The following is a 115343-nucleotide window of genomic DNA, read 5'->3' as shown; positions in this document are numbered from 1 at the left end:
CCCTTTATATACTTTACTAATATTTTTCGCATGTAAAATTTCCATTTCTATTCTCCCTTCATTTGCACTTCTCACAATAGAGTGTAAATGAATTGTCTTAATGCTCATATTGATTCATCTTTCATTTATCTTACACGCTTGTAAGATTTCTAAAAAAACTGACAATAAAACTGTTTTCAAACTAAAATTAACGCATAACTATCTTATAATAATTGTATAGTGGTAGAAAATACAATTGTATATCAAATCTTTATTATATAAATGCAAAAAAGCTTAGAGTTTTAGTTCTAAGCTTTTTTGCATTGCATAATCGCTCCCTTTAAAGAGCACTATTTTTTATCCATCCGGATTTACTCAATACATAATGATTATAAATTTGATTTTCTATCACCTGTTGACCCAAATAAGTAAACCCGCATTTTTCAATAACTTTATTTGATGGCACATTTTTAATTAAAGCAATTGCGTTAAGGACATCCACATTTGTATTTTCAAACAAATAACCGATCAAGCCTTTTGTCGCTTTCGTTGCATAACCATTATTATGATATTCACTTGAAACAGCATACATAATTTCTCTGTTCGGTGAAGGAAGCTCATCTTTCATACCTGTGCAGCAACATCCAACAAATTCATTTGTGGTTTTCTTAAATATTCCTAGTCTTAATATGTGATCATCTATGTTAGTCCTAGTTCTAACAGCATGAAGAAACGCTTTGTTTTCTGGTATATCATCATTTGTAACCCAATTAACTCTTTGTTCTATCGTTGATTTCCAGTCTGGTAAAAACTTTTCTATTTCTGGTTCATTTGATATTTTATAAATACTCTCTGCATCTTTGACCGCAAACTCTTGTAGGTATATATCACCACAATCTATTTTAAATAACTTAGTCAAGCTCTCTTCTCCCATTTTAATCCCCCTTCCTTACGTTAAAGCGCCTTAATCTGCTTCGTAAGGTCCATAAACCGTTCATCTAGTTCTTTATATTCTTTGTCTTTAGAAGTTAAAAAGCTTAATTTCCCTAATACTTCTTGTCTTTCTGTTTCTAACGTTAAACGTAACTCTTCAATTTCATCTCTTGTTTTCGTAGGTTCATCGAGCTGCTTTTGTATCGTATTGTTTAAAAACACGAGTTTTGTATTAGTTATTTTCTCCAGAAAATATCGATCGTGAGAAACGATAACAAGTGTTCCGTTATACTCAGCTAATGTATTTTCAAGCTGTTCACGTGAAGGAAGATCAAGGTGATTCGTCGGTTCATCTAAAATAAGTACATCTTTTTCATCTAAAATATAAGCCATTAGCTTACACTTTACTCGTTCACCCATACTCATATGTCGAATCGGCTCTTTCCATTGGGAAGATTCAAATCCTAAATGTTTCATTAAATTTTGGACTTTTCCTCTTTCTTCAAATGTCTCTTTATAAAATAAATCTTCTGGTGTTTTATCAAGTGGTAAATCAAATACTTCTTGTGTTAAATAGCCGATATTTGCTGAAGGTGAAATCCATACTTCTCCTTCAACAGTTTCTGTTCCCATAATCATCTTCAGTAAAGTTGTTTTCCCGCTACCATTTGGTCCAATAATCGCAACCTTCTCACCGTGCTGAATTGTAAAATTAACGTTTTCAAATAATGTTCGTCTGTTAAATTCTTTCCGCAATTGTTTTACTTCTAAGAAACGTTTTCCTACTTTTTTACTCGCTTGAATAGAAAATTCAACTGAATACTCCTCTTTCACACGTTCTACTTTCGTTTTCTCCAACTCTTTTTCAAGACGTTTTCGTTTCGATTTAACTTGCGCGTCCATTCGCTTCGCCTTTACACGATAAAATTCCTTCACTCCTTCTTGTTTTGTAGACTGCGCATGTGCCTTTTGTGACCATGAACTTAATTCTTTTATATGCGTTTCTACTTGTTCTATCTTTTTTTGTTGTTTTTCATATTCACGCTGCTGCGTCATTCTTTTCTGCTCACGTGCTTTCATATAACTCGTATAATTCCCGCTATGGTCAATTAATTTCTTATCCTCAATTGACCATATTCTAGTTGCGACAACATCTAAAAAGTATCGGTCATGCGATACGACGATAACTGTACCTTTCATATTTTTTATTTGTTTAATGAGAAATTCCGTACTCATCTCATCTAAATGATTTGTCGGTTCGTCTAATATTAATACATTAGGATTTTCAGCAAATCCTTTTGCTAATCGAACTTTTAGCTTTTCACCACCACTTAAAGTTAGAAAATCGTTCGTTGGCACGCCCCACCTTGCAAGAAGTTCCGCTTCTTTTGCAATCATATCCTTACTAACGAAAAATTCTTTTTCTTGTTCAACATATGCTGTTGTCATATTCATTTGCATCCATTCAACAGTACCTTTTGATGGTTCAATCTTCTCATTTATTAATTGAAGTAACGTTGATTTACCAGCCCCGTTTTTACCAATTAATCCGATAACATCCCCTTGTTTTACTGTCACATTCATTTTCTCTAACAAAATGTTTTCCTTTATTTCAACATAAACATCATTTAATTTTAATAGTTCTTTCATAATACCGATCCCTTTCATTAAGGGAGAATAAAAAAATCCTCCCAAATAAATTTGGCAGGATTAGTCGTTAAAATATTCATACCCAAATAAGCTATTGCACAACATAAATAGCAATACCGTTGTATGGAAATTGGGCAGACTAATCCTATTTTTTAGAAATTGAAATTTATTGAATTTCAACATTTAAAAATAAGATTAGTTAATCATCGTCCACCCATCATTCCTTTCCGTCGTTAGTAACCATATTGTACCATGATAGTACTTTATGAGTAAATGCAATTATATGTGCTATTATAAAATTTACTTTCTTCAAGGGCTATTTATCATTTCTTAACTTCAAATTGAACAAGCACAAATTACATTTGTTGTACTACTTGCTTTAGATTTCCCTAGCAAGAAACTTCTAAGCACCCCCTCTTATATAATTTTTATATAAATTTAAGATTAATTATATATTATACAGACTACATTTCAGTTCTTATAATAAAGTTATCATTTTTAAGGAGGGATTCTACAATGGAATTTAGCAAACTAGGAAACAGTGGATTAACAGTAAGCAAGATTGCATACGGGAACTGGATAAACCATGGCGGAAAAGTAAATGAAGATACTGCAAATGAATGTGTGAAAGCCGCATTAGATGTTGGAATTACAACGTTCGATACTGCAGATGTTTATTCGGACACTATTGCCGAGGAAGTACTTGGTCGCTCTTTGAAAGGAATACGCAGAGAAAGTATAGAACTTTGTACAAAAGTATGCCATCCGACCGGACCTGGAAAAAATGATCGTGGATTATCACGAAAACATATTATAGAAAATTGTAATGCATCGTTACAACGGCTACATACAGACTACATTGATGTCTATTATGCACATCGATTCGATACAACAACTCCTCTGGAAGAAACGATGTTAGCTTTTTCAGATCTTGTAAGACAAGGTAAAGTCCTTTATTTAGGTGTAAGTGAATGGACATCGGAGCAAATCACACGCGGTGCAGCACTTGCCCGAGAATTGAACATTCCTCTTATCGCTAGCCAGCCTCAATATTCGATGTTATGGCGAGTGATCGAAACAGATATAATACCTACATGTCAACGTGAAGGACTTGGTCAAGTTGTTTGGTCTCCCCTCGCACAAGGTATTCTCACTGGAAAATACCAACCAGGTAAACCAATTCCTTCCCAATCACGTGCTAATTCAGATGCGGGAAAACCGTTTTTTAACAAACTCGTACAACGTTGGATGAGTGATAATGTACTTACTACTATACAAAAACTTAATCCTATTGCACAAGAAAATCATCTCACCCTACCTCAACTTGCAGTTGCTTGGGTACTACAAAATCCAGCTGTTTCCTCTGCTATTATTGGCGCTTCCAATCCGGAGCAAATAAGAGAAAATGTAATTGCTTCTAGTATTACATTTTCACCTGAAATTATGGGTCAAATTGATAGTGTGCTACAAGGTTTCATTGAGTATGACCCAAGTAAAACAGGTTAAATCGTCAGTGACTTAACAATAAATATAGTACCTTTCCCAAATCACTACTGCCCATCCAATCAAGATGGGCCTTTACTTTTCAAATTCAAATTGTGAAGTCGTATAAATCTCTCTAACAACTGATAAGAAGTTCTCGAGCACGACAGACTTTTCATCCTGCCTCCATCCAGCGTATAAGTTTATTTCCGGTGTATGTTCCTGAATGTCTTTATATATGACTCCCGATTTTTTATAACTCTCCACCGATGATGGAACGACAGAAATCCCCATTCCTGCTGCAACTAAATTAACAATCGTCTGCATTTGAATTGCTTCTTGAACAATATTTAAACTTACTCCATGTTCCCAAAAGTAACTAATAATTAAATCATAAAAGTTAGTACCGAAATGACGAGGAAATAAAACAAATGGTTCATCTACTAGTTCTTTAATAGAAATATTAGGTAACGAAACTAATGCGTGATTTTCATATAAAACCAATTTTAAACGTTCTTTAGAACAAACTTCGGAAGACAATATTTCATTATTCTGCTTAGAACGAATAAATCCAATATGAATTTGTTTTTCATAGAGTGCTTTTATTTGCTGGTCTGTTGTCATCTCGCGTAATATAAGCTGAATTTTTGGAAACCGTTCTCGAAATGTTTTTAATATGTCTATAACAGTTTCTGTAGAATCGACAAAACCGATGATTAAATGTCCTACCTTTCCTTCATCCGCAAGCTGTGTTTCCTTAATAGTTCTATCTACTTGAAGCAGTGTTTGTCGCGCGCCTTCTAAAAATATTTTGCCAGCATCGGTAAGCTCAACTATTCTTTTTGTTCGATGAAAAAGTTGGACCCCTAATTCATCTTCTAATTTACGAATTTCTTGGCTTAAAGGAGGTTGTGCCATCATAAGACGTTCTGCTGCACGACTAAAATTTAATTCTTCTGCCACCGTTATGAAATATTTCATTTTTCGAATATCCATTACAATCCCCCTATCATTCACAACTAGTAAAAAATATCTCCTTCTAATAAATTGTAAATAAAAACAGGAAGAAACTATATCAGTCCCTTTTCGTTTCTTTTTTATCATAAATCATTTCATCAAAATACGAGAGATTTATACTAAGTTGAATTACATGTTTTGGGCAATTTCATTACTTGCATATATTATTTGATTTACCATTTGGTTGAGTAACGAGTTCTTGATATTTTATTCACCTAATTATAAAAACAAAATGTTATTCGTTACCCAACAATCTCTTATTGTTTTTCGATAAATTTTTATTGATTACCCCCCTACAATAAGCTATTATATGTTTACAGAAAATACTAATGTAAGGATTGAATTTATGGACAGGACATTAAAAATCACAAAGTTAACTATGTTTTTAAAGATTTTTCTCATCCCAATTATAGTAGGGATTATTGTTGGTATACTAACTAAATTGGGGCAAAGTATACTTCCAGGACATTGGAATTCATTAGCTAATCTAGGAAGCGTTTGGTTAGTTCCATCCTTTTTTGTGGCTAGCTTTAGTTATTCTAAGCGTACAGCTATACTTTCAGGCACCCTTGCACTACTCGGTATGATATTAGGCTACTATGGTTATGCAATAGCTATTAAAAATGTAGCTCACTCTATTTATTTTATATCTGTATGGATTGTATGTGCATTTATAGGAGGAACTATCTTTGGAATCGCAGGTTTTCTATGGAAAGATACTACAAATCCACTTCATAAATTCGGAAGCGCGCTTATTAGTGGAGTTTTTGTAACGGATGGACTTCACATTCTTTTAAATTTTGAAGACTATAGTCACATGTTACCTGTTGGATATACCGAAGTGATAGTGGGGATTATCTTGATTCTTGTGTTAGAACGCTCTAATGCTAATCGAATTTCTTCTTTCTTAATGATGGTTCCTATCACTATTTTAGGATTAATTGGATATACATTATTAAGTTTGTTTACTTAATTACAATACTGTATCATGAAAAAACAAAAGACTAATTCTATTATAATCCACAAAACATATCACGAATTCGAACATTATACTTATTAAGGTTGATACACTTATTCATAGGATGTATTCATGAAGCTATCTCTTTCAAAGGGGTGGCTTTTTTCTTACAAAAACTATTTATCAGCTTTTTATTAAATACTTCTAATTTAACAATCGTATTTATTAGCGTGTCATTATACATACTAAGATTACCTTTTACCATTTCATATAATCGCTATAAAGTGAAACTTTAATCAATGGGGTTTTTCTCCATCCCCTACTGATTATTAGTTGAACCAATTGGACTTTAATGGGCAGTTGATCCCTAACTTCTTTGCTTTTGCTGAATTTTGAGGTGTGGGTCTTACTGCCCATTAAAGCGGGATAAAATAAGTCTATAAAACTTATCTCCAAAGTTCTTTAGCCTAGATCACTTATTTACACATTAAAAAATATAATTCGTACAACGGTACCTTTACCAACTTCTGAATGGATTTCTACACTATGCCCTAATTGTTTCGTAATTTCATATACAAGATATAGCCCCATTCCAGTTGATTCTTTAAAATCTCTGCCATTTTCCCCTGTAAAGAAAGGTTTAAATACTCTAGGTAAATCTTGCTTCGGTATCCCTACGCCATAATCGATGATTTCAAGTATAACGTTGTTATCTTCCTTACAAGCTTTTACTTTAATCTTCTCTCGACTACCAGATGAATATTTAATCGCGTTCGATAGTATTTGTCCAATTAAAAATTGTAACCATTTCGCATCACTTTCTACACTAATGTCCTTATCAATTTTAAGCTCTGGATATACAAAATTTCGGATAAAGAAGCGTTTATGTTCATGTACAGAATCATTTACTATTTTATGTAGCTGTACTTTTTCCACATAAAAATCTTGTGTAAATGCCTCTAAACGTGCGACATACAGAGCCATCTCTAATCCCTTTTTCAGTCTATCTGATTCCTCATTTATACTTTCAAAACGCTGATCGACTTCATCTTGTGTAATTAATTCTATTACAGATAAAGGTGTTTTCATTTGATGTATCCATTGATTCATAAAAGTTAAATGATCATTATTTTTTCTCTCTTGTATCTGGAGCTGATTTTGATAATGGCGATATTGTACCTCAAGTAGTTCTTGAAGCGCAGTAGATAAAACTGCAAAATCTGATTTTTGAACAGATTCATCCAAAGAGTACAACGGATTTGCTAATCTTTCATAGAACGTACGATGAGTAAAGTAACGAAATACTAAATAGCCTACCATAAAAAAGACACCTAAAAACATTGCATATAATGCCGTTGCAATATGGTTATGCCCATCAAACCAATATACAAGAAATATGGCTAGTAATTGGATTGCTGTAAAACAAATAAGTGGTATATGATCACGAATAAATAATCTTATCATTTCTCCATACCAGTATCCCAAGTAATATGTAATCTATAACCGACACTACGAATTGTTTCAATCGCATCTTCAATCTGTAAAGTTTTTAACTTTTTTCGCACACGTGTTGTATTTACACTTAATGTATTATCATCAACATAGGATTCGCTATCCCACAATTTATTCAACAACACTTCTCTACCCACAACACGCGGATAATTTTTCATTAACATTTCTAATAAAATGGCTTCATTTCTCGTTATATCAATCTCTTGATTACGCAATTTCAATACAAGCCTTTCAGGATATAAACAAAGACCTTGTTGCTCAACCATCCGTTCTTCTATTTTCGGTGCATAATCTCCATAAGCACGTCTTAAATGACTACGAACTTTAGCCATTACCACTTCGTAATGGAAGGGCTTTGAAATAAAATCATCGCCACCGTTTTCAAGCGCCATAACTTGATCCATCGTGCCTTCACGAGCCGAAATAAATAATATCGGACATGTAGAAACTCCGCGAATTTGACGACACCAATAGTACCCATCAAAACTTGGTAAATTAATATCTAATAAAACTAACTCTGGTTGTTCTTCTAAAAAAATGTTTAATACATTTTGAAAATCCGATACAATAATTCCTTCATACCCGTATTTCGCGACATGTGTTGATAATAGTTCTGCAATTTTCATATCGTCTTCTACAATCATAATTTTAACCATCATTTTACTCCTTTTTTAATCCACAATCTTATATTCAATGATATAAAATAAATACTACCTGTTTTTATATCATCCGTAAATCAAAAAAGGATACTTTTATACAACAGCATCCTTCTTCTATCATTCTTATTTAAGATGAAATTTACTCAAACTAAAACCTAGCTTCTCCACATAATTCATACTTAGTTCCATTCGTGCTGTTTTCAGTGGATCTACAACTTGGCAAACTCTTAAATCGCCTGCAGCTGATAATAAAAGTGTTGCATCAGCTTTAGACATTTCTAATTCCTTATGTAAAAATGTCACCATATTACGTACAGCGCGATTCGCTGCATCATCTAACAATTTCTCTGAAGCAATCGTCATTATTTTTTCTTTTTGGATCGCCATTGGTAGTGGCCATTTCTTTCCTTTTATAATTTGAACTGTAACAGTTACCTCACCAGCAACCTCTACTCCACTAACACCAATTTCACCATCACCCATCGCCGCGTGTAAATCACCTAATGCTAATAGGGCACCAGGAACATTTACAGGTAATAATAATGTTGTCCCTTCTTTTATTTCTTTACAGTCCATATTCCCGCCGTGATCATGCGGTGTGCCACATGAAATACTCTCTTCTTTCGGCGCAGTACCAATAACACCGATCATTGGATTAATCGGGATTTGTAGTTCATTTGAAAACAAAACATGTTCATTATGTATTGGGACGATTTTCACTGTATTTTCGTTTAGATCTTCACCCATTACGCCAAGATTCGCTCCTGTAGTTAAAACACCTTGCTCTGCAATTTTAATCTTTTCAATCATTACAACTAATATATCACCAGGTTCTGCACCATTAATATATACAGGCCCAGTCGCCGGATTAATTCGGTTCCAATCTAATTCTTGAAACGCAACATCTTCAGATTCAATTTGATTTTCAAAGCAATCATATGTTTCAAATACAAGACGACTCCCAATTTCTACTTCCATACACGGCTTATTTTCTGGTGACATTGCGTAAATAATATGGTCTTTATGAATTCGATACACGTTATCTCTCCCCTTTTACATTAGTCTACAATTACTAATTAGCTTTTTTCATAAAAGCTAATTGTGAAAATTAATGAATTTACATATAGAAAAGCACTTAGCTTATTTTCATACATACACTCTTTACTATAACAGATAAAGAAAGGTGGTAGCACTATGCCCCTTATTCCATATAACGAAAGTGATGTTGATTTACTAGCTCGTTTAATTCGTGCAGAAGCTGAAGGAGAAGGTCGACAAGGTGAACAACTTGTTGGCTGCGTAGTAGTAAATCGTGTATTTTGTGATTGCTTAGATTTTAAACAGCTTCGTTCTGTACGTGACGCAGTATATCAAAGTCCCGGTGGATTTGAAGCAGTGCAATACGGATATTTTTATCAGCGTGCTCGTGATTCTGAAAAAGAAATTGCAAGAAAAGTTTTACAAGGTGAATGGCGCTGGCCAGCACGATGGGCTCTTTGGTATTTCCGTCCAGTTGGATCTTGTCCGCCTGAATGGTATAACCAGCCATTTGCGGGACAATTTAAAAGTCATTGCTTTTATGAACCACGTGGTGATGAATGTCCGAAAATGTATTCACGGTAGCAAAATTTGAAACGCAAGTACTTAGATTTCTGAGTACTTGCGTTTCTTTTAGCATTTTTAGAAATCTAATAATGCGATGAACTTTTCAATGCCTACTACATGTATTAATAACGGTATACGTGGGCCGCTAGACTGATTTATAATGAGCCTATATATAATAAGAAATAATTGTTTTTGATTTTCTTTCATTATTTTTTTATTTTCATGATGACAAATCGAATACAATTGTTCCATTAAGTTAGAGTAATCTTTGTTAGAACGAAGTATGTTGCAAACTTCTACTAGCCATTCTTTCTGTCTTTCATCTAATGTGTTATAAAACTCTGTATTTCTTTCTTGATTTACCGAAATTAGTTTTTCAGATTGAAAGCTTCTTATCCAATACTCTGCACGGTTACATATCGCTATCATATCATCTAATACATAACTCCTATCTGTTTTTTCTAATATACCTTGTAAAATAGATGAATCAAAATTTAATAATGGTAACGTTCCTGCTACTTGATTAAATTTTGGATATTCTTTAAACCTGCCATCAACTTTAGAGAGTTTAATTGCATCAAATAAATCTTCATTTTTGAGCGTTTTATTCTCATAATCATCTTTCAATCGTTCATATTCTGTATAATTGCGAATCACATCTTCATCAAGACCGATATGAAAAGCTGCGTTTGGTCTGTATTTAGCAAACATAAATAGAATCACTTCTGGTAAATACACTTTTAACAACTCGCTAGGTGTAATACTATTCCCTGATGAACTAGACATTTTTTCATGATTCCCTTTAATTCCAATGAAATCATAAGCAACGTAATGAGGAGCTTCACGATTGAATATTTCCCTCACAATTTCCTTTGATACATTATAACTACCCGTTTCTGATGAATGATCTCTTCCGCCCGGTTCAAAAATAACATCCTCTATCATCCACCTCATCGGCCAATCGATTTTCCAATTCAGTTTCATTTTATTTGTATTTAATACTGATAATTCATTTTGATTTCCACATACACATTCATACTGAACTGTTTTTAATACTTCATCAAAATGTGTAATCGTTGTTGCATCTTTCCCACATTTCTCACAATATAATGTAACTGGATAAAAGCTCTCTCGCTCTTCTTCACTACACTCTCCAGTTTTAAATCCCATTAAAATATCATATATTTCTTTTCTTTTATATAAAGCCTCTAATATATTTTTGTTATACCTTCTACTTCTATATTCAGCATGTTGATATATGAATTCCACTTCAACCCCAAATGCTTGAAGAGATTTCTCAAACTCTTTTTCAAAATGCTCTGCATACGAATTATGACAGCCATATGGATCTGGAATATCACAGTATGGCATACCAATATATTTTGCAAAAGATGGATCAATATTTTTAGGAACTTTTCTAAATCTATCATAATCATCCCATGAGAATATAAAACGAGTCTTTTTCCCTAAATCTTGTAGTGCTTTTACCACGAAATATGTCGTTATTATTTCGCGGAAGTTCCCGATATGAACAGAACCAGATGGACTTATTCCAGATGCGCAAACAAACGTTTCTTTGTTTGGGTGTTTTCTAATTAATTCATGTGCTACTTCATACGCCCAATGCATATATTACTCACCTCAATTGATTTTTTGTTTTCACATTTTCAGTTTTATGCAATAAAAAAACTCCCACCCCCAAGATTATTCATCTTGAGGACGAGAGTTGTTAGCTTCGCGGTACCACCTCAGTTTGTTAATACGTCGCCATATTAACCTCTTCAGGTACGGCAAAATATGCTTATACCCTATCTCTATAACGAGAGAACCCGTCGCACCATCCCTAAACAAATTAGTTCCTTGCGCAGCTCCAAGTCTTTTTTCATTAAGATGTATACTGCTCTTTCTCAGCTACCAGAGCTCTCTGTACGTATTCTTTCTTAACTACTCTTCTCTTCCATGCCATTTTAAATATTAGTTTTTTCATATGATAATTTATAATACTTTTATTGTCAAACTTTTCCGGACAAAAAAGTTATCTAAATAAATGCTTTATTGCTTCTAATTGAATTTTATGACTACATTCATCACAACAATATGTCCCTTTCGGTTTCTCTTTAAATCGCTTATATTTTTCGCTTCCTTCGTATACACGGAATATATTTTTACAAGAAAAGCAAACAATTTCATAAAACATCATATGCAGTTTCCTCTCCATGTTTATACATTTTTTTAATCGCTTAAGATAGTCAGTTTTCTACAGTAAAACCTTAATATCCTCTTACTAAAAGGTTTACCTTCATTCTTATCGAATTATATAAATATCTTATAAGTTGAGGTGAACATCTTGATCAGTAATATAGAATTGGTTTTAGAAGCTAAAGCTAGTTTAGCTGAAGGAACATGTTGGAATAAAACTATTAGAGTTGAAACTATATGAACCGTATCGATCACATAAGAAACGAAGAAAAGAAATATCATGACCTTTGCTATGAACAATACAAACTATTTGAAACTGGCTCTTGGCTTTACAAACCGGTTAAAACAGTTATGGACTTGATGAATTACTTTGAAGGACAAAATAACTTGCAAGTACTTGATCTCGGCTCTGGCGTTGGAAGAAATAGTATTCCAATTGCACAAAAAATAAAAAATGCTAATGGTACTGTTACATGTGTGGACTTACTGGATTCTGCGTTAACAAAATTACAAACTTATAGTAAAGAACATGATGTATTTGAAGTTATAAAAACAGAACAAGCGGCAATTGAAAATTACTACATCCAACCTGATACCTATGATTATATCGTTGCAGTATCAAGTTTAGAGCATGTTCAATCAGAAGAAGATTTAACAAACATGCTCCATTCTATGAAAAAAGGTACAAAGACTGGTGGTATCAATTGTTTAATTATTAGCTCGAACATACAAGAAATTGACTTACATACGAAAGAAGAATTAGATGCTTTAATTGAAATTAACCTTCCTACTGAAGATATGATATATCTATTAAAAAGCATTTATAAGGAATGGCAAGAAATAAAAGTTGAAATAAAAGAATTAGCTTATAATATAGTCCGAAATGACAGACACATTCAATTAAAAACAAATGCCATTACTTTTGTCGTTCAAAAATAATCGTATAATAAAGATGTGACTCTTGCCCTTAGAATCATTTTTTGTACTAGATTTGTATCATTAAATATTCATTAAACCGAAATACAAAAACCATGCTTCAATATCAATTAGAAGCATGGTTTTTAATAGAAATTACACAAAACTACTTAACTATTTAATGAATTCATTAACTGGAAGAAATATTCAGGTTCATGTGTCTTATTTAATTCATACCATGAATGTAGTATATCTGGCGCAAATACATCTAATTTTTTCAGTACCTCCACTGCAAATTCCAAAGGAGCTACTCCAGATGCAGTAATAAGATTTTCACCAGACGCTACAGGTCCCATTACATATAAATTTTCCCCTTTATATGTAGGACAAACCATTTTCATATAATCTAAACTATTACTTGTATGCTTTCTAGAATTTAAGTATCCGTAATTTGCAAGGCCTATTGTTGCACCACAAATTGCAGCCACAATAGTACCAATCTTTAAAACTTCTTCAACTTTTTGCAATATGGGTTTATGTATGTTTTCAGTCCAAGTATTTCCTCCAGGTAAAATCAATAAATCATTACTCTCAAGTACACATTCATCTAGGGAAATATCTGGCTTTACGTTCAAGCCTCCCATTGAAATAACCATTTCTTTATTTATTCCAACTGTAACTACTTTAAAAGGTGCTAAACCCTTTCTAAAATATCTACCTGTATTAAGTTCAGCAATTAAATGTCCGTATTCCCAATCGGACATCGTATGAAATACATATAAATAAGCTTTTCTAGTTTGCATTCAATAACACTCCATTCACAACTTAATCTAATCTAGTCTTTTCTAAAAGATAATCTATTTATTATTTATAATTGCTTGTCGAGCTTTTTCTTTATCATCAAAATGAATAGTCAAATCCTTTAAAATTTGATATGTTTCATGCCCTTTCCCTGCAATCAAAACAATATCATTAGAAGATGCCATGTTTATTGCATGTTTTATGGCAAGTTCACGATCTACTTCTACTTTATAATTCAAATTATTATTCTGTGAAAATCCTTTTTCAATATCTTTCATTATTGACTGCGGGTCTTCCGAACGTGGATTATCAGAAGTAATATAAACAAAATCGCTATAACTTCCAGCAATTTCACCCATTATAGGTCGTTTTTTTTCATCTCTATCCCCACCGCAGCCGAAAACAGTAATGATTTTACCTTTTGAAAACTCGCTAATTGTAGTAAGGACATTTTCTAACGCATCGGGCGTATGAGCATAGTCCACTATTACAAGGAAATCTTGGTTTTCGTCTATAATTTCCATTCTACCTTCAATGCTCTTTAAATCAGATAAGCTGTCACTAATATTTGTAAGCGGAATACCTTCAACCAATGCAGCTGTTATTGCTGCTAATGCATTATAAACATTAAAGCGGCCTACGAGATTTAGATTAACTTTTATTTCTCCATTAAAGGCAGAAACTAAAAACTGTATTCCTTTTGAACTTAAAGTAATATCCTTCGCTTGAACATCTGCTTCATTATGTATTCCATATGTGATACCTTCAGCTGAAGTAATTTTTTTAAAGTATTCTACCGATGGATCGTCTGCATTCAAAATAGCAATTTTTTTATCTGTAGTAGAAAAATCATTTCCCAATCTTGAAAAAAGAAGACCTTTTACATGTTTATATTCCTCAAATGTACCATGATAATCCAAATGATCTTGCGTTAAATTTGTGAAAACCGCAGTTTTAAAGTTACATCCTTTAACTCTTTCCATATGTAAACCTTGTGACGTAACTTCCATAACGCAATAATCTGTATTATGATTTTTCATCGTTTGCAAATTCCGCTGAAGTATCGGTGGTTCTTGCGTATTAATATCAGTAGATACCATTTCGAACCAATTTTGACTCCGTTATTCCCCATAAGCCCTGTTTGAAATCCATAATCAGTTAAAATTTTTTCAAGTAAATAGGAAGTAGTTGTTTTACCATTTGTTCCTGTAATTCCAATTAGCTTCATTTTATTAGATGGGTAACCATAGAAATGTGACGCAATAACTGCCATAGCATACCTAGCATCTTTAACAATTATTTTAGGTATTTCAATAGTTATATCTCTTTCTACAATTAACGCCACAGCGCCATTTTTCACTGCATTTTCAACAAATTGATGTCGATCTTCAAGAAAACCATCGATACCTGATACACATATAAATAAATTTCCACTAGTTATTTTTCTAGAATCCATTTCTAATCCCGTAATTTCTACATTCATATCTCCAATGGTTTCTTTAATCAAAAACAAATCCGCCAGCTCTTTTAGTTTCAAATCCCTCGCCCCCTTTATACATCCTCCTATTAATTTTACCATTTTATTAAAAGTTTATGGTTTTAAATTCCATATTAGTTGAACGAAATATAATCTTCTTTAATAAACAAAAAATAAAAGAGCACTTGTTTCCGCAAGTGCTCTTTTTGGGGATTTTGAGATGCCCTATTAACGAAAGTTAAGGTTACTTAAAGTTAATAGGTATTTATATTATATGCTTGTCCTTTTTAATTGTGCATAATCAATATATAAACATCTTTAATAATATTTAATAACTTTTATTTATAGTTCTTTCTTACATTGGAGCATTAAAAAATTGATTGAAGGTTTATTTTCCATGATCTTATTTGGCTCATCAATTTCTGAAACTTGTACTAGTCCATATTTATTAAAATCTTGTTTTATAGATTCAGAATCATAGAAGAACATTTTTACGCCTTCCATTACTTCATAATAGTCTTTATCCAACTGTTTTCCTTTTCCGTACATTGGAGCTTTTTTAGAAACAGTTGTGAAAACCATATATCCACCTGGTTTTAATTGATTATAACAATCTTTAATAAATTTCTCTCTTTCCTGCTCATTTAACAAATGAAGAAGTGCATGACTAAATATCCCATCATAAAGTTTATTATCAAAAGGCATTTCGTTTACCGAATCGTGATACATACGAACATCTTCTAGTCCGTTTTGTTTTGCTAAATCGATGGCTGTTTTTGAAATTTCAATACCTGTTACATTTATACCATTTTCGATAAACACCTTTGCGTTTCTACCGTATCCAATACCTGGAACTAATATATCTTTAACGCTCTTTTCCAGAAAAAAATCTTTTGTCAAAATTGCAGATTCTGTAGGTTCAAATCCCCACATCGTTTGTTTCTCAATAAAACTTGATTCCCAAAATTCCATTATGTTTCTATCTCCTTATTTTCATCTCATTTTTAGTATCACATAAAAGGCCTATATAATACGGCTCCCTGTGCCAATTTAATTTTTACGATTCTAATACAAGATAGTATGTGTATTGTTAATATACAGTTGTTCTTTCTTCTATTCAAAACATTTACCATAGTCACTATAGCTCCATTGAATATAGCATAATAATAGGCCTATATCTATTTTAAAGATTGGTGTAAAACCCACTCTTTTTTATTAACCCTTATGTTTTTGTAGAAAAACAAAAAAGCCAATACTTCCGTTGTAGTATTAGCTTTTCTCAAGAGAAATTATCTTTTTATATTGTATTGATCTAATATTTTTTCTAACATTTCTAAAGTTATCGGTTGAGCTTTCTCTATTAATTGATAACCAATACGCCCATTCGGTTCAGCTGTAACTTGCTGCAAACTCTTTAAATCATGAATTCCTTTTTCTCTTAATTGCATATACAGTTGTTGTTCCGACATTTTTGCTTTCATCAAATTCTCTTTTACAATTTCTCCGTTTTCAACAATTACAATGCTACTGCCATTTAGGAATTGCTCCACCTTCTTTGATTTCAATTCAAAAAAATGAATGATAAGAAGTATGCTTGCAAATATTACAGCTGCAAATATAGATGGGACTACTTTCCTACTTAATACAGGCTCTACAATAATACGTCCAATGGAAACTACTATAATTATTTCAGCTCTCGTCATTTGGCTAACAGAATTACTACCTGTCATTTTTAATGCAATCATTCCAGTAAGAATTAAAATAATACTTTCCCAAATTATATTCATAATTGCCCAATCCTTTAATGGTGAATGTTACTAGCATTCCCATTTCATATAGCATTCTAAATGCATTTTAATTAAACTTTTTTGTAAAAATCAAACTTACATATACTGAAAAACAATCTATTTTGATCAATCTTTTTTCAATAAGGGTTTGATGATCCATCTTCCATTGTCAAAAAAATAAAAAGCACCCACATGGATGCATAGATTAAACTTATTCATTATTACTCTCTCCACTTTTATCATCAACTGATTTGGAGTCTAACATGCTGCCTATATCAGGCGGTAATGCTAACTCTATACCAGCTACTGGTTGATTATCTTCATTAAACCATTGTTTCTTAAATTTACTCAATTCTTCATTTTTCTTATTTTCATCCATATTACCCCGCCTTTTATGTACATGATATTAAACACTTTACTTAATATGTACATTGAGAAAGATAATATACTATTTGTACATAATGAAAGAGCAAGAATCCTTCTCTGTTTACGCAACCCGTTGTACCCAATAAAAATCCCCGTACATGCTACTCCTCGTTTTGTTATCATATTAGTGACGAAATATATGTGAGCTACGTGACTAGTACGTGGTCATTTTATTCATATGAGACAAATACTTTTAAAGGAGTAATTATCCGCTCACTTAATTCCTCAAAACATTTTTCAAGAGCAGTATAATGAATTTCATGTTGAAAAATCTCTTCTATCCATGGCGTCTGTTCTATTTGATTAAAAAACCAATCTGCATGTTTTTGATAATCATATCCGTCACTTGAACCAATGATTTGCAATTCTTTTCGATAAAAGTCGGCGATTAATGTTAAGTTTTCTATATTACCATCAGAAAGAATACATATAGCCCCATTACTTTTAATAACCTTTTGCAATGTGTGAAACCCTCTATTTGTAGCAGAACATTCCAAACCGTAATTATACGTATCTATAAGTTTCTCTTCCGAATCAAAGAGGTTTTTCGCACCAAACTTCTTTGCAAATTCTCTTCTATTTTTATTAGGCTCAACAACATCCACATGCTCAACACCTACATAGTATTTTAAAAAATAACAAGCGAGTAAACCGATAACTCCCATTCCAGTAATGAGTACTTTTTCATCCCGTCGCGGGTCTAGCTTCAATACCCCTTTAGCAACATCACACGAAAGAATAGATAATAAAGCAACTTTAGATTTTATATAACTAGGCACTCGAATTACTTTATCCCCTTTAACTATTCCTACCGTTTCATGCCCATAAAAAGAAACTACTTTATCACCTACGTTTAAATTTGTTACTTTATTACCAACTTGAATAACTTCACCATAACTTTCATATCCAGTTTTTCTTGGATACATAGGATTTGTATCTGTAACATCAGATTCTTTATACTGCGGTAACTCTGCTCCAATACTTATTGCACCTGCAATTGTTTTAATAATAATTTCCTCATCCTGTATAGACTTAATTTTACATGTTTCCCACTTAAGACGTTTTGATCCTACTAAAACTAATTTATTTTGTTCCATTTATAACCCTCACATTATATAAAAATATATTCTCACTAAATTTCAAACAATGTATAATAGATTCATCTAAAATTCAAGCTATAATGTTGGCTAGCAACCAACAGTGATAATATGATAATTGAATTTGATGGATATAGAATAAATGAGTATGTTATTGGCCGTAACTGTTCTCTAAACGAATTAAGAAGAATGTATTTACATGTAAAAAATGAAGAGATATCTAATGAAGATCTTCTAAGCTTATTTTGTGTACAGTACCATTATGAAAAACCCCCAAAATTACTACAAGAAGACGTCATGAGCGATGTTGTCATTGATTTAGATACGGACTATATTTATATCCCTAATAGATAACAGGAAACTAGATTGAATGAATAGAAATTACGATTCACCTAAGTGTTTAATAAAATAAGTAATTGTCCAAATTACTGTCGCAAATTGAGTGACAAAATACATTGTCCATTCAAAACCAGTCAAATTTCTCTCTCGTCTTACTTTTTTAAAATATCTGTAAAATATAAATGTACTTAAAAACATTAGTAACAACGATAGTTGCTGTAAATCATCGACTAAACGTACTGCCATAGACTCGATCACCCTCCTATTCAAAATAAATGCTACACTTTAAAGTTATCATTTATTGGTAATTTATTTCCATTTAAATTACTTATGTCCTAAATAAAAAGAGCACTCAGCTATTGAGTGCTCTAAAAAATATTAATTCTACACATTTTCCTTGTAATGATTTCATATAATTTCTATTACTTTTTATTACTCAGTTCTATCACTTCCGGTATATGATTACTATCATATTTCCTCGTATAGGTTTCACCATCTGGAGTAACTAATTGTAATACAATCTCACCACAAACTCCATTTAGTATTTCAAATTCGCCTTGTGTATTTGAAATACTGCGTTCCTTACTTTCGATTGAATCTTCATAAATTTTCACATTAGATATAGGTTCGTTATTTTGATTTACGATAATACCTCTTGAATACTTACCAACCGCAATGCATTGGTCATCTTTTTTATAATATTTAGTCACAACTATAGCTCCAATTATTATAGCGATACACACAAACAAGAGAATTATTTTGCGTCTCACAACAAACCCCCTTATTCATTTTTTTCTTTTTTAAATTGAAAGGTTATACGTTCCACTTGTTTGATTTCCTCAATTACTTTACGAATTCCTTCTTCAATCCTATCTTCCTTCACATTCGATACGTTTAACTTTAATAGTCTATCTTTCGGAAAACCTCTCAAATAATTTTTATCAATCGCATCAATACTTATTTGCATTTCATTTAATCTATGGAAAAACATTTCGGAAATACTCGTTTTGTATAATTTTAAACAAGTGTGGATTCCAATTGTATTTTGCTTTTTATATGTGAATAAAAGCGGGTTTTCACTATGAGTTATTTCTAATGTTTCTGCTAGTTTTTTAGATCTATCGTGATAGGAAGATTTAATTTTATTTTTATGACGTTCAAACATGCCACTCTTTATATAAATTTCTAAAGCAGCTTGGGATATCATCGGGCTATCGATATCTAAAATCTTTTTATATGTATGGAAAGCATTCGCTATTACCGGTGGGATTACTGCTATGCCCACTCGTAAACCTGGAAAAATAATCTTTGAATAACTTTTCAAATATATGACATGATTCCCATTATCCAAGCTATATAACGGATCTGCTTTTGAATCCATTTCTAAATCTGCTAAATAATCATCTTCAACTATATATACATTATATTTCTTAGCCAATAACACAATTTTTTCTTTCTCATCTTTAGAATAAGAAGTTCCGAGCGGATGATGATATCTTGGTATTGTATAAAAGAATTTTATTTTACCTGTTCGAAAAATGCGTTCCAATTCATTTAAGTCAATACCTTCATTCGTACGTTTAATACCAATTACAGGAATTTTGTTTATTTCTAGATATTCAATATATAGATGATATGTTGGTTGTTCAATTAATATCGTTTCATTTTCATTTGGAAATGGTATAGAAGTTAATATTGCTAGCGCCTGCTGTACACCTGACGTTATAAAAATATTTTCTTCTTTAGTGAAGACTTGATAGTTTACCAGTTGTTGTTGAATAACCGGAATTAAAGACGGTAAACCTTTTGGCGTACCATATACGAACAAGTCATTTTTATATGTATCAATGGCTTTATTTATACAATGTTGAAAATCTACATATGGAAAAACATCTGGATCTGGTGCTGAGGAAGCAAAATCAATTATCTCTTCATTTTCTACAACCTCCCCTGATTTTCGAACAACGTAGTATCCACTTTGAGGGACGGAATAAATAATATGACGCTTTTCTAATTCATGTAGCGCTCGTATTACTGTCGCCTTATTGCATTCATATTTCGTAACGAGTGTCCGAATAGACGGTAGTTTCTTTCCTTCTTTTATCTCCCCATTTTGAATCATACTTTCTAAGTCGTTAAAAACATGTAAATACTTATACATCATTACCACCTCAACATTTAATTTGTACCGGTACAGTTTGTGATTATTCACATTGTAGCACTAGATCATAAAGATTACTATGTACGTATACTGGCCAGTAAGAAATCAATTACTATGAGGTGAAATTATGAAACTTACAACAAAGGCATATTTATCAGCTTTACTCTATTCATTTATTATTGGATTCTCCTTTATGTTTGTGAAATTAGCATTAACTGTTACAAGCCCACTTGATACCCTTGCTCATCGTTTTACAATTGCTTTCATAGCAGCAAGCATTCCCATTGTTTTCGGTTTCGTAAAGTTAAATATGTCATTCAAAAATATACTTCCCCTTTTACCACTTGCAATATTTTATCCAGCACTATTTTTTGCTTTCCAAGCATTTGGCTTAGTGTATACAAGTTCATCCGAAGCTGGAATTATACAAGCGGCTATTCCTATATTTACGATGATGTTAGCTTCCTATTTTTTAAAAGAGTATACAAATACATGGCAAAAAATATCTGTACTCATTTCTGTTATCGGTGTCATTTATATATTTATCATGAATGGTATAAGGACTCATGAAACTAGTTTCATAGGTGTTATTCTTATTTTGCTATCGGCATTATCATCTGCTTTCTATAATGTGTTAGCTCGAAAAATGACGAAGAAATTCAAACTAATGGATTTAACTTACACAATGACAGTAATCGGCTTTATTAGCTTTAATTTAATCGCAATCGCCAGCCATATAAGCAAAGGTACTATAACGGCATACTTTAAACCGTTTACGAATGGAACATTTCTTATCTCCATCTTATATTTAGGGTTACTATCTTCCTTGCTGACGGCATTGCTATTAAATTATTCCTTATCATACATTGAAGCCGCTAAAATAAGTGTTTTTAGTAACTTATCTACACTTATTACAATTATCGCAGGCGTTATTTTTTTACACGAGCAAATTTCTTATTTTCATATCATTGGTACAATAATGATTATTTTTGGTGTAATAGGCACAAATTTTTTGGGTAAAAAAGGAATTACAGTGAAAAAGAAGAATATCTCCATGAATAAATAAAAAGTGAGGGATATGTCATGCAGCGCTTAAATACGATTGATATTAGTAACGTTCTAGAATTAGAAAACACTCTTTCTACTTTAGAAAATGAAGTGATTTCTTCAAAACTAGAACTTGAAAATTGGTTAAAAAAACAATCTACATTCATTTGGGAAATTGAAGAACAATTAACATCTCACTATATCGCCTTTCAATGTAGTACAGATAATAAAAAAATAAAAGATACTTTTGAATATGACCAACAATTTGTCAGGCCTCTTTTGAAACGTTATCAAAATTCATTTGATAATAAATATTTAGAGTCCCCTTTTCGAATGGAACTTGATCCAAAAACGTATAGCTTACTAGATAAAAAAATAAAGAATGCGCAGACTTTATTTTGTGAAAAGAACATTGATTTAGAAGTAGACGAAGACAAACTAGTAACCGAGTACTTCGAAATTACAGGTGGTTTAACTGCACTATGGGACGGTGAAGAAAAAACAATTACTGAACTACAGTCTTACTTACAAGATCCGGATCGTAATATACGAAAAAAAGCGAAAACACTCATTTCTGAAACATTCTTATCTGTTGAAGATACATTACAACAGATATTAAATGAATTAATCGTAATACGTCACCAAAAAGCGAAAAACATTCAATTAGATAATTATCGTGATTATATGTTTAAAAAACATGAACGTTTTGATTATACACCTGAGGATTGCTATGAACTTGCTGAATCTATTCGTAAATACGTAGTACCACTTATCAATAAAATATTTAATGAGAAAACATCTGAACTTCAAGTAGATAGTCTTCGTCCATGGGATCTAAAAGCAACCGCACCAAATCAAAAAGCATTAAAACCTATCGAAGACGCCAGTGAATTAATCGAAAAAAGTTCTCATATTTTACACAAACTAGATCCCGAATTTTCTAGGTTACTGGACCGTATGTGTAAAAATAATTGCTTAGATTTAGAAAGTCGTAAAGGAAAAGGACCAGGAGGATTTTGCGAATATTTACCTGCTTCTCGATTATCTTTCGTTTTTATGAATCTCAATCATACACATTATGATGTTACTACTTTCCTCCATGAAATGGGTCATAGTATTCATAATGAATGTATGAAGCAGTTAGAACTTCAAAAATATTTGGAAATCCCTTCTGAATCAGCAGAACTCGCTAGCATGACAATGGAATTATTTTCGATGGAGTATTGGGATACATTTTATGAGAATACTGAAGAATTTATAAAAGCAAAATTAGATTTCTTTATAGATATTGTTAAGTACTTACCACAAATGCTTATCGTTGATCAATTCCAACATTGGATGTATGAGAATCCTAATCATACTGCTAAAGAAAGAAATGCAAAGTATTTAGAATTACATAACACTTACCAATCGAACGTCGTAAATATTGAAGGGTATGAAAATTGGATTGCAACTGGTTGGTTACCTGTACTACACATATTCGAAATACCATTCTATTACATCGAATATGCTATCGCACAACTTGGTGCACTACAAATGTATAAACAATATAAAGAAAATCCTAAACAAGCAATAGAAAATTATAAAAAGGCTTTATCATTAGGTAGCTCTAGATCTTTAACGGAAGTATATGAAGCAGCTGGAATTCATTTTGATTTTTCTGGTGAAACAATTAAAGAACTAATGTTATTTGTAGAGAGCGAATTAGAGTCATTTGAACAATTGTAAGAAAGAAGCTGTTCCTATATTTTAGGTTCAGCTTTCTTCTTTATTTTATTTATTAGTTCTATGTACTGAGAATCACCATATCCGATTGTCGAAAAGAGTTTAAACAACTTTGTTAATAATTCTCGAGTTGATAAATCTTTATTTTTAGAGATGAATTTTACTACGATATTATCTTCTTTTAACATATTTAAATATAAGTCTATAGCTTGATAGATTACAGGTGGTACTTTATAGGATGTTTTTTTATGATTCACTACTACTTCATCGTATATAGAAGAATAATTTCCTAATTCCAGTTCAAGTTGACTTACTTTAAATTCATCTTCTCTGAAGCTATTTAAGTATACCTTCCCTTCATAACAAGATTGTTCTAAGTATGAAAGTATGGTAAGTAAGTTCATTTGGCAGAACATATCTTCACCAAACCATAAAACAATGCATTTATACTTTTTCGTAAAAAGATTTTCTAACGGATCTATAACTTTTTTTGTATAACTTTCTACTGAACTATTATGTCCTTCTGCTCTTGTTTTAATAAATTCTTCATTAAAAACTTGTGTAGTAGCCGTGTTTACACACATCGCTTCGTTAAATGGGGCATAATCAGACTCACCCATTAGCTTCTCCGTTTTAAATTCTTCATACATCATTTGACCATTCAATATGTTTAATACATCTTTATCAAACAACTCATTATTATTGCTACGTAACTGCTCAACCTCTAATTTTCTAGAAATATTCATTTTTAACTCCTCTTCTATTTTTAGTTTAATAAATGATTGAATAGGCATTTTGTTAAGTTGGAATTCTCTTGGATTCATTCCAAAAACATTTTTGAAAGCTCTACTATAAGCCTCTTGCGAAGAATAATTGTAATCCAATGCAATATCTATTATCTTTCTATCATTCTTCAAATCCCCCGTAGATAAATACAGCCTTCTTAAAAGAATATAACGCCTAATACTCATGCCTGTTACTTGGTGAAATCTAAAAGAACAGTAATACGGAGAATAACCCATATAACGCGATAATTCATTTAATGAAAATTCTTCTTTTAAATTGCTCTCAATCCAATCAATCATTTGCTGTATATGTTCATACATTTACTTCACTCCTTATTTATAAGTATAAAAGAGAGTCATTTCTTTCTTTTGATATTTCTTGTGTTTTATAACATGAGCCATTCATTACTTCATGCTTCATTTTAAAGGATATCAAAAATAAAACACGAATGTTGTATATTAAGAATCTTTTAGTTCTCAAATAAATAATTAAAGTTTGGAAAGGAAGTTACAATGAACGAGCTAGAAAAAGAAATACTCCAATTAATAAATGAACGATATCCATTAAATTTTATTAACATTAAACCCATAACGAATGAAATGTATCAATGTAACGCACAACAAGGTACTTATTTCATTAGAATTACAAACTACAAAACATATGCAGAACAATTAGAAGAAGTTACATATACGAATTTTTTATATCAAAATGGCTTAGGTGTTCCACCAATAATCCCTTCTTTACAAGGAAATTTTGTAGAAAAGTTTCCATTAGACAAGGAGATTTTTGCTGTATTATATAAAGCTGCTCCTGGTATACATTTACCGAGGTGTGATTGGAATTCAAATATATTTAAAAAGCTTGGTAAACAAATTGGAAAATTACATCGCATTTCTAGAAGCTTTGAACAGACTAATCCGGTTAAACATATAAACGATTGGTATGAAAATGAAGAATATAATTTTCTTAAGTATATCTCTAAAGAAGAAACTACTATAAGAGAAATTGCATCTGACGTTTTAACTTCTATAAAAGAGCTACAAAAATCCACTTCCAATTACGGCTTAATTCACGGAGATTTATGGCTGGAAAATATATTAGTTGAAAACAATTCAAACATAACAATGATTGATTTTCAAGACTGCGAAAAACATTTTTACATATTTGATTTAGCCGTTCCTATTTATAGTGCGATAGAATATTCATTTGCTGGAAATGGGAATATCGTTAACTATGAGCATTCTATTACAAAAGCACTATTTGAAGGATATAAAGAAGAAAATGAACTCCCTAAAGAGATGATAGACAAGTTTCCATTGTTTATAAAATTAAAGGAGATTTTTGAATATAGCTTAATGCATATGTATTGGGGTAAAGAAGAATTAACTGAGGAACAAATACGGATAATAAATCTTTATAGGATGAAGATCGAAACTAAATATACCTATATCAATGTTTAAAAATGCTATTGTTTAACTACAAGGAAACTTAGTTTAACAACAGCATTTATTAATTGGCTACTAGACAACCTTTGTTTTATTACTTATAAATACTGATTCAATAATTTGTTTAAATCCACTTCATTTTGCGGAGATACTTTCTCTGAAAATCTAGCTCCAATCATAATAGGAGCCCATTGAAAGATCTCATCTCTTGTTAGATCGGTATTACTGCAATATATTCGCAAATACATTTCCGCTAATTCTATATAAGACTGCGCATACAATAAATATGTACGAAACACATCTGCACGAATATCACCTGAACAAGCATCTACCCAGTCTATAATATTTACATTCTTTTCACTCAAAATTAGATTAGATGGATGGAAATCACCATGGCATAATCTAGGTTCAAATTTGATTGAATATAACTTATTCAATATACTTTCCTTTTGTTTTTCATCCAATTTATGTACATATTTAATTTGAAGCTCTAACCTTTCCCCCATCGCTTCCATTTCATCCGTATTCACACGTATGGCATGAATCTTTTTTTGTTCATTAACACAAATATTTATGTAATGCTCTGCCTCATTTAGATTATTAAGCAGGAGATCCCCCATACTGTCACCTTTTACGTATTCCATAATAATTGCCTGTCTATTTTTTATCTTTGTCACTTCAAATACGTTCGGAACTGATAGTCCACATGAATAAGCATATTTTTGTTTTTTTGCTTCATTCATAGACTCTGTATCAGGCAGATATTCATTAAATAATTTTACAACCTTAGTATTATAGAGATAGATTTCTGCTGTATTCCCTTTAGCTATCGGATTTCCTAAATTCAATTCATTTCTCTCCTTACTGTAAATTAAGCTGACACATTATACTCCCCTATAAATTCAGTGTAATTATGCTGAAACCCTTCTCCACGAAAATATAAAAAACTTACCACTTTCTATCCTTAAATAGAAAGTGGTAAGTTTAATTTACTAGGAATATCGGAAGGGAAATTTGGTGTATGCACAATTGAAAATGCATATCCCTGCTCAATAAATGATACTTCATTATGTTTACATTGAAATGGGACACTATTTTTCTTAAAGTTAATTTGGATTTGCTGTAAAAATGCTTGATCTGTTGTTCCGAAAGATACGTGTACTTTTGGTGGTAAAGCTTTCATCGCAATCGGGATCCAAGGTCGCTGCCACCAAGTTGCAACGATGTATGCAGTGCCACCTATAACAAAGTTGAAAATATCCCCATCTTTCATCGTTTTCATATTTAGATTGGATTTTAACCATTCTGTAAATACAGGTACACTTTTAACAGGAAGTCCGATTTCCCTTACATATAAAATATTTAAAGGGGACTGCGGTACTAATACATCTTCTTTAACATAACTATGTGCGATAATTTCGAGTAGATTTCCATCCCCGTCTTTAAAGTATACATTGTATAAACCATTCTCTTCACCAATTACATTTCCATTTTGCCATTTCACAATGAGTAATCCAGAATCCTTTAGCCATCTTACTGTTTCAAGAAATTTTGAATATGGAATCTCAAAAGCAAAGTGAGCAGGTGCAATTGGTTCATATACTTCTTGAAAACTAATTGTTGTATAAGGTGTTACTTCAAATTGAATAAATGATGCTGTTTCTTTTTTTATTGGAAAAGATAATATGTCCTTATAAACTTGTTTTACCCCTTCTATGGAAACCGTTTGTAGTTTTATATCTGATATATGTGTAATCATTGTAATAAACCTCCAAATTCATAATATCTATTAGTATTGTATTTCAAAAACTAACAGGAAGAATCCATCTGGAGATTGAAACTTTAATTAACAAAATAATACTTTTGTATTAGAGCAGTTACGCTAACATTTCCGGCTAATGCAATAAAATTTTAACTTCAAGCGTTTTGCGCTATAGTTCAAATAATTGGTATAAACGACCATATCAAGATATAATGAACAATATCTTAAGCTAAAGGAGTGATGTTTTGTGAACCAAAGAATTTCTTACTATGATGCTGCACCTAATGCTATGAAAATTATGATGGACATGGAAAAGTACACAAAGCAATCAACGATTAATCGAATGACTAGAGAGCTTATTAAAATTAGAGTTTCTCAGATCAATGGTTGTGCTTACTGCTTAGATTTACATACATCTGATGCGCGAAAAATGGGAGAAACTGAACAAAGGATTTATTGCTTAAGTACTTGGGATGAATGTACTTTTTATACAGAAGAAGAAAAGGTCGCTATTGAACTAGCTGAACATATTACACTAATTCCTACTAAAAGAGTTCCTAATTCCCTATACAAACGAGTATGTGAACATTATGATGAAAAACAATATATTGACCTTGTCTTGATTATTAATCAAATTAATAGTTGGAATAGAATTTCTATCGCGATGGGAAATACACCTGCTAAAAAATAAAACTGTAAGTAAAAATCTTACTTACTCTATACGTTATTTCTATATTACATACGCTCCAAAAGGTTGATTTTTATATATTACAAAAATCAACCTTTTGGATTTAACTTTACCGATGTTTTCTTATTTCTTCTACTATAACTTTCGGATAATCCCAATGTTTCGTCCTTATGCATACCTCTTACAATATTAACCGTTGTTGTACCTCTCGCATGCCAGCAGACTTTATAATTTATTTCTATACCCAGGTCCTTAACTCCAATCTCTAGTAATGAAGACCATCTTGTATAACCTTCTTTTCCACACAAAAAGCTGCTTTTTTTAAAGAAAAGCAGCTTTTAATCTATAACACATTATAATTTAACAGCAATAATCATAAACCTTTTTGAATTCGTACGAATCCCTTTTTCAGAACTATTTGCATCAATGAACTTTTGTAAAATAGTAAAATCCTCTTCCTCTTCTCCAAATCTAGGAATAATAGGCGTATGTTTTAACAAGAAAATAAGATCTTCAGGCGTACTGTAATAATCAGTAATATTATATTCACGTACTTGCACGAATTCAAATCCTGCATGAATAAGTTCCCTCATATACTTTTCTTTTAAAATTCCATCTTTTTCGCCTAAGCATTGCCCTCTTCCAAATGCTTCTTTCAAGTTCAATTTATCATGTTCGCTAACTTGTTGTGTTAAGAAAATAGCACCTTTTTTCATTACTTTTGCTAATTCAGATGCTATAAACGGTGCATGACAACTTGAAGCTATATCAAAATGCGCATGCGGAAACACTAAAGCTTCAGAATCCATTTGAAGAAACTCAACATTTTGTACACCTGATTTTTTCAAGTTAGAATGTGCTGTTTCTATCATTCCGTTAGAATTATCTATTCCAATTAACAATTTAGCCGAAGATGCTATGTTAAGTACATTCTCTCCTCCACCTGTACCAACATCAAGTAATATATGTGATTGCTTGCATCTTTCTTTTACCTCTCCATAAAAGTCCCATGTATCTCCTACAGTTTCACATTTTATTTTACTAAAATCCCATCCATTTAATCTTCCTACTTTATCATAAAAGTTTTTGTACTCTAATTCGTTCATTTCATTATTTCCCCTTTGTTAATGTGCATGAAATGTTTAATCCGGATCATCATCGAAATAGACTCATAGTTTATATTCTTATTAATCTCCTTTTATATCTGGTACGCATCTTTCAATCCCAAACGACTACTTACTTCGAGTAATACATAAATTCATCCCACTACAATTAAAAGAAAATATGTACGATAACATCATTTAATTCAGTATATTATAAAATACAAATTATCGAAATAGCAGCTTTATACATTTCAGTTTACATAATATATTTACAGTTCATCTTCATTAATATATTCTAAATGTCTTCTTCCCCAACCACACATGCTATCTAACACAGTACTTACTGTTTTTCCATGTTTAGATAAACTATATTCCACTTTAGGTGGTATTTCTTGATAAATTTCTCGTTTTATTAGTTGATCTTGCTCTAATTCACGCAATTGCTTCGCTAACGTCCCTTGAGATATATCTGGTATTAATCGCTTTAATTCACCAAACCGTTTTGTTCCGTCTGTTAATAATATAAACAAAATAAGTGGTTTCCATTTCCCACCAATTATTTGTAATGTCGCTATTACTCCTTTTAACTTCGGTTCTTGTAAATCCATTTTTCACACCTCTCCTCTGACATCACAAATCTTTTTTCACATTGCATATCCGCATGAATAGTGATTAGTACGAAATATGCGACTATGTACATAAAAAGTGCGTACTTTTCACTTGCTATCTTTTAGCGAATAATAAAGAAATAATAGTTTTATTTTAACGTTTTTATTAAAGGAGTGGCTTAAATATGTCTATTACTACATTAAAAGGTAGCCGTATCGTTATCATTGGTGGGAGTTCTGGTATTGGGTTTGCAACAGCAAAACAAGCAATTGAACAAGGAGCACATGTTATTATTGCAGGGCGTTCGACTGAAAAATTAATGATTGCTCAAGAAGTAATAAATAACCTTCATCTTCAAACTTATGTATTGGATAACCAAAATAAAAACCAATTACAAGATTTTTTCAAGAAAGTTGGGAATTTTGATCACTTGTTCACACCAGGAGCCTCTTACACACTTGGACCTATAACCGCTACTGATGATATTGCTGAAAGCAGCTTTATCGGCAAGTTTTGGCCACAATATTATGCCGTAAAATATGCAATTCCTTTTCTTTCAGACTCCGGATCTATCGTATTAATGTCCGGTGCATTTAGTCAAAAACCGCTTAAAGGGGCACCTGCTTATGGAGCTTGTAATGGTGCTATTGAGAGTTTAGGGAAAGCTTTAGCTGTTGAAATAGCTCCTATAAGAGTTAATGTTGTTTCCCCTGGAACGATACGGAGGGAAAATGAACAAAACGAAAATAGACTAGCTGCTTATGAAGCTTATAAATCTCTTTCTCTTCTAAAGAGGCCTGGGCATAATGATGAAATTGCACATACTGTTCTATATTTAATGCAAAATAGTTTTACTACAGGCAATGTATTGTTTCCTGATGGAGGATACACATACCATTAAATTATTTAAAACAAAAGCCCCTTATTAAGGTGGCTTTTGTTGCTAATTTAGAAACTGCTGCAGTAATAAAGGATCCTCTTTTAAAATTCCTGCTAAAAACATAAGTTGTGGAAAAGGTTGTAAGATTAACTCTTTATTCATTTTTTCTTTCAATACAGCTATTCCATCTTGCTTAATATAATCGTTTAGTGTTATTTTTTTACTACAAATTAGCCTAATATCACTTACTGAAAGTAATAAGAGCCCGTTCGTTTCAGAGGATGGAGTTGGTTCATTTTCTGCATGTGCCATATACATAATAGATAAAGTTTCAGCTGGACTATCAATAATTAAAATTGGATTGACTTCATTTTCTACTTTTACTTTCTTTGATTTTGCATTCCAATTCTCTTTATAATATGTAATTGGTGAACTCAATATAGCAATATCGATAGTAGCTTCTTCTTTCACTTCTCTTTTAGCTGTTTCTACTGCTGTTTCATCCCCTTCTTTATGTCCTCCGAGCCTTACTACACCTAATGTATCACCTTTATTCGTTGGACCAACTTGAAAAACAAATAAATTCTTATATATTACATACGCACCAGCTGTTCGCACATTCTTATCTATATGTATCAATATTTTCCCTCCTAACGACCTTTGAATAAAATAGTTTACTATAATTTTATTATGTATTTAAATTATCTTCAATCCAACACACAGCATCAAGTAGGTTTTGCGCTATATACTCAGGTACTGTTTCTTTCCACGAATGTCTATACTTTGTTAATGAATTTTCTCCCCATCCTGTTCGCAATTAAATCTTTTTCATAATACTGCCCTCATTTTTATTTCCTCCTTTAGATTTTAAAAATACCTATAAAAAGTAGGATTCATCTAAAAATTACAGAATTCTATATATAACAAGTATTGGACGGATGATTTTCAAATTCCTCTATAAAAAAGGTGGTTCAAACAGTTGTGAAATTTATACTAGAACGCAGGCTTACCATTAAGACAACTTTCTCAAAAGAATACAAGATTTTCATTTTTGGTTTACTCATTTCACGAATTGGAGATTCACTATATACTTTTGCATTGCCTTGGATTGCCTATCAATTAACCGGTTCAGCTGTAATTATGAGTTCTTTATTTACTATTAATTTGCCAATTGTTTTATTCGGCCCTTTAGTTGGTGTAATGATTGATCAATACGATCGAAAAAAGTTACTATGGATGGAAAGATAATTATGTATGATTGGTTAATTGAAATTGAAGAACGAAAATATCCATTACACTCCGCTCATTTTGTACATTTTTAAATAAAATTTTGACAGTAGTTGACGAATCGAATCAAGAAGTAATTTCTCTTGATATTTACGGATAAGTTGATAAAAGGGTAGCGTCAGGAAAATACGAATTTACAACGATAAGAAAATTCCAAATTAAAAAGCCCAACTTCTCTACAAATCAAAATAGAGAAATTGAGCTTTTCAGTTACTTCATTTATTTATTGAATTCATTAACTTGAAGAAGTATTCAGGTTTATGAGTCTTATTTAGGTTATACCATGAATGTAATGCATCTGGTGTAAATACATCTATTTTTTTCAGTACCTCCATTGCAAATTCCAGAGGAGCTATTCCTGATGCAGTAACTAAATTCGTATCAGATACCGCAGATTCCGACTCATAGAACTTTTCTCCTTTATAGTTAGGACATACCATTTTAGTATATTCTAAGTTATTACTTGTATGCTTTCTAGTATCTAAGTATCCCATATTCGCGAGGCCCTCAGTTGCACCACAAATTGCAGCAACAATAGTACCAAGCTTTAAAGCTTGGCCAATTGTTTCCAAGATCGGTTGATGAATTTCTTCACTCCAAGTAGTCCCTCCTGGTAAAATTAAAAGATCTTTACTCTCAAGAGTACATTCATCAAGGGAAATATCTGGTTTTATACTCAGTCCTCCCATAGTAGTAATCATTTCTTTATTAGCTCCTACTGTAATTACTTTTAAAGGTGCTAAATCTTTTTTAAAATATCTTCCTGAGTTTAATTCTGCAATTAAATATCCATATTCCCAGTCCGACATTGTGTTAAATACATATAGAAATACTTTTTTTGTTTGCATCCAATAACACTCCAATCACAATTTATATAGCTATTATAATATAACTTCCCTGACAGTTAACGTCAGGGAAGTTATATTACTTGATGAAATTTTATTAATTCTGAAAGAACTTCAATAAGTCTTTTCTTAAGACTTATTGGCTCAATAACTTTAATAGATTTATTGTACGGCAAAAGTAAATAAGGTACATATGTATGTATTATATCTTTTTCAAGAAGAAAAACTGCTTGATTTGAAGTCCGTTCTTGTAAATAATGTCCTAAAAACCAATGTTGGCAAATATCAGCCAATACACTTTTATCCCCATTAATAACCAAAGAAATAGTCCCTTCCTTATCTTCTATAGTTGGAAGAAGACCTTTTATAAAAAAGTCACGTGCTGAAAAATTTTCTGGTCGGTTAAACTTATTTTCTGTTAGCATTAGACTTTCAATTCGATCTACTCTGAAACTACGGATATCATTCCTAAGATGACAAAATCCAATCACATACCACTTATTATTCCAATAGATAATTTTGTACGGATCGACCAATCTATAATTTAATTGCTTTTCACCACTTTTATGGTAAATAATTTTTACTGAGTACCCGTCAGCTACCGCCTGCTCCAACTCCTTCAAAAAAGGTTCCATAGAGAGCGAACTTAATCGACTTATTACTTCAAGACTAGCTAAATGTTGGTTTATCTTTGTTTCCTGCTCTTGATTTGAGTATTTACTTAGTTTTGAAATGGCCCTATTTAGTGCTTCACCTCCATAATATCCCGCTTCTTCTGCAAAAACAGCAGCGTGAAATAGTGCAGTTTGCTCCTCAAAATCAAAAAAAAGAGGAGCCTCAATAAAATTTTTCAATAAAGTGTATCCACCGTTATGTCCTGGTTCTGAAATGATAGGTACGCCACTTGTTGAAATTGTATCAATATAACGATACACAGTCCTTATATTCATCTCTAACTTTTCTGAAATTTGTTTTGCAGTAATTTTTTCACCTGAACGAAGCATCCATAGAATTGCTAACATATTGTCAATTTTAGGCATATAATTCCACCTCTATATGAAATTTATTTTCTATTGTAATATTTCCTATTTTTAGTATAACTCATCAACTGTTCCTTTCCGATAGCTTTCTATATAATGAGAACCTAGACACATTTGTAATTTCACAAATTTGATTTACAGTCATATCTCCCTCTTTATTAAGCTTTACTGCATGATGTTTATGGTACTTCTTTAACCGACCTTTAAACTTTCCTTCTTTCTTAGCCAGTTCAATTCCTTCACGCTACCGCATACGGATAAGATCACGTTCTGGTTGGTTTACACCCGCCATAACCGTAATCTTGCACCATATGTCACCTTTTTGCTGGGAACATATTAATTTGCTAGGAGAATACCATTTTAATTCAGAGAAAGTGATCTCATTAGATTCTTTAAGGCCACTGAAACTTTCTTAACATTATTAAAAACGGGAGAATCGTCAGAAAAAAAGGTTTAGCATTGTAACATTTCCCTGACGGTACCCATAAAGAAAAAAGGCATTAATTATATGCCTTTTTTCTTTATCATCATTTAACTGGATAACAAACTTCTGTAACCCACTTATTAGGATCCGATTCCATCGCTGGGCTCACATGATAAATATTATACATTGGACCTGCTAATTCGTAACCTTCTGTCTCAATCCATTTTGCTGCAGCCTCATTTACAGCTGTCATTTGTTCATAACTTCCATTAACCGTTATGGAAGCTACATTAGTTGATTCAATATTTTTAAATGTAACGTCTTTTGTCTTTTCGTGCTTCCCTAAAATACTTAGCTGTATTTCTACATCTACATCATTTTCTTTGTATTCACGATCATGGAAAACTGCAATACTATAACTCGGATGGGCAATGCTAATATTTTTCATTTGTATTTCTTGCATTAATATACCCCATAAATCCCCTTCGCGATTATAAGATGGAATAACCTTTCTAACACTAGCTACATTTCTTTCTGGAATTTCTTTTATTGAAACATGATAGTTCATCTCAACAACATCCTCTCTCATCGTTTTCATTGAGGCTTCGAGAAGACGTAATTGTTTTTGGAGGTCATCCATTTCATCCTTTATTTGAGCACTACGATTTTCAAATTGTAATTTTATTACTTCCATATTATCGCTCTCTACTATTTCTTTAATAGTAGCAATATTAAACCCCATATCTTTTAATGTTTGAATTTGATTTACTTTCTTTAATTGGGCTGCTGAATAATATCGATATCCACTTTGTTCATCGACTTTTACTGGCTGTAATAATTCCACTTTATCGTAGTGTCTCAACATACGTATACTAATGGAAGATAGTTTTGAAAAATCCCCTATTTTAAACATGTTTTCCTCCTATGAATTACATCTACTTCGAAGCTCAACTTCATCTTAAACAATGACATTGTGTGAGAGTCAACTACTTTTAATGATTTAAATAATAATTAAATGCGTTATATTTATATAATTAAAATTGCATATTTTCATTTTTATAATCAATTATGCTAATCAACATATTAGTTGTTTCGCTTAATTATTTATCTCCAGACATTCATAAACCGCCATCATATCTTGTTTATCCAATTCACGAATGCGATTAAAAATTGGTATTTGCGAAACATCTTCTGTTAATAAGCTTTCATCCACAACATCACAAACTTTTCCAGTTAACCATGTTTGTACATCCACGCTCTCAACAACTTCTTTTAGTCCTTCGTCATTAATACCAGTTGCAGTACAAGTTACACATGGAATTGTTAGTTTAAATACACCATCATGTAGATTATCTTCCGTTATAACTTTCTTTCCTTTACAGAATGGACATGGATTACTTTTTTTAATTTTATTAATTTGGGTAACTAACTTTTTGTATCCAAACGCTTCGTATACATACGTAAGTTTTTTATATTTACCATTTGTGAAATACTTATCTATAATGTTTTCTCTCGTTTCATAAACATTAGGGAAATCACAAACAGTTACTTGATTATTAACACTAATGGATTCGATATTTCCTTTTATTTCGTCCCAGAATGGTAAGACATTTTGTAACACCATTTCGTAGTTTGAAAAGCTTGCCTGTTCTAATTCAAACATTTTCAGTGCAACTTGTGCTTTTCTTGGCAATAAAGAAACATCTTCTGTCAATCTCATATCGCCACCAACAATAGATTTCAATTTTTGAAGTGCAGGTAAATCACCGACTATCTTCAACACTTCATCAATAGGTTGATTGATAATTTCACGAATATCGAAGTTAGCAAATTTAAGCGGTTTTTGATGATTTAATACCGTTCCCTCACAAATTGGACATGTTATCAATTCTTTAGAAGTCTTAATTTCCTCTTTAATAGCTGCTTTTGAAATAACAATATATCCACCAATAATCGTATTAAATCCTACCCATGTTCTGCGTGTCTTTCCTTTTTTATCATAAAATGATTTTTCAAAATATCCGTACCAAAACGTATGCTTTTCTTCTTCTGACATATCATTATAGCTCTTTGATAAATCGTGACCAAGCTCATTTTTAATTTCTTCAAATAAAAATTCTATTTTTTCATATTGATAAAATTTTAATACTTTCATGATTTCCGGATCAAATAAACCATCCCAAAATGGAACGTTTTTATCTTGAATTGCAATATCTTTATCAAAAACTTCAATTTGAAGGCGTCCAGAACAAGATGGACAATGATTGTCCTGTGAATAGAAATCAAAACTTCTCGTATCTTTATTAGTTGGATGAGCAGCTACAATATGATTAATTAGTCCACCAATTTCATATAAGAAACTATATTGACTATATAAATGTCTTTCAAGATCAATAGCAACAACAGGTGCAATTGTATCAGATTCATATTCACTATAAATTAAACGGGCCATTGATGATAAACTTTTTAAAATACCACCCTTATAAATATTTTCGGCATTTTTAAAATAGTGAATATGATTTTCTTCTAAATAGTGAACGCCTTCTTTATGCTTAAGTGCTGAAGAAATATGTATTTGCTCTGCATTATTCACACTGCTTTTTTGACGATAATAATCTTCATGACTTACTACATCAAGATGCTTTATAGATTCAAGCTGTCTTTTCCCGAAATCTACAATATAATCAGAGCTTTCTAACATATAACTATTATGTTCAATCATGATGATAGAGACTGATTCATCTTGTAATATCCCTCTAACACTATCTATAAATTGGTTTAAAATATTTTGTGATAAACCTTTTGAAGGCTCATCAAAAATAAATAATGTATGTGGATTTCTTGTGTTTGCAAATAACTCCGAAACTAAATGAACACATTGGAACTCACCTGTTGATAATGTTTGTGTTTTTCGTTCTAACGTTAAATAACCTAGTCCTAATTTAATTAATAGACTCAAGCGTTTATACGCAATATCTTCATTTGGGAGTTCATCTATAATATCCTCAATCGAACGCTCAAAAATATCATCAATTTCTTCGCTATACTTTGTGAGTTTCTTTTTAATATCTAGGAAAGTGGCTACAGTTGATCGACTTGTAATGGATTGATTTCGATCTTGTCCTACCATAACTAATTTATCTTTTGGATATCGTTTCAAGAAATCTGTAGCTAAACATTCATTGACAAGTGTAGATTTCCCGCATCCAGATTCTCCAGTAACCGTCACAAGCCTATTTTTAGGGATTTGAAACTCCGCCATTTGGATATTACGGCAATTTAATTCATGGAATGTATAATATTCTGTTGGTACTTCTTTATTTAGATCCGACAGTATTGGTTTTGGTCTTGGCGATTCTTTCACAATTTGTCCACCATATTTTCCGCTACCAGGTCCAAAGAACAATTGCTCATCTGTTGTATCCAGTACAGTATCTGAATGATCAATGAGCCAAATTTGATTTTTACACCCTAACTGCTTAATCTCTTCTAATATTTGTAATAATGTTTCATGATCAAGTCCAACTGAAATCTCATCAATAATAATTACAGCATTTTCGCTTACTGCCATAAATTCAGCCAAATATAGTCTTGTTAACTCTCCACCTGACAACGTACCCATAATTCGATTTAATGTTAAATAACCAATGTTCATATTAATTATATTTTTCAGTATATGTTGCTTTGCTTCACTAATATTTAACTCTTCCGCTAACGAAAGAATAGACTCAACACTTAAATCATTAATATTTGAAATTGTATGTGGTTTAGCAAATAAATCTATCGTATGTTGTTCGATTTCTTCGCTATAACGTTTTCCCATACATTTTTTACACTCAATATTTTTAGTAGTACCTCGGCCTTTACAGCCAGTACACCAGCCTAACTGGTTATTGAATGAAAAAACCTCAGGTGAAAGATGAAATACATCAGCAAGTTTTTCACGTACCTCTGTGAAAACACCAGTATGTGTACCGATTGTTGAACGTGGATTGGAAGAAATCGATGATTTTCCTAGAAAAAGAACTAAAGGCATATCTTCTATCTTAATAGCACTAAAATTCGTTTCCATAATGTTAGGAAATAAATATTGATATTCAGCCTTTGGCAATAAAGAAACTAATCGTTTTTTTGATTCTTCACCAATCGTTTGACAAAAGGTTGTTTTACCTGATCCTGATAAACCAGCAATTCCAAACGACTTATTAAATGGAATAGCTGTATCTAATTTATTTATGTTATTAGCAATTAATTGATTTACTTTCATATTAACCTCTATTCTTATTTTTCATGAAAACCATTTTTACAATATAATAATTACATAATAAATATATTATCTTACGTAATTATCCTCTCACTTCAAGAACCTTATCCTTATATATTTCAAACCATTGTTGCCATTCATCTTTAGAAAATTCTTTTTCTTTCCCTTCTAGTACGGAAGAAAAAAGATCTAAGCAAATATGCCAACCAGCTATATCTTTCGGTGTATGATCAGTTAATACATGAATGTACTCTTTAAGAAGTAAAAGAGTCCCACTTTCTTCTTTATGTATTTCAAATCGGACACGATCTTTATCCCAAGTAAATTCAAGTACTGAATTTACTTGACACTCTAAAATATCAATATTTATAAATGAACCGTCCATCATGTCGAACTTTATTATTCCACCCGTTTTAAGACTTTCAATTTGTAAATTAGACATCCATTTTTTAAGCTTACTGTTTTCTGTTAAAACAGACCAAACTTCCTCTATCGAATATGAAAAATAACGCTCAAATTGTACTACATATTCATTACCTTGTTTATCTATTACAGCTAACATTATAAATTAACCTCCTTTTCGCCTAAACGAATGTACGTTCTATTTTTATTTTACATGATTTCAATAAAAAAGGAAATCACTATTACATCCCATTAATTTAAGAGGTTTTTGTTAACTCCAAAATTGATCGACTTATTATATATGAGAGCTCTAATCTAATTGACCATGCTTTTATCGGGTCAATAATATTATCTTGGTTAAGGTTGTTCACGTATTTTAAACCTTCTACCGCAATGTAACCAATATTAAAATCTGTAAAAGTATTTATAATCATTGGCCATTCTCCATCAGTCATTCTGCATTTAGAATATTTTATTATGTAATCAATTGCTTGTTTTGATAACGCACATGAACCAGCTGTAATATCTACTTGTTTCCCTAATTGTAATGACATAATTTTATTCGATACTGTTTCTGTAATTTTCCATTCTTTAGGATGTGTCTGAAAAGCTTTCTCCGTTCTGCCAATGATTAAGTAATCTACATCAACTATATTCTGAATGAACGAATTAAGCTCAGCTGGATATTCTTTAATCCAAGTTAGCAAACGATCAAAATCACAATAGTGATAGTAATCATGATTATAGTTACTAACAAACTTCAAAGAATCCCTACGTGTGTTCCCTACTCCTAATTTTTCTACTATATTTATATGGAAGTTACATTCTGCTAGTTCTTTTACAACCTCTTTTGGTGTTACGTTACTAATTGTTATATATTTTTTATCATAATTTAAATTTAACAATTCCTCTTTTAGTTCTTTTATTGTAGATAATAAGCTCCCTGTTGGATCATGAGTAATGCATGTTAATACCACTTGTTTTATAGGTTGCATAGTATATTCATCCCCTTTGCAAAATAAAAAGCAGAAAGAACACTTTCTGCTTTTTATAATTAATTGCTTGAAAAACTTATCATTTAATCGCATCAACAATTAAAGATGGAAAACCAAGTTTATCACCTTTATTTCTAGAATCATATCTTTTCGAACGGAAAATAACACCGTCATTTGCATCCCATTCGTTGTAATAAAACTGACCATTTTCATCACAATATTCAAGTAAAAATACCTCAAATCCAGCAATTTTAAACATTTCCGTTAATGTTTTATAATTATGAACAATTTTATGACTTGCTGCTGGATGATCTTTCGGACCAGGTCCGCCTATTTGAACTATATTTTGGTATGCTTCGTCTCGGAAAAATGCATCAGGAACACCGCACCGAATGTGCCCTGCTGGCTTTAAAAATTCATAACAAATTTCTGCTGCCCTTACACCCTCTTCAAACGTAAGGTGTTCCCATACATGCTCAGCTAAAATAGCTGAAATAGAATTGTATTCAAATCTTTCTTCCCACGTAACTTTATCTAGTAAATTAAGTTCATCTTCTTGCGTTTGTATCCAACCTGGATTATTATTAAACACCCCGGCTCCGACTACTACTTTAATTTCATCTTGTTTTGTTCCCATCACTTTCACCTCGTGAAAATTTCGATTTATTAATATATTCTATGTTTACTATTATCCTTCCTTCTTCAACAAATTTAGTAGCATGAATCTAGTACAATACCGAACTCATCCCCTAAAAACTATCTAATGTAACGATTTTTCTTACAGAAATATAGCACGCCAAACATTAGCACAAAACCAATCACGTAAAAACTTGTTGTTCCGCTGCCACCAGTATTAGGGATTACCCAATTATTTTTCACATTTTTCACTGTTAGTTTTTGTGTCCTTACCGCTTTTGTAATTTCTATTTCTATTGGATCTCTAAGTAACATATATCCGTTTGGCGCTTTTATTTCTTTAATCGTATACTTTCCAAGTACTAACTGGTTGGAAATCACCTTTCCTTTTTCATCCGTTGTTAATCTAGTAACTTCTTTACCTTCTTTATCTAATACTTGAAATACAGCACCTTTTAGTTTTAAATTAATATCCTTATCATCAACTTTCTCAATTTCAAATTGCCCAGTCGGGTCTGGTAATTTCTTATTCCCTATTTTAATTTCTACTACTGTATCTTTTTCTATTTTTACAGCTATTTTATCTTTTAATAATTCATAACCTTTAGGTGCTTCTACTTCCACTAGGGTATAGTTACCTATTGGTAATTCCTTTGATATCACTTCTCCTTTTTCATCTGTTACTAACTCACCAACTACTTTTTTATTTGAATCTTCAATATGAAACTTTGCCCCTGCTAGCTTTTTATTTTTATCGCTCGTATCTACTTTTACTAACTTCATTTTCCCCATTGGATCTGGTAATTTCTTATTCCCTATTTTAATTTCTACTACATCTTTTTCTACTTTTACAGCTATTTTATCTTTTAATAATTCATAACCTTTAGGTGCTTCTACTTCCACTAGGGTATAGTTACCTATTGGCAATTCTTTTGATATCGCTTCTCCTTTTTCATCTGTTACTAACTCACCAACTACTTTTTTATTTGAATCTTCAATATGAAACTTTGCTCCTGCTAGCTTTTTATTTTTATCGCTCGTATCTACTTTTACTAACTTCATTTTCCCCATTGGATCTGGTAATTTCTTATTCCCTATTTTAATTTCTACTACATCTTTTTCTACTTTTACAGCTATTTTATCTTTTAATAATTCATAACCTTTAGGTGCTTCTACTTCCACTAGGGTATAGTTACCTATTGGCAATTCTTTTGATATCGCTTCTCCTTTTTCATCTGTTACTAACTCACCAACTACTTTTTTATTTGAATCTTCAATATGAAACTTTGCCCCCATCAATTCTTTATTATCATTATTACTATCTACTTTTTTTATCTTTACTTTTCCCGTACTAGGCTTGTTCCAATGTTGCCAATAAAATTTGAAATTGTGAAATTCAAATCCACCAGTTTGTTGTACTGCACCGACAAATGCTTGTCCATTAATCGAACCGCCTTTTGTTTCTAATACAGCATTTGGAGCAAACATACTCCCAACGACACCATATCCCTCTGTTGTGATCTTTTTTGCATTAGGAAAAACCCAAATCACCTTCCCGTATAACTCAGTGAACGGTGAATTAGGAGAATAGGGTTGTGATGTAGGAATTATATCTGTAGCCCTACCAATATCGTTCGTGTCATATAAGATAGCACCATTTTTAAATGTAACCTCTTTTGCATCTGAATACATAACGATAAAATCTTTTCCTTTAGCATTAGGTAAAAAGACATCTCTTATATCTAAATTGATTTTCCCTACCAATTCTGATGAAACATAAATATTAGGATTGTTTATATCTTTTCCAATTCCATAACTCATATTTGGAATTGGGGTATTCGTTTTATATTGACCTGCATTTTTACTGACTTGGTTCACTATGTTGTGAAATTCATTAAATTTCGCGTCAATTTCTAGTTTTTCTTTATAAACGATACGATCATAAGAAGATTGTATGATACGATCTGGATCACTCTCTTTTGTCATTACGACTATTCCATTTTGAATGATAAAAGATTCCTCTCTTGATTTTTTAAATTTTCCAGACAATAACAAGGATGGATATCCCTCATCATCCCATTTTTCCCCAACTATATTAGATGTTCCCGCTGCTGCACCTACAATTGTATAACCAGATGCATCCATATCACCTTGAACTGCAATTGCTCCTTCAATGTCTCCACCTACTGCTATATGGTTACCAAAGACAACAGCATTATAACGCGATATATCCCCTAGACCTTCTAAGTTAGTCGTGGATCCATATGCTTCTTTTGGTGCATATACGACAAAACTTACACATAACATTAACAAAACCATAAAATGAATACTTACCAACTTTAATCGTAACCTCAATTCCTTTGTTCCCACCTTTACCGTATTTTTTCTACAGTCGAATAAAGTGAAACTTTTTTCCGTGAGGATTTACTTCATCCCCTATATACCTTCTTTGCTTATCTCTGGATTTTCGGTCCCACTGCCCATTAATACAGGATAAATAACTTCATTCTATCGAGTTAATTTTTTCTTATAAATTGCGACTAGTAACACACAGAATAATAGGATTAAGACTACTACGGTCCACTTATTAAACATAAATATCTCTTTACGCATTTTTTGTTTTACTTTCTCGTTAAACTCCACACGCTCACCTCGAACCAGTAATCTATTTGTATTTACTCCATAAGGCGTACATGTAATTAATGTTATATAATCTTTATTTTCCACAATTTTCAAATCGTCCGTTTCGTGTGGTAACACTACTTTAATTTGATCTACTTTATAAGCAAGAATTTTGTCTAAAGAATGAATATAAAAAAGATCTCCTTCACTCAATTTATCTAAATCTGTAAATAATTTTGCTGATGGTAAACCACGATGCCCTGTTAAAATAGTGTGCGTATTTTCTCCACCTGCCGGAAGTGAAGAATAATCTAAATGACCTACCCCGCGACTCAAAACTTCCTCAGAGGTCCCTTGATAGATTGGCAGTTTTATATTAATTTTCGATATTTCAATATACCCCATTACATCACCTAAATTTAACGCATCGACATACGCTTGATGATGATTATTTTTTTCTTCAGAAAATGGATCTGCAAATGTTTTCATGGAAGTTTGAACTTGTTTATTATATTCGGTTGCTTCTTTTTCCCTACGTTCAACTTCTTTCTTTTGTAGTGCTTTGATCTTCTTATCGTAGGAGCTAATCTCAGAATAATGTGCACGAGTCGCCAACCAATTACTAATAGTAGGATATAAAAAAATAGCTAATCCAAATAAAAAAATACCTCCTAAAACAAAATTTCGTTTCATATTTCCACCTCTGCATATACTAAAATATTGAAAAGAGGGGAGCATTTTGCTTCTCCCCTTTTCACATCACTTGGTTACATGTTCCTAAAACCTTAATTATTAGCAAACTTTTTTCTAAAGAAAACAAATGCCGCTGTAGCCATTAACGCAAGGCCTAGTACAGTAAATAGAGTCGTTCCGATACCACCCGTTACAGGAAGAACCCATCCACTTTTATTATTTTCAATCGATAATTTAACCGTTTGATTATTTTCGCTAATCTTTACATCAATAGGGTCCTTTAATAATTGATATGAAGCTGTTGTACCATCTTCTTTTGTATAAGTTGGTGCTTTCGTTTCAAAAATTTGATAGTCTCCATACGGAATGTTAGTCCATTTAATAACACCATTTTCATCTGATACACCTGTGACTTCTTTACCTGCCACAACAACTATTTTTCCATTTTTATCTTTAAGTACAAACTCCGCACCTTTTAATTTCTTCTTATCAGCACCATCAACTTTTGTTAACTCGATAATTCCAGTTGTCGGAACAACAACTACAGGTTTAGATTCCTTTTCTCCAATTACATCATTTTTATTTATAAAATCAATTTTTGCTGTATTTAAAATTTCCGAACCAGATAGTACTCCTTCTTTTACTTGTGATTTAATTTGTAAATGAAATTCTTTTTTACCATCTAACTTTGTGAAATCTTTTACTGTAGCTGTTACTTTTTGGCCTTCTACAGCTACCTCTACAATACTTGCATTTACTTCCGTTCCATCAATTTTCACGACTGGTTTTCCTTGAATCATTAAACGATTGTCTAAAGTATCTGTTACTACATATTTTTTGTATTCTTTAATGTCTTCTGGAATTAATGTTTTGATATCATAATTGTAATTAGTTAACGGATTAATTGGTAACGCTTCCAAATCCCCGTTAATCTTTTTATCAATATTTGGTTCTTCATAGTTTTGCACTTCTACTTTAACTACTGTACCAGAAGTAATTGTTCCATCTTCGTTAATAGTTCCGGAGTTCTTTATAAAAAACTCGTGTTTAGTCGGATCTAGTACATACCCTTTCGGCGCTTTTGTCTCTTGGAAATAGTATTCCCCATACTCTAATCCTTGCACGCGAATATGCCCATTACCATCTGTTGCTAACTCTTTTTTCACTTCTGTACCATCTTTTTTAAATAAAGAGAATACTGCACCTGCTAATGCTTTTTCATTTGCACCAGTCTTTACTAAATCAACTGCACCACGTTTAATCTCATTTTTCGGATACATATGAACATCATAGTTTAGCACTTTACCCTCTTTATTCGTTAATGGAATATCCACTGTATACGTATTTGGATTTAGGTTAACATGCGGAGGTCCTGCCACTTCTTTCACTTCATAACGTCCTAGCGGAAGATCTTTTAATACAGCTTGTCCGTTATTATCTGTTACTACTTGAGTTGGAGTTGCTCCCATTATAGGCTTCACATCTTCTTTCACGATTTTCCCATCGTTTGAAATTTTTTCAAACGATGCAACCCTTTTCACTTCAAACGTTACACCTTTTAACGGTTTCGCATTTGTTGGTACCTCTTGATTTGCAGAGCCATCACCTTCTAGCCCCGGTGCGCCATCTTTTTCTTTTTCTTTTTCTTGTTCATATTTATGAATCGTTAAAGTACCTTTGGATGGTGAAGCTGCCTTTACTAATACACTAGACCATGTAGAAAATGTTAAGAAAAATACTAAAAGCACACTAAATATTTTTTTCATTTCTCTTATCCCCTTTACTACTTCTATCATTTTAAAAATCTCTTTATTACTATTACCCTCTTAAAAGCAATAGTGTGCCAAGTACCAGATTTAAACGAGTAACCTAAAACATAGTCGTCCAACAATCCATTGTTTACAATCACTTATTCACTCTTCTTATTTTCTATTATTACGTTGTCTCTCCGTATGATATATGTAGTTTTCCCCCTGAATTACACTTATATCTCTACTTCGAAAATCGTTACATATTAACTTCTATCGAAAATTCACATTAATTACTTAACTTCAATTCATTAATCTCTCCCTTCCTATCCCTATTTAAAATCCAATCTTAATCATTTTTGATACATATAAGCAATGAACAACGAATAAGTGTGACAATTCATATTTTACGTTCCCCCCTAAAACTATTACCTGTATATTCAAATAATATGTGCTAACCATGTTAAATTATGGTATTATTCTTAGAAGTTTATAATTTTTATAGATAAAGTTTTTCCGTTTCTACTTATTATGAAAAAAGGGAATATATAAACATTCAACTATTACACACAACTGTAAGGAGGAATAATATGACTAAAAAGCTCAGTCTAGTTGAGATAGAGTACATTTGTAATATGTTTTTCCAATCTTTTGAAATTCCAGTTTGTTTTTTAGATTGTAACAAAAATATTCTTTTAGAATTTACATCAAAAGATGATTCACATTCGTTCTATAAATCAAAAAAAGAACAGTTACATGTGCTTTTTCAAAAAAATGATTCATTTAATTCGCCTATCTTCAGAATTCACCAATATTTAGGGCACTTCATTTTAATTCACATAAAGAGCCATTATATAGTGAACGGTACTGTTATTATTGGGCCCTTGACACATGTAAATTTTTCTACAAGTAAAACGGATAGTAACCTTAATTTTATTTCGAATTATAAAAGAACAAGAGACCATTATTTTTCATTGTCAGTCAAAGATCAAAATTTCTTTGTAAATATAGCAATATTGTTCTATAATATTCTCTATAAAAAAAATTCAGATGTAAGTACCTTTTCAAATAACAGTGACTCATTTCATGTAAGTCATAGCAGTATCTTAAACGAGGATGTATATATTTCAATGCAAAAAAACGAATCTATCTGTCATAATTTGTATATAGAGAACCAACTACTTGGAGCTATAGAAAACGGGGATAAAGAAAGCGCACTCAAATATTATTACGAATTCCAACAAGAGACTCTTTCATCCTTATCTTCATTTCATCAATTAAGACGTCATAAAAACATTTGTATTTCATCCATCACACTTGCTACTAGATATGCTATAAAAGGAGGACTTCCTTCCGGGATCGCTTACAAGATTTACGATCTACACATTCAAAAGACAGAGGATTTAAAAGACACACAATCTGTTTGGGATTTATTAAGAAATGTTTTCTGTACTTTTGCAGACTGTGTAAAAGCACAAAAAGTACAGAAGCACTCAAAGACAATCGCTATTTGCAAAAACTATATTTTTGAAAATATTTACAATCAAATATCTGTTAAACAACTTGCTAAATTTGCAAACGTAAATTCAGATTATTTATCTATATTATTCAAAAAAGAAGTCGGTATTTCATTAATTGAGTACATTCAACGTGAACGAATCGAAGAAGCAAAAAAGTTATTAACTTTCACAACCTATCCCTTATCAGACATATGTGCTTCGCTCAACTTTAGTGATCAAAGCTATTTTACTAAAATTTTTAAAAAATTCACTAACGAAACACCTGGTAAATACCGAAAATCTCATGTTGTCATATAGAGTTAAACTTTCATTAAAACAAAGTGTTTTTAGTAACTTATCAATGGCAGATTAGAATTACTTCCACACTCATGGCCTTTTGAATTTAGGCTATTTTTAAATCAAAAAAACACGTTACTATTCTTTTATTTGAATGAGAATAGTAACGTGTTTTATATGTAATGTAGGTCTGTAGGCAAAACAGTGTCCAGGCACAAAGTTTTATAGAAGCCAAATACACTACTTAAATACTAAAATCTTATTAAGTAAAAAATTCATCTAATAATTATTGTGTGAGAAATAATCCCTACTATTATTTTTATATCTTTCTAAATTTGCGAACCAAAGTGAGTACTGTACTGACAATAATCATCCATATGCCCATTGCTGTACTGTTCGTTTCACTTGCACCCGTGTTGGGAAGCTCTTTATATGTAGATTCTTTTTTATCAGAATTAATGCTGTTCGGGATATTACTGTTATTAGTAAGACCTTTAGCTTTGCTAGTATCTTTATCCTTCACTAATACTTTTTGTATTGCATGTATCTCATTACCTACAGAATCTGTGACACTATATATTATTTTAAAAGTACCAGCTTTAGAGGGATCTACATCTCCTTCATAAACTACTTTAGAAGTAAGGTCACCGTTTTCCTTATCAGTAGCTGATACTCCTACCATTGGATCGAATTGATCCCCCTCAGTAATTGTAGTTGTAGCAGGTACTTTTAGTATTGGTATTTCATTTTTAACTTCATCTCTAACTTTGACCGTTACAGTTTGTTCCGCAGTTACTTTATGACCTTTAGAATCTGTAACTATGTACGTTAATACGTAAGTACCGGCTTTAGTGCTATCTACTTCACCATTAACTTTTACTTTAGAAGTAAGGTCGCCGTCTTCTTTATCAATAGCTAATACCTTTGCCATTGGATCGAATGAATCTCCTACATGAATTGTCGCTGCAGTAGGCACTGTTAATGTAGGGTTTAAATCTAATGTTTCTCCATTTCCCTCTACAATTACAGTCTGTGTAGCCGCTGTATGTCCCCCTTGAGAGTCAACGACCGAGTAGTCCACAATGTATGTACCTGGTTTAGAAGTATCTACATCGCCTTTATGTTTTACTTTATTTGTTAAATCACCATCTTCTTTATCAACAGCTTTTACGTTACTCATCGGGTCAAACGTATCACCTATACGCAGTGTAATTGTAAACGGTACAGTTAGCTCTGGGATTTCGTTTTCTGCGTTTTTTTCGTTTTCTTTCACTGTTCCTTTAATTTTTGCTGCATCAAAAGCTTTTTGAACCGCTTCAATCTCAATTGAGTTCGCTCCATATTTGTTTGTTGCAACTTTAAGACACGCTAATCTTAATTCAGAGAAATTAGAAGTCATGTTCAATTCATCAGTATTTGCATAATAGAAAATATCAAACATTTTATCTTCACCAATACCATTTACAGTTACACCGTTATGAGTGCCACCTTGTGCAATTAAATACGCGACTTTATTAATAATACTTGAGTTGAAATGAACGCCCTCATTATCTTCTCCGTTTAAATCACTGTATTTGCTATAATCATCTGGATACGGTACTCCATTAAAAAATTTGACTGCAGATGGATTTTTCATATTACGAAGAGCTGATCCAGTTTGTTCTCCTATTGTCCAATTAAATTCTCCATTATTTATATATTTCTCAATAGCCGTTCCCATAATATCAGATAATGCCTCGTTAATTGCTCCAGATTCTCCGAAAAATTCAAGATTAGATTCGCTAGATGTAACCGCATGTGTAAATTCATGGCCCGCTATATCAAACGCTCTAACCATTGGATCACCATATATAAGCATACTAACATTGTTAACATTAGCACTAAATGCATTTCCCCAATTTTTAGGATCATCTATTTCTCCAGAATCCCATGCATGTACAACTGAAACTACTTTTTTCCCCTTATTATCAAAACTATTACGCTTATATTTGTCTTTATAAAAATCATATACGTTTGTTGCTAAGAAATGAGCACTTACCGCTTTTGGATCATTAAATGTTGTTGAAGTGCTAGTTGCTAATATACCAGGATAATATTTACCTTCTAAAGTAATATCTCTATAATTTACATCGTACGTCTCAATTCCTTGCCCCCTTGTGTAATCAGCAAGCGCATATTTCCCGTTACTTTGTTCAGAAATACCGAATGTACGAGTTATACCTAAATCATCTTTTCCAGTTCCGGTTAATGATTTAAAATTGCTTTTTTTACTCTCCTTAATAGCTTCAACATGCTCTTCACTTACTTTTAAATCTGACTCTTGCACCATATTTTTCAACATATCACCATTATGAGCATTCACTAAATAAGTTCCAGTTACATAGTTTGGTGTTGCAGCAGCAAATGTAACTTGATATGCATTGCTAGCCTGCCCATTATTTTCAGTAACAAAAATAACTTCCTTAACTTCTGGTTCAGAAATAAATTTAATATCGTTCCCGTATTTCGTATAAATATATTGTTTTGCTTCTTCTTTTGAGAAAGTACTAGTGTTCTTTAAATCTACCTGTGTTAAATTTTGTGCACTTTCTCCTGAAATACTTTTAATAATACCCTTTTTATCTACATGGGCAGTCAATTGGTGTCCATATACTTCTTTACCTTCATATATTTGTTGCATACGCACAAGTGTAGTCCCATCATAAGAAGCACGTTTTTGAACAACTTTGTAATCTACTCCTTTGTCCCCACTAACTTGTTTTGGAGACAAAGCATGCTCCGCCTTTTCCTTAAGTGCATCTTTCACTACGTTCTCAGGCATCTTTTGTGATGGTTGTGTAAGTGCACCTGTACGGAACGAATCCTCATGAATTTCAACTTGCATTTGACCCGTTTCTTCTGCATAAGCTATTCCATATGGTGTTACACTTGTTAAAACTAACCCTGTTGTTAATGCAACTATAGCTATTTCTTTTTTATTCTTCATTTTATTTTCCTCGTATAATTTCCTAAAATATGAAACTGCTTCAATGTATTCCTATCAAAAATAGAAAAAATAAAAAGTACATCACATTACGCAAAACTGTATTATAAAAAGATGACTTCTGTAATCAACAAAAGTCACCTCTTCAATATGTCATATCCCTAATATATTTTTAATACATACTTTCTATATGAAAAAGAAAAAGTATTCTTTAACGAGCATTTTGCAATACTTTTATTAGGTCATTTATATTTTCAACTTTTTGCTGAAACTGATCAAGCCTGTTATGTAGCAATGAAGGATTCTTATCTTCAGTTGAAATAACTTTTTTTAATTCTTGTTCTAATTTATCATATGTATCAAAGAAATTATCAAATTCTACACTTATAAGTTCTTCATTTTCACGATAAAATCTTTTTGCTTCTATATAAGTCATATATGATTTATTTAAAAACCCTAATGAAATTAAATATTTAGAAGTGTTTTCTTGATAAATGGCAATATCACATGCTATTTTAATATCAGAATAAGTCTTTTGAACGAAACAATGTAATTCAAAAATCTTAAACTTTAATCCATTATTCATTTCATCCCCTCCCATCCTATCTATTTTACATAAAAAAAGAATATTATACAAAATAAAATATCAATATAGCACAAAAATAAAAAGCGAAATAATGACTCCTTTCGCTTTTTATAACAATACATACATTTCATATTGTGCTAATGAATTCTTTTCAAATCCAGTTTTCTTTAAAAACCCTTCCAGTAAATTGTTGTTTGGAAACCCAATTGATAAACTTGATACATGTAAGTTTTCTCTTGCTACTTGTAATAATTTTGATCCAATACTACGATTTCTATAGTCTTTGTCTACGAATATAAAACTAATTTTACCTTGTTCATTCATACATATTGAACCCTTTAAATCATTATCGACATATGCACCGTAAAATGTATTATTTGTTTTTTCGATATAATCCATATCATTTTGCCAATTTATATGGAAGTGTAACCATTTCTGAATTTCAACTTTAAAAGCTGGAAATTCTAATTGTTTTACTTCAATTTCCTTACAATCTTTATTTATTATTTTAGTCATATCTTTTAAATTATAATAAGATAGATCGTACACTTTTTCATAGCCTAATTTCGTATAAAAATGAATCGCTCGGTCATTGCCTACAATGACTTCAAGAAAAAGTTGCTTACACTCATTTTGAAGCGCCTCTTCCTTATGCAGTTCAAATAATTTTTGACTCACACCAATACCGCGGTAATTAGGATGAACCGCTAATGTTCCACAACGCATTGTTTTTATGTTTTCATAATCCTTTATCCCGCCAAGTATTACACCAACAGATTTGTTACCGTCTAAAGCAAGAAAGGAATGTTTTAGTGAATTCCCTTCTGGTCCCAAAAACCTTTTTATAAAATCTTCTTTTGAAACTTCCATTTTAATAATGTAATCTGAAAATCCATCTTTAAAAGCTTCATACACTAAATCTATACTTACTTCACTGCATCTTTTGTATTGAATCATATAAAATTCTCCCCCACTTACTCGTGTTAAACTTAGCATTCAAATACGTAAAATGTACTAGTGCCAATCTACCCATCATTCTTTAACTTTTAATTAAACCATTTAATTTGAAATAAACGGGCACTTCCCTACATATCTCTCACTGTTAATTTGTTTTATCACAAATGGTGCAATATCACTATTTTGAATTTTGATTCCTGGCATATCTACTAAACTCTCCTTTATATTTCCAATGCTCTTCCCTTCCATAACAAATGGTAATCTAACAATTGTCCAATCTACATCACTACCTTGAATAGTTTGCAATTCTTTATATTTATCTTGCATCATCTTTGATAAAAATGCTTTAAACAAGGTAGCTCCTATTTTATTTACAATTCCCTTTTGATCTTCTGTAACATCTAAAGAACCACCAGAAATTAGAATATATCGTTTTATTTCAAACTCTTTCATTGCTTCTAAAATATGCTTTGTTACTGTGCTAAAAATATAAGATTCATTTTTTGGTTGACCTACCGCATTAATTACAGCTTGACACCCTTGAAGTAATTCACGTATTGAAGAAAAATCACGTGCATCTCCAATAATAGTCTCTAAATTTTCATTAGTTATCGTCATATTATTAGAATTTCTTGTTAATATTTTTACTTGATATCCCTTTTCTAATGCTTCGTTTACAAGGAATTTCCCAGCTTTCCCGTTTGCACCCAGAATAGCTATTTTATTTGTACTTTCCAATATTAATCCCTCTTACTATCTATTATTTACTACATTAATCTCATACACACGTAAAAAAGCAATTAAATGCTCGCACGCTCGTTCACACGCTAACATTTTAAAGATTTTTTGTTCCTCTTTCGTTTTATCATTTGCTTGATCTGAAGCAGCTTTTAAAATGAGAAAAGGTTTTTTATTGATTTGACACACATAAGCAAAAGCTGCCACTTCTTGATCAACCGCCAATGCTCCATATACAGTATGGAGTAAATATCTCATTTCTGAACTACGGATACGTTGATCTCCAGATAAAAATGTACCATAATGAATCGGATCATAAGATCGTATCTTTTTTATTCTTCTTACAAGTGACTTTGTTGTTTCAATAGGTGCTGTTCTACCATTATATAAATTAAAAACATCTTCCCCCGAACCAGCAGCAGTAACGTCGTGTTGTATTGCATTAAGGGCTACTACAATATGTCCATTTTTCACCTTATTTGATAGACTTCCACATATACCTGTCATAAACAACTCATCTGGCTGAAATTCACTAATTAATAATTGCGCACAACTAGCACAGCTTACTTTCCCAACTCCAGTTATAACAGAAATAATTTCCAGATCATTGATATAATGAAAATGAAATTCCCAAGCTGCTCTTTTTTCAATGCGTTCACTTGGATAATATTGATGCAAATACGTAAGTTCTGGTTCCCATGCGGCTACGATTGCAATACGTTTCATTACACGCTTCACTTCCCCCATTGTTGTCATGTAAATAAGTTATCTATACTTTCTCGTTCATAATCTGGAATCCACTCTTTATATTTCTCATATAAATTTCGTATTGTTTCTTTATTCTTCGCAATTACTTCACATCCTCTATCATCATAAACAAACATGATAATATCTTTCGTTGCATTTATGAGAAATACATCTGGATAAGAAATCTCTTCCTTACGTCCAAAACGAGGATTAAGACCTGGAAAATCTTCATGATTCGCAGCTTGAATAAGCGGTTTATACTTTATATCGCTAGCAAAACATTTTAACGAAAGTTGATATGTACAATATAAATTAGCTTCTTCATCTTCAAATAGAAAAGGTACTGTTTCTTGTCTTATTTGGAACTTTAAATCCCTCTTTTTAATAAATCGATTATATACATTTATTTTCTGCGAATTTTTCACGTTTTCCTTTTTAAATCGATAAACATTTATTACTAAAAACACTTCATCTTCTTTTGAAAATATATCTTCAAATAAGTATTTATTATATGTATATAGTTGAGTGAAGTATTCCATATTTACATCGTCGGTTCTTTCGACATTTCGACATTTGGACATTTCCCTTTCCCAAAATGAAAATGCAAATGATTTTTCCACTGAAAGTATATATGTGGTACTAATGTAACTCCAGGAAATGTTTGATTCATATATTCTTTTAATTGCATTCTTATACCCTTTCTACTCTACAATTTCTTTTAACTGCCAATATGCATCATCTAGCCACGGATGTAAAACTTTCAACGTGTCTCTTCTATCCCACAAATATGAAATATATGAAAAAGCACCATGTTCTAAAGATTTTTCTAATCCTTTTTTTACTTCTACTAAATAAGGTGGTGTCCCATTATGATCCCACTCTATTTTATCAGCAACAAATAACACTAAATCCATCTTCGTTGCATGCTTACGTAGTGTAGTATGACAATTAATTGCATTTAAAATTTCTTCATCTTCCACTTTAAATATCTCTTTTGCAATTATTTTCGACAATTTTTGATGAATAATCATCGGGAATTCTCGTTCTTCTAGTAATATCTCTATTCCAAATTGTTCAGCAACTGCAACCCGCTCTTCATTCGGAAAGATTGCACTAATATCATGTAAATATGCTGCCATTGCTGCCTTTTCCTCGTTTTCATGATACTTAATCACAATTTTCTGGGCTTCATTTGCTACCCGAATTGAATGCTTATATGTAAGTTCTTTATTGTATTTTAATAGAAAAACTTTTATATTATTTTCAATTTTTCCAGTCGGAGTAAATGAATAAATATCTTTATATAACATCATAAGTCCCCCTTCTTCCAAACATTCAATATAACGTTGTATTTAAATATCCTTTTTATTTGTATTCGTTATGAATGTTTTAATCCCTTTTTTATACGTTACATGAAATTTTATGTGGAATCATGGCTACAAAATACATAAATGTTTGATATTATAGTAATGTTAATGATTTGTTAGGAAAGGAACTACATAATGAAGAAAAACATATTAATTATTGATGATGATAAAGAAATTGTTGAGTTACTTGCTGTTTATTTGCGAAATGAAGGCTATAACATTTATAAAGCATACGATGGCGATGAGGCATTGCAAATGATTTCTACATATGAAGTTGACCTTATGGTTTTGGATATAATGATGCCAAAACGAAACGGATTAGAAGTTTGCCAGGAAGTTCGTGAGAATAATACTGTACCTATTCTTATGCTGAGTGCAAAAGCCGAAGATATGGATAAAATATTAGGTCTTATGACAGGTGCAGATGATTATATGATTAAGCCATTCAATCCATTAGAATTAGTAGCTAGAGTGAAAGCTTTGTTACGAAGATCATCTTTCCAAAATGCCACTTCCTCCAAAAATGAAGATGGTATTATTCGTATTCGTTCTGCTGAAATACACAAACATAATCATACTGTTAAAGTAAATGGAGAATATATTAAACTTACATCTATTGAATTTGATATTTTATATTTACTTGCGAGTAATACCGGAAGAGTATTTAGTTCCGAAGAAATTTTTGAACGCGTTTGGAATGAAGATGGTTATGGCTCAAATAAAACTGTAATGGTCCACATTAGTAATTTACGGGATAAACTTGAAACAGGAATGAATGGAGAGAAGTTTATTCATACTGTTTGGGGAGTAGGCTATAAAATTGAGAAATGAAGCATTTGATATATTAAAAGATATCCCAAAATGGAAGTTGATTTTTTGGTTTATGTTAGCCATCACACTTACTCCTATTACTGAATTAATAATATATCGTCTTGTTACAAGTGTAATTGAAAGTTCACTTACATTAAGCGAACTCGGCAAAGAATTCATTAGAATTTTTGGATATGAAAAATATAAAGGAATAAAAGAATCTCTCTGGATGATGATTGTATCTTATTTGTTTTTATTTTCTATTTTTTCATCCTACCTATACATTTTTTATCGTCATGAAAGAAAGCTTTACTATGAAACTTGTATTAAAAAAATGATAGAAGAGATTCGTTATATTGCAGATGGAAACTTCAATCATAAAATTTCTATCGTACATCATAATTATCTGGAAGAGTTAGCGACCGGTGTTAATCAAATTGTTGAACAATTGAAAGTCTCAATTGATGAAGAAAGACAGGCGGAACAAGCTAAAAGTGAACTTATTACAAATGTATCGCATGATTTACGTACTCCTCTTACCTCTATAGTTGGATACGTGAATTTAATCCACCATGATAATTATAGAGATGAAGTGGAATTACGCTATTACATACAAGTCATTTACGATAAAGTAACCCGTCTTAATGCATTAATGAATGATTTGTTTGAATATACACGTGTTCAAAATAAAGAGTTAAGTTTATTTTCTGCTCCTATTGATATTGTAGAGCTACTTGGACAATTAACTGTTCAATTCCGCATACAGGTTCAAGAAGCTAATATAGAATGTCGACCTTCTTTTCCATCTCAAAAACTCATGGTATTAGCTGATGGTGATAAATTAGTTCGCGTATTTGAAAATCTAATTATTAATGCTATCGCTTATGGTAGCGATGGTGAGTATATTGATATTACTGCTTACGAAAGTAATAATATGATTGCAATTGATATTACAAATTACGGCCAGCCTATTCCGAGTACCGATTTACCTCATATTTTTGAACGTTTTTATCGCGTGGAGAAATCGCGCTCGACAAACACTGGTGGATCTGGACTCGGATTGGCAATTGCAAAAAGTATTGTCGAATTGCATAAAGGAACAATTGAAGTATATAGTGATGAGAAAAGAACAACTTTCACTATAAAACTACAACCATATAAATGTTAATACAATTTAATTTTAGGTTCAATTTCTTATCATATAAGAAATTGAACCTTTTATTTTCCATCAATATCCAAAATTAAATAATCCTTTATAATTCTTTAGAAATTCTTTACCTTTTCTTTCTTCCTAATTAAGCATTCTTTTTTACAATACTATTATTGATGTCATAGTAGGAGGATCGCTTATGCAATTCTTGAAAAAATTCACAATTTTATTATTATCTTTTGTTATTACAGCACTTATCGTTTTATATTTTTACCTTTATGTAAATGGTCCAATTATTCAAGCTAAATCAGCTATTTTAATAGATGCTAATTCAGGTGAAGTTGTTTATAAAAAAAATGAAGAAATTCCTATACAATCAGCTACTTTATCTAAATTAATGACAGAGTATATCGCAATGGAGCAGCTGAATGAAGGGAAAATACAGTTAGATGAATTAGTAAAAATAAATAACGAAGTTTTCCGAGCAGAAACGAGCCCTATACAAGTAAATTCGAAAGATAAAACGACAGTTCGTGATTTACTTCATGCATTGTTTTTGACAGGGAATAATCGTTCCGCACTTGCCCTTGCAGAACAGATTGCTGGAAACGAAGATAACTTTACACTTGTAATGAATGAGAAAGCAAAACAACTAAAGTTATCACAACCATCCCCGTTTCTAAATGCTACTGGAATGAATAACGATACAAATAAACAATCAACTACAACAGCTATAGACGTAGCTAAACTAGCAACACAATTAGTAAAAGACTTTCCTAATGTATTGAACATTACGAAACTAACCTCTTACCAATTTACCTTCAAAGACTCAAAAGTTTTCAACACAAATAAAATGATTTATTCCCTTAATAAAAACATTAAACTCCAAGGTGTTGATGGCTTACAAACTAGTTTTTCAACTAATGGTAATTATAGTTTTGTCAGTACAGCAAAACGAGGAGATACTAGACTTATTTCAGTAATATTAGACGCCGACGATGAAAACAGTACTTTTATTGAAACAAAAAAATTACTACAGTATGGTTTTGATCCTTCCTCGTACTCTGCACTCCAAGCTTTTAAAGATACTGTTACATCGTGGACAGTTTTACTTCAGTTTAAAAATTTGATTATACAAACATTATTGATTTTCTTCATTATTACAATTTTAATGTTTTTACATATACGTCAGAAAAAATCCGAGGATTTCAACTAAGAAATCTTCTTATATATAAAAACCGGCTTGCATTCACAGTGCAAGCCGGTTTCTAAATCTATAGTCCTCTTCCAATTAAATTCGCTGAAACAGGCTGAAGATTTAATTCTCTCGCCCATATAGATAGCTGACCGATATGGTGAATTTCATGTACAATTACATGTCTTAAAACTTCACCGTATGTATATGTTTTATCTGTCCACGAAGCTTTTAATATCTTACATTCTAGGCTAAATGACCACAACTGTAAAAAATCTTCTAATTCTCGTATATATAAATTAGATAACGCTTTCACTTTTTGGATGGATTGATAATCTTTAAACTGCGGTTCATTATCTTCTTTTCCTTGAAGCGCACTAATCCAGCTGTACTCAACATCGACAATATGGAATAATGTTTCTAAAACACTCCCAACACCACCTACACGCTTGCGGAGTAATTCTTTCTCTGAAAGTTGTTCACACCACTTAAACCAATCATCTCTTACTTGCCAATTGTATTGAAATAACGTGTACATATTTATCTCTCCCCTACCTCAACAATCCACTTAACCGCATCTATTACATAATATGGTTCATCTTTTTGAATATAGTGACCGCTTTGTTCTGCAATTACAAATTTATGATTGTATGATAATCGTAATAATTCTTCTTGCAACTGTAACCACTTCAGTTGTGCAGCTTGCGAATAAAAAGTTTTTTTACCAGCAGCTAACACGACAAGTGGAATATCATTCATTGATTTACAATGTCTATCTACTTCACTTAAACTAAATGTAAACTCTTCATAAGAACTTTCATATACAAACTGTTTATAGTAAGCTTCTTGAAATTCTGGAGACATGATTGGCAGAAAATCTTCTTTATAATTTTCCGGTGTCGAATCAACCAAAACGATTCCCAACATATCTTCGGGATAAAAAGTCGCAAATAAACGTGCATTTATACCGCCAAAAGAATGTCCTACAAAAATATAAGGTGGTTTCAATTGTAATTGCGCCAAGCAACACCTTAAATCTTTTACCATTTCAGAACTAATACGTCTCTTGGAACTCTTCCCACTTTTTCCTACGCCCGCTCGATCATATGTAAGTACCGTCCCATATTCCGTCAACTCTTTAGCGATATGATCCCATGTCTTTGAATAATCGCCATAGCCTGCCTCCATTATAATAACAGGTTGCAACTGCTTTCCTTGGAATACTTTTGAATACATTTTAAAATCATCAACTTGTACATATTCCTCTATACATTTAACCATTGACGATTACTTCTCTCCGATTAAGTGACTCTAAAATTTGATTAATTATTTCATCGACAGATAAAGATCCATCCAAAACAATATCTGAATTTGGCTTTACGGTATGAAGTGCCTCTAAATATGCTTTTCTAGCATATGTTATATAGTGTTTTAAATTATTTTGTATTTCACTCATTGTATCTTCCTTAAAATCTCGCAAAATTCTTCTAGCCATCGCAATATCTAAAGGTGTGTCGATAAATATGGTTACATCAATGAATTGTCGCATTTCACTATTTAGGTATGCAAAAGGATAATCTACAATAATATAATCTAGATAACTATTTTGTAACAGATGCTGAATATCCTTAATTAATGGTGTAAGTACCCATTCATCATAATTTGCTCCATCATCAATCCATTTACAAATATCAGCAGGACAATTATCAAAGTCATAGCTATCAAAATATAGTGCTTTTGAATTCATTAACTTGTGAGTTAAACTTTCTGTAACAGTAGTTTTACCTCCTCCTGAAACAGCTGCAACTGAAATTACTTTAGTATTTTTATTCATAACTTCCCACCATACCCCTTTTAATTGACATAACATAATTATAAAAAACTATTATTTTTTATCACTCCATTCATATTCTAACATACTCATTTCCCATAAATTCCAATATGTTTCTCCTACTTTTTTGGATTCTCTTAATAAACCTTCTTTTACAAATCCTATTTTTTCATAACATGAGATGGCCGACGTATTAAAATCATAAACACCAAGAGTTACTCTATGTAGTTTTAATTCTTTAAATGCAATTTGTAATACTGCTTTTATCATATGTTTCCCTATAGAACGCCCTCGCATTTTCGTATCACCAACTAACACTTTTCCAATTCTTGCAGATTTATTTATATTGTCAATTTGCCCAAGTGAAATATGACCAATTACTTTTATAGTCTCTTCATCTATTACTTTAAATGCAAGCGTATTTTTGCATTCAATATATTTTTCTAATTGTTGTTCATGTAAAGGGTATGTAAATACATTTCCTGACCACTGTATTAAAAATTCTTCGCAATCAATCCAATTTATTAATTGTTTGAAATCAGTTCTTGTAAATTGTTTCAGCTTGATCACTCTCATTCTCCTTTCACACAACCTTTTATACACCTTCAAATTTATTTCTATATGAAAAATATATTCCCTTTTAAACAAAATAAAAAGCCATTCATAAGAATGGCTTAGCATCAATAAAGCATAATTACTCTTTATTTGCTACGTCAACACCGTTAAAATCAAACTCATCAACAACAGTTGTAGCAGGTGGTAAAATCGCTTCAATTTTACAAAGAGATATAATTGCTGCAACTGAACCAGGAATAGCAGCCAGCTTAACAACATCGCAAGTTACAGAAGAAACAGTACCTATATAAGTACGTCCTTCAGTGTTAATTCGCACTGTTTTATTAATTAATTTTTTAAGTTCGTCTCTAATTCCTTGTACACAAGAGCTGTCACATTTCTCATGCTGTTCTTTTTTACACTCTTCAAAAACATCCCAACAATCATCATGTTTACACGTACATTTTTTTCTACAATTATTAAATCGAGAACCCAAATCCTCACCCCCTAATCATTTCTATTAGTAAAGTATGTCCAATAGCTTAAAAGTGTACGAGACAAAAGCATAGAAACAAAAAAACAAACACTTGTACTAAACTTTTATATATATATATTAAAGACGAATATACTACTGTATGAATACTCAATTCAAATACTCCAAATATGTAGCATTATTAGTATAAACGTGCTTTCAACGACAATAACATTCTTTTCTTTATTAATAACAAAACGGACCTCTAACAATTAAAGGCCTGTTTAATGATTGGACTTGGATTTAATTCTGCTGAATTTAAAATTTAGACAACCTCTTTCTCAAACGAACCTGTTTTTTTTAATAAGCCGGCTCCTTTAAGAGGGACCAGCTTTTCCTATTACTTCACATATACATAGGCTTTGTTTGCAGTAATATAGTATGTTTTGCCTTTGCTGTTGTGAAATATACATTAAAAAAAGCGTACTCCAAAATAAGATATTATTTAAAATCAGAACGTTTTCTTCAACAAGTGTTTGTTGATTAATATCATAACCAGCAGTTCTCTCCACTACCTTTTGAAAATTAAGCATAGTTTGTATGAATTCTATATTTAGTAGAAAGCACTCTATCATATAAAGGTAAAATAATAGGTTAATAAACAAGCCATTTTTTTACTAAAACATAGAATAATATGAACCCTAATTGAAGGGAGGTATAAAAAATGTCCTGGAAAAATGATTGCTGGAGTTCTAAGAAAAAGCATTGTTGTGATGACTGGTGGAAATCTAAAGAACAGCACCATTGTGATGATGATTGGCGTTCTAAAGAAAAGCATTGCAATGATGATTGGTGGAAATCTAAAGAACAACACCATTGTGATGATGATTGGCGTTCTAAACGAAATAAGTGTCGCTGTAAATGTTTCTTTATTTGTTGTCATTGTAAAAGAAAACATTGGTAATATATTAAATGTCAAATTAAAGGAAAGAATATGTCTTTTGGGACCGATAAATACTAGAATATATAAAAAGCTGACTAAATATAGTCAGCTTTTTATATATTAACACGTAGAGATTTAAACTGGCATCTATAATTACTAGTTGAGTGGAGTATTGAAAAATAAGCTGACTCTTATAAATCGACTCTTTAATTACTTCACATACAAATAAGCTTATTTACAGCAGTATGTTTTTCCTTTGCTATTGTGCACCTTGTATTGTAGTGTTCCTTTAACACTTACTTTTGCATCAATAACAAACTCTAATCATACATTAACAGAACCAGCAACGTCTTTATCCTGCCAAGTTGGTGAATCATAGAAACATAAATTATTTCTTTTAGAAACACCACGTTTTCCTCCAATAGATGAATCTACTGTACTTTTTTATCGAACTTCACATAAAAGAATCGTATTTAATCTATTGCTCTTCGCCAAGATTCAACCAGCCGTCTATGAGTTTTAAAAATGTACGCACCATTTTGTCTAACTAAAAGACCACATACACCAAAATCCCGAATACTCGCAAATTCTAATGCTCCTATAAATTTTTGAGCATGTAAATTAGGGAATGGACGATTTGTAAGCAAGAATTTCTGACCATTTCGCAATGCAACATTCTAAAATTAGTATTATAATGGAATTTTCTCATATTTTATTAACTTCCTTATTAGAAAAAGATTATTTTATATAGATTACTATAAGCATCCATAAAGCCAAGACGCCAATGATAGCGAGCGCTATACGTGTAGATAGTACCCTTACTTCAAAGTCTGTTTTCTTGGAAGGTTCAGGATATACAATTATGTAGATTCCCTTTAATAATGCAAGCCATGCAATAAACGTTAGGAACCCCTGCCAGTTGAATACCCATACATTATGTAGGATTACACTACCTAACCCTAGGAAAATCGATAGAAAACCATACATAATACCAAATCCTCTGTCTTCAACCACTAATTTTTTTAATTCACGTAGTACCGATGGTCGTACGAAAAGTATTCCCGATACAATAACCGTTACCCATCCCCAAAACAATCCTAAAAAAGTACTAGTTTCCATTATTAGTTCACTCCCCTCAATTATTTATATTTCAGATATTCCCCCCTTTAGAACAATTCCAACATCTTTATATATAGGCTAAATTCTGCTCTTTTTTAATACAAGTATGGCATATTCTATGCCCATCCTTAATCACCTTATTTCTCTACGAAATGAAATTTTCACATCATTCTTCGTCATCATCTATCCGAATCAACCAAAGTCGCTTTGTACTATTACCGCACACTTTTTCATAGCTTGGAACTAACATGCACCGAAGCCAATATAATGATTTATTCGCCTTTTCACTAACCTCAAAAATTGTCCCCTCTGTAATAAAATGATCACCTTGATACAATGTATACTCGCTTGTCCCATGGCATCATCATTATTCCCCTCCCTATTAAAATAGCGTTTTTGTTTCAAATGATGCTCTCATTAATTCGGATGAATTTACCAGTGTTTTTACCAAAAAATTCATGATATCATTAATTAGTCGAGTACTTCATTATTTGACGATTTCCCTTAGGAGCCCGCGGACAATCGGGAGTTCTTTTATTTAAATAAAAATTTTGTTTAAACTTTACAAAACTCACCTATATTAAAATATCTTCTAAAATCCTTATTGAACATTTATAATACTTTTAAATAGTTTAAATTCTACAATCAGTAATGGAGGCCTTTTAATGGGAAACATCCCAAAAGTATCATCCCAACAATCAAATCCTAATATACCCTCACAGCAAGTGAACCCTAACACCCAACAAGGTAGTAATAAAAAAACAAGACGCCGTATTATAACTATTTTGGTTTTAATATTACCTATAATTTTTGTCCTTCAATATTCTCTTAATAACCAACAAGAAATGATTAAAGAAAAACAAATCACGCTTAATACGGAGCAACAAAAATTATCTTCTTTAAAGAAGGATGGTCATTCCCTTAAAAATGATGTTAAAACTTTAACAGATAGTGAAGAAGAAATTTTAAAATTCGCAAGGAAACTGTATGGATTTTCCAAACCGAATGAAACTATTTTTCAAATAACTGAATAAAATTACACTGCATTACCCAAAAGGCGATTTGAAAATACTCGCCTTTTTATATTTAATTTCTAAAGGAATCGTACTAATCTCTCTTTCTATCAAATAAAAATTTTGTTTAATTTATTAAAATACAACCGCTTGTCCATTTCACTTTGCTCTATCATTACATTTACTATTAGTAATACGATTTTTAGAGGTGATAAATAATGGACGAGTTTTTATCTTTTGCTGCACTTAATCCGGGTTCTATTGGACCTACACTTCCACCTGTTCAACCCTTTCAATTCCCTACTGGTCCCACCGGTTCTACAGGAGCTACGGGTTCAACCGGACCAACCGGACCAACCGGACCAACCGGACCAACTGGCCCAACTGGATTTAATCTTCCTGCTGGGCCTGCATCTATTACTTTGACTTCTAACGAAACCACGACATGTGTATCCACTCAAGGAAATAATACTTTATTTTTTTCGGGTCAAGTATTAGTAAACGGTAGTCCTACTCCAGGAGTAGTGGTCAGTTTTTCATTTAGTAATCCTTCTCTTGCTTTCATGGTTCCTCTTGCTGTCATTACAAATGCTTCAGGTAACTTTACCGCTGTATTTCTAGCCGCTAATGGGCCTGGAACAGTAACCGTTACTGCTTCACTTCTTGATTCTCCTGGAACAATGGCTAGCGTCACTATTACCATTGTGAATTGTCCGTAATGGTTTTATCTTTAAGTACTAAGCAATTTCTGATAAGATGAGCACTGATTTACAGTGCTCATCTTATCATTGGGATGTTCCTTTCAAATGAAATTTCGAAACACCCTACTAAAATAAAGCTTTTATTAAGAACTAATGATCTTTATATTTCTTAAACTTGTCATCACAAGTGATTTTTATAATTAGTTAAATTCTCAATATAGTTTATGTATATAATTCCATTCAAAGATACATAATACCCACGTAACTATTTAAAAACACTTCGTTTTTATATCTAAATTCAAAAAGGAGCTACATAACATGGATAAAAAAAATCTATTAAGTCAACAACTTGATTATGTGTCATCGGATGCGCTGAATACCCCTAGTAAAGCCCAAGAGCAAATGCAAGAAACATCTCAGGAGGCACATGATTCAAACAAAAAGGACAGTACTCAAGCTTTACATGGCGACGATTTACCAATCTCAGATGTATATAGAACAACGAACAAGCAGTAAATTTAAAAGGGAAAAATCTTAAGAACGAGTGAACTTAATTCTTTTCCCTTTTCCTATTTAATTAACACTTTTATATGGAACCCGTACACATTTTTGACACATCCACTATCACAATCTCCTGAAAATTCGTGATAATATTAATTTGTCGAATACGCCAAATTTCGACATTGAACGACAATGATATCTCCTTTATTGAATCCCTGTCCCCCAGGGATTTCTCCTTTTATTCATTACTTTTTTCTTCACTAAATTTTCATTCTTAACAAAATTCAATTACTCCATTGGATAGATATGCAACAGTATCCTATTTTGATAAAAACTAAAAACAAACAGACATACTTAACACTAATAGTAGATTTTTTAACTTCAAATTTACTTTTTCTCTCTTATCTTTTTGTAAACATTAAAAATGAGCTCTATTTACATAGAGCTCATTCGTAATTTTATAGTTTACTAGACTGTAACCCCTGAATAAATGGAACTACTTCAGGATTTACAAGTGATGATAAATCCCCTAATTCTTTTCCTAAGTAAGCAGCTTTAATGACGCGTCGCATTACTTTAGAATTACGTGTTTTTGGTAAATCTTCTACAACGTGAATATCTTTTGGACACAATGCTTTTCCGATATGAGAGTTTACTAAACTCATTAATTCTTTCTTTAACTCTCCTGTGAATGTTACATTGTCCCTTAATACTACAAAACAATGACAAACTTCACCTTTTACATCATCAGGTACACCAATCGCGGCAGCTTCTATGACATCATTATGCTTAACAAGAATAGATTCATATTCTGCAGGTCCAATACGTTTTCCAGCAATGTTTAACGTATCATCTGAGCGTCCTGTAATAATATATTGCTCACCATCATAAATCACCCAGTCACCATGAACCCATTTATTTTCAAAACGTGACCAATACGTGTTCACATAACGCTCATCGTCTTCCCAGAAACTTTTCGTCATACCAACCCAAGGTTTCTCTAAACATAATTCTCCAACTTCATCACGAATTGGATTGCCTTGATCATTGAGCACAACCGCTGCCATTCCTGGTAAAGATGCGTTAAAACTAATCGGTGCAATCGGTTTAATAAGGACGTTTCCGAAAATCCCACCAGAAATTTCAGTTCCGCCTGAATAGTTACAAATTGGTACATTATTTTTTCCAACTGTTTCAAATAGCCACATCCAAGGATCTGGATTCCAAGGTTCACCTGTTGATGCGAATACTTCTAAACTCTTGAGCGAATGTTTATTTACATACTCATCACCCTTTGCCATTAACGCACGAATTAATGTTGGTGATATACCGAGATGTGTAATTTCATATTTATCAACGGTCTCCCATAAACGATCTGCTTCTGGGAAATCTGGAACACCTTCGTACATAACCATCGTTGCTCCATTAATGAGAGAGCCGAATAGTAAAAACGGTCCCATCATCCAGCCCATATCAGTTACCCATAATACGCGGTCACCTTGTTTGATGTTCATTCCAAATCCTGCATCACATGCAGATTTCAAAGGGAAACCAGCATGTGTATGTACTGTTCCTTTCGGTTTCCCAGTTGTACCTGATGTATAAATGAGCATTAACGGATCATCACTATTCATCTCTTCAGCATGTGTAAATGGTTTTTCTTTTTCTAGTGCACTCCATGGGAAATCATAATTATGTGGTGTAAAATCATTTCCTGCATGACGAACAATAACAATTTTTTCAACAGTTGGACAATGTTCGCAAGCTTTATCTACTTCGTCTTTTAATGAAACAACTTTACCTCGGCGTGAAAAACCATCTGCAGTAATGATCATTTTTGATCCTGCCGCTTGTACACGAGTCATGACTGCATCAGACGCAAATCCTGAGAATATTGGTGAAATAATTGCTCCGATTTTCATAACAGCTAACATTGCAACAACTGTTTCTGGAATCATCGGCATATAAATTGTTACACGGTCACCTTTTTCAATACCCGCATGTTTCAAACCGTTTGCAACGCGACTTACCCAGTTGTCAAGATCTTCATATGTAAATGATTTTGAAGTTCCATTTTCTCCCTCGTACTGTAGTGCTGGTTGCGTTCTTGTTTCATCATCTGCAAGCCAGCGTGATAAAACTGATTCTACAACGTTACATGTTCCGCCATTATACCACTGTGCAAACGGTGTACCATTTTCTAAATCTAGCACTTCTGTATAAGGCTTCATCCATTGGTAACCAACCGCTTTCTCAGCTTCTCCCCAAAACCAATCTGTTTCTTCAATAGATTTATTATAAAACGTTTCATAATCTTCATAGCCCAATGATTTCATCCAACCATATAAACGCGTTTTTTCTTTATACTCTTCTGTTGGAAACCAAACTGCTTGTTTCAATGTTTTCCCCTCCTTGACTTTTTGAGCAAGAAAGCCCTAAATAGGGCTTTTAAACTGGATAAACAGGATGTTTACGATCTGTAAATACTTGATATTTACTCATATACATTTCGAATCGTCCTTTTAACTCTTCTCTTAAATTGTTTGGATGAACAATACCATCAATGACCATCTCTGATGCCAAATGGTAAATATCAATATCTTTCTTATACTCTTCGCGTTTTTCAGCAATGAAGCTATTACGCTCTTCTTCTGGTAAAGCTGCAATCTTATTTGCATATACAGCATTGACTGCCGCTTCTGGACCCATTACTGCAATAGAAGCTGTCGGTAATGCTAGGCAGCAATCTGGTTCAAAGGCTGGACCTGCCATTGCATATAAACCAGCACCGTATGCTTTACGAACAACGATAGAAATTTTCGGTACAGTTGCTTCACTCATTGCAGAAATCATCTTTGCACCATGACGAATAATACCAGCACGCTCTACTTTTGTACCAATCATAAATCCAGGTACATCTGCAAGGAATAACAACGGAATATGATATGCATCACATAAATTAATAAACTTCGCTGCTTTATCCGCTGAATCGTGGAATAATACGCCGCCTTTCATACGCGGTTGATTTGCAATAATACCAACTGGCTTACCATCAATACGTGCCAAGCCTGTAATTAGTTCTTGAGCAAATAATTTTTTCACTTCATAGAAAGAACCTTCATCAATAACTCTATTAATGAGATCTTTCATATTGAAAGGAGCATTTTGATTTTCTGGAATGATTTGTTCTAACGTTTTTTCGAATTGTTTCGGTTCTTGAGGTGTAACCAATGGAGTCTTCTCTAAGTAGTTGTTTGGAAAATATGAAATGTATTGTCTTGCTTGTGTAATCGCATCTTCTTCTGTTTTACACAAAACATCTCCGCATCCTGATACAGAGCAATGCATACGAGCTCCGCCCATCTCCTCTAAAGTTACCTTCTCGCCGATAACCATCTCCGCCATACGAGGAGAACCTAAGTACATAGATGCATTTCCTTCTACCATCATAACAATGTCACAAAAAGCTGGAATATATGCGCCACCAGCTGCCGAAGGTCCAAATAATAAGCATACTTGAGGAACTTTACCTGATAATTTCACTTGATTGTAGAAGATTCTTCCTGCACCGCGGCGCCCTGGGAACATTTCTACTTGATCTGTAATACGCGCTCCAGCAGAGTCAACTAAATAAAATAACGGAACACGTAATTTTTCTGCCGTTTCTTGAATACGTAAAATCTTTTCAACTGTACGTGCACCCCATGATCCAGCCTTTACGGTTGAATCATTTGCCATTACGCATGCAGTACGACCATGTATTTTACCCGTTGCCGTTATAACACCATCAGCAGGTAATCCTGTTTGTTCACAATTTGCAAATAATGCATCTTCTACATATTCACCATTATCAAATAAAAGAGCTAAGCGATCTCGAACGAATAGTTTTCCTTTTTCTTTGTTTTGTTCGTGATACTTTGGTGCGCCGCCTTGTTTAATCGTTTCAACTCTTTCTTCAAATGTATTCGATTGTTGTTTTTGGTCTAACATATTTACTCCCCCTTATACATTGGTGTGCGTTTTTCCTTGAATGCTTGTAATCCTTCTAATCTATCTTTCGTATGGATTACACCTTCATACGCTTGTTTTTCCATTTGTAATCCGGTATGTAAATCAACTTGAATACCGTTTGAAATTGCTTCTTTTGCTAATCGAACAGCAATAGGACCATTACTAGCAATTTTCTCTGCTATTTCAATCGCTTTCTCTTCAAGTAAATGAGCTGGTACAACAAATTCTACTAAACCATATTCTTTTGCTTCTTGCGCTGAAATACGTCTGCCTGTATAAATTAATTCTTTCGCCCTACCAACACCAATTAATCTTGGTAAACGCTGCGTACCACCTGCTCCTGGTATAATTGCAAGTGTAGTTTCAGTAAGTCCAAGACTTGCAGATTCAGCCGCAATTCTAAAATCACAAGCTAAACTTAATTCCGTACCGCCACCAAGGGCGATTCCGTTTATAGCAGCAATAACTGGCTGTGGTAATTGTTCAACCATCTCCATAGTAGTGCGAATCATACTAACAGCATGGCGAACTTGTTCCTCATTCATACCAGCACGTTCCTTTAAATCAGCACCAGCACAAAACGCTTTTTCACCAGCACCTGTTAAAATAACTACACGAGTATTGGACTCTTCACTTATTTGAGTTAATATGTTTTGTAACTCTTCTAATAACGCTAAAGATAATGAGTTTGCTTGTCTCTCACGATATAACGAAATCTTTACAACGTGAGGTGTTACATAATTAACTGAAATGTTTTGTAGTTGTAGCATCTTCTCACCTACTTATCGTTTTATGTTGAAGCGCTCTATACACATGACTCGGTAATTGAATATTTAATTTACTTTGAATAAATTGACTTGCTCTCAATAACTTTTCTTCATCAATATTCGTCTGGACTCCTAACTTATGGAGCATATGAACTAAGTCATCGGTTGCAACATTGCCTGATGCTCCTGGTGCATATGGACAGCCCCCAAGACCACCACAAGAACTATCAAATGTTGTAATACCATATTCTAATGACTTAACTACATTGGCCAGAGCCATTCCATACGTATTATGGAAGTGCATTGCAAACTGCGAAGCATCATATTTCTTCAATAAATGTTCTAAAACTTGCTCTACTTGTAACGGATTCGCTACACCAATCGTGTCACCAAGAGATACTTCATAAATGCCGTATGAAAATAGTTGATTACATAATTCGTCAACTGCTGTGGCACTTATATCTCCTTCATAAGGACAGCCAAATACAGTAGAAACATAGCCTCTTACCTTTTTCCCTTCGAATAATGCCTGTTTTGTTATATCTTCAATTACAACTAATGCTTCTTTAATTGATTTATTAATATTACTTTTATTATGAGATTCACTTGCTGATAAAAAAACATTCACCTCATCTACATTTTGCAAAAAAGCTCGTTCCAAACCATTTTGATTTGGAACAAGCGCTGCATAAGTAACATTGGGATCCCTTTTCAGCTCAGAAAACACATCATTTGCATCTGCTAATGCAGGGACCCATTTAGGGTGAACGAATGAGGAAACTTCAACATACGATAATCCCGCCTCTGTAAGTAGTTGAATCCATTTTACTTTATCTTTTGTGCCAACAATCTTTTTTTCATTTTGTAAGCCATCACGTGGCCCGACTTCTTTAATGACAGCAAAATTAGGTAGTTTCAATTCGCTTCCCCCTATATCTCCCTATTCAATCTCTAGTAATACATCTCCTTCATTTACAAAATCGCCTTCTTGCACATTAATTTTCATAACTGTGCCAGCTTCTTCTGAAATGATTGGAATTTCCATTTTCATAGATTCCAAAATGACGACATCCTGCTCTTCCTCTACTGTATCTCCTACTCCTACAACAATCTTCCATACATTTCCTGCCATCGATGCATAAACCTTCGTCATCATTTTTTCCCCCTTAATATTGTTAAATCTTATTTTTTAACAAGTTGTTTCGTTACAAAACCCGTTGTATAAATACCACTTTTAAACACATCGTCTTCCAATACTTGAAGTAGCATTGGCGTGTTTGTTTTAATACCTTCTACTTTTAATTCTTCTAAAGCATCATGTAATTTTGAAATTGCTTCTTCACGAGTTTCACCATGAGCAATGACTTTCGCAATCATTGGATCGTAGAAAGGTGTAATCGTGACTTGATTCTCCAAAAAGTGATCAATACGTACATTTGATGGAAGCGTTAAATCTGTAATTTTCCCAGGTGATGGGAAGAAAGTTTTCGGATCCTCTGCATAAATACGTGCCTCAATGGCATGACCACTACGTTTTACATCATCTTGTGTAAATGATAGTTTCTCACCGTATGCAATTAAAAGTTGTTGTTCTACAAGATCTAAACCAGTAATTTCTTCTGTAACTGGATGCTCTACTTGTAATCTCGTATTCATCTCTAAGAAATAAAAGTTCTTCTGATCATCTACAAGAAACTCAACTGTACCTGCATTTGTATAGCCTAGAGCTTTAGCAGCTTGTACAGCAACTTCTCCCATCGCCTTTCGCGTACCTTCATCTAAAAATGGTGAAGGTGCTTCTTCAATTACTTTCTGATTTCGGCGCTGCACGGAACATTCACGCTCCCATAAATACACTGTGTTACCATGTGTATCTGCTAAAAGCTGAATTTCAATATGATGTGCATCTGCAATATAGCGCTCTAAATACATTTCTCCGTTACCGAAGAAGTTTTGTGCTCTTGTTTTGTTACTTTCAAATGCTTTGGTGAGCGTTTGCTCAGTTTCCATCAACTGCATTCCAATGCCTCCGCCGCCTGCGGATGCCTTCAGCATTAATGGATAACCAATTTGTTTTGCAATTTCAATTGCTTCTTCGGCAGTTTCAATATTTGTAGTAATACCTGGAACTACTGGGACATCTGCAGCTTGCATTGCAATACGAGATTCGATTTTGCTTCCCATCTTCGTAATAATTTCTTCAGATGGACCGATAAATACAATTCCTTCTTCTCTACAGCGAACCGGAAAGGATGGATTCTCTGATAATAATCCATATCCCGGATGGATTGCTTCAGCATTTGTCTTCTTAGCTATTTCAATAATTTTTTCAAGGTTTAAATAGCTTTCTTGGACACGCGGTCCACCTACTAAGTAAGCTTCATTTGCCATTTTTACATGTAGGGCATTTTCATCAGCCTCAGAATAAATAGCAACAGTGCGAATGCCAAGTTTTTGACAAGTTTTCATAATACGAACTGCGATTTCCCCGCGATTAGCAATTAATATTTTTTGAAACATAGTGATTCCTCCTTTTTATCTACATCCTAAATGTCTTGCAATTACGAGACGTTGAATTTCAGAAGTTCCTTCACCAATTTCTAATAGTTTTGCATCACGAATATGTCGTTCCACTTCATATTCACGCATATAGCCGTATCCACCATGAATTTGTACCGCTTGATTTGCAATACGACTAGCCGCCTCAGATGCAAATAACTTTGCCATAGCCGCTTCTTTACCGAAAGGTTTATCATTATCTTTTAACCAAGCCGCTTTATGTACTAAATTACGTGCAAGTTCTACTTCAGTCGCCATATCAGCTAATTTAAATTGAATCGCTTGGAAATTAGAGATTGACTTTCCAAATTGTTGACGTTCTTTCGCATATTGCAGCGCACGTTCAAATGCAGATTGTGCAATACCTACTGCTAATGCTGCGATTGAAATACGTCCTCCATCAAGTGTATATAAGAATTGTTTAAATCCTTTATTTACATCACCAAGAATATTTTCTTTCGGTACACGTACACCATCAAGTACGATTTCACATGTATTAGAAGCACGAACACCCATCTTATCGTAAGGACTTGAGATCGTTAATCCTTCACTTGTAGTCGGTACGATAAATGCCGAAATACGTTTTCTACCATTATCTTCAACACCATTGATAGCGGTTACAATAATTGTATTTGCATACTCTGCATTTGTAATCCAACACTTTTCACCACTAATAACATATTCATCTCCATCTAACACAGCTTTCGTTTGTGTGCCGCCTGCATCAGATCCAGCGTTCGGCTCAGTTAATCCGAAAGCACCTAATGTTTTACCTGACGCCATTGGAACTAAATATTTCTGTTTTTGTTCTTCTGTACCGAAATAATAAATTGGAGAAGCACCTAATGAAATTGTTGCAGCGTAACTTAATCCTGTCCCACCACAAGCACGACCAATTTCTTCAACTGCTAATGCGTACGATACAGTATCGCCACCTGAACCTCCATACTCTTCAGGGAATGGGATACCTAATAATCCTAGTTCGCCCATTTTTTGAAATGTTTCATATGGAAACTCTGCAGTTTTGTCATAATACACAGCTTTCGGTGCGATTTCCTTTTCAGCAAAGTCACGTACCATTTCTTTAATCATTTGTTTTTCGCGAGTTAGAGTAAATTCCATTCCGCTACACACCCCTTATCGAATATTGAGTTTCGACAGCGTGCGAGTTTCTACTACAAACATTGCTTCTTAAAAGACACGAATATTAGTTAGATAATTTCTATAATTCTGTCATAACTTAATTTTAAAACAGATTCTGTACCAATGCACAAAAAAATTCCTACATTGTTCTACAACAACATAGGAAGTTTTGTGTCGAATTATGTAATTTATTGTTTAATAATCTCTACCTTTTCCCGAATCCGAAATTTCTACTAAAGCTTCAGGGTATGGTTCAAAATATGTTTGTCTTAATAAATACTTATCGTCAAATCGAATGGCCCATGATTTTAAAATTGTAAGTAAGCTACTAAGCGGGACTTTCTTTTCTATATACTTTTGTATCAAATCTAAAAAATGATCTTTTTCTTGTTTTTTCAACTTTGTTTTAAAATATCCAAAAATATGCTCACATACATTTACATTCGATGTATAGCGGGGGGTGCGCATAAATAATTCATATAAAGTCTTCTCATACTTATCAAATACAACTTCAATCGTTTCATTTTTTTGATTTGCAATAATACGCCCTAATTCTTTTTGTTTCACTTGATTATATGCCATAAATAAATACTTATAGTCTGATTGAAATGATACGAGTTCTTTTATGTTTTTAGTATGTTTAATCATTTTGTAATGCGCGATTGTAAACAGTCTTGTAAAGAAATGTTCTCTAATAATAAAATTCGACAATCTACCCTCTTCTTCAATTGGAAGATGCGAAAATTTTTTTATTACTGCTCCGCCAAATAAGCCAGATCCCTTTCCTTTTACTGGCGCTTTTTCAAAACCAGAATAAATTTTCACATCGCGCGTACCACAACTTGGCGAACGATTCTTTAAAATAAAACCATCCACATCGGATATCGTTTGTAAAAAGTCATTTGAAAATTGCTCCATTTTTTCAGTTACATCTTCTCGTGTCGACGGTTGCACAAGTCTATTTACGCCATTTTCTTCTACCATTCGTATCGTTTCGCGAGGTACTCCTAAACCAATTTCTACTTCTGGACAAACCGGGATAAATGTAACAAATGGTTGCAAATTTCGTATTGTTACATCTGGAATCATCTCTGCATTATAACGACAGGCATCAAATTCTAAACATTTACTTACAATAATTTTCGGTTTAGCAAATTGGCGCATCACATTACCTCCGTGGTGTTAATCCGTACAATATAAATTGAATCGTATTTTCAATTTCCACTTCATCATCCCATTTTTCTTCAGGCAATAATAAAAACCTTGTTAATAGTAAACCTAATACAGCTGATAAAGTAAGACGTAATACAGAAGATGGCGGTATTTCAATAATCTCCCCTTCCTCTTGAAACTTTACAATTAACTTTTTAAAATGTGAAAGTAATTCTGTTTCTACTAAATGTTGTATTTCATTTTTTAATTCTGGCTGAAATGGCACTTCTTGAATTAATATTTTTATCATTGGAAAATGCTTTTTTGCAAATTCAAATCTATTATGAATAACAACTCTTAGAAGCCCTTCATATGATTCATACTCGGATTTAAATATTTCCTTTGCGAAGGCTTGTACGAAAAATGGCGCAGCAAACTTTGTTAATGTCGGCATGACGACCGCTAACAATAAATCTTTTTTCGTTTTATAGTAGCGGAAGATTGTTCCTTCCGCTACACCAGCACGCTTTGCAATTTCACTTGTAGAAGTTGATGCATATCCTTTTTCTCCAAACATATCAACAGCTGCCTCTAAAATACGCATTTGACGTTCATTTCGTTTATCCGTATTAGTTGCGGCAATTAATTCATCCAGCCAATCCTTCTTCATCTACAATGCCCCTTTGTATCATCATTATATTTTCCGATGTTTCTTTAATGCAAATACATTCCCTATTGCAAATAATAGAGAAAAAAGTAGTAATACAGTAAGATCTAATGCGATCTCTGTAAATCCTTGATTTCGAATCATCACTTGTCTCATTGCGTCAGCTCCATATGTGAGTGGAAATAATTTCCCTAACATTTGTAGCCACTTATTCATAGATTCGATTGGAAACAACCCAGAAAAGAAAATTTGTGGCACAATGACAAGCGGTATGAACTGGATCATTTGAAATTCATTATTTGCGTATGCTGATAAAAACGTCCCTAAAGTTAATGCCGTTAAAGAAAGCATGCATGTAATAAGTAGCGTTAGCCATATGGAGCCAGCTACATACAAGTCTAAAATATAAACTGAAAAATTCACGATTATAATTGATTGTATAAATGCAAAGATTCCAAAACCAATAATATATCCTACAACTATTTCCCATCTTCTCACTGGAGTGGACAATAACCTCTCTAATGTACCACTTAAACGTTCTCTAACAAAGGAAACTCCAGACAATATAAATACAAAGAAAAATGTAAAGAAACCAATCAATACGGGACCAAGCCCATCAAACATTGTAAAGTCTTTAGAGCCATGTAAGTAATTTACTTCAGGCTTCATAACTGATACATCATTCTTTTCTGAACTCTTTTGTAAAACTTGAAGTACAGCACGATTTTTTGATGAATCACTTCCTTCTAATAAAAGATTCATTTTCCCATTCTCTAAATAAATTACTGCATCTACCTTTTGCAGTTCTAACTCTGAAATTGCTGTCTCTTTGCCGTATTCATAAATTGAGGCTTCTTGAGTTTTCATTGTTTTTACAATAGGAGCAGGCACATCAACTACAGCGATATGCGGTACATAGTCTTTTTGTGTAAACACTAGAGACAATAACCAAAGTAATAATATGGGTGCCCCAAACATCATCGCTAACGAACGTTTATCTCGAAAAAATTGGCGAATAATACGAATGATTACACCAGTAACTCTCATGATAGGGCCACCTCTTCCAACAAAAAGACATCTTCAATCCGTCCTGATGATACCCGTTTTTTCAATTCTTCAGGTATTCCAGTCGCAACTAGCTTTCCTTCTCTAATCAACCCTAGACGCTCACAAAACTCAGCTTCATCCATAATGTGCGTCGTTACAATAATAGTTGTGCCTTTCTTTTTCAAATCATAAAATTTTTCCCAGATTGTTTTTCTAAGAAGTGGATCTATCCCCACTGTTGGCTCATCTAAAATTAATATTTCAGGTTCATGAAGGAGTGCTATCGCTAATGATAAACGCTTCTTCATCCCACCTGAAAAATGCTGCACTTGCTGTCTTATATGTTGTGATAATTGTACAAGGTCAAAAACCTCTTCGATTCTTTCTTTTTTATGTTTTCCCTTTAATCCATACATCGTTGCAATAAAATCTGCATTTTCATATGCTGATAGCTCTTCGTATAATGCATCAGCCTGAGCCATATAACCAATTCTTTTCATTTCATTTAAATTAGGCATGTTCGTGTTGTAAACAAGCACTTCACCTTCTGTTGCCTCATTAATACCTGCAATCAATTTAATAAGAGTCGTTTTCCCTGAACCTGAAGGCCCAACTAAACCAAATATCTCTGCTTTTTCAACTTGCAATGAAAGATTGTGTATTACTTCTTTTTTTCCAAAACTTTTTGATACAGTCCGTAAAATAATGGCAGGTTGCTGCACGTATTCTTCCTCCTTTTCAAAAATGAGTGAGTACTCACTTTCATTTTACTCTTGCGTAATTATATGTCAAAATTCATTGATTAGTATGTATTTTCAATCTTAAACAATGAAACAGAGTCGACATTAGAATATCATTTCTTAAAGTCGACTCTGTTTCATTTAAATTATATATTTCATTTTACGTTTTTAAATTCATATATTTTCTAATTCTAGCAACATCTAAAGAATATTCGATAACTAATTGCTGTAACGGTAATATAACTGTGTCGGGATATAAATGGGCATATTGTAATGTTTCTGCATATTTTTCTAACCTTTTTTCTAAATACTTTATAATTTGATCAGGATGACTTACTAATAAACATTTACAATAATAATGTATTTGTTCCTCAATCGCCGTATACTCTTCAATTTCATATTCTTTATGCATGTGTACACCCCTTTAAGTTTTTTCATGAATTACTTATCACACTTTTCACTCGACTAATTTTTAAGTTTTTTGATTATTTACACTATAACAAACTCTCTGGGTCAAATTTTGTTACTTTATGTAACGTAGAAAATTTTTAACAAAATTGTAATGTTAACTTGTATAAATTACATATGGCTTATTTTTCTATACAAAAAATCGTACAGTTCAATTTAACTGTACGACTACAAGTTCTGGTCTATTGAAAATCCTTTGCGGTATGATACTATTACCTAGTCCTCTATTTACTACCATAGACGTATTTTGTTTTTCATATAAACCGGCTGTATATGTAGGGAGAATCCCTTGATTTGGCGCAACTAAACCTCCGATAAATGGCAATCTAACTTGCCCTCCATGAGCATGCCCTGATAACACTAAATCTATTTGCTCATCAGCATACTCTGTTAAAAATTCAGGCCTATGGGATAGTAATACATTATATGTATCCGGCTGCATTTCAAATTTCGCTTTTATAATTTCATCTTTTACAACATTTCCTTCATCACGGTTTCCAGTAACAAATTCCGGATCATCAATACCAAGTATATGTATGTCTTGTCCCCCTATTTGAATACTTACATGTTCATTTCTTAAAACAGTAACATGATGTTGCTTCAACTCTTTCTCTAAATCATTATATTTTCCTGACCATTTTTCATGGTTTCCTGTCACAAAATATATAGGATACTCCTTTACAAGCCCTCGTATTAATTCCAGACTAACTTCTGCATCGTATGATTTACTGTCAATTAGATCACCCGTAATAGCAATAATATCTGGATTTATGCTTTTTACTTTTTGAATTAAAGTTTCTTGATTGTCGCCAAATTTTTTATTATGTAAATCTGAAATTTGTAGAATTTTAAAACCTTTAAAAGAAGAGGGGATTTTATTAGATGTTATATTAACTTCAGTTATACTTATTAAATTGTTTTGTGAATATAAAAAGATACTAAAACTTACTAAAATACTAATAAGTAATATGATTCTTTTAGTCTTTTTGTTCATATTTCCTCCTAAAATCTTGATCAGTACTACAGTTCACAATAAATATTACGTGCCCTTCGCATTCAGAATAACTGAAATTTTTTAATTGATTTGTAGTATTTGTTATAGTTTTATACGCCACTAATAAAATTTTTCAATCTCATTCGTATTAGCTCATTCGCTATAAAGTGGAGCTTTGATATCCTAGTTGTCGTGCATGAGTGTATGATGTCATGCTCATTTTTCAGTGAATTTATAGCGAATCACTGGAAGCTCTTCATCATATTATTATTTATCTTACTTAGTTTGATAACGATATAACGATAATTCCTATAGTTTTTTATAAAAAAATTGTGTACTTTTCTCAAATTATATACGACATTTGCTTGTAAATATATTATTACCACTCCGATTTTAATTTGTTTAAAACGTGCATAGAGAGAATTGAAACACTAAATTACCTTATGAAAAGTTATTATTGTGTCATTTGTTAGAAAATTGAAAAAACATGTGTAGATAGATATCATTGTAAATGAATATATAATTAATTTTGATTTTCTGACATAATTCTTAACCTAGTTTTTGCGTGCATTATGAAATAAAATATTGCCCCATGTCAGTCTTTAAAAAATTATATATCATTACTTTAAGGGAGGAAGAAAACTATGAAGATGAAAAGAAAAATCATGATGACGACAGCACTTGCAGCTACATTAGCTACAGGTGCACTACCGACTACATCGGTGTTTGCTGCAGAAAAAGAGGCTCCTATCCAACAAAAAGAGGTACAAATGAGTATTCAACCATTCGCACAAAATAATTTGGAAACAGCGGTTAAGGCTGCCTTAAATGGTCCAGAAGTTAAAAAAATTAAAGTATTTGAGCATGAATTTAATGTAAAACCAATTGAAGTAGTAAATTTAGGTGGCGGTAAAACATATGTTAAGGGACAAATTTCTCATCATTTAAGTTTTCGTCCAGATGATCAATTTTATTATGAGTTTACAGTGCAAGATGGAAAGGTAATAGATAAGCCTGTATTTAATATTGATAGAGGTGGTTGGACACCATTTGCTGCTCCACTTTTATCAATTCTTGCTGCTTATAATGGGATCCCAGTTAATCCAAATGATTTAAATGCACTTGGTCAGCAGATTGGGAAAGTTATAGATGGCAGCTGGGAACATGCAGCCCAATCTATCGCAACTGTAGTTAGTTTAAGTTTTAATGAATAGAATTTTTAAATTTTTATTAGCATTGTAGAGATCCACTTTTCCTAAGTAGCCTTGTTATAAGAAATTCTGAAACAGCTATTAATAGATTTTTACCACTCAGTCACATTATCTTGATTTGTTAACCAGCTTATCATTCATTATATGTCATAAAATAGAAGTCTTTTTTAAGGCTTCTGTTTTGTTTGTATACAATACGATAAAAGGTTGTTTTTTCGAGTCCATACTTCGATTCTTTAAGAATCCGTTTGGCTATTAGGTACAATTCATTACAACAAATTATTAAAGTCTCAAATAACTTACACCTCCTATTTTTTAATTTTTTTCAAATACAACAATTCATTATTTAAAGAATGACAACAATAAATATAGTAAAAAACCATCTTATTTTAACTATTGTTTAAAGGTCAGGAGAGATAAAATGAACAAAATGAACAACTTCTTTAAAATTAGCATCCTTACTTGTTTTACACTAGTAAGTTTAAGTACACCATCTACTATTTTTGCTGATAGTCATCCCGGTTATTCCTATGAATCCAATATAGGCTATCAAAATCCAGCTTGGATGTCGAAAGTAGCAAATTCAATAAAATTAAGTGAATTATCTATTCCAGGGACTCACGGTACAATGGCTTTACATGGCGCAAGTTTTCTTGATGAAAATTTGACAAGAAATCAAACTATGAGTCTACCCCAACAATTAAACTCTGGAATTCGATATGTAGATATGCGTGTTAAACGTGTAAAAGATTCTTTTGCAATGTACCATGGTATTGCAAATCAAAAAGCAGTGTTTGAAGATGTATTAAAAGAGGCAATTCAATTTTTAAAAGATTATCCGACAGAAACAATTTTAATGCGCTTAAAAGAAGAAACTACTCCTGAAAGTGGATCACTATCATTTGAGGAGATATTTTTAAAATATAAAAACGTTAATGCTTCATATTTTTGGGACCCTAATTCCGTACCAACTACAGATAGAAACAACCCTACTTTAGGAGATATCCGGGGTAAAATTGTAATCTTACAAAACTTTACATCCTCTCAATATTACGGTGTTGATTACGAAAGTTTGAATATACAAGATAAATTTGAAATTGGAAGCGGTCCAGACGAAATATATGGAAAATGGAATGCGGTAAAAACCCATCTACAAAATGCAAATACTAACTTTAATAATGGAAAAATATATCTCAACCATTTTAGCGGTACAGGTGGTGCAGCTGCATTTTTAAATAATGTATATCCATGGTTTGTTGCAAGTGGAAAAGAGAACAGAAATACTGATAGTAATCCTAAGTTGATTCAAACGAATTTCACTAATGCGTGGAGTGATTTCCCCCGCGATAAAAATGGACAAGTATATTATGGTGGTATGAATACACTTGGGACCGAACTCTTGCAACAAGGTGGAATTAAACATTCTGGTATCATCGCAGCTGATTTTCCTGGGCCAGGTTTAATTGATAGTATCATTAAATTAAATGGTATACATTCGAATGAAAAAGAAGTATTAATTTCGCAGATTTCATCCGAATCTAGTCCTTTATCCGGACAAAAAAACCGATCCAGTCAAAACTTTAAAATTGATAGTTTACCTGTAGGTACTAAGGAATTAAAATGGGTTATTGAACCTTCAGAAAAAGATTATCCTTCTTCTATTTCTTTCAATGTAATGATCGACGTTTCCCTAGGTACAGATTCTACTCTTTGGAAAAATATTTCACATGGATCTAGGACTGAAGCCTACACAAATACTAAATATTATATTGCAAGTCCAATTGGTGCCACTAACAAATTCACAGTGAAAATATACGCTATTACAAATTAAAAAAATAAAGAATCCCAATGGAATTCCTTTTTGATGGAATACCATTGGGGTTCTTTTTTGATTTCATTACGTAAACATTAAGATGGTGATTAAATTTACTCACATATCATTTAAACCATTAGATAATCTGTATTTGGAACGACCTTGAATTTTCAAAAAGAAATCCCAAAATGTTAACTACCTTTTCCAGCTTATCATTTATTCAAAACTGGCTTCCAAAGTGATAGGGCAAAAATCCAATTTGAGTCGCCGTTCCCTTGATAATCTTGAACCGCTTCATACACTTTTCCCTCATGTACTACTCTATCACCTTTAGTATATGCCTTTCTTGCATCCCATTTTTCATATGTGGAATCCCCTGACTTTGTTGTTACATTCAAAACATCACTTCTACTAGATTCATTTCCAGCTAAATCAACCGCCGTCACTACATACTTATACGATGTATTAGCCTTCAAATCTTTATCCATAAATGATGTATTATCAGCTGCCCCAATTTTATTCATAACCCCAGCGCTTTCTCTATATACAATATAATGGTCAACACCTACATTATCTTCAGACGGACTCCACATCAAATTAACAGTTGTCGCTGTTGTACTCATACTATGTAATCCTTTTGGTTGAGTCGGAGCCTCTTTATCTGGAATTTCATTTGTTGTCTTAGCCTTTAGTTTTTCACTTTCTTTTGATATGTTTCCAGCAGCGTCTAATGCCTTTATTGTATAGGTATATTCCGTATTTGCTTTTAGTTTTTTATCAGTAAAAGTTGTACCTGGTACCGTCCCAATTACTTCTCCATTACGTAACACTTGATATTCTTTTACGCCTATATTATCAGTAGAGGCCTTCCATGTTAGTTCAACACTATTGGCAGATACTTTAGACGCATTTAATCCCGTTGGTTGACTTGGAGCTACTGTGTCGGGAGTTTCATTATTTACTAAATTTACATCAATTACGTTATAAAACGCATTTGACGTATCTGCTACATCCCATACAGCTAAAATAACATGATAACCATTTCGATCAGTTGGTACATTAATTGTATGTGTTAAATTATTTGATGCGGCCGAACCGTCATGGTTCACAGTTCCAATTGGTTCTAATTCAGCACGTGTTAATGGTTTATTAGGATCCCATCCCTTTTTTGTAATGTAATAATGCCATTTACTTGTAGAATGTGCCGCTGTGTATTTCCATGTAAATGTATTTGCTCCCCCCTTTATTGTGTTTTTGAACCAGTGATTTGATGTTTGTTGGTCAAGAGTCCCTCCAAACAGTCCTCCTGCCGAAGCAATTTTCCCATCAATCGGTCCACCATCTGGGAATCCTTTAGGTGCTTCTAGACTTTGAGGTTCGTACATTACATTTCCACAATTTAAATTTAATGCTCCATAATTCTGACTACATAAAGCAGCACGACTACTCGGCTTTTCAACAAACCCATGTGCATATGCACTTTGAGGAATCATTGTAATTGCCGTCACTCCTGCAGCTAAAACACAAGCACCAATTCCTTTTTTACTTTTTCTTAATCTTTCTAACTTAGATGTTAATTTCAAATTCATACTTGTCCCCCCAATATATTGTTTACGCTAATATAATAGCAATATAGGGATAAACGAACAAATCACCTACTAATATATTAATAGTTCAATAACATAAACATATTTAGTTTATTTATTAACCTGATATGGGGCTAAATTAAGCAAATTAATTCTATTTTGTAACATTATGTAGTAAAGAGTTTATAAAAAACCAATAAAGATTCACAAAAAATCCAAATATCGATTACGGTTTAATATTCTTACTTTTTGGTATATTGAAGTTTATATTTTCAAAATAATATAATTCCAGAAACGCCTTACACATATATTGTACAATTCCAATATACGATTCATATTAACTTAATATACGGTTTAAATAAATCTCACTTCACTATGGTGAAACTGTTGAAACTTTACTTCATAATAACTCTGTAGGAAACTTATAAACAACTAAAAAAGGACACACCTATAGCATATGTATGCGTAGGTGTGTCCTTTTCTCAGATAAATTTTAGAGTATTAACTTCTTTTTATTCTATCGTATAAGATAACTATTTAAATTTAAAAATATTTAGTATAGAATAGGAACATTCGCTATATTTATGTATGAAAGGATTTTTGGAAATGGACTTGTTGCAAATCAAGAAAATGGAAAATTTAATTTGGACTATTGAACATAGTAGTGACCTCTCAAAAAGGTTTTACATAATAAAATTTTTTGATAGAGAAAATACAATTAAGCCAATTGAAACGTTAGAATTTGGAAATAGAAATATCGATAAATTTGAATGGGTGTTTATTAATATATTTCCAAGGATAGTAACAACTTATGTCCCTTCCACTGGAAGGAAGCCTGATGAATCATTAATAGATACAACTAGAGAAAACAGTAAAGAATCACTTATTTTACAAGGAATACGAACCTACACCCAGTTTTGGTCATGTTAACCCCCACCCTTCTATAGCAGCAAATATAATTTTGCATAAAATGTGGTTTTTAAGTTAAGGTGAATTCTATATATAAATTCTTCTAAGAGTTTCATTCACATTGTATTGTTTGTTATTTGAAGAACAATGAGTTTTTTATAATATACGATATATCAATTTTTAAAATGTATGCTTATACTTATTTTTTTAGACATTTTATTCTCTTAAGAGCATCCACGCAAATACATGCTCTTAAGAAAATAAAAGTAGTACGCATGAGATTGAATGAATATTAAATAAAACACTTTGGATCTGGAACTTACCTTACACTTTGTTTTATATACATAAAAGAAGAGTAGAATATCCTTTTTTATTTTTAGATTTTCCTACTAACACTTCAAACAATCTAACAGGACGTTAAGTAGTGAATAGTTCAATTTAAGGGGATTGTTTTAGTCTCTACTAATTTAGTAGAGACTTCAGTTCCACATTTAACCTTTCTAAATTCTAGATGATTAAATCCTTGATTAGCGCCTCATCGGTTGAATCAAAAAGGTATGCACTTTAATACACCTAGTCCAACAAACGTAAATATTACTCCTACCAAATCAAACAAAAAAATTTGAGTAGCCCCCTATTTATTGCACTAATTATAACTAGATCTAGCCCTTTCCTTTTCTTTAAATTCCTACTTTAACTAGACCATACGGACGTTAAGTGATATGAAAGGTTCTTTATAATGGGGGAATTTTTCACCTTTTCTAAATAACTTATTATATTATTTTTATCTAATAAGGCACAGAAACAAATTAAAAACCTTTAGTGCTCCTGAGAAAACCTCTTGAGGAAAAACGTTTTTAGGGTGAAACGTTTTTCAGGGTACTTTTATACTGACTCTTTTCCTTAAAATGTTTCTGTACCTAATATTTAAATTAACTTATGTCAAAATATTTCGCAATACAAGTACTAAATGCTACATGGATATATAGAAAATGACACTTTTTATGAGCATAACCCATCAAATACTTATATTAAATATAGAAAAGTTACCTTGCTATTATTAAATTTGTTAAATTAAATAATGAAAATGGAGAATACTAACTTTATAATTGTCACAATTTAATCTATATATCTACTCTTTTATTACTCGTAAAAATCATTTGATAATTCCTTCAATATTAATTTATGAAATGCAGAGACCATCTAAAGCAACAATTTTCTTACATTAGATTGTTTTTCTATCTAATTTATTTTGTCGAAAAAAGTCGATATTTTCATATTTTTTTCATTTAATTATTGTACATTTACACATTTAATGTTAGGATTATGCCTATTCAAATTAGATCCTATTGATTCCTCTTTAAGATTTCTTTATTTTATTTGTGAAAATTAGTTACTTTCTAGTAAATTCCCAGCAATCATACAGCAAACTACACTAATAATAATTCTAAAATTATATTTTCATCTCGTAAATTCATAAAAAGGAATTTACGTCAAACTATATTTTCTATCTGTGTATATTCATTCTTTATTCAAACATGATTAATCATAAGTTCTAACTCGTTAATCAAATTTAAATAACAATTTTGATTCTAAAATAAGTTCAAAATCAAAATACATATATTGTTATTTCAAAATAATGTTGTAAACTATCTTTAGAATGGAAAGATTTATGTAACAGCATGTTAAGGGGTTACAGGGGGAATAAAAATGAGAAATTTTTTCGATGACAAGTATAAAAATATTGAATTAAAAAGGAGGCTATTAAATATAATCAGTGAAATTAGTGAATTAAAAGGAAAATTAGCTGCTTATCAGGAACAAAATCCTGATATATTTACTAGCTTAGAAAAAACCATACCACTTCATTACATAAAAAACTTTACTACTACCTATGAAGATATAAAAGTCCCAAATAAAAGATTAAAAGAACTTATTTTAGATGATATAGTACCTCAAAATATTTCGGAAGATGCTATCTTTTGTTTTTATCAAACACTTACTTTTGTACATAAGAATTCCTGTGATTTATTAATCAATCCAGAGACTATACAGGAATTACATTTTCAATTAATACATTACCTTACCTCTGACAGTGCCAAATGGCGCGAAAAACCGTTTACTATTCCAGGTATTCCTGAAAACGGAATGCACTTAAATAGTTACCGCATTCTTCCACATGAGCTTATTCCACAAGTAATGGAACAATTATGTGATCAATATAACTCATTAAATTCTAGTAAGGGCTATCATTCACTTTTATTAATAGCTCGTTTTATATTTAATTTTTATTGCATAGTTCCTTTTAATCAGGGTAACGGCAGATTGGCACTTATGTTAATGCAATTGCTATTAATTAAGAGTGGAAATACATTTGTAAAATATGTATGTCTGGATAAATACATTAAGAAAAATGAATCTGAATATTACAATTCGATTTATAAATCTTCGGTAAATTGGTACTGCGAGGAACATAATAGTAGCTTTTGGTTAAAAACGTTTTTAACTATTATATTAGAGGCGTACAAAGATCTTCATAATACAGTTCTAGATTCTATATGTAAGCATACTAAAGTGGAGAGAATTCAGGATTTTATACTTAAACAAAAACAACCCTTTACTAAGGAGTGTATTCGTAACACATATCCAGACATAGCAGAGAGTACAATCAGTAAGGCTTTAAATTCCTTGCAATTGTTTGGCCATATTAAGCTAGTGACAAAAGGAAGAAATGCTAGTTGGATTAAAGTTTAACTATGCTTGTAAAACACTTACAGTTCAAAAAAGAAAATTATAACTTTATCATTTAAATTCATGCCTTTGGACTCTTATTCATTGAATTTCACTTTAATATATTAAGCTATTATTACTAATTTAGTTATTTCTAATTCCTACAAAACGTTTTATAGGAATATTTGTCGAAAAAAGTCGTATTTTAATATTTTTTCTTTATTTTCTGGTTGTAAACGTTTCATTTTCGTGTTACCATCTTAATCAAACAATAGATGGTAATAAAAATGAAAATATTTCTTTCCCTTAGAAACATATAAACGTACGGTCATATCAAGAAAATAAGGCCAAAGGAATATTTGATACCTATCCAAATTACCAATAGGAATTTTGCCGCATTAACTTTCTGTTATTTCAGAATAAAACTTCACATTTTGTCCCTAAACAAAATTTGTTAGCGTGCAAAATTCAAATACACTAAAACACCCAAATAAATGAAATGTCCTTTTTTATTGAGCATTGAGGTATGAAAAAATAATTCTTCCTACAAAATTCAGCTGAATAACATAAAGACATCTAAATTACTACCTTTATCGCCATCTATTGTTGACAACATATTTACCAACTATTAAAAAGAACCTATCAAGGGTTCTTTTTTATTATAATCATTCAAATTTCACTTCTATCTTGATACTTAGATTTCTACACAAATTACATCTACTTTTTTACTCTCAATTATTGAATTTATAATATAGTAGTTCAATTTTAGTTATTCTTGATCTCAATCCGTTTAAATTAGTGAATAAAATTCAAACATATAAAAATAATAACTACAACTAATCGTTATATATTAAAGAGGTGTCAATTTTGTCCTTAAATGAAAAGACCCTAGAAACAAAGACAGATAAAACCATTGAAAAAATCCAAACAAGTAACTTAAAAGAACTTAAAAATACATTAGATAACATCTTTAATATTAGTGCAGATTTAATCGAACATCCTTTGCAATTAAAAACAAACACGAATATTTTACTATATTATTTTGAAGGCCTTACAGATGGTGTTGCATTAAAAGGAAATGTTGTTACACCATTATTACAAGAAGTGAATGAGGACAGCCAAATATTTAATTCTAATATTATTGCTACTCATACCAAAATAGTACATACGTGGAATGAAATTAAAGAAGGATTACTTGAGGGACAATGTGTACTGTTTATGGAAGGAGAAAAGAGGTCCCTTCTAATAAATACAAAAGGTTGGGCAGAGAGAGCGATTCAAGAACCAATTTCAGAAGTTACTATTAAAGGCTCACATGATGGGTTTATTGAGAATGCCACAAAAAACATAGGCTTAATTCGTCGATATATTCCTTCTACTGAATTGAAAATTAAAAAATTGACAATTGGAGAACGCGCCACTTCTTTAGTCTATTTAATTTACTTAGGGGATGTAGCAAACGAAGATGTGGTCCAAGAAATAGAAACTAGAATCTGTAAAATTAAAACGGATGCGATATTGAGCATTGGAGAACTATCTAATTTTACAAAGGATCAAAATTGGACTCCTTTTCCACAGGCTTATTTAAGTGAACGCCCTGATGCCATTTCTAATCATATACTTGATGGAAAAGTAGCAGTGTTAATTGATAGATCTCCTGGTGCGATGATTGTCCCAATGAATTTAATTGGATTTTTTCAGACTCCAGATGATTATAATATACATTGGCTCATTGCATCATTTTTTCGCTTATTACGATTTGCAGGATTTATTATAGCTATTTTTTTACCTGCAATTTATATTGCTATAGTCTCTTTTCATTTTGAAATCATTCCTTTAGATCTATACACTTCTATTGCAACGTCAAGAGTTAAAGTCCCTTTCGCTCCTTTATTGGAAGCTTTTATAATGGAAATCACACTAGAAATGCTACGTGAAGCTGGTATTCGCTTACCACAACCAATTGGACAAACAATTGGAATTGTTGGAGGGATTGTAATTGGGCAGGCGGCTGTTCAAGCTGGTCTTGTGAGTAACGTTATGGTTATTATCGTATCTATTACCGCCATTGCATCATTTATTGTTTCTAATTATGATTTATCAAGTTGTATTCGGCTTATTCGTTTTCCAATGATGTTATTGGCCTATTTTTATGGGATTGTAGGTATTGTTAGTGGATTAATGCTCTTATTTGCTCATTTTGTTTCATTAACTTCCTATGGTTCACCATACGGATTGCCAATAGCACCATTTCGTCTCCAAGAGTTAAAAGATTCTTTTGTAAGATTTCCTATTTCTATGATCACCACCCGCTCGAGTACAGGACAGCCGAAACAAAAAAAGAAAAAAGAAGGTGGTTCGCATGGGGAATCTTAAATTTCAAAACATAACTTTATTTGAATTTATTGTTTTCATCCATTCACTGCAACTTGCATCAGGTATGTTAATTATGCCAAGCCCACTTGCTACTACCGCTGGCACAGATGGCTGGATTTCTATCATTCTGGGATGGATGGTTACTTCTATAATTGGCGTATTTATTGTATTAATGTTACAAAAAAGTCCTAGCAAAAGTTTCTCACAGATTTTAAAAGCATACTTTGGTAAATGGCTAGGAACAATTTTTCTTCTTTTATATGCCTTTTATCTATTTTTTGCTGGTTTTAATACTTTATTAAAGGCAACTGACATTATAAAAGTGTGGATATTCCCTTCCACTCCTGCTTATCAAATCGCCATATTATTACTATTGCCTTTTATTATTTTATCATTGAGTGGGATAAGGGCTCTTACTAGTTATTCTATGCTTGTTTTCTTCTTCACTGCTTGGATGCCACTATTTCTTCTGTTTTCATTAAAGAGTAACTACAATCCTTTACACCTACTACCTATTTTTAAAGATGGCATATCCCCTATTGTAAAGGCAACAAAAGAAACAATTACCCCTTATGCCGGCTTAGAAATTGCATATTTTATTTATCCGTTCTTACAAAAAAAACAAAAAGCCCTAAAAGGAATACTAATAGCGAATACTGGAACCATGTTTTTCTATCTATATGTGACTATTCTTTCTTATATATACTTTAGTCCGGAGGGGATAAAAGACGTAATTTGGCCAGTATTTCATTTGTTAAAAGGGGTTCGTTTTTCATTCATAGAACGATTAGAAATTATATATATCGCTTACTATTTGATTGTATTTTCTACTACAATATATCCGTATTTATTTTTCAGTTTTGAATCTGTAACCATTTTTTTTCAAAAAAATGCTCGCAATTGGGTGCTCGTTAGTTTTATGTTTTTAATAGTCGGCTTATTTATTTTTCTAAATCCCGACGTAGATCAATATTTGTTTATATATTCTCTTATGGATATCTTAAATATCATTTTCTTTATTCTATTACCAATCTTTTTTTTCGCATACAGCATTCTTTTCACTTGGTTAACTAGGAGGAAACAACTTTGATTCGAAAATGGATATGGATTGTAACTTGTTGTGTATGTTTAATCGGTTGTAGTCAAAGAATCCCTCTTGAACAGGTTTCATTAATCCTGTTAATCGCCTTAGATAGAACTTCTAATGGAGATATAAAAGTGGGCACAAGCATACCACTCTTTCATCATAAACAGCAAAGAAGTACTATAGAGCAATGGGCGCAGGCATCCACTGTATATAATGGATTCAGTAAAATAGATACGAAGTTAACGGGCTATATGACAGCCTCAAAAGCTGAAATCATTTTAATTGGGAAAAAATTGGCCCAAGAAGCAAATTGGATGCAGGAGCTTGATTCTTCTTACCGTGATCCTTACGCCACCATTAATGCTAAAGTAGTACTTGTTGATGGACCTGTAGAAGAAATTTTCACAATTAATAAGCCCGATAAACCATCACTACCATCTTACATAAGTAGTGTAATCGAATCCTCCATTCAAAATAATCAATCCGTTTCTTCCACGATTCAACAATTAATGAGAGAAAAAAATGAAGAAGGAATGACACAAACTGTTCCAATTATCAAAAAAACAATGAATGAAATCGACACAGTAGGAATTGCACTTTTAGATCGACAAGGTAAATATTTAAGCCGTATCCCTAAAAAAAATGTTAAGTTCTTCAATCTTTTAAATAAGCCCAAAAATAAAGGCCGGATGATACTACACCTTGTGCTTCCACCTAAAAAATCCAGCCAAAAACCAAACACTTCTATATTAATACAGAATGCGACTAGGAAAATAGAGGTTAATTTTCAAAAAGGAAAGTTTGTATTTAATTTCGATATAAACGCTAATGTAGCTGTAATAGAAAAAACTAATGCACATTTAATTAAGGAGCATTATGATAATAAAAAAAACATACATAATTTAGAAAATGAGGTTCAAAAAGAAATTAATAAGAAATTACAAAATATGTTGTATGAATTACAAAAGAATAAAATTGATCCTATCGGATTATCGTTATATGCTAGAGCTTTTCAATATAACGAGTGGAAAAAACTAAAAGGTGATTGGTTGCAAGCGTTAGCAGAGGCTAAAATAACTGTAAAAACACACGTCAAAATAAAAGATACTGGGACCATTAGAAATTAGATTAGCCGATTCTTTTATTTGACAGCATTTCTCAGTCGAATTTCCCTTCCTCAATAATTATTATGAAAAAGACGCTAATTCAAAGAAAAATCTTTCGGTTAAATGCTAACCAATAGATTTTTCTTTTTTATCTAACCAGTTCTTTTAAAAGGGCAACAATTTAACTACGGTAATCAAGAACAAGTTTCTAATTTAAGGGATTTAAGAACTTATAACTCTATTGCAGTAAACATGCCAGATACCATTTCTATAGCAACTCCATGATTTAACATCAAAGCCGAAATTCCTAAGTTAAGGGGTTTCGGCTTTTTGAGTTCGTTCGAATACCTTATTTATTTACTTTGATAGAATAGATACACATTAGCATATTTGTGCTTAATTTTATCGTTTAATGCGGCTTTAATAAATCATTTTTAGTTTATATATCCCATACTGATAGCAATTGAATTTTATTATTTATCCCCTTGACTCTTTTGATATATTTCAAATCTCTTGATTACATGTTGTATAGGGGAGCCCTTCTTTTTTCCACGCAAGAAATCCCCCCTTTAAATTAACTACTTTCTTTATATCAGCTTTTTGTAAAATGCTAGCTGCTATAGCGGAACGTAACCCCGTTCGACATTGTAAAACTATTGGACAATTTTTCGGTACATCATCTAGCCGTTCAAGTAGATTACCTAAAGTAATATGTATTGCATCATGAAGATGTCCTTCATCCCACTCTTTTTTACTGCGCACATCGATAACTTTTACACTTCCATCTTTTATTAACGGATATAATTCATTTGATGTTTTTTCCTTATAAATCTCTAAACTATGGAATCTTTGAATTACCTTTGAAGGTGCAAAAGCAATAATATTATCTAAGCCAATGGACTCAAAGTCTCTAATAACTTCCTCCACTTTAACATTTTCCGCATCTAAAATTATTAAAGTTTCTTTTTTATAATCTAATATCCCCCCACACCAAGTTGTGAAAGAATTGTTATACGGTATGTTAATTGACTTCTCGATGTGGCCAGCAGCAAAACACTCTACATCCCTTATATCAACTATTTGCTGAACACCCCTCATCACTTCTTGAAGTTCTTCTATTATATAAATAGCAGTAATCTCTCTCTTCTTACGAGTTGGTGGACCATACTTATTTAAATACTTCATTAATGGAAAATACTTTGGAGGCTCTGGCTGTCCCGTTAATACATTCGATATAAAATTATCTTCATCATTACTCTGAAACGCCCAATTAAACATCTTTTCATAACCTAATGTGGAAGTTGGAATTGCTCCTAATGCTTTTCCACATGCACTTCCTGCACCATGTGATGGCCATATTTGCAAATAATCGGGGAGTATTTTTATTTTTTGTATAGAATCAAATAATTGTTTCGCTCCTATTTTTGCGGTATCTTTAATACCAACAGCAATTTCTAATAAATCAGGTCTACCTATATCTCCTACAAATATAAAATCACCTGTGAATATTCCTATCGGTTTATCATTCGTATAATTATTTTGAGTTGTATCGGTTACTAAAAAGGAAATACTTTCAGGCGTATGCCCTGGGGTATGAATGACATTGAATTTTATATGACCAACCTTAAACTCTGTTCCCTCTCTAACCAAATTGTATCGGCCCTCGTTAAGATTTTGATATTTCCAATCACCATCTCCTTCATCTGATACATATAAATTTGCATTAAAAAGAAGGGAAAGTTCTCTAGACCCAGATAGAAAATCTGCATGAATATGAGTCTCAGCCGCAGCAATTACTTCCAATCCCTCTTTCTTAGCAAATTCTACATATTGTTCTATATAGCGGCTGGGATCAATAACAATTGCTTCGCCTTCCTTCTGACAACCGACTAAATAGGAAGCATGAGCTAATTTTTCATCATAAAAATATTTTAAAAGCATAGCTATTCCCTCCAAATGCTTATTTCAAATTACTTCTCGGTTGTTACAACAACTCTTCCTTATAGAATCCCTTTCAACATTAAATTCCAATACATATAGGGCAACATATACCTTTTAAGTAAAAACATACTATACCGTTCTTTCGCTTGATTAAATGGAAACGTTTCTTGAGGCTCATGTTCATAGTTAAATTCAGCGAGTATAAGACTTTTATATCCTGTAACAATCGGACAGGATGTATACCCATCATAATTAGCCTGCAAGTCTCTTCCATTAAGTACGTCCAAAATATTTTGTTTTAAAACAGGTATTTGTTTTCGAATTGCCGCTCCAGTTTTAGATGTAGGTAAATTGGTACAATCTCCAAGTCCAAAAATATTCTTATATTGTACATGCTGCAATGTATAAGGACTTATATTAACCCAGCCTTGATGATCACTTATCTCACTCTCTTTAATAAAATTAAGTGGCCCCATTGGTGGAACAACATGTATCATACTATATGGTACTGTTTCTCGTTTCAGTGTTTGCGTATCTTCAAAAATTGCTTCTCTCTTTTCAGCGATAATTTCTACTAAGTTTTTATTATAGTTCGTTATAATTCGCTTTCTTTCTAGTACTTTTTCTAATGTTTCAGCATAACGCGGTACCTGAAATATGTTAGCGTTCGCAGAATAAAACATTACTTTACTTCTATTTTTCAAACCGCTATTACAAAAATACTCTTCTGCTAAATACATAATTTTTTGTGGGGCGCCACCACATTTAATAGGAGTATTGGGGTGGGTAAAAATCGCATTTCCTCCTTTGAATTTTTCGATTTCTTTCCAAGTAGAATCAACATATTTATAAGAATAATTGCTACAAACCCCATTAGTCCCAATAGACTCCTTTAAGCCTTTAATACCACCCCAATTTATTTGTATACCGGCTGCTACAATAAGAATCTCATATTCAAGTAGCATTCCATCATCTAAAAGTATCTTATTTTGATCTGGAAACAACTTAATAACACTTTTAGGAATCCACGTTGCTCCTTTTGGAATAAGTGATTCTTGATCACGCATCGTACATTCCTTTGAAACAATTCCTCCCCCAACTAAACTCCATAATGGTTGGAAGTAATGTTTTTTAGATGAATCAATAATAGCTATACTTTCTTTCAATAGGGGTACATTTCGTAACAAATGTGCAGTAGAAGATAGTCCTGCAGTCCCAGCGCCAATCACAATAATTTTATAATTATCTCTGGTCTTCATTATCCTCTTCCTATCTGAATTTAATTTTTAAGTTAACTAATTATTAGCCTTATTTCATCGTAGTAACAATATTATAAGATAAAAATACTATTATTTTGTCTTATTAAAAAGAATATTCTGTTAACGTTATCCGTCGACATTACTATATGCTTAAATCCCTTATGTTACTTCTTTAATTTGTTTCAAACTCTACAAACTTTACATTTCTCAATATTAGCCTGTATTCTATCTCACTTTAATGACATTACACTTCTATAGATAATGAAATGCAAGTTTCTTTGGTATGGTTTGTCCATCCTCCTTTTCAGGAGATAGACAAAAACAATCTTATTCCAATAGCTATATTACCTATTCTTTTTTGAATCTTTATTATAAATATCTATACATGCATTTGAGAACGTCTTTGTTGTTTTTCCAGTCCCTCAATAATGTGAGCAGTCGGTATATATAATAATTGAGCTGCTGTGTAAACACTTATTATAAAATTACATTATTTACCTACGGTAAGAAAAAAGATGAATATAAGCTTTTTATGCATTATATATTAATGTAGTACTGTAGCCTAGTTTGACCTAGCTTTAACTGAATCCCTTTGTTGTAGATATTTGATTTTATTATTAATAATTACGGTACATGAAATTGTTAAATTGTAATAAAAAAAAGCTCCTCGGATAGGAGCCCATTATATTACAAAACAATTAAGAACTCCCTCTATTAAAAACTCTGCTTAAGCTTTGGGGTGAAAATTGGCAATAACTCATCTAACCCCTATTTGTTACGATAAATAATTGGTTGAAAACCATTCTCCTTCTGCTTATTATTTCAAGCTCTTTAGAGCTTCACTTTCACTATTAAACTCAATTTTTGAGAAAGGGTACTTCTATCGGAGAAAATAATAGAATCTTTTAACTCTGCATGGGAAAATGCATATATTAGTTGGATTGGCATCTATATTCAGCTTGCAAATTAGTCCTTGTGAGCTGTCACCTTTTTATGGAGCACATATGTATTTTGGTTCTTTTTATTTAATTTTATTTACACACTTAAAAGAAACTAGCATATGATATTATATACTAATCCAAAAACCATATAGTCTACTTTCTAAGAGCACTGATTTGTGTTCTTTTTTAGATAACGCTTTTGTTCAATTTTTTGCCACATTTTTAAAACATTTATTTCCCCTTAACAAGCCCTTTTAAAAATAGTTACATATAAACCTTCTAACCATATTGTATTTTTAAGCCTTTGGATTGGTTTAATAGTTATCAAATTGATTATGAAGGGATAAAGCCCAGAGGTGACTTCTATTAGTCCAAACACTTCACATTACTATCACATACACTATAAAATGTTTGGAATTTAATACATTATTAATACTTAGAGTTAGGAGGGTTTAATATGGCAGCATGTGAAGGTTTAGCTTGTGTTATATTCTCTGTATGGCCAGTGGGAACAGTTGTTACAGTTACTACTAGATCGGGTCAAATTATTGGGCCTGCTACTTTTTCGCAATTCATTCCGAATACTTGTGCGGTGGTTTTAGTTGAAGAAGATGTGATTACCCCCTCTTCTACCAATACTATATTTATAAGTTGTGAAGATATTGAAAGTGTTACTTTAGCCACTCCTTAAGATGATTCAGATGGTTCGAGCTTAATCCATATTTAAGACATTCTAATGAATGTCTTTTTTCATGAAAAATCTAATCAACTTACCCCAAAATATACCATTATATTGTTTCAATAAATTGCTTTAATTTCAATTTTTTCTCTTCTAAAGGTTACTTGTCTACACATCGTTCTACAAACTTTCATATGATATAGTATATTGTTTAAAGGAGGGATAAATTTGTTCTTATGCAATTTATTTGGTTGTTCAGGTGGAGTATGTAGTATTTTTAAAAATTTACAACCAGGCGAAGTCGTTACTGTTACTGGTAAATCTGGAAATATTATCGGACCTGCTATTTTTACAAATTTCAATCCTAATACTTGTATCGTCACATTAGAAGAGGAAAATTCAGTTACTCCTCCTACTACAAGTATTACTAAGATCAGTTGTAAAGAAATAGAAAGTGTTACGTTTATCTCATAATATATTTTAAACCTAAAGCAGGGATTGAAATATGAAACTCTTATACATTACTTCTGGTTACTCAAAAATCTATCAATATTTAGATCAAAGCATACAGAGAGCATTTATCGATCAAAATTTTGAATGGTTAGCAGTACAGCCGTGTGAATTACTCGAACAATTGGATTTCATTACGGCAACATTTCATCCTGATATTGTATTCACCTTATTAGGGAATCATCTACCACAAAAAGCAATTCATTATTTTAAAAAAAGGAACATTAAATTAGCTGTCTGGTTAACTGAGGATCCATTTTATATAGATACTTCGCTTCTTCTATTAAATAACTTTGATTTTATATTTACTATTGATAGCGAAGCACTTAAATATTACACAGCTTTAGGATATATCAATGTATATCACTTACCATTAGCAACTAATATAGATGTATTTAAACCTAGTCTAAAAAATCCAAAATATAAAAGTGAAGTTTTGTTCATTGGATATCCTTATCCAATCCGTGTGAAATTGATACAGTTTCTTTTGGAAAAAACCCCTTATCACTATACCATTATTGGTAAGCACTGGAGAAATAAGTTATTAAAAAAATGGAAGAATCACCGAAGAATTAAGATTATAGAAGAATGGATTCCACCTCAAGAAGTTGCTCTCTATTATAATAACGCTAGTCTTATATTAAATCCTCATCGTAGTCATCTATTTCCACAGAATAAAAATAAAAATAGAGTGAAAAATAATACTATTAATAATCGTACCTTTGATATTGCAGCTTGCCAAGGATTTCAAATTATTGAAGAAAAACCTGACCTTTCATCTTTCTTCAATAAAGATGAAATTATATCCTATAACAGCTTTGAAGACTGTTTAAATAAAGTATCTCTTCATTTGAATGATACGATTTTAAAAGAATTAATGGTCGGAAAAATTCATACAAAAATTATTACCCAGCATACTTTTCATGAGAGAATCCATTTTATAACGACTATTTTACAATCACACCTTCATTAAAATAAAAATCCCCTTCTGCATATAGGTGCACAAGGGGATTTTTTCAAATTAATCTATTCGTTCTACAGATAATGTTCATAGATAAATAAGAAGTAACATTATGATGAATTAATCATATATTATTTCCAAGTAAAAAACCCTAATTTACTTCGAGATATCTCACTTTTTCCTTAAAGAGCACTTTTTAAATGTGCTCTTTTTAGGTTTATCAGAATAAAACTAAACATTCCGTCAATAATAAAGATAGGCGAATTTAACCGTCCCTGTAGTTCTTCTCTTTTCTGTATTGAGCAGTTAGCTTTTACTAGCTGCTCCTTTATTTACACATATCGTAAGACTTCGAATACATTATGTTTGAAAGTGCTCTGTTTTATCAAAAGGCGATTCGGCGACGATTGCCTTTTTTATTTCTACAAAATGAAATTTTTATTACATACAATTTCGTATACCATATGCAATCTTGTTTACACTATAAATGTAACTTTAGGTTACACATCTATTACTTGCAGGGCCTAATTTCCTTTTGTTCAACAGGTGGTTAGCTAACTTCGCTGACTGCTTTGTTGTGCCGAATGAATTTTTTATTTCTCAACACCCAACATATGGTATCCATATTCCAATAATAGTAATATAAAGGTACCTTCAGTTATTAAATGTCCCTTTAAAATTTATTCTCTACTAAAATAGCATTTTTGTTATAAATCCCTCTATAAATGCTCTAATTTCCTCAGTATCCAATTAAATCCCACGAAATAGGTGTACCTTTTTTAATATCCTTACTCGCTTTTTTTCCGATAATTTTGGATAAGTGTTTTGGCAATAAACCATTCCCTGGTCTAATAGCTTTAATATTCTCATTTGTAAAGACTTCTCCCGCTTTTATGTTTTCTACTACATATAATGATCTTCTAAATTTTAACGAATCTTTTTCTATATCAGTAGGGCCATAATATACATTCCCCAAAGATTCCCATGCTTTTTCAGTTTCGCTTACTAATAATTTAAATTCAGCTGGTTCCATTGAAAAATCAGCGTCAACTCCTCCATCCGATCTCGAGAGCGTTAAATGTTTCTCAATTACTGTTGCCCCAAAGGCAACACTCGCTACTGATACCCCTACTCCAAGTGTATGATCAGATAAACCTACCTCACACTTAAATAACTCCTTCATATGAGGTATGGTAACTATGTTTGTAGATTTTGGAGATGCAGGATACGTACTTGTACATTTTAATAGAATTAATTCTTTACATCCCTCTTCTCTCGCAGCTCTTACTGCTTCATCTAGTTCAGCAATCGAAGCCATACCTGTCGAAATGATTATTGGTTTTCCTGTTGCTGCTACTTTACGTATGAGGGGAATATCAGTATTTTCAAAAGATGCGATTTTATAACAAGAAACATTTAATGACTCTAGAAAGTCTACAGCTGTTTCATCAAACGGCGTACTAAATGGTACCATCCCTAACTCTATACAGCGATCAAAAATGGGTTTATGCCACTCCCATGGTGTATAAGCTTCTTTATATAAATGATAAAGTGATTTACCTTTCCATAAGCTTTTTGTATCATGAATTAAAAAATCACCATTTTCTATATTTAAAGTCATTGTATCTGGTGTATATGTTTGAATTTTAAATCCTTGTGCCCCAGCCTCCGCAGCTGCCTCTACAATTTGCAACGCCCTATCTAATGATTGATTATGATTCCCTGACATTTCTGCAATAATAAATGGTGGCAAGCTATTGCCAATCTCTCTACCTCTGATATATACATTACTCATCTTTTTCACCTTCAAGTTCTTTTTTTATTGCTTCTTTCCTTTCCGCCCATTGTTCATGAGACAGGGCCATTGTAATAACATCAATATAATCATTATCCCTGTAAATATAGTTTTCATATCTTCCATCTTCTTGGAACCCAAATCTCTGATGGAAATTTAAACTAATACGGTTTGATTCTATTATTTCTGCACACACTTTGTGTATGTCTTTTTTTTCAAAAATATAGTCTAATGCTAATAAACCTAATACCGTTCCAGCACGTTTTACGCTTTGTTTTTCACCTATATAAAATCCCCAATAACAAGTCCGATCCAATTTATCTATTTTTGTAAAATTAACAAATCCAATTGGTTTTTCTTTATATGTTAATAATCTTGCAACTTTTGTATCATCCACTACTAGTTTTTCATACCACTTTAAATGTTCGTCTATTGTTATTTGATGATCTTCATACATAACCGAGCGAATTTCTTTTGTATTCCGCCACTGTAAAATAAGTTCTAAATCTTTCTTTTCTAACCTTTCCAATTGAAAATCCCTAATATTTAACATACTATCCTCCTAAAATAAGTTTTGCTATTTCATTTGAATTACTCGCACACTGTATAGAAAGAGCTTTATTAGACATTTCTTTCACTATTTGATAATCTGATAAAAGTTTGTTTAGACATTTCGTAATTGCTTTATCCGAAACACTTTCAGCTGTACCAATATTCCATGTAGCTCCAACCTTCGCTACAGTCTTGGTTACTTCAATTTGATTTTGGGCAGTTGTAATTGTTATAGAAGGTAATCCAAGAAAGCATCGTTCCCATGTGGTTGTGCCCCCAGCTCCTATCCCTAAATCCGCTCGTATGAGAAACTCTTCCATGTTCTCTATTTGACAATAAAACGAAGCGTTAGAAACACTCTTACAATAAGTTTGAATCTCCTCTTTATGCGGATTTTGGCTTCCTACCACAACGTCTATTTTTAAGTTATCTTTATCTATATTTTGTAAGGCTCTTAACGTTTTTAATGTCTCATTTGTTACATCATGTCCACCAAAAAAAATAAAGATCCTTTCAATTTCTCCTGTCCTTTTTCGTGAAAATTTATTAGCGGCATGAAATTCTGGCCGTAATATAGCATATTTAGGTCCCAGTTTTACTAATGAATGCTCTGGTATTAAATCTTTATAGCGGTCATTAAGGTTATTGTATAAATTTTGGTCTAGTAACAAATCACAGTCGTGCATTCGATTTGCAAGATCATCGATTACCATTATTTTTCTTACATTTTTTCTTAAAGCAGACTCCCACTTATTATCTAATCCATAATGATCAACAATTAACCAATCAAAGTTGGGAAGTTGCGATAAAATATCGTTGGTCTGCTGTGCATCAACAAACCAATGATATTTTAGCCAATTTAAATAACTCCCGTGTTCTGTCCTTAAGAAATTCGTATTCTCACCATCTCCATCTAATACAAACACATGAAATCCCTTATTTAAAATATATTGATGTAAATCACCTTGCAGCTTACGACAAATGAAATATACTTGAGCACCTTTATTCCGTAACTCATGGGCCAATGTTAAACAACGCATAATATGACCGGTACCTATTTCAATAGATGCGTCGGCGCGAAAGGCAATTTTTTTCTCAAGCAAAATACTCCCTCCTCACTAAAAGCACTACAATTTAATAATTTATAATATCGTTTCTCTATTTAGCTCATCTACTAAAGATTGTTGATTTGCCCATTTCAATTTCACATGACTATTAATTTCAATAAGTTCAGGATTTCGAAAGATGTAATCTTTTATTTGATGAAAAAATAATGGTTTAGATTTTACATTCAGACCTTTATAAAGTTCATTGAACAAATCTAAATCTGGTTGTTCATCTAATGTTAACCTCCAAGAAGGATAGCAAAATGATGGAGGGAGTTTTACTATATTGACGCGGAATAAGTGTGGATTATTTATAAAATAAAACGGAAGGTATTCTGCATAGGTTAAAGGTTTTGGGGTTTGTAGTAGTCGTTCGATTGCCTCTAATGTAAAAATATCGCCTGCTGTTCCGACAGGTAACGTACTTAACTCTGCCTGTGTATAATCTGCACCGCTTTTTAAATGTTCATCTAGTAAAAAAGTATTAATTTCTGGTGACACAGCTGGGCAATCCCCTGTAATCCGTATGACTATGTTTGCATTTTCTTGTTTTGCAGCTTGGAACATGCGATCAGCAGTATTTTCTGGATCACCTCTGAAAATCTTAACTTTCCCGTCTAAATTAAATTTTTCCAAAGGGTCATCTTGCGTAATATCTGAAGTAGCAAGTATGATCTGGTGTTTTCCTTGAATAGCTAATGTATTTATAAGACATCGTTCAATGGAAGGAACTCCGTGTATTGGCAATATCGCCTTTAAAGGTAACCTAGTAGATTTTAACCGGCAAAGTACAATTATTACTACCTTTGGAGGCTCAATAACCTCTTTTGTTAATGGGGTACCTGCAGACAAATTATATAGAGCTACCTGAGGTAATAATCCCTCTGCTTCAAGCTCGTTCAGCGCATTTTCTACAACATCTAATTCCATAGTTACTTTATTAGTTGTAATAATCTCTCCTTTTCTAATATCAACTTTTGTAACTGCTCTTAATAATTTTTGGTTTTGCAATTTTAATAACACCCCTTTCATTTAATTTTTAGCAACTCTATAAAACGAAAGAACTTTTCTTACTGCCTTTATTACATCCCACACATCAGCTTCCGTCATTTTAGGAAATAGAGGTAGCGTAATAATTTCCTCATATACGTTTTCTGCTTGTGGACAAATACCTTTTCCATATCCTAACTTTTGATAAAACGGTTGTAAATGTACGGGTATATAGTGCACATTCACACCGATATTTTCTCTTTGTAATGCCTCGTAAATTTCTTTTCGATTACATTTTAATAATTTAGTATTTAAACGAAAAATATAAAGGTGCCAACTTGAATCGGTTTGAGGCAATTGCTTTGGTACTGTGATTTCAGATAAACAACTAAATCCTTTATTATAGATGTCTACATATTTCTTTCGAATCTTAATAAAAGAGTCTAATTTACTTAACTGTGATAAACCAAGAGCAGCTTGTATATCCGTTAATCTGTAGTTGTAACCTAAGAATTGCATTTCATAATACCAAGGCCCATGATTTTCAAGGAGTTTTTGAGGATTCCTTTCAATTCCATGCGTACGGAATTGAACAAGTTTTTCATAAAACAGAGGATTATTTGTGGTAATTACTCCACCCTCTCCGGTAGTAATATGTTTCACCGGATGGAAACTAAACATTGTCATATCACCAATAGAACCAATCTTTTTATTTTTATATGTGGCTCCTAATGCGTGGGCTGCATCTTCAATGATAATCAAATTATTTTTTTTTGCTATTTTTTGTATTGCATCTAACTCTACAGGCTGCCCAGTAAAGTGTACGGGAATGATGGCTTTTGTTTTGTTTGTAATCTTTTCCTCTATTGATTTAGGACTAATGTTATATGTTTCATTGTCAATATCGGCGAAGACCGGCTTTCCACCCTGGTATAAAATACAATTTGCACTTGCTACAAATGTCATTGGAGTTGTAATTACCTCATCTCCCTCAGTTATGCCAGCTGCATAGCAGGCAGCATGCAATGCAGCTGTACCATTTGAAAAAGAAACAGCATATTTTGCTCCCACATATTTCGCAATAGACTTCTCAAACTGTTGAATCGTTGGGCCTGTCGTTAAAAAATCCCCTTTTAATATATCTACAACCGCCTGAATGTCATGTTCATCAATTTGTTGCTGACCATATGGTAAATATGTTTCTCTAACAGGCTTTCCTCCGTGTATAGCAAGAATTTTCTTTACCATCACTTTTTCTCCTTAGGGGCAATTTTTAAAGATTTGATCCACTCTTCTGTTTTAATAACTCCATCTTCTAAAGAAACTTTCGGCTCCCAGTTTAATATTGTTTTTGCCTTTTCATAGTTACATAATAATTTTTGAATTTCACTTTGTGGATGGATATGAGTTATATGATGAATACTTACTTGATTTCCCGAAATCAATTCTGCTAATTTATTAATGGATATATCTTGTCCTGTTCCAGCGTTGATAATATGACCATTTGCTTTTGCAGAGTATCCTGCTGCCACAACAAAATCCGCACAATCTTCAACGTATAAAAGGTCTCTCGTTTGTTTTCCATCCCCATAAATATTTAGTGGTACATTATCTAATTTATTATTTATAAAAATAGCAACGACCCCACCTTCACCACCTGTTTTCTGAAATGGGCCATACGTATTAAATGGGCGAATAACCACTACAGGTAGCTTATAAGCATAATAGTAAGATAAAACCATGTTTTCAGCAGCAATTTTTGATCCAGCATATGGAGAAGCTGGTTTAATCGGATCTAATTCTGATATCCCTTGTATATTAGTAGCTTTATCATAAACCATACAAGTACTCATAAAGACCATTTTGACATGATACTTAAGGCATTGTTCTAACAAATTAAAAGTACCTATTGTATCATTTTCAAAAGTTGTTCTAGCATCATCTATACTATCTTGAACATTAATACTCGCTGCTAAATGATAACAAAGGTCAAATGAATTATTTTCAAATAATTGAGCAATTAACTTTTTATCTTTAATATCTCCTTGAATGCATTGCTTTAAATTTAGATCGTGTGCAAACTCGGTAATATTTACAGTAGTTGAATTTGCTAAGTTGTCTATTATCCATACTTCATGCTTATCCTGCAATAATCTCTTTACAACCCACCTACCAATAAAACCCGCACCACCAGTTACTAATATTTTCATAGTTTATCCCCTCCTGTTAGTAGTTGCTGGTTTAATATTAAATTTCTAAGCTCTTCTTTTGTAATTGCATTTTGATGATCAGAACGGTAAAATCCTGCCTTCGCCCTTTTTGCATTTTCATATTGGGTACCCTTTTTTAATGGGCTAGGAATGATAAACATATCTGGTAATTCAAAAGCCTGTAAAGATTCATCATGTGTCATAAGTTCTTCATACATTTTTTCACCAGGTTTTAACCCAATTTCTTCAATTTTAATATTCTCCTTGGGCAACCCATATAACTTTGTGACTTCTTCTATCATCACTTCACTTAAATGGTTTAATAAAATAACTGGCATTTTTAATATAAAAGTTTCACCACCCTTTGCTATTTTCATCGCTTCAATTGTTAACATAGTAGCTTGGTTCAGTGTCATCATAAATCTACTCATACTAAGGTCCGTTACGGTTATTTTTTGGTTTTGTTTAATTTGATTTTCAAATAAAGGAATGACAGAGCCTCTTGACCCCATAACATTTCCGAAACGAACACTGGCAAATATCGTTTCACTTGAACCTTTTGAATATTCCGCTGACGTAATCAATCTCTCAGCAGTCAATTTTGTTGCACCGTAATTATTTGTTGGTGAAATTGCTTTATCAGAACTTGTAAAAATCACCTTTTTTACTTTCTGAGCAATTGCCGCTTTTATTACATTTTGTGTTCCAAAAATATTGGTCAAAACTGCTTCAAACGGATTATATTCACAAAAAGAAACATGCTTCATTGCGGCCACATGAAACACATAATCAATATTTTCCATCGCACTAAACACTCGATCATAATTGCGAATATCCCCAATTAAATAACGAATATTTTGATTTTCATCCCTGAATTCTTCTTGTAATAAAAATTGATTATATTCACTTCTACTAAAAACCCTTACCACTTTTGGCTTTTCCTGTAGAACTTTAGAAAGAATGCTTTTTCCAATTGTTCCTGTTCCACCAATAATTAAAACGTTTTTACCTTTAAAAAACATAGAAATGTATACCTCCTCTTATAAAGTTACTTTGAGCCAAGAACAATCTCTCCTTAATTCTGGTGTAATTCTATTGGCAAACAATTAAGTGAGAGATAAACTAGCTTTTTGCATATTGAAACATACATTTTTATTACAAATTTATGTTACATATTGTTTATTGAAATCTGAGGATATGATGTTGTTTTAGGAATCCCTTACTTCCAAAAAAATAAGTGATGATAGGCTCAATCTTTTTCACTTTGAATTAAATTTATTAATCTTTTCGTGCATGCTTCTTGCGGATAGTTTTCATTAATAAATTTTCTTCTTAATTCTTTCGCTAGACTTGATTGTGAAGAATCATTTAAAACCTTTTCAACCGTGCTAAGCAAATCCTCAATAGAGTGATTTACAAGCCCATCTAGTGTATCGTAATATTTATAATCTCTATCTTCTAATAGCGATTTATAAACAACTACAGGTATATCTAATAACATTGCTTCTAACCCTACTGTTGAATTTGAGATAACCACAAGATTTGCATGTAAAATAACATCATACATATTTACTTCATTTGTTATATATTTAACATTAGGATATAAGTTACTTAACTTAATGTATTCTCCCACTAGGTTACGTCCTTTTTCCCAAGGATGTGGCTTTATAATAACCGTAATTTTTTTGTCTTTCACTAATTTTTCTGTCAGTTCAGTATAAAATGAAGTTTTAAATGGCTGGGTTGCAATAAAAATCACTTTTGTAGTGGGATCTATTTTTAATGTTTTAAAAAGCTCCTTCTTATCCATATATGTCCTATTGAAGATTTCATCATATCTGGGGTGCCCTAAAATCTCAATTTGAGATTCACTGCCTCCTCTTTGAAGGTACCAATCTTGTTCATATTTTCCATATACGACCTGCTTTGTTGCAAAAACCGGAAAGTATGCCTCTTCTCCCATTATTGCACCATGCTGCAGACAATAACTTGGTATCCCCTCACTTCTAGAAAGAAAAGTAAGAGCTCGACTTGCTATATCTTCCGTAGTACCAACAATCACACCAGAAATATCTTGTTCTTTAAAAATGAAATAGGCCATATTAAGTTTCTCAATCATGATAGGGAGATCACTAATTAATTTTTTTTGAAAAAACATGTTTGAAAATAGTGGGTGCTTATTAAACTTTAAAAAGATTTCTTTAGCTTTTTCTATAAAAACATGTGCATTATTAGAGGCTTTATTTATATAATCTGGTGCACAAATTGTAGGAAGACCATAAAGTTCTGTCTTTTTTGATCTTGTTAATATCTTTGTTTGATTTGGGTTAAAGTGAGTAAAGTTACTTACTGAAAAACGGAGATAATCTGAATTTAGGAGAATTGTTCCATTTCGATTCTTGCTTTTTATTTTTGATTGAAATGAAGACATTATTTTTTCAAACTCTAACTGTAACTGCATTTCCTCTATGGGCTCGATTGACAGTTGCTTATTAAGATTATTTTCTTTCATTTTATTTTTTACATCTGCATCTAAATATTGATAAAAATTACTCAGTAATGGTAAAGGAATATTATAATGCTTTAACTCTGAAAAAACATTTATATACTCTAGATTTAATAACCAGTAATTTTTCAAATAAATATCACTCAATTTTTCACCCTCTTTTTCTTCTTAGGTCTTCTCTTAATTCTTTACATGTTCTTTGTGGTGGTAATAATTGTACAAATTCATTTTTTTCTTCGGCAAATAACTGCGCATGTATTGAATGAGGAGTAATATAATTAATATCTAAAATTTCATCTAAGGGATAAAAATCCCAATAGTGATTTAATCTCCAAAAAAAGCGGGCATCTCCTATCCGATAAAACTGAGGATCTTCATCCCAGTAAGAATTCCACCTTTTTTCAAGAATTGGTAAAACAGAGGCTCTATGCATAATAGAACAATGATCAATTGAACATGGGGCATTATTCGTAATTTTTTTAGCAGGTCTTTCAACCGTTTTAATAGGTAAATCTGATTCATCTACATGAATCGTTTTTGATGCAGAATAAATAATTTGAACCTCTTTATTCTCATCAAGATAACTAGACATCTTTTTAAGGCGTTCTTTTTCATATTGATTATCATCTGTAATATAAGTTATATATTCCCCTTTCGCCTGCTTAAGTGCCTCATTAATTAAAGCCGCATATCTGACTTTTTTTGTGCGTTCAGAAATATGAGCCACATTACTTTTATAAAAATGTACATTTTCCTTATTTATGAATGGTCGAATAACCTTCTGGGTCATTTCATTAGAATCATCATCCATAATAAAAAGTTCAAAATCTTGAAAAGTTTGGTTTAATACACTTAATATTGATTTTTCAACAAACGTAGGCTTATTGTAACTTGTCATTATAACTGAAATTTTAGGCAAATCTCCCTCTCCTCCTTATCAACAAATACAAAAACAGTTACGTTATTATATAAACAAGAAGGACAATCCGTTCCGATAATTTTTAAAAAGATTTATATATCTATTAAAATTTATAGCAGCATGTATTTTTCCACTCCACTATAATCCATACCATATCTATTACAAAGTAATAAACTATTCAAGTATAAATAAGAAAGTATCAATACAGGTTTAATTATTAGATTTCACTAGAAAAACCACATTCAATATTCTCAAAAGAGGTGAAGACTTTGCAACCCCTAATATCAATTATCCTTACTAGCTATAATAAACCAACATTAATTAATCAAGTTATTGAAAGTGTCCTAATGCAAACTTATAAAGAATGGGAACTTTTTATTATGGATGATAACTCCTGTCCGGAAACTATAAATATTATAAAAAATTATTTAGATGATCCTCGAATTAATTATAAAAATAGTATTATACAAGATAATGAGAGATATAAAACCACAAGATATGCAACTCTTATCAATGAGGCACTTCCATTAACCCATGGAGATTATATTTGTTATTTAACGGATGATACTATGTATCTTCCAAATAGATTAGCTGAAATGTTATCTTTCTTAGAAAAACATCCTGAAATAGATGTAGTGTACTCTTCTCAATACGTAAAATATGTTGATTACAACCTACAGCCTATACATGAATTTGTGAGAGAAGCTTCAAAAATTTTATATACAGCTGCAAATGTTGTAGATCACTGTTCAGTTATGCATACTAGAAGAATATTATTACAGGTTTATGAAAAATATTGCGAATATTGGGATACAAACCCTATATATTGGTTTGTTGGAGATGCAATGTTTTGGAAACGCCTAAATACATTCCAACCTTTTTATCCTATTAGCAAAGTGCTCGATATTACTTTTAAGACACCATTTTCTTTCCAAAACCTATATGCTAACCTCCCTTCAAAAGATTTAAATGGTATTTTGTTTAGTAATTCACAAGGTGAAGTATTTTTGATTGATAATTTTAAACGTAGGCTCATTTCAAAAGACATGATTTCCTACTTCAAATATAATCAAAATGAAATTGTCTTAATCCCCGATCCATTCATCTACAAATATACAGAAGGTCCCCCCATAACCCTTGCAGAATCAATTCCAAATTTACGGGTTGTACAAAACGAAAAAAAAGAGTTGTTTTATATAGAAAATAATCAAAAACGTCTTTTCATTAACACGATAGCATTTCGCAAATTTAAATTTACAGCTCAAGAAATTATTAAAGTTTCACAAAATAGTTTAGATCAATTTTCAGATGGACCACCTATTCATCCGAATTTATCCAATCAAACAATCCTCCCTGAAGGAAAAGTATTTATTTATCATAACAATTATTTCATTATGACAAATCACATGCTTCATCCAATAGATAAAGATATATTACAAAAACTTTATTTATTAAAGAACTGTATAGCAATTTCAAAGACCAATTTAGCCCACTTTAAGATTGGTCCTCCTATTTCATCATATCCCTCTCACTTAGCTGAAGAATACCGAGAAGAGTGACAGGGATTTTACAAATAAATATAAAAAGAAGGTTGCCTCAAATATAGCTGAATAGCTACTTGGGTTAACCTCTTTTTATTACATCTATGAATGCTCTAATCACTCTTAGCTTTTGTTAGCCGCTTTTCAACTCAAATTTCTAAAACTAATACACTTTTCCCCATTCTTTATTGTATATTTTAATAAGCATTTCGCCTACTAAAACCTTATTTTTTTGCGGCTATTTATTTGTTTCAATATGATAATTTTTCATCTCATATATGCAATAGACAATGATAGCTAAACTCCAACTGACACCATAGTAATCATGTTTGTAAAAGTCATATCCTGCCTTAATACCTTTTTCTATTACAACCAACGTAAATCCTAAAGCCATCCATGTGTTAATTTTCATCTTGATAAACGTTATAGATATAAGTATTAAAAAACAAGATATTTGTAAGACAATTTATTATTTACTCATATTTTTAAATGTATACTGCATTAAACGTTCATTAACACTATACACATAGCGTTAACTATCTTAATTGAATATTAGTAATAGTAAGTATAAACATTATCAATTCACTATATATTACATTTATGTAAAAATAGATGTATGTTAAGCTTTTCAAAATCTTTCCCCTAATAAAGATTTGAAGTAGCATTTCATGGTTCTCCTTACTGTTAATATGCCTTGAAAAAGAACCCTATAGGGTTCTTTTTCTTCTCATTAGATCCTCAGCGAGTCTTTATTTAACATTACAAACAGGACTACCAATTACTTGCAGCCCTGTTTGCACGTTAATATACACTTATATTAAGTACTTACCACTTTATTTTTTAGGAATTAACCCCAACTAAACATGTCATTATCAATTAGATATATAACACTTCAAAATTTAGAAGTGTACAATAACAAATCTTTCCCAGCTTCCAGCTACATAACGTTTAATTCCCTTTTGATTTATAACCAACAGCTTCAGACTTTAGCGTTTTATTTGTGCTACTTCGTTTTTTTTGGGGAAAGAATCCTACAATTAATAACGCCAACATCCATGCCAGTATGAGCATTATATTTATTCTATTGCTTGCACTTAAACTTAAAGTGCTCCACATGTAGGTGCGACAAAACAAGTACAGAGCAATACTAAAAAGTAGAAGTGTTCTAACTCCAACTCTAATGTAAGTTTTTTTCTCGTGTTTCAAAATAAAAGCTCTTTTCCTCTGTTTAAATCTAATTACAAATAGTAGCAAGTATATACCAAGTACTGCCCCAATAACGACGGATATAATAGCATTTATTTTTCTTTGCTCTTCGAAGGCAAAATAACTTTCGAGGAACTTCCCCAGTCTCGTGTTTTATCCATTCATGGTAAATGTCCTGTCTTACATCTTTACCATTCTCACCATTCGTGAAAATGACTAATCCATCCTTTGGTAGCCATAAAAGGAATGCCACCCCCGATTATCACCAGAATGGTACATCATTTTCCATTGATTAGATAACTTACTCTCAAATATACCTAAACCATTCTCACCTAATACCGGATTTTGCATTTCCTCCACACGTTCACTTTTGATGACACCATACCCCTTACCTTTATGATCAGTAGTTTCCATGCTTGCCAGTATGAAAGTCATCATATCCGTAACATTTGTTCTGAGACCTGCAGCAGCCTGTTCGGTATATTGATAATTCGGGATTTCTTGGCCAAAGTATCCGTAAGCTTTCGAAAGATTTGAATTATCCGGGGTTTGTCGGAATGAGTTAGATTTCATTCCTAATGGTTCCATAATTTGTTTACCCATGTAACGTTCAAAGGGAATTCCTATCACCTCTTCAATAACAAGCTGCAAAATCGTATAGCCAATCCCGGAGTATATCGCTTCTGAACCTGGCTTTTTAATTATCTCAACAGAATCACTATTCCTGCATTTCCCAGACAGTGATTCTTCAATAGCATTGAGCGGTTCCCCAGATACCACTCCTAAATACCCTTTATGTGTGGACAATCCTGCCGTATGGCTTAATAACCTTCTTATCGTGACTTCATTATTATCAAACTTCGAATTTTGTAATTTCCATTTACTTAGATAGTTGCCCACCGGTTCATCTAATGATAGAAGCCCTTCGTCTACAAGATGTAGAACTACCCAAGCAGTAAGACTTTTGGACACCGAACCTGCCTGAAATAAAGTATAATCATTCACTTCTTTTCTCTTATTTTTATCTGCATAACCATAATTTAGTGTATAAGCAATACGCCCATTGTTTACAACTCCTATCACAACCCCTGGTACATCATAATCCTGCTGCCATTTAGGTACTTGCTCATCCATCTTTTTCTTAAAGTTTTCTATGCTCCTATCAGCTAAAATTTTCGATTGTGCCCTTACTACTTTCGTGGAAGTCAATTCACTCATAATGAATATAAATATGCATACAGCATTTTTAAAAAAACTAGATGTTCTTTTACTTTTTCATAATATTCTATTCTTTATACAGATTATTTTATTCAAACATCCAATTCTATCGATTTTAATTACATAACCTTACAAATTTGTAATAAAAATCAATCCCGTACATTTTTCAGGCTATTCACTTTCCAATATCAGTAGATACTAGTACTTATTCTTGTGGGACATTACGACCATAAAAAAGAGTACCCCGTGTCAGTTCGCTTTTTCTAAGAAGATATTCTATTTGTATTCACTCGATAGTTAATTGAAATAAAACATTCAAAAAACCATTAACTATCTCTCAATAGCTTGAATGAATGGGAAACAGTTAATAATGTGAGTTTTTTACAAGTTACATTAAAAAATATAGCTGTTGATGAAAACAAGAGTATATATAATAGAGAGAGTATTTTCATTTCACTTTTATATAAATAAAAGCCAAATAGCCGTTCATAATGAACTGCTATTTAGCATCTTACTAATAATTTGAATATTCTTCATGTTAATCTATTTTGTTTAATCCCGTAGAAGTAACTTGATAGGTTCTTTTTTTGCCTATATATTCTTGTTTATTATTCTCAAGGTTAATAAGTGTAGCGCGTGTCTTTTCCTTTACTGCTTCCCCTTCTATATGGGTAAACTCAATGTAATCTCCCACTTTTACGGGCACGGCTTGGCTTTCAGCAGTTTGTTGTCTATTTCCCACTATTTCCTTATTGTACACAACACTACCGGATGAATTCTGTACTTTAATACTTGCATACGTATTATTAAAGTAAGAATGTGGTACACCTGCTTCTAAATTCACCTGCATTTTCTCTGTTGCCCTATTATAATCTACTTTTGCGATTTCCCTATCACTATATCCCTTTAAAGACCAACCAAATTGATTTCCGTCTAAAACCGTTGTTTCTGGCATTTTTTCTACTTTCTTCATGCCTTCTTTTGTAACTTCATACATTGCTTTTTTTCCAAAGCTTTCTTGTTTACTGTTATCTACATTTGTTAAAGTAGCTCTATGCACACCTTCTAGATGTGTTAACTCAATATAATCTCCTACTTTAACTGGAACTTTTTGCGATTCAGCATTTTGTTGTTTGTTTCCATAAATGTCTTTCTTGTATACTACTTTGCCTGATGCATTTTGTACTTTAATACTCGCATATGTTTCATTAAAATAGTGATGCGGTACGCCTGCTTTTAAGTCCACTTGCATTTCTTCTGCCGACTTATTGAAATTGATTTTAGCAAACTCAAAATCACTTATTCCTTTTAGTGACCATGCAAATTGATTCCCATCTAAAATTGTTGATTCTGGCATTTTTTCTACTTTTTTCAGACCTTCTTTTGTAACTTCGTACATTGCTTTTTTTCCAAAGCTTTCTTGTTTACTATTATCTATATTTGTTAAAGTAGCTCTATGCACACCTTCTAGATGTGTTAACTCAATATAATCCCCTACTTTAACTGGAACTTTTTGCGATTCAGCATTTTGTTGTTTGTTTCCATAAATGTCTTTCTTGTATACTACTTTGCCTGATGCATTTTGTACTTTAATACTCGCATATGTTTCATTAAAATAGTGATGCGGTACGCCTGCTTTTAAGTCCACTTGCATTTCTTCTGCCGACTTATTGAAATTGATTTTAGCAAACTCGAAATCACTAATTCCTTTCATTGACCACGCAAACTGTCTTCCTTCTAAAATATTATTTGCATTAGGCACATTTGGTTTAATCGGATTAGAATCAGTACCCTTCCAAATCTCTGCTGTTAAAATTGGATATCCTAATGCAGCCACTTTTTGAATGGTATCATTATTTGGACGTAATCCCCACTTCTCAAAGAAAGGCATCAAATTTTGTTTGGCTACTTTTGATGCTGAGATCATAAATAATTGTTTTTTATTTTCATCTGTTTGTGGAAGTTCATCAGAAGGCATATCTCTATACAATTGATGCAGTTTAGGATAGAAGTCTTCTCCATATGCTAATTGTAGTTGCCAAAGCATAACAAGCTTAACAAAAGCATCACTAATTTCATCATAATTTTTATTAGATTGTTCTAAGTATTGAAATGCCTTAGTATAAGCACCCTCTTGTTGCAATCTAAAAGGTTGATTAGATGTAAATGCTTTTTCTACAGAAAGGCTGTAAATATTATTTTGTACTTCTGTCATATTATAAAACTTCCAAGGTGATTGCTGTCTCAAATGCCCTGCCTCATGCCATGGACCCCAACCATCTTTTATAAATTTATTAATATCTAACACGTATTGGATTGCGTCTCCCACATATGCGGTTCGATAAGAAGTTGCATACATATAATAATCAGGAGAATGATTTTCTTCTACGTAATGAATATAATGTTTATCTGCTTGTTCTTCAGATAATCCAGCTACTTTGTCTTGAATTCGAGTAGCTTCATCCATCTTTTTTAAGAGTTGTACAGGATCTGTATTAGAACCTAACAAATATTTCTTAACACGTGCCGGGCTGGCCGTAATTAATACACGTTCTCCTTTTAACTCCACCGCATGTGCATTTGGATATTGGTCCAGCATGTTTATTAAATCTTGTTTCGTATGTTTGCCTAGTTCAAAGAAAGGAGTAGTCGCTCCACCCGTTGTGATTGTTGTTCGAATAGTGCCACCTTGTTGTTTATTATAAAAATAAATCATCCCCCCATTTGGAGATTGAATCGTGTTTATACCAGGTTTTAATGTAAATGATTTTATTTTAGAATCTTCTCTCCAAGAAGCATCATACGAATACGTTCCAATGTATGCTTGAATATTTTGATTTCCTTCTACATTAATCGTTATTTGTTCATTTGGCTTTGCATATAAACCAGTGGGTTCATATGGACTAAATGCCATACTTTTTCTTTCCTGTTGTTTCAGTACCTCAACATCCCCTTTTCCTGGGACTGTATATGTTCTGTTTTCTGATTTAACTGACTTTCCCTCTTGCAGTAATGTCGATATTTTTTTTTGCTGCTTTGTTTCCTCTGCAATGATATCTGTTGTAGAAATCATTGCAGTTGCAAGCATAGTTACTGTAGCGGTGGCTGCAAGTATTTTTCTAGTTTTATATTTTGAGTTATTCCCCATATTATCTCCCTCATTTTCCCTTAGTACATGTAA

The 115343-nt window shown here is 32.2% G+C and carries 100 protein-coding genes, 9 pseudogenes and 1 other annotated feature (1 of these 110 only partly in view); of the genes and pseudogenes, 30 read left to right on the top strand and 79 right to left on the bottom strand.

All coding sequences use genetic code 11. The features are described from left to right. The 3 genes from NHG49_RS13415 to abc-f form a co-directional block, all read right to left on the bottom strand. Positions 1-45 carry the 5' portion of an ABC transporter ATP-binding protein gene (locus tag NHG49_RS13415; RefSeq protein ID WP_064475968.1) on the bottom strand. Its footprint begins 726 nt before the window's first position, so the window shows 45 of its 771 coding nt (coding positions 1-45); its start codon is at positions 43-45; its stop codon lies off the left edge, out of view. A gap of 274 nt (positions 46-319) precedes the next feature. Beyond that, complete coding sequence (locus tag NHG49_RS13410; protein ID WP_064475340.1) at positions 320-913, bottom strand: GNAT family N-acetyltransferase; 594 nt, start codon at positions 911-913, stop codon at positions 320-322. A gap of 20 nt (positions 914-933) precedes the next feature. Continuing rightward, positions 934-2562 carry a ribosomal protection-like ABC-F family protein gene (gene abc-f / locus NHG49_RS13405; protein WP_242288744.1) on the bottom strand — a complete coding sequence of 543 codons (1629 nt, stop codon included), beginning with the start codon at positions 2560-2562 and terminating at the stop codon, positions 934-936. A 516-nt stretch (positions 2563-3078) separates the two neighbouring features. Here abc-f and NHG49_RS13400 point away from each other — a divergent pair. Further along, entirely contained in the window at positions 3079-4068 is a 990-nt protein-coding gene (locus NHG49_RS13400; RefSeq protein ID WP_258126116.1) for an aldo/keto reductase family protein, read from the top strand. Positions 4069-4140: 72 nt separating this feature from the next. On the opposite strand, the gene NHG49_RS13395 is transcribed toward NHG49_RS13400, so the two are convergent. Continuing rightward, positions 4141-5040: a LysR family transcriptional regulator gene (locus NHG49_RS13395; protein WP_098111715.1), complete on the bottom strand. Its 900-nt coding sequence runs from the start codon at positions 5038-5040 to the stop codon at positions 4141-4143. A 367-nt stretch (positions 5041-5407) separates the two neighbouring features. Between NHG49_RS13395 and NHG49_RS13390 the strand changes: the two genes are divergently transcribed. Continuing rightward, positions 5408-6034: a DUF6518 family protein gene (locus NHG49_RS13390; protein ID WP_098111716.1), complete on the top strand. Its 627-nt coding sequence runs from the start codon at positions 5408-5410 to the stop codon at positions 6032-6034. A 465-nt stretch (positions 6035-6499) separates the two neighbouring features. Here the strand turns inward: NHG49_RS13390 and NHG49_RS13385 are convergent, their stop codons facing one another. The 3 genes from NHG49_RS13385 to NHG49_RS13375 form a co-directional block, all read right to left on the bottom strand. Continuing rightward, on the bottom strand, positions 6500-7483 hold the full coding sequence (locus tag NHG49_RS13385; protein ID WP_064475336.1) for a sensor histidine kinase: 984 nt from the start codon (positions 7481-7483) through the stop codon (positions 6500-6502). Next, positions 7480-8187: a response regulator transcription factor gene (locus NHG49_RS13380; RefSeq protein WP_088046637.1), complete on the bottom strand. Its 708-nt coding sequence runs from the start codon at positions 8185-8187 to the stop codon at positions 7480-7482. Before NHG49_RS13380 ends, NHG49_RS13385 begins: the two co-directional genes overlap by 4 nt. 126 nt (positions 8188-8313) lie before the next feature. After that, positions 8314-9228 carry an acetamidase/formamidase family protein gene (locus NHG49_RS13375; protein ID WP_098111717.1) on the bottom strand — a complete coding sequence of 305 codons (915 nt, stop codon included), beginning with the start codon at positions 9226-9228 and terminating at the stop codon, positions 8314-8316. A gap of 156 nt (positions 9229-9384) precedes the next feature. Here NHG49_RS13375 and NHG49_RS13370 point away from each other — a divergent pair, with 156 nt between their 5' ends. Then, positions 9385-9813: a cell wall hydrolase gene (locus tag NHG49_RS13370; RefSeq protein ID WP_064475333.1), complete on the top strand. Its 429-nt coding sequence runs from the start codon at positions 9385-9387 to the stop codon at positions 9811-9813. Positions 9814-9870: 57 nt separating this feature from the next. Here NHG49_RS13370 and lysS read toward each other — a convergent pair whose 3' ends face one another. Together lysS and NHG49_RS13360 are read right to left on the bottom strand one after the other, a co-directional pair. Further along, a complete protein-coding gene (gene lysS, locus NHG49_RS13365; RefSeq protein WP_149173631.1) occupies positions 9871-11424 on the bottom strand; it encodes a lysine--tRNA ligase in 1554 nt (517 codons plus the stop codon). Between the two features lie 83 nt (positions 11425-11507). Then, positions 11508-11764: a binding site (T-box leader), on the bottom strand. Between the two features lie 66 nt (positions 11765-11830). After that, a complete protein-coding gene (locus NHG49_RS13360; protein ID WP_064505453.1) occupies positions 11831-11995 on the bottom strand; it encodes a DUF2197 domain-containing protein in 165 nt (54 codons plus the stop codon). Between the two features lie 236 nt (positions 11996-12231). Here NHG49_RS13360 and NHG49_RS13355 point away from each other — a divergent pair, with 236 nt between their 5' ends. Then, on the top strand, positions 12232-12933 hold the full coding sequence (locus tag NHG49_RS13355) for a class I SAM-dependent methyltransferase (protein ID WP_258126105.1): 702 nt from the start codon (positions 12232-12234) through the stop codon (positions 12931-12933). 146 nt (positions 12934-13079) lie between these two features. Here the strand turns inward: NHG49_RS13355 and NHG49_RS13350 are convergent, their stop codons facing one another. The 6 genes and pseudogenes from NHG49_RS13350 to NHG49_RS13325 form a co-directional block, all read right to left on the bottom strand. After that, positions 13080-13712 (bottom strand): type 1 glutamine amidotransferase family protein, encoded by a 633-nt coding sequence (locus tag NHG49_RS13350; protein ID WP_258126104.1) that lies wholly within the window; start codon positions 13710-13712, stop codon positions 13080-13082. A gap of 54 nt (positions 13713-13766) precedes the next feature. Then, positions 13767-15247, bottom strand: a pseudogene (locus tag NHG49_RS13345) (UDP-N-acetylmuramoyl-L-alanyl-D-glutamate--2,6-diaminopimelate ligase). A gap of 282 nt (positions 15248-15529) precedes the next feature. Beyond that, positions 15530-16159 carry a class I SAM-dependent methyltransferase gene (locus tag NHG49_RS13340; protein WP_064475328.1) on the bottom strand — a complete coding sequence of 210 codons (630 nt, stop codon included), beginning with the start codon at positions 16157-16159 and terminating at the stop codon, positions 15530-15532. A 317-nt stretch (positions 16160-16476) separates the two neighbouring features. After that, entirely contained in the window at positions 16477-16974 is a 498-nt protein-coding gene (locus NHG49_RS13335) for a DUF421 domain-containing protein (RefSeq protein WP_064475327.1), read from the bottom strand. A gap of 211 nt (positions 16975-17185) precedes the next feature. Beyond that, a complete protein-coding gene (locus NHG49_RS13330; RefSeq protein WP_048560991.1) occupies positions 17186-17353 on the bottom strand; it encodes a hypothetical protein in 168 nt (55 codons plus the stop codon). A 217-nt stretch (positions 17354-17570) separates the two neighbouring features. After that, positions 17571-18497 (bottom strand): zinc-dependent alcohol dehydrogenase, encoded by a 927-nt coding sequence (locus NHG49_RS13325; RefSeq protein WP_064475326.1) that lies wholly within the window; start codon positions 18495-18497, stop codon positions 17571-17573. A gap of 111 nt (positions 18498-18608) precedes the next feature. On the opposite strand from NHG49_RS13325, the gene NHG49_RS13320 reads away from it, so the two are divergent. After that, the gene (locus NHG49_RS13320; protein ID WP_081257247.1) at positions 18609-18851 is read left to right on the top strand and encodes a hypothetical protein; all 243 of its coding nucleotides are present in this window, start codon (positions 18609-18611) and stop codon (positions 18849-18851) included. 27 nt (positions 18852-18878) lie between these two features. On the opposite strand, the gene NHG49_RS13315 is transcribed toward NHG49_RS13320, so the two are convergent. The 3 genes from NHG49_RS13315 to NHG49_RS13305 all read right to left on the bottom strand — a co-directional run bounded on the left by NHG49_RS13315 (position 18879) and on the right by NHG49_RS13305 (position 20997). Beyond that, positions 18879-19082 (bottom strand): hypothetical protein, encoded by a 204-nt coding sequence (locus tag NHG49_RS13315; RefSeq protein WP_258126848.1) that lies wholly within the window; start codon positions 19080-19082, stop codon positions 18879-18881. 176 nt (positions 19083-19258) lie between these two features. After that, a complete protein-coding gene (locus NHG49_RS13310) occupies positions 19259-19606 on the bottom strand; it encodes a hypothetical protein (RefSeq protein ID WP_064475324.1) in 348 nt (115 codons plus the stop codon). 11 nt (positions 19607-19617) lie between these two features. Continuing rightward, positions 19618-20997, bottom strand: a complete 1380-nt coding sequence (locus NHG49_RS13305; protein ID WP_064475323.1) for an aminotransferase-like domain-containing protein — start codon at positions 20995-20997, stop codon at positions 19618-19620. Positions 20998-21124: 127 nt separating this feature from the next. Here NHG49_RS13305 and NHG49_RS13300 point away from each other — a divergent pair, with 127 nt between their 5' ends. Together NHG49_RS13300 and NHG49_RS13295 are read left to right on the top strand one after the other, a co-directional pair. After that, entirely contained in the window at positions 21125-22063 is a 939-nt protein-coding gene (locus NHG49_RS13300) for a DMT family transporter (RefSeq protein ID WP_064475322.1), read from the top strand. A 17-nt stretch (positions 22064-22080) separates the two neighbouring features. Beyond that, entirely contained in the window at positions 22081-23772 is a 1692-nt protein-coding gene (locus NHG49_RS13295) for a M3 family oligoendopeptidase (protein WP_064475321.1), read from the top strand. 14 nt (positions 23773-23786) lie between these two features. Here the strand turns inward: NHG49_RS13295 and NHG49_RS13290 are convergent, their stop codons facing one another. Then, positions 23787-24875 (bottom strand): helix-turn-helix domain-containing protein, encoded by a 1089-nt coding sequence (locus tag NHG49_RS13290; RefSeq protein ID WP_103655356.1) that lies wholly within the window; start codon positions 24873-24875, stop codon positions 23787-23789. A 192-nt stretch (positions 24876-25067) separates the two neighbouring features. On the opposite strand from NHG49_RS13290, the gene NHG49_RS13285 reads away from it, so the two are divergent. Beyond that, positions 25068-26015 (top strand): phosphotransferase enzyme family protein, encoded by a 948-nt coding sequence (locus NHG49_RS13285; RefSeq protein ID WP_064475319.1) that lies wholly within the window; start codon positions 25068-25070, stop codon positions 26013-26015. A gap of 83 nt (positions 26016-26098) precedes the next feature. Here NHG49_RS13285 and NHG49_RS13280 read toward each other — a convergent pair whose 3' ends face one another. Both NHG49_RS13280 and NHG49_RS13275 read right to left on the bottom strand, forming a co-directional pair. After that, positions 26099-26848, bottom strand: coding sequence for an aminoglycoside phosphotransferase family protein (locus NHG49_RS13280; protein ID WP_098112126.1), 750 nt, complete (start codon positions 26846-26848; stop codon positions 26099-26101). A gap of 116 nt (positions 26849-26964) precedes the next feature. After that, a complete protein-coding gene (locus NHG49_RS13275) occupies positions 26965-27759 on the bottom strand; it encodes a VOC family protein (protein ID WP_064475318.1) in 795 nt (264 codons plus the stop codon). A gap of 250 nt (positions 27760-28009) precedes the next feature. Here NHG49_RS13275 and NHG49_RS13270 point away from each other — a divergent pair, with 250 nt between their 5' ends. Continuing rightward, positions 28010-28453 carry a carboxymuconolactone decarboxylase family protein gene (locus NHG49_RS13270; RefSeq protein WP_064475317.1) on the top strand — a complete coding sequence of 148 codons (444 nt, stop codon included), beginning with the start codon at positions 28010-28012 and terminating at the stop codon, positions 28451-28453. A 140-nt stretch (positions 28454-28593) separates the two neighbouring features. Here NHG49_RS13270 and NHG49_RS13265 read toward each other — a convergent pair. The 3 genes and pseudogenes from NHG49_RS13265 to NHG49_RS13255 form a co-directional block, all read right to left on the bottom strand. Next, positions 28594-28761: pseudogene (locus tag NHG49_RS13265) on the bottom strand (alpha/beta hydrolase); the annotation flags it as partial. A 42-nt stretch (positions 28762-28803) separates the two neighbouring features. Further along, a complete protein-coding gene (locus NHG49_RS13260; RefSeq protein WP_064475315.1) occupies positions 28804-29556 on the bottom strand; it encodes a class I SAM-dependent methyltransferase in 753 nt (250 codons plus the stop codon). 266 nt (positions 29557-29822) lie between these two features. Continuing rightward, positions 29823-30161, bottom strand: coding sequence for a winged helix-turn-helix transcriptional regulator (locus NHG49_RS13255; protein WP_088047089.1), 339 nt, complete (start codon positions 30159-30161; stop codon positions 29823-29825). 185 nt (positions 30162-30346) lie between these two features. Between NHG49_RS13255 and NHG49_RS13250 the strand changes: the two genes are divergently transcribed. Further along, positions 30347-31063, top strand: a complete 717-nt coding sequence (locus NHG49_RS13250) for an SDR family oxidoreductase (RefSeq protein WP_088047090.1) — start codon at positions 30347-30349, stop codon at positions 31061-31063. 42 nt (positions 31064-31105) lie between these two features. Here the strand turns inward: NHG49_RS13250 and NHG49_RS13245 are convergent, their stop codons facing one another. Continuing rightward, positions 31106-31681: an NUDIX hydrolase gene (locus tag NHG49_RS13245; protein ID WP_098112127.1), complete on the bottom strand. Its 576-nt coding sequence runs from the start codon at positions 31679-31681 to the stop codon at positions 31106-31108. 342 nt (positions 31682-32023) lie between these two features. Here NHG49_RS13245 and NHG49_RS13240 point away from each other — a divergent pair. After that, a pseudogene (locus NHG49_RS13240) lies at positions 32024-32275 on the top strand (MFS transporter); the annotation flags it as partial. A 269-nt stretch (positions 32276-32544) separates the two neighbouring features. Here the strand turns inward: NHG49_RS13240 and NHG49_RS13235 are convergent. From NHG49_RS13235 to NHG49_RS13185, 11 genes and pseudogenes are all read right to left on the bottom strand, one after another. Further along, positions 32545-33177, bottom strand: coding sequence for a type 1 glutamine amidotransferase family protein (locus NHG49_RS13235; RefSeq protein ID WP_064475313.1), 633 nt, complete (start codon positions 33175-33177; stop codon positions 32545-32547). Positions 33178-33248: 71 nt separating this feature from the next. After that, positions 33249-34214, bottom strand: coding sequence for a helix-turn-helix transcriptional regulator (locus NHG49_RS13230; protein ID WP_098111714.1), 966 nt, complete (start codon positions 34212-34214; stop codon positions 33249-33251). Between the two features lie 64 nt (positions 34215-34278). Next, positions 34279-34515, bottom strand: a pseudogene (locus tag NHG49_RS13225) (helix-turn-helix domain-containing protein); the annotation flags it as partial. A gap of 226 nt (positions 34516-34741) precedes the next feature. Continuing rightward, the gene (locus tag NHG49_RS13220) at positions 34742-35551 is read right to left on the bottom strand and encodes a MerR family transcriptional regulator (protein ID WP_098111713.1); all 810 of its coding nucleotides are present in this window, start codon (positions 35549-35551) and stop codon (positions 34742-34744) included. A gap of 183 nt (positions 35552-35734) precedes the next feature. Next, on the bottom strand, positions 35735-38905 hold the full coding sequence (locus tag NHG49_RS13215) for an ATP-binding cassette domain-containing protein (RefSeq protein ID WP_258126102.1): 3171 nt from the start codon (positions 38903-38905) through the stop codon (positions 35735-35737). 79 nt (positions 38906-38984) lie between these two features. Then, positions 38985-39464: an SRPBCC family protein gene (locus tag NHG49_RS13210; RefSeq protein ID WP_064475309.1), complete on the bottom strand. Its 480-nt coding sequence runs from the start codon at positions 39462-39464 to the stop codon at positions 38985-38987. A 97-nt stretch (positions 39465-39561) separates the two neighbouring features. Further along, positions 39562-40299: a hypothetical protein gene (locus tag NHG49_RS13205; protein ID WP_064475308.1), complete on the bottom strand. Its 738-nt coding sequence runs from the start codon at positions 40297-40299 to the stop codon at positions 39562-39564. Between the two features lie 79 nt (positions 40300-40378). Beyond that, entirely contained in the window at positions 40379-40936 is a 558-nt protein-coding gene (locus tag NHG49_RS13200; protein WP_064475307.1) for a class I SAM-dependent methyltransferase, read from the bottom strand. A 119-nt stretch (positions 40937-41055) separates the two neighbouring features. Next, positions 41056-43290 (bottom strand): MSCRAMM family protein, encoded by a 2235-nt coding sequence (locus NHG49_RS13195; protein WP_258126100.1) that lies wholly within the window; start codon positions 43288-43290, stop codon positions 41056-41058. A gap of 153 nt (positions 43291-43443) precedes the next feature. After that, positions 43444-44250 carry a class C sortase gene (locus NHG49_RS13190; RefSeq protein WP_103655349.1) on the bottom strand — a complete coding sequence of 269 codons (807 nt, stop codon included), beginning with the start codon at positions 44248-44250 and terminating at the stop codon, positions 43444-43446. A gap of 92 nt (positions 44251-44342) precedes the next feature. Further along, entirely contained in the window at positions 44343-46016 is a 1674-nt protein-coding gene (locus tag NHG49_RS13185) for an LPXTG cell wall anchor domain-containing protein (RefSeq protein ID WP_154131490.1), read from the bottom strand. Between the two features lie 572 nt (positions 46017-46588). Between NHG49_RS13185 and NHG49_RS13180 the strand changes: the two genes are divergently transcribed. Further along, entirely contained in the window at positions 46589-47815 is a 1227-nt protein-coding gene (locus NHG49_RS13180; RefSeq protein ID WP_258126099.1) for an AraC family transcriptional regulator, read from the top strand. Positions 47816-48113: 298 nt separating this feature from the next. Here the strand turns inward: NHG49_RS13180 and NHG49_RS13175 are convergent, their stop codons facing one another. From NHG49_RS13175 to yqeK, 7 genes and pseudogenes are all read right to left on the bottom strand, one after another. Further along, positions 48114-50780: a M4 family metallopeptidase gene (locus tag NHG49_RS13175; RefSeq protein WP_064475302.1), complete on the bottom strand. Its 2667-nt coding sequence runs from the start codon at positions 50778-50780 to the stop codon at positions 48114-48116. Between the two features lie 208 nt (positions 50781-50988). After that, entirely contained in the window at positions 50989-51363 is a 375-nt protein-coding gene (locus NHG49_RS13170) for a hypothetical protein (protein WP_001059012.1), read from the bottom strand. 108 nt (positions 51364-51471) lie between these two features. Further along, the gene (locus NHG49_RS13165) at positions 51472-52320 is read right to left on the bottom strand and encodes a GNAT family N-acetyltransferase (RefSeq protein WP_000617082.1); all 849 of its coding nucleotides are present in this window, start codon (positions 52318-52320) and stop codon (positions 51472-51474) included. 102 nt (positions 52321-52422) lie between these two features. After that, positions 52423-53058 (bottom strand): SDR family oxidoreductase, encoded by a 636-nt coding sequence (locus NHG49_RS13160; protein ID WP_064475300.1) that lies wholly within the window; start codon positions 53056-53058, stop codon positions 52423-52425. A gap of 15 nt (positions 53059-53073) precedes the next feature. Beyond that, positions 53074-53814, bottom strand: coding sequence for a 5'-methylthioadenosine/S-adenosylhomocysteine nucleosidase (gene mtnN, locus NHG49_RS13155; RefSeq protein WP_098102356.1), 741 nt, complete (start codon positions 53812-53814; stop codon positions 53074-53076). Continuing rightward, a pseudogene (locus NHG49_RS13150) lies at positions 53811-54493 on the bottom strand (DUF3885 domain-containing protein). Before NHG49_RS13150 ends, mtnN begins: the two are co-directional and overlap by 4 nt. Positions 54494-54506: 13 nt before the next feature. After that, positions 54507-55115: a bis(5'-nucleosyl)-tetraphosphatase (symmetrical) YqeK gene (gene yqeK, locus NHG49_RS13145; protein ID WP_064475299.1), complete on the bottom strand. Its 609-nt coding sequence runs from the start codon at positions 55113-55115 to the stop codon at positions 54507-54509. 192 nt (positions 55116-55307) lie between these two features. Here yqeK and NHG49_RS13140 point away from each other — a divergent pair, with 192 nt between their 5' ends. The 3 genes from NHG49_RS13140 to NHG49_RS13130 all read left to right on the top strand — a co-directional run bounded on the left by NHG49_RS13140 (position 55308) and on the right by NHG49_RS13130 (position 58348). Further along, positions 55308-56003, top strand: a complete 696-nt coding sequence (locus NHG49_RS13140) for a response regulator transcription factor (RefSeq protein WP_064475298.1) — start codon at positions 55308-55310, stop codon at positions 56001-56003. Next, on the top strand, positions 55993-57150 hold the full coding sequence (locus NHG49_RS13135) for a sensor histidine kinase (protein WP_064475297.1): 1158 nt from the start codon (positions 55993-55995) through the stop codon (positions 57148-57150). The genes NHG49_RS13140 and NHG49_RS13135 overlap by 11 nt, the downstream gene beginning before the upstream one ends. A 181-nt stretch (positions 57151-57331) precedes the next feature. Further along, positions 57332-58348, top strand: a complete 1017-nt coding sequence (locus NHG49_RS13130; RefSeq protein WP_258126098.1) for a D-alanyl-D-alanine carboxypeptidase family protein — start codon at positions 57332-57334, stop codon at positions 58346-58348. A 58-nt stretch (positions 58349-58406) separates the two neighbouring features. Here the strand turns inward: NHG49_RS13130 and NHG49_RS13125 are convergent, their stop codons facing one another. The 5 genes from NHG49_RS13125 to NHG49_RS13105 form a co-directional block, all read right to left on the bottom strand. Then, positions 58407-58865 carry a DinB family protein gene (locus NHG49_RS13125; protein ID WP_064475295.1) on the bottom strand — a complete coding sequence of 153 codons (459 nt, stop codon included), beginning with the start codon at positions 58863-58865 and terminating at the stop codon, positions 58407-58409. A gap of 2 nt (positions 58866-58867) precedes the next feature. Then, the gene (locus tag NHG49_RS13120) at positions 58868-59608 is read right to left on the bottom strand and encodes an alpha/beta fold hydrolase (protein ID WP_064475294.1); all 741 of its coding nucleotides are present in this window, start codon (positions 59606-59608) and stop codon (positions 58868-58870) included. Continuing rightward, positions 59601-60161 (bottom strand): nucleoside/nucleotide kinase family protein, encoded by a 561-nt coding sequence (locus NHG49_RS13115; RefSeq protein WP_064475965.1) that lies wholly within the window; start codon positions 60159-60161, stop codon positions 59601-59603. The genes NHG49_RS13120 and NHG49_RS13115 overlap by 8 nt, the downstream gene beginning before the upstream one ends. 51 nt (positions 60162-60212) lie before the next feature. Then, positions 60213-60734, bottom strand: a complete 522-nt coding sequence (locus tag NHG49_RS13110; protein WP_081257245.1) for a GNAT family N-acetyltransferase — start codon at positions 60732-60734, stop codon at positions 60213-60215. A gap of 118 nt (positions 60735-60852) precedes the next feature. Then, the gene (locus NHG49_RS13105; protein ID WP_064475292.1) at positions 60853-61209 is read right to left on the bottom strand and encodes a hypothetical protein; all 357 of its coding nucleotides are present in this window, start codon (positions 61207-61209) and stop codon (positions 60853-60855) included. 700 nt (positions 61210-61909) lie between these two features. Between NHG49_RS13105 and NHG49_RS13100 the strand changes: the two genes are divergently transcribed. After that, positions 61910-62149 (top strand): hypothetical protein, encoded by a 240-nt coding sequence (locus NHG49_RS13100; RefSeq protein ID WP_002096597.1) that lies wholly within the window; start codon positions 61910-61912, stop codon positions 62147-62149. 210 nt (positions 62150-62359) lie between these two features. Here NHG49_RS13100 and NHG49_RS13095 read toward each other — a convergent pair. The 3 genes and pseudogenes from NHG49_RS13095 to NHG49_RS13090 all read right to left on the bottom strand — a co-directional run. Continuing rightward, positions 62360-62639, bottom strand: a pseudogene (locus NHG49_RS13095) (N-acetylmuramoyl-L-alanine amidase); the annotation flags it as partial. A gap of 1 nt (position 62640) precedes the next feature. Further along, positions 62641-62809: pseudogene (locus tag NHG49_RS31680) on the bottom strand (terminase large subunit); the annotation flags it as partial. A gap of 57 nt (positions 62810-62866) precedes the next feature. Continuing rightward, positions 62867-63247, bottom strand: a complete 381-nt coding sequence (locus tag NHG49_RS13090; protein ID WP_064475290.1) for a hypothetical protein — start codon at positions 63245-63247, stop codon at positions 62867-62869. Between the two features lie 665 nt (positions 63248-63912). Here NHG49_RS13090 and NHG49_RS13085 point away from each other — a divergent pair. The 3 genes from NHG49_RS13085 to NHG49_RS13070 all read left to right on the top strand — a co-directional run bounded on the left by NHG49_RS13085 (position 63913) and on the right by NHG49_RS13070 (position 65477). Beyond that, the gene (locus NHG49_RS13085) at positions 63913-64281 is read left to right on the top strand and encodes an FtsB family cell division protein (RefSeq protein ID WP_064475289.1); all 369 of its coding nucleotides are present in this window, start codon (positions 63913-63915) and stop codon (positions 64279-64281) included. A 197-nt stretch (positions 64282-64478) separates the two neighbouring features. Beyond that, complete coding sequence (locus NHG49_RS31450; RefSeq protein WP_308664522.1) at positions 64479-64979, top strand: exosporium leader peptide-containing protein; 501 nt, start codon at positions 64479-64481, stop codon at positions 64977-64979. Positions 64980-65279: 300 nt separating this feature from the next. Further along, the gene (locus NHG49_RS13070; protein ID WP_000358738.1) at positions 65280-65477 is read left to right on the top strand and encodes a hypothetical protein; all 198 of its coding nucleotides are present in this window, start codon (positions 65280-65282) and stop codon (positions 65475-65477) included. A 443-nt stretch (positions 65478-65920) separates the two neighbouring features. On the opposite strand, the gene NHG49_RS13065 is transcribed toward NHG49_RS13070, so the two are convergent. The 13 genes from NHG49_RS13065 to NHG49_RS13005 all read right to left on the bottom strand — a co-directional run bounded on the left by NHG49_RS13065 (position 65921) and on the right by NHG49_RS13005 (position 79010). Beyond that, the gene (locus tag NHG49_RS13065; protein ID WP_222655577.1) at positions 65921-67861 is read right to left on the bottom strand and encodes an AMP-binding protein; all 1941 of its coding nucleotides are present in this window, start codon (positions 67859-67861) and stop codon (positions 65921-65923) included. Positions 67862-67910: 49 nt separating this feature from the next. After that, complete coding sequence (locus tag NHG49_RS13060) at positions 67911-69452, bottom strand: acyl-CoA carboxylase subunit beta (protein WP_064475286.1); 1542 nt, start codon at positions 69450-69452, stop codon at positions 67911-67913. Positions 69453-69454: 2 nt separating this feature from the next. After that, positions 69455-70243 carry an enoyl-CoA hydratase gene (locus tag NHG49_RS13055; protein ID WP_048546966.1) on the bottom strand — a complete coding sequence of 263 codons (789 nt, stop codon included), beginning with the start codon at positions 70241-70243 and terminating at the stop codon, positions 69455-69457. Positions 70244-70247: 4 nt separating this feature from the next. Further along, positions 70248-71159: a hydroxymethylglutaryl-CoA lyase gene (mvaB, locus tag NHG49_RS13050; protein ID WP_000775428.1), complete on the bottom strand. Its 912-nt coding sequence runs from the start codon at positions 71157-71159 to the stop codon at positions 70248-70250. A 21-nt stretch (positions 71160-71180) separates the two neighbouring features. Continuing rightward, positions 71181-71396, bottom strand: coding sequence for an acetyl-CoA carboxylase biotin carboxyl carrier protein subunit (locus NHG49_RS13045; RefSeq protein WP_001987345.1), 216 nt, complete (start codon positions 71394-71396; stop codon positions 71181-71183). A 26-nt stretch (positions 71397-71422) separates the two neighbouring features. Beyond that, positions 71423-72760 carry an acetyl-CoA carboxylase biotin carboxylase subunit gene (locus NHG49_RS13040; protein WP_000486754.1) on the bottom strand — a complete coding sequence of 446 codons (1338 nt, stop codon included), beginning with the start codon at positions 72758-72760 and terminating at the stop codon, positions 71423-71425. Positions 72761-72775: 15 nt separating this feature from the next. After that, a complete protein-coding gene (locus tag NHG49_RS13035; protein ID WP_000397276.1) occupies positions 72776-73921 on the bottom strand; it encodes an acyl-CoA dehydrogenase in 1146 nt (381 codons plus the stop codon). A 216-nt stretch (positions 73922-74137) separates the two neighbouring features. Further along, entirely contained in the window at positions 74138-75106 is a 969-nt protein-coding gene (locus tag NHG49_RS13030; protein WP_064475285.1) for a YbgA family protein, read from the bottom strand. Between the two features lie 4 nt (positions 75107-75110). Next, on the bottom strand, positions 75111-75764 hold the full coding sequence (locus tag NHG49_RS13025; RefSeq protein WP_064475284.1) for a TetR/AcrR family transcriptional regulator: 654 nt from the start codon (positions 75762-75764) through the stop codon (positions 75111-75113). A 24-nt stretch (positions 75765-75788) separates the two neighbouring features. After that, entirely contained in the window at positions 75789-76808 is a 1020-nt protein-coding gene (locus tag NHG49_RS13020) for an ABC transporter permease (protein WP_064475283.1), read from the bottom strand. Then, positions 76805-77530 (bottom strand): ABC transporter ATP-binding protein, encoded by a 726-nt coding sequence (locus tag NHG49_RS13015; RefSeq protein ID WP_064475282.1) that lies wholly within the window; start codon positions 77528-77530, stop codon positions 76805-76807. The genes NHG49_RS13020 and NHG49_RS13015 overlap by 4 nt, the downstream gene beginning before the upstream one ends. Before the next feature lie 178 nt (positions 77531-77708). Then, a complete protein-coding gene (locus NHG49_RS13010) occupies positions 77709-77960 on the bottom strand; it encodes a hypothetical protein (protein WP_000548621.1) in 252 nt (83 codons plus the stop codon). A gap of 207 nt (positions 77961-78167) precedes the next feature. Continuing rightward, a complete protein-coding gene (locus tag NHG49_RS13005; RefSeq protein WP_064475281.1) occupies positions 78168-79010 on the bottom strand; it encodes a metallophosphoesterase in 843 nt (280 codons plus the stop codon). A 644-nt stretch (positions 79011-79654) separates the two neighbouring features. Between NHG49_RS13005 and NHG49_RS13000 the strand changes: the two genes are divergently transcribed. Both NHG49_RS13000 and NHG49_RS12995 read left to right on the top strand, forming a co-directional pair. Next, positions 79655-80224: a hypothetical protein gene (locus tag NHG49_RS13000; RefSeq protein WP_064475280.1), complete on the top strand. Its 570-nt coding sequence runs from the start codon at positions 79655-79657 to the stop codon at positions 80222-80224. Between the two features lie 418 nt (positions 80225-80642). Next, positions 80643-82052 carry a phosphatidylinositol-specific phospholipase C gene (locus NHG49_RS12995; protein ID WP_154131482.1) on the top strand — a complete coding sequence of 470 codons (1410 nt, stop codon included), beginning with the start codon at positions 80643-80645 and terminating at the stop codon, positions 82050-82052. 194 nt (positions 82053-82246) lie between these two features. Here the strand turns inward: NHG49_RS12995 and NHG49_RS12990 are convergent, their stop codons facing one another. Further along, positions 82247-83623: a lytic polysaccharide monooxygenase gene (locus tag NHG49_RS12990; protein WP_064475278.1), complete on the bottom strand. Its 1377-nt coding sequence runs from the start codon at positions 83621-83623 to the stop codon at positions 82247-82249. Between the two features lie 603 nt (positions 83624-84226). Here NHG49_RS12990 and NHG49_RS12985 point away from each other — a divergent pair. The 5 genes from NHG49_RS12985 to NHG49_RS12965 all read left to right on the top strand — a co-directional run bounded on the left by NHG49_RS12985 (position 84227) and on the right by NHG49_RS12965 (position 91849). Further along, positions 84227-84550, top strand: a complete 324-nt coding sequence (locus NHG49_RS12985) for a hypothetical protein (RefSeq protein ID WP_064475277.1) — start codon at positions 84227-84229, stop codon at positions 84548-84550. 1689 nt (positions 84551-86239) lie between these two features. After that, positions 86240-87283: a Fic family protein gene (locus NHG49_RS12980; protein ID WP_064475276.1), complete on the top strand. Its 1044-nt coding sequence runs from the start codon at positions 86240-86242 to the stop codon at positions 87281-87283. 843 nt (positions 87284-88126) lie between these two features. Beyond that, the gene (locus tag NHG49_RS12975) at positions 88127-89635 is read left to right on the top strand and encodes a spore germination protein (protein ID WP_258126096.1); all 1509 of its coding nucleotides are present in this window, start codon (positions 88127-88129) and stop codon (positions 89633-89635) included. After that, positions 89622-90725 (top strand): GerAB/ArcD/ProY family transporter, encoded by a 1104-nt coding sequence (locus NHG49_RS12970; RefSeq protein WP_064475274.1) that lies wholly within the window; start codon positions 89622-89624, stop codon positions 90723-90725. Before NHG49_RS12975 ends, NHG49_RS12970 begins: the two co-directional genes overlap by 14 nt. Further along, the gene (locus NHG49_RS12965) at positions 90722-91849 is read left to right on the top strand and encodes a Ger(x)C family spore germination protein (RefSeq protein WP_064475273.1); all 1128 of its coding nucleotides are present in this window, start codon (positions 90722-90724) and stop codon (positions 91847-91849) included. Before NHG49_RS12970 ends, NHG49_RS12965 begins: the two co-directional genes overlap by 4 nt. Positions 91850-92332: 483 nt before the next feature. Here NHG49_RS12965 and NHG49_RS12960 read toward each other — a convergent pair whose 3' ends face one another. Beyond that, complete coding sequence (locus NHG49_RS12960) at positions 92333-93769, bottom strand: MBL fold metallo-hydrolase (RefSeq protein WP_222655324.1); 1437 nt, start codon at positions 93767-93769, stop codon at positions 92333-92335. A 59-nt stretch (positions 93770-93828) separates the two neighbouring features. After that, on the bottom strand, positions 93829-95028 hold the full coding sequence (locus tag NHG49_RS12955; RefSeq protein WP_222655325.1) for an NAD(P)/FAD-dependent oxidoreductase: 1200 nt from the start codon (positions 95026-95028) through the stop codon (positions 93829-93831). A gap of 1398 nt (positions 95029-96426) precedes the next feature. Here NHG49_RS12955 and NHG49_RS12950 point away from each other — a divergent pair. The 3 genes from NHG49_RS12950 (at position 96427) to NHG49_RS12940 (ending at position 98131) form a co-directional block, all read left to right on the top strand. Next, positions 96427-96660 (top strand): hypothetical protein, encoded by a 234-nt coding sequence (locus tag NHG49_RS12950; protein WP_064475270.1) that lies wholly within the window; start codon positions 96427-96429, stop codon positions 96658-96660. A 216-nt stretch (positions 96661-96876) separates the two neighbouring features. Continuing rightward, entirely contained in the window at positions 96877-97122 is a 246-nt protein-coding gene (locus NHG49_RS12945; RefSeq protein WP_000477970.1) for a hypothetical protein, read from the top strand. A 31-nt stretch (positions 97123-97153) separates the two neighbouring features. Continuing rightward, entirely contained in the window at positions 97154-98131 is a 978-nt protein-coding gene (locus NHG49_RS12940; protein ID WP_064475269.1) for a CgeB family protein, read from the top strand. A 727-nt stretch (positions 98132-98858) separates the two neighbouring features. Here NHG49_RS12940 and pseI read toward each other — a convergent pair. The 9 genes from pseI to NHG49_RS12895 form a co-directional block, all read right to left on the bottom strand. Beyond that, positions 98859-99914 (bottom strand): pseudaminic acid synthase, encoded by a 1056-nt coding sequence (gene pseI, locus NHG49_RS12935; RefSeq protein ID WP_064475268.1) that lies wholly within the window; start codon positions 99912-99914, stop codon positions 98859-98861. Next, positions 99907-100467, bottom strand: a complete 561-nt coding sequence (pseH, locus tag NHG49_RS12930; RefSeq protein WP_064475267.1) for a UDP-4-amino-4,6-dideoxy-N-acetyl-beta-L-altrosamine N-acetyltransferase — start codon at positions 100465-100467, stop codon at positions 99907-99909. Before pseH ends, pseI begins: the two co-directional genes overlap by 8 nt. 1 nt (position 100468) lies before the next feature. Next, the gene (gene pseG / locus NHG49_RS12925; RefSeq protein ID WP_222655326.1) at positions 100469-101569 is read right to left on the bottom strand and encodes a UDP-2,4-diacetamido-2,4,6-trideoxy-beta-L-altropyranose hydrolase; all 1101 of its coding nucleotides are present in this window, start codon (positions 101567-101569) and stop codon (positions 100469-100471) included. Positions 101570-101608: 39 nt separating this feature from the next. Beyond that, a complete protein-coding gene (locus NHG49_RS12920; RefSeq protein WP_064475265.1) occupies positions 101609-102604 on the bottom strand; it encodes a cytidylyltransferase domain-containing protein in 996 nt (331 codons plus the stop codon). Beyond that, positions 102605-103810, bottom strand: coding sequence for a UDP-4-amino-4,6-dideoxy-N-acetyl-beta-L-altrosamine transaminase (gene pseC, locus NHG49_RS12915; RefSeq protein WP_064475264.1), 1206 nt, complete (start codon positions 103808-103810; stop codon positions 102605-102607). After that, on the bottom strand, positions 103810-104772 hold the full coding sequence (locus tag NHG49_RS12910; protein ID WP_064475263.1) for an NAD-dependent epimerase/dehydratase family protein: 963 nt from the start codon (positions 104770-104772) through the stop codon (positions 103810-103812). Before NHG49_RS12910 ends, pseC begins: the two co-directional genes overlap by 1 nt. Then, a complete protein-coding gene (locus NHG49_RS12905) occupies positions 104769-105794 on the bottom strand; it encodes an SDR family NAD(P)-dependent oxidoreductase (RefSeq protein WP_064475262.1) in 1026 nt (341 codons plus the stop codon). The genes NHG49_RS12910 and NHG49_RS12905 overlap by 4 nt, the downstream gene beginning before the upstream one ends. 227 nt (positions 105795-106021) lie before the next feature. Beyond that, complete coding sequence (locus NHG49_RS12900; RefSeq protein WP_098101938.1) at positions 106022-107425, bottom strand: CDP-glycerol glycerophosphotransferase family protein; 1404 nt, start codon at positions 107423-107425, stop codon at positions 106022-106024. 4 nt (positions 107426-107429) lie between these two features. Beyond that, positions 107430-108197 (bottom strand): glycosyltransferase family 2 protein, encoded by a 768-nt coding sequence (locus tag NHG49_RS12895; RefSeq protein ID WP_001124411.1) that lies wholly within the window; start codon positions 108195-108197, stop codon positions 107430-107432. 269 nt (positions 108198-108466) lie between these two features. Between NHG49_RS12895 and NHG49_RS12890 the strand changes: the two genes are divergently transcribed. Next, positions 108467-109756 carry a glycosyltransferase family 2 protein gene (locus NHG49_RS12890; protein WP_064475259.1) on the top strand — a complete coding sequence of 430 codons (1290 nt, stop codon included), beginning with the start codon at positions 108467-108469 and terminating at the stop codon, positions 109754-109756. A gap of 220 nt (positions 109757-109976) precedes the next feature. Here NHG49_RS12890 and NHG49_RS12885 read toward each other — a convergent pair. The 3 genes and pseudogenes from NHG49_RS12885 to NHG49_RS12875 all read right to left on the bottom strand — a co-directional run. Beyond that, a pseudogene (locus NHG49_RS12885) lies at positions 109977-110211 on the bottom strand (hypothetical protein); the annotation flags it as partial. 475 nt (positions 110212-110686) lie between these two features. After that, positions 110687-112162: pseudogene (locus tag NHG49_RS12880) on the bottom strand (serine hydrolase). 538 nt (positions 112163-112700) lie between these two features. Further along, positions 112701-115310, bottom strand: a complete 2610-nt coding sequence (locus NHG49_RS12875; protein ID WP_098101940.1) for a putative mucin/carbohydrate-binding domain-containing protein — start codon at positions 115308-115310, stop codon at positions 112701-112703. Between the last annotated feature and the right edge of the window lie 33 nt (positions 115311-115343).

Origin of the sequence: Bacillus sp. IBL03825, from assembly GCF_024712505.1 — a bacterium.
In the GTDB taxonomy this organism is placed as follows: Bacteria; Bacillota; Bacilli; order Bacillales; family Bacillaceae_G; genus Bacillus_A; species Bacillus_A wiedmannii.
This window is presented reverse-complemented; position numbering and strand designations above follow the sequence as displayed.

Excerpts from the sequence above, each read along its gene's own strand:
- NHG49_RS12990 (WP_064475278.1), bottom strand. The coding sequence starts at position 83,623 with ATGAATTTGAAATTAACATCTAAGTTAGAAAGATTAAGAAAAAGTAAA.
- NHG49_RS13140 (WP_064475298.1), top strand. The coding sequence starts at position 55,308 with ATGAAGAAAAACATATTAATTATTGATGATGATAAAGAAATTGTTGAG.
- NHG49_RS12960 (WP_222655324.1), bottom strand. The coding sequence starts at position 93,769 with ATGCTTTTAAAATATTTTTATGATGAAAAATTAGCTCATGCTTCCTAT.
- NHG49_RS13185 (WP_154131490.1), bottom strand. The coding sequence starts at position 46,016 with ATGAAAAAAATATTTAGTGTGCTTTTAGTATTTTTCTTAACATTTTCT.
- pseI (WP_064475268.1), bottom strand. The coding sequence starts at position 99,914 with ATGAGTAATGTATATATCAGAGGTAGAGAGATTGGCAATAGCTTGCCA.
- NHG49_RS13380 (WP_088046637.1), bottom strand. The coding sequence starts at position 8,187 with ATGGTTAAAATTATGATTGTAGAAGACGATATGAAAATTGCAGAACTA.
- NHG49_RS12905 (WP_064475262.1), bottom strand. The coding sequence starts at position 105,794 with ATGTTTTTTAAAGGTAAAAACGTTTTAATTATTGGTGGAACAGGAACA.
- NHG49_RS13325 (WP_064475326.1), bottom strand. The coding sequence starts at position 18,497 with ATGGAACAAAATAAATTAGTTTTAGTAGGATCAAAACGTCTTAAGTGG.
- NHG49_RS13200 (WP_064475307.1), bottom strand. The coding sequence starts at position 40,936 with ATGGGAACAAAACAAGATGAAATTAAAGTAGTAGTCGGAGCCGGGGTG.
- NHG49_RS13410 (WP_064475340.1), bottom strand. The coding sequence starts at position 913 with ATGGGAGAAGAGAGCTTGACTAAGTTATTTAAAATAGATTGTGGTGAT.
- NHG49_RS13255 (WP_088047089.1), bottom strand. The coding sequence starts at position 30,161 with ATGGATTTACAAGAACCGAAGTTAAAAGGAGTAATAGCGACATTACAA.
- NHG49_RS13120 (WP_064475294.1), bottom strand. The coding sequence starts at position 59,608 with ATGGTTAAATGTATAGAGGAATATGTACAAGTTGATGATTTTAAAATG.
- NHG49_RS12980 (WP_064475276.1), top strand. The coding sequence starts at position 86,240 with ATGAGAAATTTTTTCGATGACAAGTATAAAAATATTGAATTAAAAAGG.
- NHG49_RS13165 (WP_000617082.1), bottom strand. The coding sequence starts at position 52,320 with ATGATTCAATACAAAAGATGCAGTGAAGTAAGTATAGATTTAGTGTAT.
- mtnN (WP_098102356.1), bottom strand. The coding sequence starts at position 53,814 with ATGACAACAATGGGGGAAGTGAAGCGTGTAATGAAACGTATTGCAATC.
- NHG49_RS13330 (WP_048560991.1), bottom strand. The coding sequence starts at position 17,353 with ATGGATGAAAATAAGAAAAATGAAGAATTGAGTAAATTTAAGAAACAA.
- pseH (WP_064475267.1), bottom strand. The coding sequence starts at position 100,467 with ATGTTAAATATTAGGGATTTTCAATTGGAAAGGTTAGAAAAGAAAGAT.
- NHG49_RS13315 (WP_258126848.1), bottom strand. The coding sequence starts at position 19,082 with ATGGCAGTACGTTTAGTCGATGATTTACAGCAACTATCGTTGTTACTA.
- NHG49_RS13025 (WP_064475284.1), bottom strand. The coding sequence starts at position 75,764 with ATGAAGAAGGATTGGCTGGATGAATTAATTGCCGCAACTAATACGGAT.
- NHG49_RS13000 (WP_064475280.1), top strand. The coding sequence starts at position 79,655 with ATGAAGATGAAAAGAAAAATCATGATGACGACAGCACTTGCAGCTACA.
- NHG49_RS13235 (WP_064475313.1), bottom strand. The coding sequence starts at position 33,177 with ATGCAAACAAAAAAAGTATTTCTATATGTATTTAACACAATGTCGGAC.
- NHG49_RS13360 (WP_064505453.1), bottom strand. The coding sequence starts at position 11,995 with ATGATGTTTTATGAAATTGTTTGCTTTTCTTGTAAAAATATATTCCGT.
- NHG49_RS13170 (WP_001059012.1), bottom strand. The coding sequence starts at position 51,363 with ATGAATAATGGATTAAAGTTTAAGATTTTTGAATTACATTGTTTCGTT.
- NHG49_RS13355 (WP_258126105.1), top strand. The coding sequence starts at position 12,232 with ATGAACCGTATCGATCACATAAGAAACGAAGAAAAGAAATATCATGAC.
- NHG49_RS13305 (WP_064475323.1), bottom strand. The coding sequence starts at position 20,997 with ATGTATAAGTATTTACATGTTTTTAACGACTTAGAAAGTATGATTCAA.
- NHG49_RS13085 (WP_064475289.1), top strand. The coding sequence starts at position 63,913 with ATGGGAAACATCCCAAAAGTATCATCCCAACAATCAAATCCTAATATA.
- NHG49_RS13335 (WP_064475327.1), bottom strand. The coding sequence starts at position 16,974 with ATGAATATAATTTGGGAAAGTATTATTTTAATTCTTACTGGAATGATT.
- NHG49_RS13400 (WP_258126116.1), top strand. The coding sequence starts at position 3,079 with ATGGAATTTAGCAAACTAGGAAACAGTGGATTAACAGTAAGCAAGATT.
- NHG49_RS13175 (WP_064475302.1), bottom strand. The coding sequence starts at position 50,780 with ATGAAGAATAAAAAAGAAATAGCTATAGTTGCATTAACAACAGGGTTA.
- NHG49_RS12875 (WP_098101940.1), bottom strand. The coding sequence starts at position 115,310 with ATGGGGAATAACTCAAAATATAAAACTAGAAAAATACTTGCAGCCACC.
- NHG49_RS12995 (WP_154131482.1), top strand. The coding sequence starts at position 80,643 with ATGAACAAAATGAACAACTTCTTTAAAATTAGCATCCTTACTTGTTTT.
- NHG49_RS13045 (WP_001987345.1), bottom strand. The coding sequence starts at position 71,396 with ATGATGACGAAGGTTTATGCATCGATGGCAGGAAATGTATGGAAGATT.
- NHG49_RS13285 (WP_064475319.1), top strand. The coding sequence starts at position 25,068 with ATGAACGAGCTAGAAAAAGAAATACTCCAATTAATAAATGAACGATAT.
- NHG49_RS13115 (WP_064475965.1), bottom strand. The coding sequence starts at position 60,161 with ATGAATAAAAATACTAAAGTAATTTCAGTTGCAGCTGTTTCAGGAGGA.
- NHG49_RS13385 (WP_064475336.1), bottom strand. The coding sequence starts at position 7,483 with ATGATAAGATTATTTATTCGTGATCATATACCACTTATTTGTTTTACA.
- NHG49_RS12910 (WP_064475263.1), bottom strand. The coding sequence starts at position 104,772 with ATGAAAATATTAGTAACTGGTGGTGCGGGTTTTATTGGTAGGTGGGTT.
- NHG49_RS13020 (WP_064475283.1), bottom strand. The coding sequence starts at position 76,808 with ATGAGAGTTACTGGTGTAATCATTCGTATTATTCGCCAATTTTTTCGA.
- NHG49_RS13230 (WP_098111714.1), bottom strand. The coding sequence starts at position 34,214 with ATGCCTAAAATTGACAATATGTTAGCAATTCTATGGATGCTTCGTTCA.
- NHG49_RS13295 (WP_064475321.1), top strand. The coding sequence starts at position 22,081 with ATGCAGCGCTTAAATACGATTGATATTAGTAACGTTCTAGAATTAGAA.
- NHG49_RS12940 (WP_064475269.1), top strand. The coding sequence starts at position 97,154 with ATGAAACTCTTATACATTACTTCTGGTTACTCAAAAATCTATCAATAT.
- NHG49_RS13070 (WP_000358738.1), top strand. The coding sequence starts at position 65,280 with ATGGATAAAAAAAATCTATTAAGTCAACAACTTGATTATGTGTCATCG.
- NHG49_RS13035 (WP_000397276.1), bottom strand. The coding sequence starts at position 73,921 with ATGGAATTTACTCTAACTCGCGAAAAACAAATGATTAAAGAAATGGTA.
- NHG49_RS13320 (WP_081257247.1), top strand. The coding sequence starts at position 18,609 with ATGATAATTGAATTTGATGGATATAGAATAAATGAGTATGTTATTGGC.
- NHG49_RS12950 (WP_064475270.1), top strand. The coding sequence starts at position 96,427 with ATGGCAGCATGTGAAGGTTTAGCTTGTGTTATATTCTCTGTATGGCCA.
- NHG49_RS31450 (WP_308664522.1), top strand. The coding sequence starts at position 64,479 with ATGGACGAGTTTTTATCTTTTGCTGCACTTAATCCGGGTTCTATTGGA.
- NHG49_RS13090 (WP_064475290.1), bottom strand. The coding sequence starts at position 63,247 with ATGGAAACTAGTACTTTTTTAGGATTGTTTTGGGGATGGGTAACGGTT.
- lysS (WP_149173631.1), bottom strand. The coding sequence starts at position 11,424 with ATGCATTGGGCGTATGAAGTAGCACATGAATTAATTAGAAAACACCCA.
- NHG49_RS13010 (WP_000548621.1), bottom strand. The coding sequence starts at position 77,960 with ATGCATAAAGAATATGAAATTGAAGAGTATACGGCGATTGAGGAACAA.
- NHG49_RS13110 (WP_081257245.1), bottom strand. The coding sequence starts at position 60,734 with ATGAGAGTGATCAAGCTGAAACAATTTACAAGAACTGATTTCAAACAA.
- NHG49_RS12920 (WP_064475265.1), bottom strand. The coding sequence starts at position 102,604 with ATGAAAGGGGTGTTATTAAAATTGCAAAACCAAAAATTATTAAGAGCA.
- NHG49_RS13220 (WP_098111713.1), bottom strand. The coding sequence starts at position 35,551 with ATGTTTAAAATAGGGGATTTTTCAAAACTATCTTCCATTAGTATACGT.
- NHG49_RS13130 (WP_258126098.1), top strand. The coding sequence starts at position 57,332 with ATGCAATTCTTGAAAAAATTCACAATTTTATTATTATCTTTTGTTATT.
- NHG49_RS13370 (WP_064475333.1), top strand. The coding sequence starts at position 9,385 with ATGCCCCTTATTCCATATAACGAAAGTGATGTTGATTTACTAGCTCGT.
- NHG49_RS13055 (WP_048546966.1), bottom strand. The coding sequence starts at position 70,243 with ATGCTACAACTACAAAACATTTCAGTTAATTATGTAACACCTCACGTT.
- NHG49_RS13290 (WP_103655356.1), bottom strand. The coding sequence starts at position 24,875 with ATGTATGAACATATACAGCAAATGATTGATTGGATTGAGAGCAATTTA.
- NHG49_RS12955 (WP_222655325.1), bottom strand. The coding sequence starts at position 95,028 with ATGAAGACCAGAGATAATTATAAAATTATTGTGATTGGCGCTGGGACT.
- abc-f (WP_242288744.1), bottom strand. The coding sequence starts at position 2,562 with ATGAAAGAACTATTAAAATTAAATGATGTTTATGTTGAAATAAAGGAA.
- NHG49_RS13030 (WP_064475285.1), bottom strand. The coding sequence starts at position 75,106 with ATGCGCCAATTTGCTAAACCGAAAATTATTGTAAGTAAATGTTTAGAA.
- NHG49_RS13205 (WP_064475308.1), bottom strand. The coding sequence starts at position 40,299 with ATGCAACCTATAAAACAAGTGGTATTAACATGCATTACTCATGATCCA.
- NHG49_RS13100 (WP_002096597.1), top strand. The coding sequence starts at position 61,910 with ATGTCCTGGAAAAATGATTGCTGGAGTTCTAAGAAAAAGCATTGTTGT.
- NHG49_RS12970 (WP_064475274.1), top strand. The coding sequence starts at position 89,622 with ATGGGGAATCTTAAATTTCAAAACATAACTTTATTTGAATTTATTGTT.
- NHG49_RS13180 (WP_258126099.1), top strand. The coding sequence starts at position 46,589 with ATGACTAAAAAGCTCAGTCTAGTTGAGATAGAGTACATTTGTAATATG.
- NHG49_RS13390 (WP_098111716.1), top strand. The coding sequence starts at position 5,408 with ATGGACAGGACATTAAAAATCACAAAGTTAACTATGTTTTTAAAGATT.
- NHG49_RS13060 (WP_064475286.1), bottom strand. The coding sequence starts at position 69,452 with ATGTTAGACCAAAAACAACAATCGAATACATTTGAAGAAAGAGTTGAA.
- NHG49_RS13005 (WP_064475281.1), bottom strand. The coding sequence starts at position 79,010 with ATGAACAAAAAGACTAAAAGAATCATATTACTTATTAGTATTTTAGTA.
- NHG49_RS13395 (WP_098111715.1), bottom strand. The coding sequence starts at position 5,040 with ATGGATATTCGAAAAATGAAATATTTCATAACGGTGGCAGAAGAATTA.
- NHG49_RS13250 (WP_088047090.1), top strand. The coding sequence starts at position 30,347 with ATGTCTATTACTACATTAAAAGGTAGCCGTATCGTTATCATTGGTGGG.
- NHG49_RS13210 (WP_064475309.1), bottom strand. The coding sequence starts at position 39,464 with ATGTTAGCTGTAATAGATAAACAAGGTAATGAATATGTAGTACAATTT.
- NHG49_RS13125 (WP_064475295.1), bottom strand. The coding sequence starts at position 58,865 with ATGTACACGTTATTTCAATACAATTGGCAAGTAAGAGATGATTGGTTT.
- NHG49_RS13040 (WP_000486754.1), bottom strand. The coding sequence starts at position 72,760 with ATGTTTCAAAAAATATTAATTGCTAATCGCGGGGAAATCGCAGTTCGT.
- NHG49_RS13340 (WP_064475328.1), bottom strand. The coding sequence starts at position 16,159 with ATGGAATTTTGGGAATCAAGTTTTATTGAGAAACAAACGATGTGGGGA.
- NHG49_RS13350 (WP_258126104.1), bottom strand. The coding sequence starts at position 13,712 with ATGCAAACTAGAAAAGCTTATTTATATGTATTTCATACGATGTCCGAT.
- NHG49_RS13275 (WP_064475318.1), bottom strand. The coding sequence starts at position 27,759 with ATGATTACACATATATCAGATATAAAACTACAAACGGTTTCCATAGAA.
- NHG49_RS13300 (WP_064475322.1), top strand. The coding sequence starts at position 21,125 with ATGAAACTTACAACAAAGGCATATTTATCAGCTTTACTCTATTCATTT.
- NHG49_RS12985 (WP_064475277.1), top strand. The coding sequence starts at position 84,227 with ATGGACTTGTTGCAAATCAAGAAAATGGAAAATTTAATTTGGACTATT.
- yqeK (WP_064475299.1), bottom strand. The coding sequence starts at position 55,115 with ATGTTATATAAAGATATTTATTCATTTACTCCGACTGGAAAAATTGAA.
- NHG49_RS13260 (WP_064475315.1), bottom strand. The coding sequence starts at position 29,556 with ATGAACGAATTAGAGTACAAAAACTTTTATGATAAAGTAGGAAGATTA.
- NHG49_RS13190 (WP_103655349.1), bottom strand. The coding sequence starts at position 44,250 with ATGAAACGAAATTTTGTTTTAGGAGGTATTTTTTTATTTGGATTAGCT.
- NHG49_RS13215 (WP_258126102.1), bottom strand. The coding sequence starts at position 38,905 with ATGAAAGTAAATCAATTAATTGCTAATAACATAAATAAATTAGATACA.
- pseC (WP_064475264.1), bottom strand. The coding sequence starts at position 103,810 with ATGGTAAAGAAAATTCTTGCTATACACGGAGGAAAGCCTGTTAGAGAA.